Origin of the sequence: Rouxiella aceris, assembly GCF_012933545.1 — a bacterium.
Classification (GTDB): Bacteria; Pseudomonadota; Gammaproteobacteria; order Enterobacterales; family Enterobacteriaceae; genus Rouxiella; species Rouxiella aceris.
Map to the genome: position 1 here is coordinate 1 of NZ_JAADJU010000004.1, position 111,779 is coordinate 111,779.

The 111,779-nt window shown below is 48.8% G+C and carries 133 protein-coding genes and 1 riboswitch (1 of these 134 running past the window's edge); of the genes, 39 read left to right on the top strand and 94 right to left on the bottom strand.

Features of this window, described 5'->3' with window-relative positions; all coding sequences use genetic code 11:
• Nucleotides 1-28 precede the first annotated feature (28 nt).
• The 12 genes from GW590_RS08105 to GW590_RS08160 form a co-directional block, all read right to left on the bottom strand.
• On the bottom strand, nt 29-979 hold the full coding sequence (locus GW590_RS08105) for a DUF6396 domain-containing protein (RefSeq protein WP_169402529.1): 951 nt from the start codon (nt 977-979) through the stop codon (nt 29-31).
• A gap of 9 nt (nt 980-988) precedes the next feature.
• A complete protein-coding gene (locus GW590_RS08110; protein WP_169402530.1) occupies nt 989-2,815 on the bottom strand; it encodes a phospholipase D-like domain-containing protein in 1,827 nt (608 codons plus the stop codon).
• On the bottom strand, nt 2,812-5,520 hold the full coding sequence (locus GW590_RS08115) for a type VI secretion system Vgr family protein (protein WP_169402531.1): 2,709 nt from the start codon (nt 5,518-5,520) through the stop codon (nt 2,812-2,814). The genes GW590_RS08110 and GW590_RS08115 overlap by 4 nt, the downstream gene beginning before the upstream one ends.
• 24 nt (nt 5,521-5,544) lie before the next feature.
• The gene (tssL, locus tag GW590_RS08120) at nt 5,545-6,204 is read right to left on the bottom strand and encodes a type VI secretion system protein TssL, short form (RefSeq protein WP_169402532.1); all 660 of its coding nucleotides are present in this window, start codon (nt 6,202-6,204) and stop codon (nt 5,545-5,547) included.
• Nucleotides 6,205-6,871: 667 nt separating this feature from the next.
• The gene (locus GW590_RS08125) at nt 6,872-7,864 is read right to left on the bottom strand and encodes an SEL1-like repeat protein (RefSeq protein WP_235955894.1); all 993 of its coding nucleotides are present in this window, start codon (nt 7,862-7,864) and stop codon (nt 6,872-6,874) included.
• Entirely contained in the window at nt 7,864-8,859 is a 996-nt protein-coding gene (locus GW590_RS08130) for a DUF6396 domain-containing protein (protein ID WP_235955895.1), read from the bottom strand. Before GW590_RS08130 ends, GW590_RS08125 begins: the two co-directional genes overlap by 1 nt.
• A gap of 22 nt (nt 8,860-8,881) precedes the next feature.
• Nucleotides 8,882-9,070, bottom strand: coding sequence for a hypothetical protein (locus GW590_RS08135; protein ID WP_169402533.1), 189 nt, complete (start codon nt 9,068-9,070; stop codon nt 8,882-8,884).
• A gap of 16 nt (nt 9,071-9,086) precedes the next feature.
• Entirely contained in the window at nt 9,087-9,839 is a 753-nt protein-coding gene (locus tag GW590_RS08140) for a T6SS immunity protein Tli3 family protein (protein ID WP_169402534.1), read from the bottom strand.
• A gap of 582 nt (nt 9,840-10,421) precedes the next feature.
• Nucleotides 10,422-10,796 (bottom strand): hypothetical protein, encoded by a 375-nt coding sequence (locus GW590_RS08145; protein ID WP_169402535.1) that lies wholly within the window; start codon nt 10,794-10,796, stop codon nt 10,422-10,424.
• 24 nt (nt 10,797-10,820) lie between these two features.
• The gene (gene tssL, locus GW590_RS08150; protein ID WP_169402536.1) at nt 10,821-11,480 is read right to left on the bottom strand and encodes a type VI secretion system protein TssL, short form; all 660 of its coding nucleotides are present in this window, start codon (nt 11,478-11,480) and stop codon (nt 10,821-10,823) included.
• A gap of 407 nt (nt 11,481-11,887) precedes the next feature.
• Nucleotides 11,888-12,919, bottom strand: a complete 1,032-nt coding sequence (locus tag GW590_RS08155) for a restriction endonuclease (RefSeq protein WP_169402537.1) — start codon at nt 12,917-12,919, stop codon at nt 11,888-11,890.
• 467 nt (nt 12,920-13,386) lie between these two features.
• Nucleotides 13,387-14,052: a DUF3313 domain-containing protein gene (locus GW590_RS08160; protein ID WP_169402538.1), complete on the bottom strand. Its 666-nt coding sequence runs from the start codon at nt 14,050-14,052 to the stop codon at nt 13,387-13,389.
• 984 nt (nt 14,053-15,036) lie between these two features.
• Between GW590_RS08160 and GW590_RS08165 the strand changes: the two genes are divergently transcribed.
• A complete protein-coding gene (locus tag GW590_RS08165; RefSeq protein WP_169402539.1) occupies nt 15,037-15,339 on the top strand; it encodes a zinc-ribbon domain and TM2 domain-containing protein in 303 nt (100 codons plus the stop codon).
• 1,366 nt (nt 15,340-16,705) lie between these two features.
• Nucleotides 16,706-17,728 carry an acyltransferase family protein gene (locus GW590_RS08170; RefSeq protein WP_169402540.1) on the top strand — a complete coding sequence of 341 codons (1,023 nt, stop codon included), beginning with the start codon at nt 16,706-16,708 and terminating at the stop codon, nt 17,726-17,728.
• Nucleotides 17,729-17,772: 44 nt separating this feature from the next.
• Here GW590_RS08170 and GW590_RS08175 read toward each other — a convergent pair whose 3' ends face one another.
• From GW590_RS08175 to GW590_RS08435, 54 genes are all read right to left on the bottom strand, one after another.
• Entirely contained in the window at nt 17,773-17,964 is a 192-nt protein-coding gene (locus tag GW590_RS08175) for a hypothetical protein (protein ID WP_169402541.1), read from the bottom strand.
• Nucleotides 17,964-19,094 (bottom strand): hypothetical protein, encoded by a 1,131-nt coding sequence (locus tag GW590_RS08180; RefSeq protein WP_169402542.1) that lies wholly within the window; start codon nt 19,092-19,094, stop codon nt 17,964-17,966. Before GW590_RS08180 ends, GW590_RS08175 begins: the two co-directional genes overlap by 1 nt.
• Complete coding sequence (locus tag GW590_RS08185; RefSeq protein ID WP_169402543.1) at nt 19,094-19,759, bottom strand: DUF2612 domain-containing protein; 666 nt, start codon at nt 19,757-19,759, stop codon at nt 19,094-19,096. Before GW590_RS08185 ends, GW590_RS08180 begins: the two co-directional genes overlap by 1 nt.
• Nucleotides 19,756-20,955 (bottom strand): baseplate J/gp47 family protein, encoded by a 1,200-nt coding sequence (locus GW590_RS08190; RefSeq protein ID WP_169402544.1) that lies wholly within the window; start codon nt 20,953-20,955, stop codon nt 19,756-19,758. Before GW590_RS08190 ends, GW590_RS08185 begins: the two co-directional genes overlap by 4 nt.
• Nucleotides 20,956-21,309 carry a hypothetical protein gene (locus GW590_RS08195; protein WP_169402545.1) on the bottom strand — a complete coding sequence of 118 codons (354 nt, stop codon included), beginning with the start codon at nt 21,307-21,309 and terminating at the stop codon, nt 20,956-20,958. It lies immediately after the preceding gene.
• A complete protein-coding gene (locus tag GW590_RS08200) occupies nt 21,306-21,962 on the bottom strand; it encodes a Gp138 family membrane-puncturing spike protein (protein WP_169402925.1) in 657 nt (218 codons plus the stop codon). The genes GW590_RS08195 and GW590_RS08200 overlap by 4 nt, the downstream gene beginning before the upstream one ends.
• Before the next feature lie 53 nt (nt 21,963-22,015).
• The gene (locus GW590_RS08205) at nt 22,016-22,411 is read right to left on the bottom strand and encodes a HEPN domain-containing protein (protein ID WP_169402546.1); all 396 of its coding nucleotides are present in this window, start codon (nt 22,409-22,411) and stop codon (nt 22,016-22,018) included.
• Entirely contained in the window at nt 22,398-23,180 is a 783-nt protein-coding gene (locus tag GW590_RS08210; RefSeq protein ID WP_169402547.1) for a hypothetical protein, read from the bottom strand. Before GW590_RS08210 ends, GW590_RS08205 begins: the two co-directional genes overlap by 14 nt.
• 179 nt (nt 23,181-23,359) lie before the next feature.
• On the bottom strand, nt 23,360-24,100 hold the full coding sequence (locus tag GW590_RS08215; RefSeq protein ID WP_169402548.1) for a hypothetical protein: 741 nt from the start codon (nt 24,098-24,100) through the stop codon (nt 23,360-23,362).
• Nucleotides 24,097-25,170 (bottom strand): hypothetical protein, encoded by a 1,074-nt coding sequence (locus GW590_RS08220; protein WP_169402549.1) that lies wholly within the window; start codon nt 25,168-25,170, stop codon nt 24,097-24,099. The genes GW590_RS08215 and GW590_RS08220 overlap by 4 nt, the downstream gene beginning before the upstream one ends.
• A gap of 8 nt (nt 25,171-25,178) precedes the next feature.
• Nucleotides 25,179-25,484, bottom strand: coding sequence for a phage baseplate plug family protein (locus GW590_RS08225; RefSeq protein WP_169402550.1), 306 nt, complete (start codon nt 25,482-25,484; stop codon nt 25,179-25,181).
• Nucleotides 25,481-26,056 carry a phage baseplate protein gene (locus GW590_RS08230; RefSeq protein WP_169402551.1) on the bottom strand — a complete coding sequence of 192 codons (576 nt, stop codon included), beginning with the start codon at nt 26,054-26,056 and terminating at the stop codon, nt 25,481-25,483. Before GW590_RS08230 ends, GW590_RS08225 begins: the two co-directional genes overlap by 4 nt.
• On the bottom strand, nt 26,056-28,068 hold the full coding sequence (locus tag GW590_RS08235) for a transglycosylase SLT domain-containing protein (protein ID WP_169402552.1): 2,013 nt from the start codon (nt 28,066-28,068) through the stop codon (nt 26,056-26,058). Before GW590_RS08235 ends, GW590_RS08230 begins: the two co-directional genes overlap by 1 nt.
• Nucleotides 28,049-28,210, bottom strand: a complete 162-nt coding sequence (locus GW590_RS08240) for a DUF6889 family protein (RefSeq protein WP_169402553.1) — start codon at nt 28,208-28,210, stop codon at nt 28,049-28,051. Before GW590_RS08240 ends, GW590_RS08235 begins: the two co-directional genes overlap by 20 nt.
• 35 nt (nt 28,211-28,245) lie before the next feature.
• The gene (locus tag GW590_RS08245; RefSeq protein WP_169402554.1) at nt 28,246-28,716 is read right to left on the bottom strand and encodes a phage tail assembly chaperone; all 471 of its coding nucleotides are present in this window, start codon (nt 28,714-28,716) and stop codon (nt 28,246-28,248) included.
• Nucleotides 28,717-28,719: 3 nt separating this feature from the next.
• Nucleotides 28,720-29,160, bottom strand: coding sequence for a phage structural protein (locus tag GW590_RS08250; protein ID WP_169402555.1), 441 nt, complete (start codon nt 29,158-29,160; stop codon nt 28,720-28,722).
• 9 nt (nt 29,161-29,169) lie between these two features.
• A complete protein-coding gene (locus GW590_RS08255) occupies nt 29,170-30,315 on the bottom strand; it encodes a DUF3383 family protein (protein WP_169402556.1) in 1,146 nt (381 codons plus the stop codon).
• Nucleotides 30,316-30,318: 3 nt separating this feature from the next.
• Nucleotides 30,319-30,864, bottom strand: coding sequence for a phage neck terminator protein (locus GW590_RS08260; RefSeq protein ID WP_169402557.1), 546 nt, complete (start codon nt 30,862-30,864; stop codon nt 30,319-30,321).
• A complete protein-coding gene (locus GW590_RS08265) occupies nt 30,857-31,243 on the bottom strand; it encodes a head-tail adaptor (RefSeq protein ID WP_169402558.1) in 387 nt (128 codons plus the stop codon). The genes GW590_RS08260 and GW590_RS08265 overlap by 8 nt, the downstream gene beginning before the upstream one ends.
• A complete protein-coding gene (locus GW590_RS08270; protein WP_169402559.1) occupies nt 31,230-31,859 on the bottom strand; it encodes a hypothetical protein in 630 nt (209 codons plus the stop codon). The genes GW590_RS08265 and GW590_RS08270 overlap by 14 nt, the downstream gene beginning before the upstream one ends.
• Nucleotides 31,859-32,275: a DUF4054 domain-containing protein gene (locus GW590_RS08275; RefSeq protein WP_169402560.1), complete on the bottom strand. Its 417-nt coding sequence runs from the start codon at nt 32,273-32,275 to the stop codon at nt 31,859-31,861. The genes GW590_RS08270 and GW590_RS08275 overlap by 1 nt, the downstream gene beginning before the upstream one ends.
• Nucleotides 32,241-32,558, bottom strand: coding sequence for an STY1053 family phage-associated protein (locus GW590_RS08280; protein ID WP_169402561.1), 318 nt, complete (start codon nt 32,556-32,558; stop codon nt 32,241-32,243). The genes GW590_RS08275 and GW590_RS08280 overlap by 35 nt, the downstream gene beginning before the upstream one ends.
• Before the next feature lie 38 nt (nt 32,559-32,596).
• Nucleotides 32,597-33,535 (bottom strand): DUF2184 domain-containing protein, encoded by a 939-nt coding sequence (locus GW590_RS08285; RefSeq protein WP_408014925.1) that lies wholly within the window; start codon nt 33,533-33,535, stop codon nt 32,597-32,599.
• An 18-nt stretch (nt 33,536-33,553) separates the two neighbouring features.
• On the bottom strand, nt 33,554-34,033 hold the full coding sequence (locus GW590_RS08290; RefSeq protein WP_169402563.1) for a structural cement protein Gp24: 480 nt from the start codon (nt 34,031-34,033) through the stop codon (nt 33,554-33,556).
• A gap of 6 nt (nt 34,034-34,039) precedes the next feature.
• The gene (locus GW590_RS08295; protein WP_169402564.1) at nt 34,040-35,263 is read right to left on the bottom strand and encodes a DUF2213 domain-containing protein; all 1,224 of its coding nucleotides are present in this window, start codon (nt 35,261-35,263) and stop codon (nt 34,040-34,042) included.
• Nucleotides 35,264-35,332: 69 nt separating this feature from the next.
• Nucleotides 35,333-36,067, bottom strand: a complete 735-nt coding sequence (locus GW590_RS08300; RefSeq protein WP_169402565.1) for a phage head morphogenesis protein — start codon at nt 36,065-36,067, stop codon at nt 35,333-35,335.
• A complete protein-coding gene (locus tag GW590_RS08305; protein ID WP_169402566.1) occupies nt 36,027-37,475 on the bottom strand; it encodes a DUF1073 domain-containing protein in 1,449 nt (482 codons plus the stop codon). Before GW590_RS08305 ends, GW590_RS08300 begins: the two co-directional genes overlap by 41 nt.
• Nucleotides 37,475-39,094, bottom strand: a complete 1,620-nt coding sequence (locus tag GW590_RS08310) for a TerL protein (protein ID WP_169402567.1) — start codon at nt 39,092-39,094, stop codon at nt 37,475-37,477. Before GW590_RS08310 ends, GW590_RS08305 begins: the two co-directional genes overlap by 1 nt.
• Nucleotides 39,095-39,311: 217 nt before the next feature.
• Nucleotides 39,312-40,106, bottom strand: coding sequence for a hypothetical protein (locus tag GW590_RS08315; RefSeq protein ID WP_169402568.1), 795 nt, complete (start codon nt 40,104-40,106; stop codon nt 39,312-39,314).
• An 83-nt stretch (nt 40,107-40,189) separates the two neighbouring features.
• Complete coding sequence (locus GW590_RS08320; protein ID WP_169402569.1) at nt 40,190-40,549, bottom strand: hypothetical protein; 360 nt, start codon at nt 40,547-40,549, stop codon at nt 40,190-40,192.
• 114 nt (nt 40,550-40,663) lie between these two features.
• Complete coding sequence (locus GW590_RS08325) at nt 40,664-41,176, bottom strand: Ig-like domain-containing protein (protein ID WP_169402570.1); 513 nt, start codon at nt 41,174-41,176, stop codon at nt 40,664-40,666.
• A gap of 11 nt (nt 41,177-41,187) precedes the next feature.
• Nucleotides 41,188-41,547 (bottom strand): hypothetical protein, encoded by a 360-nt coding sequence (locus GW590_RS08330; RefSeq protein ID WP_169402571.1) that lies wholly within the window; start codon nt 41,545-41,547, stop codon nt 41,188-41,190.
• Between the two features lie 12 nt (nt 41,548-41,559).
• Entirely contained in the window at nt 41,560-42,189 is a 630-nt protein-coding gene (locus GW590_RS08335) for a glycoside hydrolase family 19 protein (RefSeq protein WP_169402572.1), read from the bottom strand.
• Nucleotides 42,186-42,461, bottom strand: a complete 276-nt coding sequence (locus GW590_RS08340; RefSeq protein ID WP_169402573.1) for a phage holin family protein — start codon at nt 42,459-42,461, stop codon at nt 42,186-42,188. The genes GW590_RS08335 and GW590_RS08340 overlap by 4 nt, the downstream gene beginning before the upstream one ends.
• The gene (locus GW590_RS08345) at nt 42,454-42,825 is read right to left on the bottom strand and encodes a putative holin (RefSeq protein ID WP_169402574.1); all 372 of its coding nucleotides are present in this window, start codon (nt 42,823-42,825) and stop codon (nt 42,454-42,456) included. Before GW590_RS08345 ends, GW590_RS08340 begins: the two co-directional genes overlap by 8 nt.
• 189 nt (nt 42,826-43,014) lie before the next feature.
• Entirely contained in the window at nt 43,015-43,554 is a 540-nt protein-coding gene (locus GW590_RS08350; protein WP_169402575.1) for a hypothetical protein, read from the bottom strand.
• A gap of 263 nt (nt 43,555-43,817) precedes the next feature.
• Complete coding sequence (locus GW590_RS24540) at nt 43,818-43,979, bottom strand: transmembrane anchored protein (RefSeq protein ID WP_328803058.1); 162 nt, start codon at nt 43,977-43,979, stop codon at nt 43,818-43,820.
• Nucleotides 43,980-44,156: 177 nt separating this feature from the next.
• Nucleotides 44,157-44,843 (bottom strand): bacteriophage antitermination protein Q, encoded by a 687-nt coding sequence (locus GW590_RS08355; protein WP_169402576.1) that lies wholly within the window; start codon nt 44,841-44,843, stop codon nt 44,157-44,159.
• Nucleotides 44,840-44,983 (bottom strand): YlcG family protein, encoded by a 144-nt coding sequence (locus GW590_RS24615; protein WP_169402577.1) that lies wholly within the window; start codon nt 44,981-44,983, stop codon nt 44,840-44,842. The genes GW590_RS08355 and GW590_RS24615 overlap by 4 nt, the downstream gene beginning before the upstream one ends.
• The gene (locus GW590_RS08365; protein ID WP_169402926.1) at nt 44,980-45,354 is read right to left on the bottom strand and encodes a RusA family crossover junction endodeoxyribonuclease; all 375 of its coding nucleotides are present in this window, start codon (nt 45,352-45,354) and stop codon (nt 44,980-44,982) included. The genes GW590_RS24615 and GW590_RS08365 overlap by 4 nt, the downstream gene beginning before the upstream one ends.
• A complete protein-coding gene (locus GW590_RS08370; RefSeq protein WP_169402578.1) occupies nt 45,354-45,644 on the bottom strand; it encodes a DUF1364 domain-containing protein in 291 nt (96 codons plus the stop codon). The genes GW590_RS08365 and GW590_RS08370 overlap by 1 nt, the downstream gene beginning before the upstream one ends.
• Entirely contained in the window at nt 45,641-46,237 is a 597-nt protein-coding gene (locus tag GW590_RS08375; protein ID WP_169402579.1) for a DUF1367 family protein, read from the bottom strand. Before GW590_RS08375 ends, GW590_RS08370 begins: the two co-directional genes overlap by 4 nt.
• Before the next feature lie 97 nt (nt 46,238-46,334).
• The gene (locus GW590_RS08380) at nt 46,335-46,529 is read right to left on the bottom strand and encodes a hypothetical protein (RefSeq protein WP_169402580.1); all 195 of its coding nucleotides are present in this window, start codon (nt 46,527-46,529) and stop codon (nt 46,335-46,337) included.
• Between the two features lie 206 nt (nt 46,530-46,735).
• On the bottom strand, nt 46,736-47,119 hold the full coding sequence (locus tag GW590_RS08385) for a hypothetical protein (RefSeq protein WP_169402581.1): 384 nt from the start codon (nt 47,117-47,119) through the stop codon (nt 46,736-46,738).
• Nucleotides 47,116-48,045, bottom strand: a complete 930-nt coding sequence (locus GW590_RS08390) for a DNA cytosine methyltransferase (protein WP_235955896.1) — start codon at nt 48,043-48,045, stop codon at nt 47,116-47,118. The genes GW590_RS08385 and GW590_RS08390 overlap by 4 nt, the downstream gene beginning before the upstream one ends.
• A complete protein-coding gene (locus GW590_RS08395) occupies nt 48,045-48,500 on the bottom strand; it encodes a hypothetical protein (protein ID WP_169402582.1) in 456 nt (151 codons plus the stop codon). Before GW590_RS08395 ends, GW590_RS08390 begins: the two co-directional genes overlap by 1 nt.
• 271 nt (nt 48,501-48,771) lie before the next feature.
• Nucleotides 48,772-49,116 carry a hypothetical protein gene (locus tag GW590_RS08400; RefSeq protein ID WP_169402583.1) on the bottom strand — a complete coding sequence of 115 codons (345 nt, stop codon included), beginning with the start codon at nt 49,114-49,116 and terminating at the stop codon, nt 48,772-48,774.
• Nucleotides 49,113-49,502 (bottom strand): hypothetical protein, encoded by a 390-nt coding sequence (locus GW590_RS08405; RefSeq protein WP_169402584.1) that lies wholly within the window; start codon nt 49,500-49,502, stop codon nt 49,113-49,115. Before GW590_RS08405 ends, GW590_RS08400 begins: the two co-directional genes overlap by 4 nt.
• A gap of 14 nt (nt 49,503-49,516) precedes the next feature.
• The gene (locus GW590_RS08410) at nt 49,517-49,942 is read right to left on the bottom strand and encodes a hypothetical protein (protein ID WP_169402585.1); all 426 of its coding nucleotides are present in this window, start codon (nt 49,940-49,942) and stop codon (nt 49,517-49,519) included.
• Nucleotides 49,943-49,956: 14 nt separating this feature from the next.
• A complete protein-coding gene (locus GW590_RS08415; protein WP_235955897.1) occupies nt 49,957-50,484 on the bottom strand; it encodes a replication protein P in 528 nt (175 codons plus the stop codon).
• Nucleotides 50,393-51,343 carry a DnaT-like ssDNA-binding domain-containing protein gene (locus GW590_RS08420; protein WP_169402587.1) on the bottom strand — a complete coding sequence of 317 codons (951 nt, stop codon included), beginning with the start codon at nt 51,341-51,343 and terminating at the stop codon, nt 50,393-50,395. Before GW590_RS08420 ends, GW590_RS08415 begins: the two co-directional genes overlap by 92 nt.
• Nucleotides 51,344-51,509: 166 nt before the next feature.
• Nucleotides 51,510-51,734 (bottom strand): hypothetical protein, encoded by a 225-nt coding sequence (locus tag GW590_RS08425; RefSeq protein ID WP_169402588.1) that lies wholly within the window; start codon nt 51,732-51,734, stop codon nt 51,510-51,512.
• A 16-nt stretch (nt 51,735-51,750) separates the two neighbouring features.
• Entirely contained in the window at nt 51,751-52,215 is a 465-nt protein-coding gene (locus GW590_RS08430) for a toxin YdaT family protein (RefSeq protein WP_169402589.1), read from the bottom strand.
• Nucleotides 52,216-52,225: 10 nt separating this feature from the next.
• Nucleotides 52,226-52,474: a helix-turn-helix domain-containing protein gene (locus GW590_RS08435; RefSeq protein ID WP_169402590.1), complete on the bottom strand. Its 249-nt coding sequence runs from the start codon at nt 52,472-52,474 to the stop codon at nt 52,226-52,228.
• A gap of 103 nt (nt 52,475-52,577) precedes the next feature.
• On the opposite strand from GW590_RS08435, the gene GW590_RS08440 reads away from it, so the two are divergent.
• The 8 genes from GW590_RS08440 (at nt 52,578) to GW590_RS08475 (ending at nt 58,466) form a co-directional block, all read left to right on the top strand.
• Nucleotides 52,578-53,039 (top strand): helix-turn-helix domain-containing protein, encoded by a 462-nt coding sequence (locus tag GW590_RS08440; protein ID WP_169402591.1) that lies wholly within the window; start codon nt 52,578-52,580, stop codon nt 53,037-53,039.
• Nucleotides 53,040-53,213: 174 nt separating this feature from the next.
• Nucleotides 53,214-53,459, top strand: coding sequence for a hypothetical protein (locus GW590_RS08445; RefSeq protein ID WP_169402592.1), 246 nt, complete (start codon nt 53,214-53,216; stop codon nt 53,457-53,459).
• A 287-nt stretch (nt 53,460-53,746) separates the two neighbouring features.
• A complete protein-coding gene (locus GW590_RS08450; protein ID WP_169402593.1) occupies nt 53,747-54,028 on the top strand; it encodes a hypothetical protein in 282 nt (93 codons plus the stop codon).
• Nucleotides 54,029-54,244: 216 nt separating this feature from the next.
• A complete protein-coding gene (locus GW590_RS08455; RefSeq protein ID WP_169402594.1) occupies nt 54,245-54,541 on the top strand; it encodes a hypothetical protein in 297 nt (98 codons plus the stop codon).
• Nucleotides 54,542-54,554: 13 nt separating this feature from the next.
• Nucleotides 54,555-56,561: a transcription termination factor gene (locus tag GW590_RS08460; RefSeq protein ID WP_169402595.1), complete on the top strand. Its 2,007-nt coding sequence runs from the start codon at nt 54,555-54,557 to the stop codon at nt 56,559-56,561.
• Nucleotides 56,558-57,061, top strand: a complete 504-nt coding sequence (locus GW590_RS08465) for a siphovirus Gp157 family protein (protein WP_169402596.1) — start codon at nt 56,558-56,560, stop codon at nt 57,059-57,061. Before GW590_RS08460 ends, GW590_RS08465 begins: the two co-directional genes overlap by 4 nt.
• Before the next feature lie 75 nt (nt 57,062-57,136).
• Entirely contained in the window at nt 57,137-57,409 is a 273-nt protein-coding gene (locus GW590_RS08470) for an excisionase (RefSeq protein WP_169402597.1), read from the top strand.
• Nucleotides 57,384-58,466, top strand: coding sequence for a tyrosine-type recombinase/integrase (locus GW590_RS08475; protein ID WP_169402598.1), 1,083 nt, complete (start codon nt 57,384-57,386; stop codon nt 58,464-58,466). Before GW590_RS08470 ends, GW590_RS08475 begins: the two co-directional genes overlap by 26 nt.
• A 373-nt stretch (nt 58,467-58,839) precedes the next feature.
• Here GW590_RS08475 and GW590_RS08480 read toward each other — a convergent pair whose 3' ends face one another.
• The 4 genes from GW590_RS08480 to ftnA form a co-directional block, all read right to left on the bottom strand.
• On the bottom strand, nt 58,840-59,175 hold the full coding sequence (locus GW590_RS08480) for a YebY family protein (RefSeq protein WP_169402599.1): 336 nt from the start codon (nt 59,173-59,175) through the stop codon (nt 58,840-58,842).
• A gap of 73 nt (nt 59,176-59,248) precedes the next feature.
• Nucleotides 59,249-60,133: a copper homeostasis membrane protein CopD gene (gene copD, locus GW590_RS08485; protein ID WP_169402600.1), complete on the bottom strand. Its 885-nt coding sequence runs from the start codon at nt 60,131-60,133 to the stop codon at nt 59,249-59,251.
• Between the two features lie 4 nt (nt 60,134-60,137).
• Nucleotides 60,138-60,503 carry a copper homeostasis periplasmic binding protein CopC gene (copC, locus tag GW590_RS08490; RefSeq protein ID WP_169402928.1) on the bottom strand — a complete coding sequence of 122 codons (366 nt, stop codon included), beginning with the start codon at nt 60,501-60,503 and terminating at the stop codon, nt 60,138-60,140.
• Between the two features lie 237 nt (nt 60,504-60,740).
• Complete coding sequence (gene ftnA / locus GW590_RS08495; protein ID WP_235955905.1) at nt 60,741-61,232, bottom strand: non-heme ferritin; 492 nt, start codon at nt 61,230-61,232, stop codon at nt 60,741-60,743.
• Nucleotides 61,233-61,666: 434 nt separating this feature from the next.
• Here ftnA and GW590_RS08500 point away from each other — a divergent pair, with 434 nt between their 5' ends.
• Nucleotides 61,667-61,897 (top strand): DNA polymerase III subunit theta, encoded by a 231-nt coding sequence (locus GW590_RS08500; RefSeq protein WP_169402602.1) that lies wholly within the window; start codon nt 61,667-61,669, stop codon nt 61,895-61,897.
• Between the two features lie 39 nt (nt 61,898-61,936).
• Here GW590_RS08500 and pip read toward each other — a convergent pair whose 3' ends face one another.
• A complete protein-coding gene (gene pip, locus GW590_RS08505; protein WP_169402603.1) occupies nt 61,937-62,890 on the bottom strand; it encodes a prolyl aminopeptidase in 954 nt (317 codons plus the stop codon).
• Between the two features lie 500 nt (nt 62,891-63,390).
• Here pip and GW590_RS08510 point away from each other — a divergent pair, with 500 nt between their 5' ends.
• A complete protein-coding gene (locus GW590_RS08510; protein ID WP_169402604.1) occupies nt 63,391-64,155 on the top strand; it encodes a carbon-nitrogen hydrolase family protein in 765 nt (254 codons plus the stop codon).
• A gap of 21 nt (nt 64,156-64,176) precedes the next feature.
• Nucleotides 64,177-64,839 carry an exodeoxyribonuclease X gene (exoX, locus tag GW590_RS08515; RefSeq protein WP_169402605.1) on the top strand — a complete coding sequence of 221 codons (663 nt, stop codon included), beginning with the start codon at nt 64,177-64,179 and terminating at the stop codon, nt 64,837-64,839.
• Between the two features lie 58 nt (nt 64,840-64,897).
• On the opposite strand, the gene GW590_RS08520 is transcribed toward exoX, so the two are convergent.
• From GW590_RS08520 to cspE (GW590_RS08535), 4 genes are all read right to left on the bottom strand, one after another.
• Nucleotides 64,898-66,940 carry a S9 family peptidase gene (locus GW590_RS08520; protein WP_169402606.1) on the bottom strand — a complete coding sequence of 681 codons (2,043 nt, stop codon included), beginning with the start codon at nt 66,938-66,940 and terminating at the stop codon, nt 64,898-64,900.
• A gap of 174 nt (nt 66,941-67,114) precedes the next feature.
• Entirely contained in the window at nt 67,115-67,495 is a 381-nt protein-coding gene (yebF, locus tag GW590_RS08525) for a protein YebF (protein WP_328803059.1), read from the bottom strand.
• Between the two features lie 133 nt (nt 67,496-67,628).
• Nucleotides 67,629-69,011: an ATP-dependent RNA helicase DbpA gene (gene dbpA, locus GW590_RS08530; RefSeq protein WP_169402607.1), complete on the bottom strand. Its 1,383-nt coding sequence runs from the start codon at nt 69,009-69,011 to the stop codon at nt 67,629-67,631.
• Between the two features lie 202 nt (nt 69,012-69,213).
• Nucleotides 69,214-69,423 (bottom strand): transcription antiterminator/RNA stability regulator CspE, encoded by a 210-nt coding sequence (gene cspE / locus GW590_RS08535; RefSeq protein WP_169402608.1) that lies wholly within the window; start codon nt 69,421-69,423, stop codon nt 69,214-69,216.
• 222 nt (nt 69,424-69,645) lie between these two features.
• On the opposite strand from cspE (GW590_RS08535), the gene purT reads away from it, so the two are divergent.
• Nucleotides 69,646-70,824: a formate-dependent phosphoribosylglycinamide formyltransferase gene (purT, locus tag GW590_RS08540; protein ID WP_169402609.1), complete on the top strand. Its 1,179-nt coding sequence runs from the start codon at nt 69,646-69,648 to the stop codon at nt 70,822-70,824.
• Nucleotides 70,825-70,887: 63 nt separating this feature from the next.
• Here the strand turns inward: purT and GW590_RS08545 are convergent, their stop codons facing one another.
• The gene (locus tag GW590_RS08545; protein ID WP_169402610.1) at nt 70,888-71,070 is read right to left on the bottom strand and encodes a YoaH family protein; all 183 of its coding nucleotides are present in this window, start codon (nt 71,068-71,070) and stop codon (nt 70,888-70,890) included.
• Nucleotides 71,071-71,189: 119 nt separating this feature from the next.
• On the opposite strand from GW590_RS08545, the gene pabB reads away from it, so the two are divergent.
• The 4 genes from pabB (at nt 71,190) to GW590_RS08565 (ending at nt 76,965) form a co-directional block, all read left to right on the top strand.
• Nucleotides 71,190-72,575: an aminodeoxychorismate synthase component 1 gene (pabB, locus tag GW590_RS08550; RefSeq protein WP_169402611.1), complete on the top strand. Its 1,386-nt coding sequence runs from the start codon at nt 71,190-71,192 to the stop codon at nt 72,573-72,575.
• Nucleotides 72,572-73,174: a CoA pyrophosphatase gene (locus GW590_RS08555; protein WP_169402612.1), complete on the top strand. Its 603-nt coding sequence runs from the start codon at nt 72,572-72,574 to the stop codon at nt 73,172-73,174. The genes pabB and GW590_RS08555 overlap by 4 nt, the downstream gene beginning before the upstream one ends.
• Before the next feature lie 239 nt (nt 73,175-73,413).
• Nucleotides 73,414-74,778, top strand: coding sequence for an L-serine ammonia-lyase (locus GW590_RS08560; protein WP_169402613.1), 1,365 nt, complete (start codon nt 73,414-73,416; stop codon nt 74,776-74,778).
• Nucleotides 74,779-75,384: 606 nt separating this feature from the next.
• Nucleotides 75,385-76,965 carry an EAL domain-containing protein gene (locus tag GW590_RS08565; RefSeq protein ID WP_169402614.1) on the top strand — a complete coding sequence of 527 codons (1,581 nt, stop codon included), beginning with the start codon at nt 75,385-75,387 and terminating at the stop codon, nt 76,963-76,965.
• Nucleotides 76,966-77,008: 43 nt separating this feature from the next.
• Here the strand turns inward: GW590_RS08565 and GW590_RS08570 are convergent, their stop codons facing one another.
• Nucleotides 77,009-78,571, bottom strand: coding sequence for a TerC family protein (locus GW590_RS08570; protein WP_169402615.1), 1,563 nt, complete (start codon nt 78,569-78,571; stop codon nt 77,009-77,011).
• A gap of 674 nt (nt 78,572-79,245) precedes the next feature.
• Between GW590_RS08570 and manX the strand changes: the two genes are divergently transcribed.
• The 5 genes from manX (at nt 79,246) to mntP (ending at nt 83,484) form a co-directional block, all read left to right on the top strand.
• Nucleotides 79,246-80,205 carry a PTS mannose transporter subunit IIAB gene (manX, locus tag GW590_RS08575; protein ID WP_169402616.1) on the top strand — a complete coding sequence of 320 codons (960 nt, stop codon included), beginning with the start codon at nt 79,246-79,248 and terminating at the stop codon, nt 80,203-80,205.
• Nucleotides 80,206-80,298: 93 nt separating this feature from the next.
• Nucleotides 80,299-81,096, top strand: a complete 798-nt coding sequence (locus GW590_RS08580) for a PTS mannose/fructose/sorbose transporter subunit IIC (RefSeq protein ID WP_169402617.1) — start codon at nt 80,299-80,301, stop codon at nt 81,094-81,096.
• A gap of 11 nt (nt 81,097-81,107) precedes the next feature.
• A complete protein-coding gene (locus tag GW590_RS08585) occupies nt 81,108-81,950 on the top strand; it encodes a PTS mannose transporter subunit IID (RefSeq protein WP_169402618.1) in 843 nt (280 codons plus the stop codon).
• Nucleotides 81,951-82,027: 77 nt separating this feature from the next.
• A complete protein-coding gene (locus GW590_RS08590) occupies nt 82,028-82,486 on the top strand; it encodes a DUF986 family protein (RefSeq protein ID WP_169402619.1) in 459 nt (152 codons plus the stop codon).
• 217 nt (nt 82,487-82,703) lie between these two features.
• Nucleotides 82,704-82,901, top strand: a riboswitch (yybP-ykoY riboswitch).
• 10 nt (nt 82,902-82,911) lie between these two features.
• Complete coding sequence (gene mntP, locus GW590_RS08595; RefSeq protein WP_169402620.1) at nt 82,912-83,484, top strand: manganese efflux pump MntP; 573 nt, start codon at nt 82,912-82,914, stop codon at nt 83,482-83,484.
• A 47-nt stretch (nt 83,485-83,531) separates the two neighbouring features.
• Here mntP and rlmA read toward each other — a convergent pair whose 3' ends face one another.
• The gene (gene rlmA / locus GW590_RS08600) at nt 83,532-84,347 is read right to left on the bottom strand and encodes a 23S rRNA (guanine(745)-N(1))-methyltransferase (protein ID WP_169402621.1); all 816 of its coding nucleotides are present in this window, start codon (nt 84,345-84,347) and stop codon (nt 83,532-83,534) included.
• Between the two features lie 32 nt (nt 84,348-84,379).
• On the opposite strand from rlmA, the gene GW590_RS24455 reads away from it, so the two are divergent.
• Both GW590_RS24455 and GW590_RS08605 read left to right on the top strand, forming a co-directional pair.
• Nucleotides 84,380-84,505, top strand: a complete 126-nt coding sequence (locus tag GW590_RS24455) for a hypothetical protein (protein ID WP_268952802.1) — start codon at nt 84,380-84,382, stop codon at nt 84,503-84,505.
• Nucleotides 84,506-84,552: 47 nt separating this feature from the next.
• On the top strand, nt 84,553-85,275 hold the full coding sequence (locus GW590_RS08605) for a polyphenol oxidase family protein (RefSeq protein ID WP_169402622.1): 723 nt from the start codon (nt 84,553-84,555) through the stop codon (nt 85,273-85,275).
• Nucleotides 85,276-85,342: 67 nt separating this feature from the next.
• Here GW590_RS08605 and cspE (GW590_RS08610) read toward each other — a convergent pair whose 3' ends face one another.
• The 7 genes from cspE (GW590_RS08610) to GW590_RS24620 all read right to left on the bottom strand — a co-directional run bounded on the left by cspE (GW590_RS08610) (nt 85,343) and on the right by GW590_RS24620 (nt 89,448).
• Nucleotides 85,343-85,552, bottom strand: a complete 210-nt coding sequence (cspE, locus tag GW590_RS08610) for a transcription antiterminator/RNA stability regulator CspE (protein WP_002221949.1) — start codon at nt 85,550-85,552, stop codon at nt 85,343-85,345.
• 41 nt (nt 85,553-85,593) lie between these two features.
• Nucleotides 85,594-85,710 carry a DUF2627 domain-containing protein gene (locus GW590_RS08615; protein WP_072156473.1) on the bottom strand — a complete coding sequence of 39 codons (117 nt, stop codon included), beginning with the start codon at nt 85,708-85,710 and terminating at the stop codon, nt 85,594-85,596.
• 1,194 nt (nt 85,711-86,904) lie between these two features.
• On the bottom strand, nt 86,905-87,891 hold the full coding sequence (locus GW590_RS08620; protein ID WP_169402623.1) for an MBL fold metallo-hydrolase: 987 nt from the start codon (nt 87,889-87,891) through the stop codon (nt 86,905-86,907).
• A 267-nt stretch (nt 87,892-88,158) separates the two neighbouring features.
• Entirely contained in the window at nt 88,159-88,395 is a 237-nt protein-coding gene (locus GW590_RS08625) for a DUF4060 family protein (protein ID WP_169402624.1), read from the bottom strand.
• Nucleotides 88,396-88,531: 136 nt separating this feature from the next.
• Nucleotides 88,532-88,834, bottom strand: coding sequence for a phage protein NinX family protein (locus GW590_RS08630; protein WP_169402625.1), 303 nt, complete (start codon nt 88,832-88,834; stop codon nt 88,532-88,534).
• A gap of 109 nt (nt 88,835-88,943) precedes the next feature.
• Nucleotides 88,944-89,216, bottom strand: coding sequence for a YebO family protein (locus GW590_RS08635; RefSeq protein ID WP_169402626.1), 273 nt, complete (start codon nt 89,214-89,216; stop codon nt 88,944-88,946).
• 103 nt (nt 89,217-89,319) lie between these two features.
• A complete protein-coding gene (locus GW590_RS24620; protein ID WP_456239017.1) occupies nt 89,320-89,448 on the bottom strand; it encodes a PhoP/PhoQ regulator MgrB in 129 nt (42 codons plus the stop codon).
• 337 nt (nt 89,449-89,785) lie between these two features.
• On the opposite strand from GW590_RS24620, the gene GW590_RS08645 reads away from it, so the two are divergent.
• Nucleotides 89,786-90,022, top strand: a complete 237-nt coding sequence (locus tag GW590_RS08645; RefSeq protein WP_169402628.1) for a YobH family protein — start codon at nt 89,786-89,788, stop codon at nt 90,020-90,022.
• Nucleotides 90,023-90,069: 47 nt separating this feature from the next.
• Here the strand turns inward: GW590_RS08645 and GW590_RS08650 are convergent, their stop codons facing one another.
• On the bottom strand, nt 90,070-90,315 hold the full coding sequence (locus tag GW590_RS08650) for a DUF2766 family protein (RefSeq protein WP_169402629.1): 246 nt from the start codon (nt 90,313-90,315) through the stop codon (nt 90,070-90,072).
• A gap of 200 nt (nt 90,316-90,515) precedes the next feature.
• On the opposite strand from GW590_RS08650, the gene GW590_RS08655 reads away from it, so the two are divergent.
• The 3 genes from GW590_RS08655 to GW590_RS08665 all read left to right on the top strand — a co-directional run bounded on the left by GW590_RS08655 (nt 90,516) and on the right by GW590_RS08665 (nt 92,828).
• Complete coding sequence (locus GW590_RS08655; protein WP_169402630.1) at nt 90,516-90,707, top strand: YdfD/YebW family protein; 192 nt, start codon at nt 90,516-90,518, stop codon at nt 90,705-90,707.
• Between the two features lie 96 nt (nt 90,708-90,803).
• Nucleotides 90,804-92,447 carry an ABC transporter substrate-binding protein gene (locus GW590_RS08660; protein ID WP_169402631.1) on the top strand — a complete coding sequence of 548 codons (1,644 nt, stop codon included), beginning with the start codon at nt 90,804-90,806 and terminating at the stop codon, nt 92,445-92,447.
• 168 nt (nt 92,448-92,615) lie between these two features.
• Nucleotides 92,616-92,828, top strand: coding sequence for a hypothetical protein (locus GW590_RS08665; RefSeq protein ID WP_169402632.1), 213 nt, complete (start codon nt 92,616-92,618; stop codon nt 92,826-92,828).
• A 63-nt stretch (nt 92,829-92,891) separates the two neighbouring features.
• Here GW590_RS08665 and GW590_RS08670 read toward each other — a convergent pair whose 3' ends face one another.
• On the bottom strand, nt 92,892-93,179 hold the full coding sequence (locus GW590_RS08670; RefSeq protein WP_169402633.1) for a hypothetical protein: 288 nt from the start codon (nt 93,177-93,179) through the stop codon (nt 92,892-92,894).
• Nucleotides 93,180-93,553: 374 nt separating this feature from the next.
• On the opposite strand from GW590_RS08670, the gene GW590_RS08675 reads away from it, so the two are divergent.
• Nucleotides 93,554-93,775: a hypothetical protein gene (locus tag GW590_RS08675; RefSeq protein WP_169402634.1), complete on the top strand. Its 222-nt coding sequence runs from the start codon at nt 93,554-93,556 to the stop codon at nt 93,773-93,775.
• A 51-nt stretch (nt 93,776-93,826) separates the two neighbouring features.
• Here GW590_RS08675 and GW590_RS08680 read toward each other — a convergent pair whose 3' ends face one another.
• A complete protein-coding gene (locus tag GW590_RS08680) occupies nt 93,827-95,392 on the bottom strand; it encodes a sensor domain-containing diguanylate cyclase (protein WP_235955899.1) in 1,566 nt (521 codons plus the stop codon).
• A 243-nt stretch (nt 95,393-95,635) separates the two neighbouring features.
• Here GW590_RS08680 and GW590_RS08685 point away from each other — a divergent pair, with 243 nt between their 5' ends.
• Entirely contained in the window at nt 95,636-95,734 is a 99-nt protein-coding gene (locus GW590_RS08685; RefSeq protein WP_169402635.1) for a YoaK family small membrane protein, read from the top strand.
• 251 nt (nt 95,735-95,985) lie between these two features.
• Here GW590_RS08685 and GW590_RS08690 read toward each other — a convergent pair whose 3' ends face one another.
• From GW590_RS08690 to icd, 3 genes are all read right to left on the bottom strand, one after another.
• Complete coding sequence (locus GW590_RS08690) at nt 95,986-96,999, bottom strand: substrate-binding domain-containing protein (RefSeq protein ID WP_169402636.1); 1,014 nt, start codon at nt 96,997-96,999, stop codon at nt 95,986-95,988.
• Nucleotides 97,000-97,008: 9 nt separating this feature from the next.
• The gene (locus GW590_RS08695) at nt 97,009-98,610 is read right to left on the bottom strand and encodes a methyl-accepting chemotaxis protein (RefSeq protein ID WP_169402637.1); all 1,602 of its coding nucleotides are present in this window, start codon (nt 98,608-98,610) and stop codon (nt 97,009-97,011) included.
• A 428-nt stretch (nt 98,611-99,038) separates the two neighbouring features.
• Nucleotides 99,039-100,292 (bottom strand): NADP-dependent isocitrate dehydrogenase, encoded by a 1,254-nt coding sequence (gene icd / locus GW590_RS08700; protein WP_169402638.1) that lies wholly within the window; start codon nt 100,290-100,292, stop codon nt 99,039-99,041.
• A 132-nt stretch (nt 100,293-100,424) separates the two neighbouring features.
• Between icd and rluE the strand changes: the two genes are divergently transcribed.
• From rluE to mnmA, 3 genes are all read left to right on the top strand, one after another.
• On the top strand, nt 100,425-101,051 hold the full coding sequence (gene rluE / locus GW590_RS08705; protein ID WP_169402931.1) for a 23S rRNA pseudouridine(2457) synthase RluE: 627 nt from the start codon (nt 100,425-100,427) through the stop codon (nt 101,049-101,051).
• On the top strand, nt 101,044-101,490 hold the full coding sequence (locus GW590_RS08710; RefSeq protein ID WP_169402639.1) for an NUDIX hydrolase: 447 nt from the start codon (nt 101,044-101,046) through the stop codon (nt 101,488-101,490). Before rluE ends, GW590_RS08710 begins: the two co-directional genes overlap by 8 nt.
• Before the next feature lie 280 nt (nt 101,491-101,770).
• Nucleotides 101,771-102,895: a tRNA 2-thiouridine(34) synthase MnmA gene (gene mnmA / locus GW590_RS08715; protein ID WP_169402640.1), complete on the top strand. Its 1,125-nt coding sequence runs from the start codon at nt 101,771-101,773 to the stop codon at nt 102,893-102,895.
• On the opposite strand, the gene GW590_RS08720 is transcribed toward mnmA, so the two are convergent.
• Together GW590_RS08720 and GW590_RS08725 are read right to left on the bottom strand one after the other, a co-directional pair.
• Nucleotides 102,892-104,313, bottom strand: a complete 1,422-nt coding sequence (locus GW590_RS08720) for a hypothetical protein (protein ID WP_169402641.1) — start codon at nt 104,311-104,313, stop codon at nt 102,892-102,894. The two genes, mnmA and GW590_RS08720, sit on opposite strands and share 4 nt — an antisense overlap.
• Nucleotides 104,314-104,507: 194 nt before the next feature.
• Nucleotides 104,508-104,939 (bottom strand): lysozyme inhibitor LprI family protein, encoded by a 432-nt coding sequence (locus GW590_RS08725; RefSeq protein WP_169402642.1) that lies wholly within the window; start codon nt 104,937-104,939, stop codon nt 104,508-104,510.
• A gap of 328 nt (nt 104,940-105,267) precedes the next feature.
• Here GW590_RS08725 and hflD point away from each other — a divergent pair, with 328 nt between their 5' ends.
• From hflD to GW590_RS08750, 5 genes are all read left to right on the top strand, one after another.
• Nucleotides 105,268-105,894: a high frequency lysogenization protein HflD gene (hflD, locus tag GW590_RS08730; protein WP_169402643.1), complete on the top strand. Its 627-nt coding sequence runs from the start codon at nt 105,268-105,270 to the stop codon at nt 105,892-105,894.
• 88 nt (nt 105,895-105,982) lie between these two features.
• Entirely contained in the window at nt 105,983-107,353 is a 1,371-nt protein-coding gene (gene purB, locus GW590_RS08735) for an adenylosuccinate lyase (RefSeq protein WP_169402644.1), read from the top strand.
• Nucleotides 107,354-107,570: 217 nt separating this feature from the next.
• On the top strand, nt 107,571-108,251 hold the full coding sequence (gene phoP / locus GW590_RS08740; RefSeq protein ID WP_169402645.1) for a two-component system response regulator PhoP: 681 nt from the start codon (nt 107,571-107,573) through the stop codon (nt 108,249-108,251).
• The gene (gene phoQ, locus GW590_RS08745; RefSeq protein WP_169402646.1) at nt 108,251-109,705 is read left to right on the top strand and encodes a two-component system sensor histidine kinase PhoQ; all 1,455 of its coding nucleotides are present in this window, start codon (nt 108,251-108,253) and stop codon (nt 109,703-109,705) included. Before phoP ends, phoQ begins: the two co-directional genes overlap by 1 nt.
• Nucleotides 109,706-109,837: 132 nt before the next feature.
• The gene (locus tag GW590_RS08750; protein ID WP_169402647.1) at nt 109,838-110,959 is read left to right on the top strand and encodes a ribosomal protein uL16 3-hydroxylase; all 1,122 of its coding nucleotides are present in this window, start codon (nt 109,838-109,840) and stop codon (nt 110,957-110,959) included.
• Nucleotides 110,960-111,336: 377 nt separating this feature from the next.
• Here GW590_RS08750 and pepT read toward each other — a convergent pair whose 3' ends face one another.
• On the bottom strand, nt 111,337-111,779 hold the 3' end of the coding sequence (gene pepT, locus GW590_RS08755) for a peptidase T (RefSeq protein WP_169402648.1). 793 nt of this gene lie beyond the right edge of the window; the window shows 443 of its 1,236 coding nt (coding positions 794-1,236); its start codon lies beyond the right edge, outside the window; the stop codon is at nt 111,337-111,339.

The window sequence follows — 111,779 nt, forward strand, 5'->3', positions numbered from 1 at the left end:
CCTACTTCAGAAAGATCGCCGCCCCCCATTACTTACCTCCTTTTTTATATTCAAAGGAACCATCCCATTTTGGCAAAGGTGCCGGAGGTAAAGGAACTATCTTATCTAGATCGGGGAAACGGGCAGAGGGATTTTTACCGATTTCATTCCTAATTAAAGTATATCGATGAACACGTTCATCATCTCTACTTAGACTTAAATAATTAAGTTCATCTGTAGAGGGAGGAGATTGAAAACCTTCTTGAAGATCCATGGCAGAATAATAATCTCCATTCATTACACCTAACTGATAGTAATAAGTAGCCATTTTGTAATTTTGATCTATTAACTTATAATGACTAGCTAATTCATAGGCAGCAGGTCCATAGCCATTATTAGCCGAACAGATAAGCATAGCTTTGCCAATTTCCGGTCTGTATACCAAGTTTTTTTGATGATTACCTAAATTCTTACTTACAAATATTCTGCCAACAACATATTGTCCTTCAGGATTACCCAGATCTGCCGCCTTTCTGAAATAAGCCAGCGATGCCATTTTATCAGGCTCGACGCCATAGCCATTTTCAAGATAATATCCCATTGCATAGTAGCCCGAAGGAATATTCATTTTTATCATTTTCTCTGCAATTTCAACGGCTTCTTCCGACTGTCTTTTACCCGGCAAGGAGTTTACTAGTCCCTGTAAAAGCAGATTTTGTAGATTTCGCATTGCTTTATAATGATCCTTATCAACAGCCTGGCGATAAAGGGCACCAATTGCGGCATAGTCTTTAGGCCCTTCTGCTTTTTCCAGTACTCTGGCCTGTTTAAACCAGTTATCAGCCTGAGGATCAAGAGCAGGAAGATAAACGTTTTCATTGGTACAGTTAAACTGAAGCTTATCTTCTTTATCCTGTGCAGACATAATTTCTTCCTTATTATCATGACAACCAATTATTAAAGATACCATAACAAATATTATATTTTTTTTGAAATTCATAATGTAACCTTAATCTTTATGACTCAAATACTTGCTATTATCAATAAATTCTATTAAAGGGGCCATTGGTTGCATATTATCTCTTCCTTTTTTAGAATTATTTTTAATCAACCTCTCCCAGTTGTTATAAATATTTGTAATATCACCACTAAAACCCTCCCCATTAGTATGCAAACTCCATAACTGATTTCTCATGGTAGCAATAATAGATGACGAATCAGTATCTTGAAGTGCAATAGCTATTTCACTATCAAATGCCATGCTACGTAAATTAATATTGGCGGAGCCCTGAATCATAAAAATATCATCAACCATCATCATTTTGCTATGCACATACACCGGCATCCACTTTTCAGCTTTTGAATCTGGTGAAACCAGTGTGCAAATAATGCTCTTTAAACCAGGGATCTGCTGTGGTTTAATCTCCTCAGTTACCCCCTTTTCTTTTTTGGCATAGTTAGGCATCAAATCGGCCCTTCCCAGGCAATCGAGCATTTTATAAGTCTGATAGCCGCCAGCTTCGTTTGAGGTCCAGCTTGGATCTTCTGGTTTTTCAGTGCTATTGGTAACAACAAATAAATACAAATAGCCGTGTTTTTCCGGATCGCGGCCAGATAAAATCAATTCCAGCGCCGTTTTTTTAAGCTGCTCGGCAATTTTCTGAAAACGAAAATATTGATTTTCAATATAGATATAGTTACGCGCTCGCTTTACACTTTCAATATAAGCCTTCAATATATCCCAGGCATTATATTGTGGCTGGGTACGGCAGATTTGGCCCATGACTCTGGTCAGCGGCATCGGTAAAAGTAATCTTTGGTTAATATCCTGCAGACGAGGGGGCGTAGGTGAAAAGGCTTCTTTATTAATCGATACTCTTTCCCTCTTCGGCGTACTATCGTTAGTATCTTTTTCCCATGCCTGAGTAAAATTATCACTCATATGTTTCAGGACTTCGCCATAAACACAGCTTGATATATCCTGCCATCCGGTAGGGCCATCACGGCCTCGATCACAACTCTGCATAAGAGATGAATGTTTATCGGTATCCCAGTATTGCGACAACATATTATGGCCCATAATAAAACCCACCGCTTTATCTGGATCAATATAGTCAACCAACACCATCTTTTGGTGATGGGTAGCACCAAATGACAGGGCCATATTTCGAAGTATTGACGAATCATCTTTTATAGAATAAGGAAGAGCAGCAATACGTGATATTACCGGGACGCTGTCTGTTTTCCAACTCAGTTCTCTGTGTCGGATAGAAAGATTTTTTATATCATTGTTTTCAGCCCTGAAATGCCAGTACTTATCAAATTCATACTGTTTACGTGTTTGAAAACTCAATTTTTCACCTGTTGCCAGGAGTACAAGTTTGTTTTCATTAAGACGTTTTTTATCTCTCAGAAAAGCCTCTTCCTTTCTTACAGGTCGGAGTTTAAATGAATTGGAATTATCAGGGAAATATGCTCCCCATCCCGGAAAATTCGCTTCCGGGAGCTGACCTGTGATAGAAAACCATACAAGAATACGGACGGTGACGCCGCGATTTGCCGCCTCTTCCAGTAACTCACCAACCATCTTTCCCTGGCCATTACGTTCAAAATACATCGATGCCTGAAATCCCCAGGTGATGATATCAATACTTTTTTGTGCTTGCTGAATGGCCCTGGCAAGCACAGCAAATGTTTTTTCTCCGTTAATTAATGGCGCATAAGCTGCTTGGCAGGGCGGATATTCTGTATTTTCAGGAAACCACTGTGGAGTCATGATAATACTGTTTGTTTTTCCAGGTACGGCATTACAGATCTGGGGAGTTAAAGTAGTCACGGTTGTTCCTTTTCTTTTTTTGAGTCAGCCCATTGAGGATTGAGTAATTGCTGGAATGTATTGCGCCAGCCAGCTCCCAGCTGTGAAGCGTCCTCCGTCTGGCCAGGATCAATCTCCCGAAACCCCTCAAGCGCGAGTGCATCTTCAGGTTTTTCCTGCCCTTCATTAACCATATTGATGTCGTAACGCTCACCACTGATCATTTCTAACCTATATTTCTGCGTAGGAATCTGATGGTCTATTTCAATATTTCCCTCTGCATCCGTTAACCCCTGTTGCACCAATTTACCGTTGGCAAATAATTTGTAAGGCTCATTGGCGCGCACTTTGGTCGGGCTTTGTGGCGAACCACCAAGCTGAAAACGCAGCGCCTGTTTCGGGACGCTTTGCGGGAATTGCGGATGGGTAATATCCATGCTTTCCGGGCCAATAACCGTCCAGTTGGTGGCTTTTACCGTCTGATTACCTGGACTACCATATTCAATCTGCCCACCTTTGAGGCGTATATAGGCACTTCCGCAGGTCAGCAGCAGTTCATCCTTTGCTGCAACAATGGTTTTTCCTGCATGACTGCTGATGGTCATATCCTTGAGGGAGGAGAGATGCATTTCATCGCTTTGCGCCTGTAATTCCACATTGCCTTTTGCCGCAAAAATCTTGATTCCCGTTTCCCGTGCAAACAGACTTATGGCCTTACCGGCAGCAAGGGTGATCCTCTTTAGCGCCGAGATATCCGCTTGCTGCCGGGCAGTTAACGTCAGGTTTTCTTCGGCATTAAGTTGTAGTGTTTTCGGGGTGGTCATCGCGATACCTGCCGGGGCGCTAACGAGTAATGCCGACTGCTTCATTTCATCAATCGCTTGCGTCAACAGGGATTTTTGTGAGGCGAGGTCTGCCAACTCTGCTTTAGCTATCTCTGCGGCTTCGCGTAGCGAGGAAGTCATAGTAATGGCATCTTTCAGTTGCTGACGGGCCTCCCGTATATCCAGCAAATCGGATACAGCCTGCGCACGTAAATCAGTGCTGATAAATAACCCTTTTCCCGCACGTACTGCGCCCCAGCCATCGGTACGCAACTCAAATCCTTCGCCTCGTTTCTTTCTCACGGAATCAACAATATGACCGAGGCTCAGCTCGCTTTTATTCGAATGAGGTGTACTAAGCTTGATATGCTCTATCCCGCGCTCGTCATCCATACGAAGCGTATTACCTGCCGGAGTGAGCAGTACATTCCGCTTATTATTCTCAATATTGACATGATCAGGGTGGCGGGAATCGTGCAGCACATGGGCTATATAGGGACGATCAAGGTTGCCATCCGCAAACTGAATGGCTACGCCAGTGCCGTCTAGCAACGGCCAGTGAAAGCCATAGCCATCGCCGCCGTAGGGTTTTGCCAGGCGCACCCAGCAGCTTTCAAAACCTTTTTTCCATTCAGCGAGGTCGAGATCAAAACGGATGCGGTAGCGCCCTTGCGGGTCGAGGTGAGCATAGGTATCTTTTTCCACCGTGCTGGATATGCGGGCTGACAGGGTGCCTGGCACCTGTGGCCATGGCTGTTCTGCCGGACGATAGGTGTGATCCTGGTTCCAGGGAATAGCGGTAAACGTTACCCAATAAGCGATATCTCGGCTGGCTCGCTCACACTGGGTGGAGACAATCAGCAGGCCATCGGGTGCATCTGGCCATACTTTGCCTGGGGTGGTGATCACCATCCCCGGCCGCAAGTCCATACAGGTGGATTTCCCTACAAAGGTCACCTGTTCAGTCAGCCAGCGTTCCTGACGACGTTTGGCATACCAGAGACCTTCACCCGGAGCTAGCGCATATTCCTTGCCGCGTTGTGGATAATGCTCGCCCCAGCGATAATCCTCGCCATATAAGGCTGGATAGTCCGGGTTGTTTTCAGCCATGCTGCCCATATCTTGCTGTGCCTGGCGATAGTTTTCATCGTTTAGCAGCATCGATTTGGGAATTACTTTGCGGCTAACGGACATATCCCAGACCGATTCCATCCCGCCATCAAACATCCCTGCCGGATGGCGAAAGGGAATAGCCAGACCTCGCTTCCAGGCGTAGGAGTGATCGGCAAATACAATCACGTCACTGTCGTTCTCTTCATCATACTCAAAGTAGAAGGACACCCCGCCATCGGCGAGACGGCGCGCAATATGCTGCCCGTCCGATTCGCCGTACTGCAGCATAAACTCATGCTGTGGATACGGGTCTTCAAGGGAAAAACGAAAATCCAGCCGGTCGAATTGGTGATGATTCAGTACCTTTTCGGTCAGGCTGATAATGCTGTCATTCTGCCAAACCGCGTTATTACACCCCTGCTCCAGTAGCGCCATCCGATGCTCCAGCACCGCTACATAGCGGGTTTCATCGGCAGTAGTACTGCACTGACGAAATGAGGTGATCAGGCCAGGAACTATGCGCGGTTTAACGGGTTCGTACGGCTTGCCATCCGGGTACATCAGAAACAATGCCGGATAGTTAACGACCCATTGTGCCGGAAGATCTTTCTGCGTACAGGTGAACTCAATTTCATAGCGCGGTATCTGGCTGATAGCTTCCGAGCTACTGAATTTGGCTACCGACAACATCACGCCCGGTTGTTTTGACTCCAGCTCGCGCAGGCGGAGCTGATAGTGGTTGTAAACGGCAATTTTTCCGCCTTCAATGATGTACTTGTCGATAGCCATTTATCGTCTTCCTTCCGTGGTCGGTTAATGCGCGATATCCATAGTGGTGATCAAGGTGTGCAAATGAAGCTGCAAACCCAGCGAGAGTGCCATCAGCAGTAAAAAACTCAGTACCACCTTTAACCAGGGGGAACGCCAGTACGCCAAGCCGGATGCCCCCTCGGTACTGACCACTACCGGGGGTTCCCTCCGGCTCGGGTCGCTGGTTATCAGTGAAGTGAGCTGCTGGAGTAATTGCTGACGGTCGGCATGGCCAGGGGTCTTGCTGTATTTTCCCAAAAAGCCAAGACACAACACGCGATGAAAGGCAGTAATAACTGCTATATCGGGAACAGGCTGTCTTAGCTGTTGGCGGATACGTTCATATAACTCATTGCCGGCATTAAACGACTGAAAAAAATATACCTGCAACGGCGCGTTGTGCCAGCTATCGTTGCCCGTAGACATCATGGTTTCATCCAGCAGCGCGCAGATGGCATAGAGAATATGATCAGCGGTATCGCGATGAATAGCGTGAGCCTGCAAAGCAGATTGCAATGATTCAACAATCATTACCCCCTGGCGATACAGGACCTCGCCAGAAGAAACTTCAGGTGTTTTATCTTTTGCATCCAAAAAGAAAATAACGCTTTCCTGTAAAAGATTATCGATAGTTAACTCATCGACTTCCTTGTTATATTTCATCCTTACATTCACCCAGTAAATAATTTAAACAGCGATCACCTAAATAGCCAACCCCAAAAAATAGAATATCCAATTATGTAACACTGGAATTAGAACCAGTCAAATACAAATTTTCAAAATTGTAATGAAAAGATGATTAAATAGTGCTTTAGCTTAATCATTAAAATTTATTAAAAAATCACCAATAACTAACTATTTTACTAATTTGGTTGCTGTAAAACCTCACTATTTCTCACCTTACAGATAAATTACTACCTTCATTAAGCTTAACCATTAGTTAGCCTTATGGTGGTGCTAGAAAATTTTAAACAAGCAACAGTCCTGATTATAAAATCGCGACTGTTACGTTTTACCGTAGACCTGCGGTCCAGAAGCGGTAACCACCTCCGCTCCATGGTCCGTTTTATCACCGAGGCAAATGAATGCACGCATTAAATTTCCTTTTCTTATTGGCGTTTAAAAAAAGAGGTCCCAAACCGCATATAAAGTAATTCCTACATACACTGCCACCCAGCAAAACAACAACCGCTTAACAATTTTTCCGTATTTCGTTTTACTTAGACAAACCATAATTATAAGCAAACACAAAACAACAACAATAAATGGAGTGATTATAACCGCTTGTATCAACCAGAATATCCTACTTCAGAAAGATCGCCGCCCCCCATTACTTACCTCCTTTTTTATATTCAAAGGAACCATCCCATTTTGGCAAAGGTGCCGGAGGTAAAGGAACTATCTTATCTAGATCGGGGAAACGGGCAGAGGAATTTTTACCGATTTCATGTTTAATTAAAAGGTATCGATGTACACGTTCATCGTCCCTGGTTACATTCAAATAGTGGATCATATCTGTAGGAGGTGGAGATTGAAAAGAATTTTGAAGATTTAAGGCAGAGTAATAATCCCCATTCCTTACACCTAACTGATAATAATAAGTGGCCATTTTGTAATTTTTATCTATTAATTTATAATGATTAGCTAATTCATATGCAGCCGGTCCATAACCATTATTAGCCGAACAGATAAGCATAGCTTTACCAATTTCAGGTCTGTATACCAAATTTTTTTGATCATTACCTAAATTCTTACTTAAAAATATTCTGCCAATAACATATTGCCCTTCAGGATTGCCCAGATCCGCCGCCTTTCTGTAATAAGCCAGCGATGCCATTTTATCAGGCTCGACGCCATAGCCATTTTCAAGGTAATACCCCATTGCATAATAGCCCGACGGAATATTCATTTTTATCATTTTTTCTACAATTTCTAGTGCTTCTTCAGACGGTCTCTTACCCGGCAAGGGTTTTACTAGTCCCTGTGAAAGCAGATTTTGTAAATTTCGCATTGCCTTATAATGCCCCTGATCAACAGCCTGACGATAAAGGGCACCAATTGCAGCATAGTCTTTAGGCCTTTTGGCTTTTTCAAGTACTCTGGCCTGTTTAAACCAGTTATCTGCCTGAGGATCAAGCGCAGGAAGATAAACGTTTTCACCAGTACAGTTAAACTGAAGATTATTTTCTTTATCTTGGGGAAAGACCATACCCCTGCTGGGGATATCACAACCGGTTAGAAAAATAATAGCACTCAGCATTAAATACTTTTCAACAAAAAACATGGCAGGCATATTTTTTCTGAAGAAATATCTCTTCACCATTACTTACCACCCTTTTTATATTCAAAGGAACCATCCCATTTTGGCAAAGGTGCCGGAGGCAGAGGGACAATCTTATCTAAATCGGGGAAACGGGCATATGGGTTTTTATCGATTTCATTCCTAATTAGAAAGTATCGATGAACACGTTCATCATCTCTGCTTAGATTTAAATAATTAATTTCATCCGTAGGGGGAGGCGATTTAAAAGCTTCTTGAAGGTCCATCGCAGAATAATAATGCCCATTCATTACACCCATTTGAAAGTAATAAGTGGCCATTTTGAAGTTTTTCTCTACTAATTGATAATGATTAGCTAATTCATAGGCAGCCGGTCCATAGCCATTAGTCGCCGAACAGATAAGCATAGCTTTGCCAATTTCAGGTCTGTATACCAAATTTTTTTGATCATTACCTAAATTCTTACTTAAAAATATTCTGCCAATAACATATTGTCCTTCAGGATTGCCCAGATCCGCCGCCTTTCTGTAATAAGCCAGCGATGCCATTTTATCAGATTCGACGCCATAACCATTTTCCAGGTAATACCCCATTGCAAAATAGCCCGAAGGAATATTCATTTTTATCATTTTTTCTACAATTTCAACGGCTTCTTCCGACGGTCTCTTACCCGGCAAGGGTTTTACTAGTCCCTGTAAAAGCAGATTTTGTAGATTTCGCATTGCTTTATAATGATCCTTATCAACAGCCTGGCGATAAAGGGCACCAATTGCGGCATAGTCTTTAGGCCCTTTGGCTTTTTCCAGTATTCTGGCCTGTTTAAACCAGCTATCAGCTTCTGGGTCCAAAGGGGGCAGATAGTCTGCTTCGTAAACACAAGTAAAGTTTATCTTTTCATTATCAACATAATTGTTCATAGCACTCACTCTAGTTGCTACTTTAGAATTTACTAATGAAAATAACATAATAATAAACACAATAATTATGGTGACTTTCAGGACGTTATATGAGCCACCTGGGTCTTTTTTATTATTCATACAACATTCCTTAATCTGCCATTTATTGATTGCAGGGGTAACAAGTGAATATCATTAATGATCCCATAGACAAGTCACTGCCAACGACTTTTCTCATAAAATCTGGCTGACTTTTAACACGCTCTGGTGAAAGGCTACTGCGATAGTGTGGTTTGCCATTTTCATTATAAAAAAAAGCAACTTCTCGGGTAGGCTCATTAGATTGTGTCATTTCATCAATCTCCTTGTTAGTTAGCTATAATTTTTACCTTGCGTGGTTTGATTTTATTATCACAGTGAAAGCGGTCATCTTTTGAATTTCGGTTAATTTTTGCCAGTGAGATATCAACCATTTCATATTGATGCGACTTGTTTGAGAGGGTATATTCCCGATAGTTTTTGTCGATAACAGAACCCTGTATATAAATCACGCCATCCGATACAACAGCAGCATACGTACTCTTATAAGCATCAACAGCATTATTATTTGAAGGATTCTCAAGATCTCTATAAGCTATGTAATAATTTTCTGTGCCATATTTATAACCAATATGCCTTACTGGGTATGCAATAACATTATCACTTGCGGCATAAATAAATTTACCTGTAAAAGCCATAATGTCGTTTTTTTCAGCTATAGTTATCTCATTTTGTGGTTTTTCATCAGTTGCCCCTGACGTAATTAGCCTCTTAATATTTTTATTTACATCATGATAATAAACGAAACCTCCGTGTTCACAGTCCTTATATTTTTCCAGGGTAAAAAAACGGTTATCATCAATACGATAAACCACCTGCGGATCTACATCTATTTCCACATCCTTTACCGTGTTTCTTTTACTCATGGCACTTGGAAAACCATAGCCAAAGCTCCCGCCTGTTGTTGGCATCCTGGCCAATAAAAAAATGGCAACAATAAATAGCAACATAACAATAAATACAATAATCATGATGACTTTCAAAACATTACCTGAGCCACTTGAGGCATTTTTATTATTCATACAACATTCCTTAATCTGCCATTTATTGATTGTTGGGATAACAAGTGAATATCTTTAATAATTCTACAGGATATTATGACCAATATTATGGATAGGCACTATTAGCAATAGCATATATTGATATTATATATAGTCATAATCAGAGTACAAAGGGGACAAACCGCTGACCAGGGAACCGCCTTTACTGGCTCTATTGCCTGTGGTACTAACCATCCCACTATTCAACCCCCTATCCTGTCTACAGACAATAAACTGCATGAGCTATAAATATTGCCATTATTAAAAGCTGATAAAGCAACATCAACAATAATTACAGTCCTTATGGTTGACGTGCCGAATAGTCTATCGTATCAACTTGATAAAATGTTTTACCGGGCCGGGCATACCATAGCCAAAACTTCCCCCAATCGTGGGCAGGTTGTAGATAACAATCAAAACCATTATCAGCAAAACACCCAACATCGATGAGATAATTAGCGTTCTATTGCTCATGGGTTAATCCTATTAAGCCAGGTAATTATCATATCTTCTGTTGCCTGAGAGTTTGCCAATTCTGTTTCACCGTTTTCTGTAGTCACTCGCTCAATAATCTGGCCATTTGACAAGGTAATCATATAGCGTGACATAGCGGGTTTCATCGGCAGTAGTACTGCACTGACGAAATGAGGTGATCAGGCCAGGAACTATGCGCGGTTTAACGGGTTCGTACGGCTTGCCATCCGGGTACATCAGAAACAATGCCGGATAGTTAACGACCCATTGTGCCGGAAGATCTTTCTGCGTACAGGTGAACTCAATTTCATAGCGCGGTATCTGGCTGATAGCTTCCGAGCTACTGAATTTGGCTACCGACAACATCACGCCCGGCTGTTTTGACTCCAGCCCGCGCAGGCGGAGCTGATAGTGGTTGTAAACGGCAATTTTTCCGCCTTCAATGATGTACTTGTCGATAGCCATTTATCGTCTTCCTTCCGTGGTCGGTTAATGCGCGATATCCATAGTGGTGATCAAGGTGTGCAAATGAAGCTGTAAACCCAGCGAGAGTGCCATCAGCAGTAAAAAACTCAGTACCACCTTTAACCAGGGTGAACGCCAGTATGCCAAGCCGGATGCCCCCTCGGTTCTGACCACTACCGGGGGTGCCCTCCGTCTCGGGTCGCAGGTTATCAGTGAAGTGAGCTGCTGGAGTAATTGCTGACGGTCGTCATGATCAGGGGTCTTGCTGTATTTTCCCAAAAAGCCAAGACACAACACACGGTGAAAGGCAGTAATAACTGCTATATCGGGAACAGGTTGTCTTAGCTGTTGGCGGATACGTTCATATAACTCATTGCCGGCATTAAACGACTGAAAAAAATATACCTGCAACGGCGCGTTGTGCCAGCTATCGTTGCCCGTAGACATCATGGTTTCATCCAGCAGCGCGCAGATGGCATAGAGAATATGATCAGCGGCATCGCGATGAATAGCGTGAGCCTGCAAAGCAGATTGCAATGATTCAACAATCATTACCCCCTGGCGATACAGGACCTCGCCAGAAGTAACTTCAGGTGTTTTATCTTTTGCATCCAAAAAGAAAATAACGCTTTCCTGTAAAAGATTATCGATAGTTAACTCATCGACTTCCTTGTTATATTTCATCCTTACATTCACCCAGCAAATAATTTAAACGGCGATCACCTAAATAGCCAACCCCAAAAAATAGAATATCCAATTATGTAACACTGGAATTAGAACCAGTCAAATACAAATTTTCAAAATTGTAATGAAAAGATGATTAAATAGTGCTTTAGCTTAATCATTAAAATTTATTAAAAAAATCACCAATAACTAACTATTTTACTAATTTGGTTGCTGTAAAACCTCACTATTTCTCACCTTACAGATAAATTACTACCTTCATTAAGCTTAACCATTAGTTAGCCTTAAGGTGGTGCTATAAAATTTTAAACAAGCAACAGTCCTGATTATAAAATCGGGACTGTTACGTAATAGACTAAAAATAGTTATTATTAAAAAAAACAGACCTACTGAGCCAAGTAGCGTACTTAACGGGATAACTCCAGAAGAAATTGATCTGTCTTCTCAAACAGATAATCAGTGGGGTCGGAACCGGATTGCTTTAACTCGATCATCTTTTTTATCTCGCTATCATCAAGCATAATCAATAGTTTACCCTGATCTCTCATCGCTCCTTTAGCCATTTTTTTGGCTGACTCATTGGCGCCATTACGAGTTAAAATAATGGCAACTTTTCTTAACCCTTTTTCAAGAAGGTACTTCTCGGTGGTAATAATTTGTTGTTGCCCGACTTTTTCGCGATAATTTTTAAACTCAAAAATAATATACTGACTATTTAACCGTTCAACTAATAACTTCCAAAAATCCGTTGTTGCTTTTATACGACAGACGTAATCATAACGATTCAAGCCATCATCCGTTCTCAGCTGACTTTGCCAGCCATAGAGGTCGTTTTCAAACAGATAGTTCAGGATTTTTTCAGCATGAATTTCATAGGAACGCCATGCGCCTTTGCCAAATTTAATCTTATCTAGTTCACTAACTAATGAATCGGCAACATCGGTTTCATTACCAAACGCCTGGGGATTATATAACCTTGCCTTATCATTACAATTTGTCGTCAACACGCAGTCAATATGTCGTCCTTTACGAGAGAACTCTTCCAGGCTTTTCAACTCCAGCAAATTGCAGAGCTGTTCAAACAGCTCCGGGAAGGGAGATGTCCAGCATAACAAATCTGCCAAATCGACAATATTGACAGCAAACTCCTTTTCCAATGCCTCCCGAGACATATCTTCAATGATTGATGATACCACTAATATCTTATTCTCTGCCACGGTTGATACGGAGCTAACAAGTCGTCTTACTGCGTTCTTTATCAGCGACATTTGAGCACGTGTTGTCCGATAATATTTGATACCGATAATATACTGTTGCTGGTCGAAGTTAAGCTTAAGATCGTACCCCTTCTCCTTTGAGATGGAAACCTGATAATCCATAACCTCAAAGGTATTTGCCACAAAATTCTCAAACTGCACGGCAGGAGACAGATTGTTCATAATGATCCCTCACAATGGTAAATCACATCACTTGATTAAAACATTAATGGGTTAAGCTATTAATATCCCGAATATTTCATTTTCTATTGATTAATTGAAAAGATAAACTTTTAACTTTCGCCCTCACAAATAAAAGAGTAAAAACTTCCCGGCCAAACAACACCTATAATTAAATATAGAGTTTAACCGGGAATGCATTGATCATTTAAATATATGCGAATATAAAAATGGGTTCTATTTAAAATGGCTTCGGGGCATAAGTCAATAACTACAGGGGGCTCTTCTTGATGTTTGTCGTATTTTTCAAAAACAAATTTAAAATACATTATTAACGATATTGTTATATTTCACCTCTGCCACCCTAACCATAAACCAGGTGGGATGGCAGAGTTATACAAACATGCTAACATGACTACTTACTCGATAATGCGTGTTAGTTTTTCACTTACCTATTATTTATCTAAAACTCACTGATTTGGAAAACTGGCTACATCGCGGACCATATCATCGATAGCACCTTTGACATCCGCAGCTGTTATAGGGGCATTGCTGTTATCCACTGTTTTCCCATATCCTTTTCTAACAACCTTGACCAAAGGTTTATTAGTGGCGACATCCATAACTTCAAGTTCAAGAAAGAGTTCAGAGTTTTGAGTTCGGTGCCCTGAGGCAGCCATTGCACCTGCAATCACTGCGGCAACAGGTACTACTTCATAAAACTGCACATCTTTATTGCTCGCCGTTACTGCAGTGATCGCTGTCTTGACTATCATCCCCCCCTTTTGCGGTTGATTGACCAGTTGTATTCTCTGCCCAATGGCATTTTTCAGACGTTGCTCTGTATAAAGTCGAACTTGCTCCAAAGTACCTGCACTAACTCGGCTATCTGGCGAAGCGTGTGGGTAATATACGACAGGTGAAAAATAGATATTTTTATACTGCTGTTGGTGATAGTCAGGCGAGACCCAGCGTAACGTTTGATGGCCGCTGGCGGTTTGCACTGGCTTCAAATCTGAGTAGTTACCCAAAAAACCTGAATACTGATTCTTTTCTGCTACCTTGGCGGAGCAACCAGCCAGTACAGCCAGGAATATAACACACCCTATTTTGGTAGAAATTTGCAATGTTTTCATTATCATGTAACCTTGTGGTTGAATTATTAATTCGCATGCAAATCAATAAAGTAAAACCCTTATCAATTTGGTTAAATATCATTTAAGGTCAAGAATATGATTAACTCCAGTTTTATTTATATCTCATACATAGCATGGTTAGGTTTTGCGAGTGAGGCATCAAAATTATCACGTACATTTAAATGTACGAGTTAAGTTACTGTTCCTGAAACAATATTTTACTTCGTCATAAGTAAAGGGCGACAGGTGGAGAAGTGACAAGGCCAGTGGTAATGTAAATATCCCACCAAAATGGACCATTCATTTTTAGATATCCCACATCATACTGATTATGTCCAGGTAAGGAGCTCTTCATGTGTAGAGCCCGATTCACTTAGCATCAGATCATTATCGTTGTTAAATCTTTTAAAGCAGGACGTGCCGCCAAAAATGTTTGTAGCCAGGCAGCCATATCTTAAGGAAAGCAAAATATCGCCCTATGGAAGCCGCTAAATGCTATCCGCGCTATAGTTTTAAGAAATTTTTAGATGGTTCGCATGCAAAGTCATCTATGGATGTATGAGCCGAAAACCGGCACGCTAAAGCTGCGCGGATTAAAACTGCGGCCGAGCAAGCCTTTCCTCAGAAACTAAAATAGTGATGGTCATAGCTTCGCAAAAATCCCCCTCGATACGCCTATTGTCGAATGCACCAGCAATTGATCACCCAATCCCTGAATGAGACTGATGGCGGCAAGATTGCCGGAAATCTCATCCATACAGCAGCGAGCTGTCATCCAATGGCGCGACCCTGGATATTCACCATCTCGGCGTTTTGAAACGCGGCGATGATAATGCGGAGAGCTGCCATGCTCGATATTTACCTTTTTAAACCTGTCTAGCGGTTAATCGTAAGATTGAAGAAAAAATGCATTCAAAAATGTATAACAACCGATGTATTCTTGTGTGCGCGTTATAAAACATAAGAATATTTGGAGAGTCAATCATGAGTAACATGGTTTTTTGCAGCGGATGCGGGAAAGAAATACACAGCACAGCAAAATCTTGCCCTCATTGCGGCGCTGTTCGCTATGGTAGTCAAGGGTCAAAAAGCAGAATAGCCGCTGCGCTGCTGGCCTTCTTCCTGGGTAGCTTTGGTGTACACAAGTTCTACTTGGGTAAGATTGGTCAGGGAATTTTATACCTCATTTTCTGCTGGACACTTATCCCCTCAATTATTGCCTTTGTCGAATTTATCATCTATCTGTGCGAATCTGATGAAACATTCGATCGCAAATACAATAGTTGACTATATAAATGGCCTCATCCACATGAGGCCTTTCCTGCCAAAGGGTGATTATTGAGTAGCTAAGCCAAACTTGCATCGACAAGTATTTGTGTGTAAATGCAAGATTCTTTCTGGTGAAAAATGACCGTGAGTTTGATAGGCCAGAAAATGAGATGGCCTGGTTGGCTGGTGAATCCCCCAAGCCAGCGGCACAACTGTCCCTGATTGCTCAGCGTCGACGTACTCTGGAATAAAAGAATTACAGCGCATTCCTGGTAATTTTGATATTTGGGTAAACCCGCGTTACGCCCACTTCGCGCCGGATCGCCTGGAGGCTGCGTTGATTAACAATCCGCTGTCGATTTTACATAGTAAAACTGCCGCCAAAAGTGGCGACAAAATGGCGACAGAAGATCCTACAGGGTAGAATTGAGTGCAACTGGGTGGGAATAAGTCGTTGATTTTACAGTAAGTCGTTGTTTTAAAAACCCTATAAAAAAAAGACCGAATACGATTCCTTTATCCGCAAAAAACTTAATTTCTCCTTAAAAAACAACAAACTAAAAACCATAAAGCTCAATAATCACTCAAAAACACCGTCTTTATAAGTCCTTTTGAATCATTTAGTTGCCACTGTTTTAGGAAATCGTCGGGAAAATTTCGATAGCGGATCCCCAGGCCGGAGCAACTCCACTCCCTGTAAATAGCACTGAACTCGCAGGTTCATGAAATAATTTGATATAGCTCCCAAACCAGCAAGCTTATAAATATTTTTTATCGCCAAGTGTTATTATTTATTCCCCTTCTCTGCTTAGGAGATTTTATGTGTAAAACTACTGATATCCAAGTTAGATGCCTTCATTGCTCTCAATGGTTTAAGTCTGCAATCTGGCTTGGTGACAGAAAGACTTTTGAGTCTGGTACCCTTTTTGCGAATACTCAACAATGCCCACACTGCAGAAAAATTACCGAATGCAATAAAGAAAATTTCAAAGCTACGTTCGAGGATGGTGGCTTCTTAGGTAATAGAACCTAACCTTCTTTCGCTGAAATTATGTAAATTCTAGAAATATTTAAAATAGATAAAGCTAGAGATTTCAGAGTAATGTAAAACAGGCTGCAACGGTTAAACCTCGAAACAAGGCTAAGATTTCGTTGCAGCTCATCACATAGCATCCCTGAAGTGGATACACAACATCAAAACCGAGCCGCCCCCTAAACAACTGTACATAAAAACAGCATAATCATGAATTTTTCAGGCGAGAAGCAGGGTTTGTTCAGCTTACGTGAGCTTGTGTTCTTTATTAATTGAAAATGCTGTGGTTTCGTGCAAATATTTGTGATTGATTAAAATTATTTAAGATTTTAAATGTTAGGGTCAAATAAAGTGCGAAATAATAATAGAATTCTCTCAATGGATTTCATGAGGATCATTTCAATTTTAATGATAATGTGCTTTCACTTGTATGTTGAGGCATCTAAAAACCCTGGAGTTCACATCACCGATTTATTTAAGCCGCTTGGTATAATAGGCGTTTCTTTTTTTATAATTATTTCTGGCGGAGCATTATCAACAAGTTCAAAAAATGAATTTAGCGTTTTAAAATTCTATAAAAAAAGATTCCTTTCAATATACCCAGCATTCTGGGTCACCTATATTTCAGTCGCACTATGTTTTTTTATATTTGGTCATGTGGTAAAAGTCGGCAGCAACCCAGCCATATTAGCTATGTCATTTTTCGGAATGGATGGCTACCTATATTCCATGTATAAAAACTATTACCTTATTGGGGAATGGTTTCTTGGGTTTATAGTTATAATCTATACTTTGTTTCCGTTAATACGTATAATTTACCTACGAAGTCAGACTTCTGCGTTATTAATTTCCATTATAATATCGTCAATATCTTTTCATTTCAACGACTGGATTTATTCTCACAGCCCATTTTGGAATGCTAATGCAATGTGGAACCCTACAACCAGACTTCCAGAATTTATATTTGGGATGATGTTTTTTGATTTCATCCGTGATAGTAGACGCAATACTTTAATATCACTATACATTTCAATTTTTGTAATTACAATTTCAAATGCATTCGGAGTGGGTTACTTTGAAAACTTATATTCAACCCCATTGTTATGTGCATCTTTTGTTGCGACTGCCTCAATTTACGAACTTTTAAAGAAACCATCATTTTTTATAAAAACCATTGGTTGCTTATCCACTTACTCTTTCATTGCATTTCTTGTACATCACAGATTTATATTTTATATAATGTCAAATGATGAAATTAAAAACATTACCAACCTTCGGTTCTATTTATTACTTTCAGTGGTTATTGTGCTTAGTTTTTTATCAGCTGGCATATTACTACCAGTAAGCAATAAAATTAAAGGGTATCTTTCTTAGGATGGATAATGGGCTGGTTAGATAGTTAATCAGCCCATCCACTACTAATCTGGCACCACCATCCCATACTGCATGCCATACGTGGTCATGAGTGCGTAATAGTCGTGGTAGATCTGGTCAGAGGATTGCACAGAGGTAATACCCGGCCACTCTGCCGGGTCCTGATCTGTTGTGCCAAAATATGTCTGTATTGACTTGCCATCACCATTTAAAACAACATAAATTTTCGTGCTCATCAGAATGTGTATCCTGTTAAGTTAATTGAAAATTGGAATGACGCGCCATTCGTTGAAAACGCACTGTAATAGATTGTCTGTGGAGTGGTAATTGCGTGGTCATTAAAGAAAACGCATGAACCAAGTCCACCGCCAGACGCCCCAGTCGAGTTAAGGGCGAAGCGAGGACCGTTATAGATAATCGGCAATGCTAATAGCCAAATTTCGGCAACTTGTTGGCTTGAGGTGGTTGTCGCAATTGACCCTGATATTGTCTTCGCATTTCTTGGAAATGCTGATGACGAGGAACTTAATACTGACGCGGCGGTTGCTGTTGTTGTCGTACTCAGCATGACGTTTGACGTTATATAAACTTTTCGGTCAATCTGATACCCAACATAAAACGTCCCACTTGATGTAAGCCAAACGCTGATAAGTGCGGACGCCGTGTATCCCGCGGGCAAAGCGCCGTTATATACAGCAGGGAATGCGCCGGTAACATCAGTTGCATTCGCAGTCGCAAGTAAAGCAGATGCGCCAGTTGTCGGGTTATAAATTGCATAAATGCCTAAATATCGAATTCCCGCCGATACAGCAACATCCATTCCTCCCGCACCGACAACCCCCAAATTGATAGTTTTATTAAAAGAGCTGAGGCGATATTGAGTACCGCCCAGTGCTGTTTCTACAATAATTTCGTCAGCCGTAAAAGTAGCGGTAGCTGACGCCGTAGCGATGCTCATAGCTGCGTTACGCACTGCACCGACGATACCAGAAAGGCCGCCGCCTAAACCAAGGTTTGCGAGAGCGGCGGCCACAGCTGTAGCACCTGCATTTTTAATTTCAACGAAGTTATTTGCCGTCTGCAAAAAACTGCCTGCAGTATTCGCCTTAAGACCCAAAAGCAGGTTTGCCAACGGCGTGGCCACGTCGCCGTTATCAAGCACGTCAGCGCCGCTGGTATTGGCAATAAACTGCGCCAGCACGCTGGCCATCACCGAACCTTGACGCAGCGCTTTGTTAACCTGCGCAGAACTTGCAGTACCCGCCTGAAACCCTGCACTGAGCGCAGCAAGTGCCTCATAGGCTGCCTGTGGCGTAACGTTGGCAGAAGCACCAATCCCAAACGGTTTAAAATTATTCACTGCCATTATAAATTCACTCCCCATGCGCCTTGGTCAAACCCGGCGATATATTCATTTTCAATATCAAAGCCGAAAAATTGCGTCCCGGCCGACGGCGTTAATATTTGGCCGGCATACACTCCGGCAGCTTTGACTGTTAAGTAGCCCTGGCGAATAGCGGCCAGCAGTTCGAGCGAAACAGAACTCAGGCCACCAGCAGCAAAAACAAGAATTGAAATGGTCATGTCCTGGTTATCGATGATCTGCATCGACAGCCCGGACCCGGCGAGCGCCGTATCAAGAATGTCCGGTAAGGTTTCGTTGGTGCCATCCCACCGATTTATGGCAATTTTCGCTTTGAGGACAATCCGGTAAACATCGTCACTCAAGTTAGTAAACCCGGCGTCCGGGTCGTATGGTCCTTGCCACACCCCTTGGTCAAACCCGATCCCGGGCGTATCGAATGAGAAATAAATCCCTGAAATTGGCTGGCTAACAATGCGTGTTCTGCCAATCCACTGGCCGAGAATGTCCAACTGAACGCCAACCGCATTATCGATATCAAATGCGGAGATCATGCCGAGCATTGCGTTTGATATATCAGTCAGCGGACGAGTAGATAAATCGATGTGAGAGACAAACTTAGGCTTACCGGCGTGGTAGTTGGTGATTAAGTCAGTGTATTTACTCATGAGGTGGCCACTATCGAAATATTAGCGACGCTACAAGATGCCGCCTGGCTGTAGATGAGATTGACGTTCGCCGCAGCAACCGACCCAGCAGAGGTGCCAATGCTTAATGTCAGGATGTCGTAAAATTTGCTATTCCCGCCACTCACTACGCCAAGATTCGCAGGGGAATAAACGCGGCTAAGCAGCACGGAATCACCGATCGCAAGGCTGTTGATATAGTCGGCAACCGCCTGGGCAATGTTTGCGCCTATCTGCGTTGTGTAGCCGGTAAACGCCTTCAGTGTGATCGCCGCATAAATCGGTACAACAACGGGCCGCGAAAGGTTGATAACGTGCGGATTACCTTTCGAGTCCGTCACCGTTACTGCGGTAGTACCGTTAGTCGAAACGCCCTGGCCCTTTTTAAGCCGGATGGTTGATGCAATATCATTGATATCGCCGCCATCCACAATCGCGGTAATTGAATGTGCTGGCAGCCCATTAGCATCGACCGTGCCGGTGTCGTTTTCATAGAGTTTGTGGCGTACAACACCTGTGATATTGGCTAATGCGCCATCCAGGGCATCAAATGGGGTAACAGAGGCCAGGGCCGTGCTTTGTGACTGCCTGATCCGCAGTTCCGCATCAGTCTCAACAGCGTTACCCACCGTTGCGCTGTTTGGATTTGTTACCGAAATCCAGCCGCGCGTCGGCGTGTTGATACCAGTAACGGTGCCAGCCAGCGCCGCAACAGCGCCAGCGGTGGCACAGGTAGCCGTCACCAGCACAGTTCCATCGGTACCAATCACCACAGAAGCTGGTAGCGTCCAGGTGATATTGTTGGTGTCTTTAACCGAGCCGTTGACTATCTCAAGTCCGATAGTGCCAGTGATCAGCACGTCAACTGTCGAGTTGTTGGCCCCATCCCGCGTTATGCCGTTTATTTTAACATTGCTGGATAGCCCGGCCCCCATCGCCGTGGCCGGAGAGAATGTGTTATAGACGGCTATTGCTGTGTTATTGGCATCGTTAATGGCCAGGGCCACCAGCGCGACCATTTGCCCATCTTTGCTATCAGGGTCAAGGTAAGCGTCACTGCCATAAATTTGCTGGAAGAAGCCGGTAATTGTTGTCAGGACCGTCTGATAATCGGGCGCACTGATCCCCTGGGCGGTTATCGTTGCCGATAGCCCCAGCGTATCGAGGTTCAAAGCCATTTATGCCTCGCTTGTGACTGTCGTTGTTCCGTAGATTGTGTCGATTGTTGCGGTGAAGGAAACTCGGCGAGTAGTGCTATTTACTGAGGTATTGAAGACGGTGATCGAGTTAACACCAGTGGTCTCCAGAATACGCTGGCGAATTGCCATGTTATAAATTTCTGGTTTCTGTTTTCCCAGCACTGACTGAATCCACGGTGTCCCGGCTGTGGTATCAAGAAACCATTGGCCGTACCAGAGTTCAAACCGGGTTTTAACCGCCTGCGCCACGGCATCAGGCGAGTTAATCAGAAAGGTATTGTCACCCTGGCCGAATGTATAATCACCGTCTGCATCTTCGCGTCGGTATCTCATTGAGGCACCCCCGTAGTGCTACCACCAGACTGAACCCCACCATGTTTATGCCCGGTCTGGCTAATGCCGGCGGCAACCTGATCGCCGCTTGAGGTAATTTTCCCATTTACCTGCACATTTCCGTTTATCGTCACCAGGGAGGAATTGATATTTATCGCACCGCCCTGGGTCAACTCGATAAAGCTACCCCCGTCATCTGTGCGGATTTGCACAGAGTTGGTGCTGATCCCGCTGATTTTATTCGCTTGCGACTGGGGACCAACTATCGCAAAGGCATCTGATAAATCGTGCTGACGCGGATCTACAGGTTCCTGTATGCCACCGCTCTGCCACCAGAAATCTATGCAACGGTCCGCGAAAACAACCAGGCACTCATCCCCCACTTTAATCGGGAAGGTCATGGTTACCCCACCGCCGCGCTGGAAGGATACGGGAACATCAGTCAGCAGGGGATAATCGGCAGACACTACATTGCCGGATGCATCCGTAATCGCGCCTTTTAACGCAGGCTGAACGACACATGTGACGGTATCCGGGTCAAAGGACTGGATGATCCCAGGCATGCACACACGCAGGCCAGCGGAATGACTTTTTAATAAAGTCTCGCTTAGCTCTGAGGTGTCACCGGTTTGCGCACTGTTTGATACAGGCATGGAAAAACTCCATAAAAAAACCCGCCGGAGCGGGTTTAATAAATTTTTATGCATTAAGATGCTTTAGGTGTCTTGAGCAATGTCCATCGCTCAAAGAACTCTTCCGCTGCCTCAATTACATCTTGTGCCATTTCTTCGGAAATAGTTACTGTTTGTAATTCATAGTCAGCTTCATTCCTTGCATCTCTCTGTGTTTTCAGAACGTAGGCTAAAGATTTTAGCGACATTGCTGGATATGGCTCATTCTTGCATTCAGCTGAGTTAGACATGTAGCCAACAGTATTTTTATGGTGCTCACGGGTAAAGTGAGGTAAACATGTTAGCGAAGAGATAGCCTCATGAAGCATGCTATAATACGCGCGCGAGATAGCACTTCTATAGCCACTCTCGTCTTTTTTGTTCAAGCATAACCGAGCTGTATCTAAAATATCACTGCTAGTTACCGACATAACTCACTCCGGTATGAAGTTGACGAGGAGATGAGAAACGGGCAAGAAGCCTACATTTGTCTAATTTATCTTCTTCACAAACTTTATCAGCTAGAGCAAAGTTCATTTTGGCAATTTCTTTAGGCGATTTACCTTTAATGTCAACTATATAGCATCCATTGCCCCTATCACTTAATTGAACATAACCAGTGATAGCCTTAAATTCTTTCACTACTGACCAAATGATGCTTGCCAATAGATCAAATTGTTCATGAGTACTTTGAGATGCATCAAAGGCCCCGTCGAGTTCTGACAACAGTTCGTCTTTATGTTTCATAGCCTTCTGCCTTCCTTCAGCGTCTGACAGCAGCTTGATATGTTCATCAAAGAAACGACTTAAATGGCTTCTTTCGCCAAATCGATATGCATTGCTATAAGCAATCTGACTAAACATTTTACTGGGATATTTTTCTGCTAAAATATAAGCAACTTTACTCAGTTCGAGAAAGTTGAATGTTAACTTTAGAAATTCATAAAAGTGCTGTGCAAGAAAAAAATCATTAACTTGAGGATCTAGAGACAGTCTAAAAATCTCCAGAGCCTCTTGCTCATTCCCAAACAAGACTTCCAAATATCCCGAAGCAACTAAAGAAGCGCTTGTATTGGTAGCATTAAGCTCGGTGCTAACACGTTTATAAGTAAAATGATCTACAGACTCACCATTAACCAGTTTAGCCGAAAATTGTGCAATGTACTCTTCGGCTTTTTCTTGTGGGATTCCAGCAGCCATTTTTTTCCTCGGCCCAACTAAACGGGGTAGAGATTCTAAGCCTAGATTGGCTAAATTTCAATCTCAAAAAGATATCGACGCTAATGTAAAATATTTAGGATCACCCGACTTTCACACAGTCATAGGTTCCGAAAACCTTCGGGGCATCCATGTTTGCCTGGACGACTTGTACGTTGAGTTTACAAAAAACCCATCTCTCGAGCTGCATAAATGTTCAACACGTCCGATTGTCCATTGCAAGGTACGGCAACTGTTACCATTTCCACATATCCTTGATTACCCCTTTGCTGACATAACTTAAAGTGCATTTTTGCCAGCCTAGCGGCATACCCGAAGTCGATGTTATTCGCATATGAAGCCTCACCCAAAGCCGCTAATTTAGTTTTATCTGGAATATCATCATTTTTCAGCATTTCTGAGAAGGCTGATATGTCGCGAGTAAGACTTGCTAGGCATTCATTTTTGTAATCATGGCCAGTATAAGCAGAGGCTCTTCTACATTCTTCACCATATGCAGATAGGGCTAGCTGAACTCTCAGCATAGTTAGCATTGAGCCCCCCACTTTAACGTAAACCTGATTGGGATCTTGGGAGCCTGGATACCTAGTAACGAAACCGAAATTATTTAATGCATTTCGAAACGCATTATCTACCGAAGATTTCGAATCCAAGGGCATTTTTGGAATCGGCATTTCAGGGTGAGTCAGGTAGAAATTCCTTTGCTCTGTCTCAATTTTTCGGTCTCTCTCAGTCTGCCTATCTTTTGCCAATTTATCTTCGTTGGCCTGTTCAAGATTTTTTTTTGCTATCCATTCGTTCACATCGTTTTTATTTCTTCCAGAAAGAGCATTTAACCCGCTGCATGCTGTCGAAGAAAGCACAAGAAAACTAACCGCAATCAATAAGAATTTATTTTTCATCCTGAAATCACCGACCTATTTAGCGCTGAGCTGACTTGAAGTTCCGCAGATCCACGCGCCATACACATCATATCCATGTACCACGCTTTGCCTCTTGTATCACCAGTATAACTGATGGATTGCACGATATACACACCATCCGTCGCAATACTTGCCGGAGGGGTGCTGGCAATACCGTTAACAACCAGGTTCCCGTTATCCTTCGTCTCGCTAATGCTGCCTCCAGACATCTGGATGTCATGTGAGGATAGCGCGGCCCGGTAGACGGAGGTCTGGTCCAGTTTAATCAAGCCGTTTACCCGGATGTTCGGGTTAATCAGACATCGGACGTTAACCCCGGCACCCATAGTCTGCTGTGGCATGCCCACCAGCCCGGTTAGGCTATTTAAAACGATAGCCTCCTGGGTATATTGATTTTCCGGTACCATGTTTACTAAGCCGTCAACAATCTGCCAGTTTGCGCCACACTGTTCCGAGATATTGTCCATCACCTTGTGTGCCGACTGAAAAATAACGCGCCCACGTGGGAATACCGTGGCTGGCATATCCCCGGTGATCCCTTTCTTTACCCCGAATGGGTCAAAACTTTGCATCGTTGCAGCATGCAGATCGGCCACAGTATAGCCAGCGGCCAGCGTGGTATTGACTACCGCGCCAAGCAGCGCCTGATGCCCATCAATAGCCTGGATCAGAACATAGGTATCGGTGGGATTATCACGACCTGTGATCGTAAAGCGGATATCTCCGCTGTAAATCTGCCCGAAATTCTGGCCATTCTTTTGGCCTACGTCTCCGGCACTAACAGGGGTCACCTTGCCTACCTGGTTGTCTCCCACGGCGGTGGCTATTCCATCATAACCGGCAATCAGCCTGATTTTAGTGAACTCTTTTCCAAGGATCCGGTTATTGGTATGCGGGGACAGGTTATAGATTTTTATCACGGCAACGCGCGAAAACTTGATGTTAAACCACTCAATATCGAACGTAACTTTGAAGTCTGAAAAACTCAGGCCTTTGCCGTTATCATCCGTCAGCAATAGTTCAAAATGACGCATCCAGTTCTGACTCATAACACCCCTTAGCTTTGAACGACATATAAGTGACTTCCGGTACCGAGATCGGTTTTGCTCGGGTATTCCTGCGCGGCGTCGTCACAAAACACCATCAACCCGAAACCGAAACCCATATACGCATACTGGGCCAACAGATTTACGTTGGTCACCAGGGGTATTCCTGTTATCAAATTCACACCGGCGCTATCTTGCAAATCCAGCACCCAGCCTGGCGTATCCCTCCAGATGATCCTCATGCGGTAAGAAGTGCTGTTGAGCGTAATACTGAATTGCTGGTTATCCGGCGTTAGCGGTATTTCAGCGACATTCATAATCTCCACCACCAGGCTAGTTTCTCTAGAAATGATGCGTCGTCGTCAGGGACGGGGTTTTTAACGCCGCTATCTTGCACAGCGGAAGTGCTCGCGCCGCTGGCCATGTTAGATTTATCGGTCACAGAGACACTTTGGGTTTGAGATATCAGCACCTGCCTCAGTGTGAGAACGCACATCAGCACGTTCTCGCTGGTCTTGTCGGTCGTGACATCAATCGCCCGGATAAGCATGCTGGTGTACTGCTTCTTGCCGGTTGTGACATTGAAGGGAACGCGCGTGGCCTGCAGATCCAATATCTTCTGATAGGTTTCCTTCGGGCTGGTGCCGAGGGAAAGTCCGACTGAAGAGGTATCAAGCAAATCCAGCAAGGAGCCGCCACCAGCAAAACCGACCTCCATCGTGACTTCTGATGGCCGCTTGTAAGCATGGTCGGCTACCGGAGCGCCAATCTCGACAGGGTGCTCTGTAATTTCCAGCGCATCCTGGTGCTTTTCAGAGATCACAACGCTGGGAATGATCAGGCCAATGCTTCGCGTGGATTGTTGAAATAACGTCGATAAAATATCCATTATCTCGCTCCCGCCGCTACTTGCTGAGTAAGCCGTGAATTAACACCCGTCTGACGATCTACCACCTCTTTACCGGCGCGCATTGGGTCACTCACACCGTTAATATTGATGGTCGTTTCTTGCTGAATAGAGGCCCCCTTGCCCCCGCCCGGCATATTACTGAGAACACGCGGAACATAATTGCGCGTTTCCTGTGGCATAAGCCCCATGCCGTACTTCTGGACGTTACCGACACCCCAGTTATACGACGCGATAGTTTTTTGCAGATCGCCGCCATTCGCTTTTAAGAGCTGAGCGAGATACTTAGCCGCGGCGTTCGCAGACTTGACGGGGTCAAAAGCTTCCCCATTCTTGAGGCCTAAATCTTTTGACGTCCCTGGCATCAGTTGGAAAGGTCCTTCCGCACCGGCATTCGATCTGGCGTTCTGGTCGCCGCCTGATTCAGCGATGGCTACGCTTTTCAGCAGACCATCAGGGAGGTGATAAAGGTTTTCCAGCTTATTGAGCGTGGGAGACAACCAGGCAAGCATTGCTGCGCCGTTGGCAGTAGGGTGAGGTCGAGCCACTTCTGGTAGCGTCTGGACGCCGGGGAACGGCACTCCCGGGTTGTTAAGCGCCCAATTTCGCCGGGCCAGGCTATCTCGTTCCCCCATTTCTTGTGACTGGGTCGCAATGCCGCCAGGGTTTGTACCATCACGCAATGCAATCATGCGTTCGTAAGCCTCGTTGATAGAGGCGATGATTGCATAAATACCCGATAGAGTTAGCGCTTTCGTGAATAACGCAGGAAAAGACATTAACGCGGAGGTGATCGTTTTTATTGGCCCCATCATTGCCATAAGCCATTTGGCACCAACGAAAATCGCCAATCCTTCAAGAACATTTTGCCAGCCGCCAACCGCATCTTTTAATTCAAGCAGCCACTTTTTAATGTCACCGAATGCCTTTTTTGCCCGCTCAATCTCAGGACCCCATTTAGACCAGTCGATAAGGCTTTTCCCGCCTTCTTTCCACGTCTGATAGTCGTCATAGAGCAGGCCAAGGCCGATTATCAACCCGGTGATCAGGCCGATGGGTGACATCAGGAATGCGCTGTTAAGCATCCTCCATGCAACAATGATCAGCCCAAAGGTCCCGATAAGCTTTTTACTTTCATTATCAAGACTGTTCCACCACTTAATAATGTCCCCCACCGCCTGCACGGCCCGGTAAGCTACCTTGCCAAAAATATCAGCGAGCCATAGAAGGCCTTTAACACCACGCGTTATGGTTTCCTCAATTTTCGGGAAATTATCGAGGATTTGTTTGCGAAGATTATCGATTGAGCCAGCCAGGCCGTTTGCCAGGTTAGACCCGATTTTATCCCGCGCCATGCCCGCCATTGCACTGAAACCACGAAGCGATGTCATGAATTTGTTGGAGCCGACCGCTGCCTGGTCAGCGTTGTAGCCGATAGCCTTGCTCATGGCCGAATAATCAGCGTTAAATCCAGCCAGACCCCGGCGCATGGCCATTAGCGTGTTTTCGTCAATGCCGAGCATCTGCGCGTACTGATTGGCACGGTAATAAGGCATTTTACTGAGCTGCTGCCCGATACCCGTGAACACAGAGGACATATCGCGCATATTGCCGCTGGCGTCACGCGTCTGCACTCCCAGTCGATTCAGAAAGCTCTCGGCTCCTGGATTATTGCGCATAAACCGCGAAAGGTTTTCAAGAGAACCCTTCGCGGCCTCCGCACTTGATCCCGTCTGCGACGCCGCATACCCCAGCGCCTTTATCCCCGCGACGCTGGCCCCCGTACGCTGAGACGCCCAATACAAATTATCCAGCCCGGCGGCAACCTGGGTGGTAAACAGCATAACAGCACCGGCTGCCCCCTCCACTGTGGCCGCCATTTTGAACACGTTAGCTGTAACGCCCGCGATCACGGCATCGAATTTTTTCGCACCGGCATCATCAACGGCAAAACCGAGGGATACCAGGAATTCTTTAATCGTCTCCGCGTTCATTTTCCGCTCTCCAACGCTCTATCTTTGCTTCGTTCTCGGCTTCCATGTCGAGGTAATCATTCATCAAAGCAATGTCGTAAAGGTCTATCGCGCCAGACTTCAGGTCTTTCATGTCGAGATGGAAAGCCTTGGCCGGGCGCATGATGTAATCAAGGTCACCCGGAAGCGTCTCAAACTCTATGCCGCTGGATCCGTGGAAATGGCTTTCCCGGGGAGTCCTTTGAAAAAATTTCCAAGGGAGTCGCCCACCACGCGACCAACAATCTGCAGCATTCCCAGCATGTCCAGTTCATCGGATGCCATAACCCCATTACTAAACACTGAAATCCAGGAGCCACCAGCTTTACGTTTGGCGACGGCCAGGCAGGTATGGATCACCGCGTTGGCGTCCTCATCACTCAGGGCCGCCAGCGCATCGGTGATTTTTGGCAGAATTTTTTCGATAACGGGGATCCAGTCTTCGAGAGTATTCGCTGTCGGCTCTCCCCCTTCTGCAGTTTCTTTTCTCTGCGGGAAAGAGGCCCGAATCGCCTGGAAGTCAGAAATCATGCCGGAGAGAACCGGCAACAGCTTGCGGGAAACCTTGAACTGGTCAAAGGCACTGAGCTTGTCAATGCGGTAGGTGATGCCGTTAATTTCAAATTCCATCGATTAAAACTCCCCAAGAATCTGGTCAATTTTACCGCCGTCAAATACCCAGGCGACCATACCGGCGACTTTGGCGTTAGCGTGGTCTGGTTGTTTTTGGAAAGCCGCTGAACGGATGGTAGTGGTGTCGCCTGAAACATGGTTACGGATAACAAATACATTGTTGCCCCAAAGCGCAGAGGATTGACTTTGTGCGTTGTAGGCAAGCGACAATTTTTTGTTTACCGGTGAGGTTTTAAGCAAGTTAACCGTGAGAGAACCCGCTTTCCCCGCATGCATGCTATGCATAACTTCACCATCGGCACCCACGGTCATTGTGTTTTTTGCTTCGAGCATTCCCGTAGTAATGCCTTCATCGGCATTAGCTGAACCGTACCCTAAATCGATGGATCCAGTTGGCCCATCCATCGTAACGGAGACATCCTGGAAGGAATAAGTAGCCATATTTTTTCCTTAGCGAACAACGTTGATTTGAACGTCTGCAAAATGGATTGCGCCCGCCAACTTACAGGCGACCTGAATTGTCGGGGATTTGCGGGCTTCACGATCAGACTGTGCCTGAGAGGAAACTGCCGGGGCGTAAGCGTAATAGCCCTTGGTCAGCGTATCTCCTGACGATAATTGACCGATATCAGCACCATTCCAGACGCCCGGAGCAATAAGACCATTTTTTTCCGCCTGATCCATCGACTTCTCTACATTGGTCAATAGCCTGGTTACGCCAGGATCGGTCTGAGGTATTTTGGTTGTGCTTGTGTAGAGCAGGTTATACAGATTGGTCTGAACATAGTTCTGTAGCCAGTCAAGGCCGTGGCGCTCATCGAAGAAATCGCCGTTCGACATCACACCCTGCTGCAAAATTGCCGTGTCATTCGCGTAGTAGGCAAATACGTTGCAATTTTTAGCATCAATAGCCGCCGCCTGAGAGGTGGTGATAGTTTCGTACGTCACCGTTGGCTCTTGTTTAAATTTCATAGTGAGCGTGGTATTGCTGCCCGTGAAATCGACAGTGAAGGCCCGGCCAAAAGCTGATACAGCTGCATAGCTATTGGTTGATGAATACTGAATAAAAGTGCGCCCATAGCTTGCGGCTTTCAGTTTTGACGCTAAATCAGTCGTTGAGGTCGTGGTCAGGATTGCGGCATCGGCACTGGTGATGGCCATAATACGGCTTACCCCGGCAGATTCGATCGCCGCCGCCGCGCTTAGGATATCAACAGCCGCCAGTGGCGCACTGTCAGCAATAGTAAGCCCATACCAGCTGTTATAATCCAGTACAGCATTAACAGCTTGAAGCATAGTTTCAACCGATCCCGCTTCGGCCGTAGCCAGTGTTTTAGCCCAACGACCGACATAAACCTGCGTAGGGGCGGGAGACTGAGCAAAGAAGGTTGTTGCAGCCTTATACTCTTCACTTTCCACACCGAAATCAGTCCCGATGTCAGCCGCGGCGCTATAGAGGCGAAGGCGCTCAGAAACAGGAATAACGGTTGAGGTGCCAAGGATAAGCAGCGAGCCAAAATTACGCCCGGTTGCTGCCGTCGGCGACATAATGACGTCAACACTGACGACATTCGATACAGGTAATCCCTGTGCCATAGTTTATTCTCCGAAGAATTGTACCGGTGCATCCACCAGCGTTTTGATGCCATAGGTGCGGACGTTTTTACGCGAAAGGGTGACGGTGATGTCATAGCGCCGAACCCACTGGTTATTGATGAGTTCTGGTAGGTTGTAGATTGTCCCGACATCAACCAGCGACAACCCGGAACGGTTTAACTCTGCATTGTTCTGTTCGACGTAAAGCCCGGCACGGAAAAGTGTGGCCACGCTGGCACCCTGTGGACCGTAAAAGCAGCAAATGACACTCACCTGCTCCCATGTCCATTGCTCCGATTGCTCATCTGAAATCTGAACGTTTGCCGGGGGCGCAGTGCCTGGCAGCGTGGTTATGCCGAATTCGCACCAGGTGGTGCCGTTTTTCGGTATCTGCGGCTGCGGGTCAGTCCAGCGGGGATAAACCAGGCTGGTATCAATTCCCGTCACACCACGGATCCAGCGGCTTACCTCCCGTTCCAGGTCGTTGTCATAAGAAGGCACATCACCGATAGGCGTCAGGTAACCAGCTGTGGTGCTGTCATTACTCAACGGGTGTTCCTCCATCAAAGTCCAACAGCTCGCAATGCGCCTGGACAAATCCAGAGCCATACGCGGTGTAGGGGTCAACAAACGTCACGCGATATTCACGTCCGTGATAAGTAACCACGTCAGCGTCAAGCCCTGGCTGTCCCTGCGTGAGTCTAAACTGCGTCACGATGAGGATTGCCCCGTTAATGTTCTGGCCGGCGGCCATGCGCTTGGCTTCAAGCGAGCGGTCAACGGTCACAACGCCAGAAAACGGAATATCGCTGGGTGTGTTAACAGCAAAATTATCGGCATCCATCGTTTGGGTATTGCGGTGACAGACCAGCGTGGTATCAACAAAATCGGGATCGGAAAATATCTCCGATACATCAAGAAGTGGCATTTTTATCCCTCACGATATAAGTAATGGCCCGAAGCAAGCCGCCAGTGTCATACAGCGGCTTTTCTCCGATACGCCCGCGAGAACGACGACTGCGCTTTGTGGATTCGGCCAGCGGCGTGAGCTTGTCACCAGCCTGGATAACCCCCTTGGCACCATTCATGGCTATCAGACCGGCCCGGTTGAGATATTTCTCAGACCAAGCGGCATCGCCGGATAGCGCCGCAACAGCCGCAAGTTTAAGTTCGGCCACTATCTCCTTGTTTTTATATGCAATTCCTAATTCAAGAAATGGCCGTGGTGGTAGTGTTACCGAGTAAGCCTTGACCGTATGAATGGTTGAAAAGTTGCTTTTGCCAGCCCTGACAAACTGACCATTTTGGGCAAACGAGCCATCAGCGTTTATTTTCCGATTGACCGTTACGTCATGCTCGGGAATTTGAATAGTGCCGCCGTTAGAATGCAGATACCCAAGCTCGGCATTGTTTATGCCTTGCCCCTCACTGCGCTGAGCGCGATCAGATGGAATACCCACCAGCACATCTCGTTTGCCGATGGCCTTCAACGCATCGAAAATTGACTGCGCTGAATCCTTGGTAACGGTCAGGCCACTTTTCATCACGGCACCCCAAGCTGGATGCCGCCAGCGCCAAAGAGCATGAGATACTCCCAAAACTCCGAACCATAGCGGCTGTTATTCCAAAAGCCAGCATCGGGATCCATCGTCATGCTGGCGTCGTAACTCATGGAAACCTTATCCACCGATTTTGACGTTAAGATCCCGCTGTTTGCGCCACCAGCGCCACCGACTGCAACCGAACGGTTATCAGCCACATCGAGCGCCATATAATGAGCAACGAAAAGGCCACAGAAATAGGGAAACAAGTCTGTTCCAGTGACGTTCTCATTAAGTAATCGGTCTGCTACTGCGAGTCGGGCGGCAATGCGTATATTGGGGAATTTGGTTGTGTCGGCAAACTGGGGGAAAAGCTCTCGAAAATCACTTGGTGTCGGAAGGCTTTGATTTACCGCCATTATTGTCACCACCTGATAATGAAACGATCTGCGCTGTTAAGTCAGCCAACTGGCCTTCCAGCTCGGTGATTTTCGCATCCCTGTCAGCCAACTGGCCTTCCAGCTCAGAAATACGCGGATCAGTATCAGTTGCCGGGGCTTTTCCATCTGGCGAAAGATGAGCTTTCACAAACCAATGTTCCGCGACTTCATCCTCGACATCATGGAAACCTGGCGAAAAATCAACGAGTTTCCCGGAACCGTCATTGAAGCCGAATGCTTTTAAAACATAAATTGTCTTCATCACTGCCTCACAAAAAAGCCCCTTTACGGGGCGGTCAGTTAAATGCCGTCCATGTAAGCCAGGGTTTCGGTATAAACAGGCTCTACCGCACCCAGTTTCCCGTAATACGTCACCAACTGATAAAGCCCGCGGTACTGAACGGGGACGCTCATCAGTGGGACCATTGGGAAGCGCACGAATTTTTTATCATTCGTGTAGGCAATCATGCGGTCGGTACCGCTGGTGCCGATGCCTTTCGCCCATTTAACCGGGCGGATATTCAACGGACGTCCATTTTGATGATAAGCAATGGTGTTAGTTGAAAGGTAAGTCAGCAGTGACTGGTTACCCGCGGTTGAAACGATAGTGCTTGCCAGCAATCCATACTGTTCTGGTGGGATCAACAGGTCGGTAGGCACCATCGAATAGGCCGAGTTGGCCCACGCTGCGCTCAGTACCGTGTTGATCGCCAGGCGCATATCATCCGGGCTTGAGGTGGCAAAAGTTTTGGCGGCATTCATCGGCGTGACCTGGCTCAAATTGAGCAGCCCCTTGATACCTAGCCCTGTATCGCCGGTGTAAACTTGCTCGTCCGTGTCCATGTTCCATTTAAGCTGCATGGCTTCGAATTTTTGTGAGTCAATCGGACGCCCCACCTGCGCCGCCGCCTGCAGTTCTGGCAGCGTCCAACCAAGCTCCATCCCCCAAAGCGTCAGCGGGAAGCCCTGCTTGGAGATATCCACGTTAACGCCAGCGATAGCCGTGGCTGTTTTACTCAGCCAGTTTTTACCATTAGAGGCTGGTGAGCCAGAAGCAGAGAACCCGGACTGAGTGAAGGAGCTGATTTCATCAGCAATAGAGACGTCTTCACGAAGCTGAATATCGCGGCCCCAAGTGAAAGCAACAAGCGGCATATTTAGCGTTTGATCAAGACGCTCCAGCTCATGAATCAGAAAAGTACCGGTGCCGTCTACCGTCGCCTGATCAAAGGTTTGCATTACCATTTTCAATCTTCCTTAAATTTTATAAGCGATTTCGATATTGCCGCTGGTATCGCCAGGGCCGGTGAAATAGGCGGTGGTGATCGCCACGGTATTGACGCCATCTGCAGCGGCAACAAAACTGCCCACGTTTGGCGCGGCAATACGCATGTACACTGCGCCACCCAGCGTAACGCTGCTTGCGTCGCCGCCGATGTTCACATTGAGATAGCCGCGCTTGAGACTGTCACCGGTAAAATTCTTCCCGGTACCAATTTGCTGGACAACATCGGGTTGTGCCGCCGTCGGGAACGGACGGACTAAAATACCCGCCAGCAAAGCGGCAGTATCACCAGCAGCGATAGGAACAAACTTCCCATTGAGATATTTGCCACCCAGTCCATAGGCGGCAAAGAGGTTGGTAGAATCCAGAATAACTGGTTCTACCGTGAGATCTTGCGGGCGTGAGATAGCCCCGGCAATGCCCGCAGGCATCCGCTTTAAATATGCAGTCATGGGGGTTTAGCCTCGTTTAGACCAGAAGTCCTGGTTAGCTTGGTTCAACCCGGCAATGGTGTTGCGTGTTGCGTCACCCATTGCACGGGCGCTGTCATTGGTTTTGGTATTGCGGCTCTTTGAAAGCTCGGAAACGGCATTGAAAGCCATATCTACCGTGCGTTTTTTCAGCTTGGAAATATCCGCATCCCCTACAATTGAGCGGACGATTTTCTGATCTGCGCCTGCCAACACGGTGCGCTTAAACGCCGTCAGTTTTGATTTCTCTGGCAGTTGGATACCCGGTTGGATAAGGTCGGCACGATAGGCGGCATCACCAGTGATAGCGCCAGCCTCTTCTTTTTTCTCTTCCTTATCGTCTTCGTCTTCATCACCGGTTGGCTCGGTTTTATTCTCGCCAGTCAGCTTTGAAACGGCCTCAATAAGCGCCTTGCCCCATGCCGGGATATCTTCATCAGCATCACCCGTACCCGACAATGCCGGACCGGGTAGAGGCTGTTGTGGCGCCAGGTGAATATTCACCACGCCACCTGGTGTGGTGGTGTTCGTGACACCTGCATCATCGCCCGTCATATCGGTAGGCGGATTATCAATAAGGCTTGCCAATTCATTGGCATCATTGGTCTTACGCGCGCGCGTGAGGCGCGCCAACCAACTTTTTGCGGTGTTTGAGGTAGTAGGCATGCTGTCTCCAAATGCACAACGTGAACCAGCGCGGCCACTAGGGACCACAGCCAGATGATTCCCAGTGATTGCGTACTGTGACGCTACCCCCGGCGAAATTTGTTTATATTCGGCGTCATAACCGCAACTGACTTCGTCGTCACCGTCATTGATCGCCTGAATGCCGTCCTGTGTTTTCACAATGACGTCGGCCAGCATCAGATCAGACTTGTCACCTGTGCCGCGCCTGACGTTTTGAATATGGCCGTTCGCCAGTTGCCGCCAGTTATCCGGCGTAATGAAAATGATATTGCCGCTTAAATCCTTGGGGTGACCAAGCGTTACCGCCATCCCTTCAAAGGACGCGATCGTTTCATCGCTAAAAACTTCCTCGGGATTTCGTTGAACGGTTATCAACCCATCAACGCCCGGCTCAAGGTCTGGTAGCTCTTCAGCGCCATAGACCTGGGTACCGGTCCGGGCAATTGGCACGTCTTTAAACAGCACCGAACCATCGGCCAGCTGATAACGAGTGTTACCAAGGCGGGTCTTAAAGAAATATTTCATTGGGTACCTGCTGGATCGCGGGCATAAAAAAGGCCGCCTAAGCGACCGGTAATTGAAATGGGAATATATCTACGCAGCTACTCTGACGGCTTTACCCTTAGCGGTTACAATCCGCACCCCATCAATCATGCGCTGGCTCTGCATAGCAAAGATATTTGAGTGTGGGATCACCACTTCTGGATAACAACGACAGTTGGGTAAGCAGCCCGCATGCCCAGTCATGCCATCCAATGTTGGCGGCGAGTCCCAGCGGACGAACTTCCCATTCATCAGATCATGAGAATGTCGCACATCACCATCATCTGCCGTGCGCCAGATGTATCCATCGGAACCCACAGATAACGCCCGAGCCTGCGTTAAAGCTACGGATGCACGGCCAACCTCTGTCCGTGCAATAAGCTTGGCGCGAGATTCAGCCACCTCCCCGCTACGCATGATTTCTTCTGCAAGCTCAGTAGAGCGGCCGCCATTGGCCACCAGCTCAATGGCCTGGTTCTGAATGTCATAAACGCGATCAGCAGCTTCAATCGGTAAGCTTTTGATGTACTTAACCTGCTCAGCAACGATGGACCGCATAATATGCCCCACGGGGGTATTATCGATTACGTTATGCAATTCTTTGCTGATCGCCTGGCTGCGCGCTTTCCATGTGTTTTCATCATGTTTATTGACCGAGGAAACCATGTTGGTGGCCACGGTGTCGGCCCAATCGTCAATGATGTCGCTGTACTGGCCCAGGCGGTCCATGATTTCGCTTACTGAATCATTTGAACCATCGTAGCCATCGCGAATTATCTTTCCCACTTCGCGCGCTATCGCCTGTAGGCTTTTCTGATACCGGCTCTCTATCGCCCTCGGATGGGCCTTTAGCTCCGATATCTTTCGCTCCTGGCGGCGGGCTGTCTTCGGCATCATCGATATCCTCATCAGTAATGGATGAACCAATGCCAGTTACATCAGCAAGCTCCCTAATGTCGGTCATGGCTGCCTTCTTCGACAGCAAATCCCGGTCATAAAGGGTTGATATAGCGGTGGCGGTATTAGTGGCTACCGTTGAACGGTCTACCTCGCTCATTTGCCACAGCGGATTAAATTCATAGGTAAAGTCGTCAGGTAGTCCCTCGCCGAAATTCGAGCGGTGAATGATGTCAAAAAGCATGCGCACTGGCCGGCGCAAACGGCGCTCCTGCTGTGTACCTACCGCATCGTAATAGTTGGCCAGGTCTGAATCGCCTGTCGAAAATCCCTTGGGTGATTGCCCGAATAGCCGTACAAGGGGTATCCCGGTAGCCCCGGAGATCTCCTCTTTGAATTCGGCGATTAAATCCGGCAAGCCAGCGAAAGAGTAAGAGTGCGTTTCAAACTGGTCCTGCCCATCAACGAGTGTTAATCCTTCATTGGTCTGGAATTGTCTGACCATCTCCATATTTTTCATCAGTGCATCTAATGGCTTGCCGCCCATCGCGATAATTTCCCGCAGCTTCGCGATTTTCATCGTTCGCAAGTGGGCCTTATAGGCAAGCTGTGCGGCCCCTACGCTTGTACTATCGTAAGAAGTAAGGCGGTCAAAAATACGCTCAACAACCGACATCCCCCAGCCGTTCTCTGTTCGGGATTGCTGGTAGGGTAGCGTTACGCCATCAAAGCGAATCAGACGTGTGTGGTGAACTGTCCAGGCGGGCAGACCTTGTGCAGTGGTCACGATGTCGTAGAACTCGGGTTTTCCAAGGTCTGGACCAAGGGTTTTAATCAGGCGTCCAAAATTCGGGTTAACCATCCAGCGATCCAGAACGATAAGCCCTTTAAAGCTATCTTTGCCTATTTTGTTCACGTCGAGTGGGGTTAGTGGGGCCTGGCCTTCAATCAGTATCAGCGCCATTGCCCCGCCGTAGAGACGTGACCATTTGATCGTATCGTTGAGACAGTCCCATATATTCAGTGCCTCAAACTCAGACTCCAATACACCGCTTCGTTTGGGGTCGATTTCTGACGTGATACGCACACCTTTCTTGGTCATGTCGTCGGCTATTGAGTCAACCGCGGCACCAATGATCCAAGACGACCGGTAAGCATATTCAATCAGCAGGCGATTGCGGCTGGTGAAGTTTGCCCGATACGTTGATGCTGCATGCTGGTTCTGCTGCTGCATACCAACTTTGGCAACAAAGTTATCGTAGGAGTCAGCGGTGGCAATAGGTCTTGAGCGCGACATTACTGGCCTCCTAACTTGTTCCAGATATCCATAGTGGTATCCATTGGGGCATAGTTGATCATGACGGAATCCGAAAGGTTGGGTGATTTGGTCCCATCAGGCTGTTTATCGACGATGATTTTCCCAACACCGTTGATTGAATATGTTGGCTGGGAAAGCTCGATAATCAGTTTGTCGAGGTTCTTGATATTTGCGCTGATAGAAATGATTTCGTCCGGGTCATATTCCATACCTTCGACGACAGCGCGATAGACGTTGCGGAAAAGCTTACGCAGGTGCCACCAGCTCTGTGCCTTGGCGTTTGCAAAGAAATCTTTATTAATTCGGGCTGGCTGGCCATTGTCGCCGGGCACGGCTTCATCATCCGGATCGAAAACAGAAGCACTGCCGCGAAATGGTGTGGCCAGGATGTAGCGCACACCTTCTGTTTTTCTCGTCTCGTTTATTGCTCGAGCATCACCGCGGACGCCGGCACCAAGTCCATCCTCGTCGAAACGAAACTCTTCCAGGCCATGCAGATCACAAAGCCCAAAGGCTTTCTCCGAGGTTTTATAGATGTCACTGCCAACACCTGACCACTCGTCAACATCGTTGAGAAGAAAGCCGTGGCGAGTAGAGAATGCGTTTTTATCTCGCCCCTCGTCTGCAACGTCCAATGCCCCACGGCGAATGCCAGTAGGCTGAATGCCGAGTTTAATATGTGCGTCGATAGCGGCTCTGATCCACTCATTCGGGATCAGAACACCTTCAGCAGAGGCCGAGTAGTTCAAATCCAGCTCTTGAGCGACCACCACAGGGTTATCGATTTTGGCGCACTCTTTCGCGTACCAGGCTTCATCCTTGCGTGGGTCGCTGCGCCAGTGAAACGTAAAGACGGGGATTTTGCCGCCATGCCGCTTTTGTGCGAATGGGTTTGCCATCCCATTGACCGACGAGAGATCTATACGGCAACGTGTGGTCTGTGACAGAGCGGCATCAATGAGCAAAGGCCGCTGTAAAAATGCAGCCTCATCGACCAGGTAAAGCGTGGTTCGGTCACCACGTCCTATATTGTCCCCCGCCTCGCCTTTGATAACAGCGCCGGTATCAGGAAACTCGACACGCATGTAAGGCGCGTGTTTTTTGTCGCTCCAGCTACCGCGGAACTCAACCGGCAGCGTCTCAACAAATTTACGAGCTTTCCAGAACAGCGCCTTAGGGTCGCCGGTGCTGTCCACATACTCCTCTTTGCGCGAACCAAAACCGATCACCATTTCTCGGTTAAACAGACAGAGAGAACAGGCCATGCCAATGGCGGTCCAACTTAATCCCATCTCGCGGCTTTTTTCGGTGATGCCGTTTTCCAAGTTTTCCCGGCGATCCATTATCCAGTGGATCCACTCCTCCTGTTTCGGGAAAAGTAAAAACGGGATAGTCACTGGTAGCCCATAGTCGATATTGCGAGGGTCAGTCGTCATACCCCAGTCGATAATGAACTGGGCTGGATTATCGCGGTAGAAAGCCTTGAGCGCCGGTAGCATTTCAGGATGCTGGCGGATACGCTGCAACCGCTCCATTCGCCATTCAAATACTTGCCGATAGTCCGGTTTTTTGAAGTCGAACGGGAAAGGGATCGGCATAGCGGATTACTCGAATTTTGCATGAAAAAAGGGGGTTTTTAACATAATGGTGCTTACCCGCACCCCGCCGAGACCACTCAAGGCCGCCACGCGGTGAACCTGTTATTTTTAGCAAACTCCTCCCGAAAACAGCGCAAAAAACACTGCATAAATCGCGCATAAAACAGGGGTGAATTTGCATAACGTTTTTACAGCGTGAACGCGGTATTTCTCGCGGTTATCCCATCAATTGGCGGTATACGTCTGCGGCTTCGTCAGGGGTCAGGCTCGTTGTGTCGACATTATCCAGTTCCCCTACAGGTTTGCCGAGCTGCAGTTTCAACTTGCCAACCTCGAGTTCAACCTTTTCCGTTGTGGCCTCACGATAGCTGGTATCCGCAAGGGCCTTGTTCATGACCACGGTGGTGCGTTCGATGGACTCAATGCGTACCGTGTTACGCATCATGGCCTTTTCAGCGGCACCGATGCTATCCAGCAGAGCTTTCCTTGCGTCTGTGTCTTTGTCATCAACGTCTTCAAGCTGCGTAGTCCAGCGCCCGATGTTTTCGGCTGCCACCAGGTTGCTGGCACGCAGGCGAAATAGCTCATCCTCAAGCGTCAGCGCCCGAGCATCTTCTGTGACAGCATCTGTCCAGAGCATTCTCCGGGCGTAGCCGCCATGTTTCAGGGCTGCCTGGTTGCCGCCCTGGAATGGGGGATGGTTGGTTACGACCTTTCGTTTAGGTTCGGGTTTCGTATCTGACGGGGGTTGAGTTTTCTCTGTTGCGTACTTTTCTTTTTTCTCACGCTCGACGCGGGATTGCTCGGTACGCACCTTATCTTTTTGCGTACCATTTTTGCGTACTTGCGTACCAGATTGCGTACTCGTTTTTTTCTTGCGTACCCAGCCGAGTTTAGCTGCACGTTTCCGTATAGCCCCTTCGGTTATTCCGTACCGCGCCGCAATGTCACGGAGGCTTTCGTTACCGGCACAGTAGGCTTTTTGTATCGCCTCCCAGTCCGGCGTTGCCATACTCTGTTCCTTTCTTTAGAGCCATTACGATGAGATTGCCCATTGTGATAGCAATAAAAAACCGCCCGGAGGCGGTCTAGCTATTAGAATTTCAAGTTACCAAATATTTGATTTGCTTTAATTTTCTGCGCTTCAATTTTACGGTCATTATCTTCTTTTTGTTGCTTTTCTCTGTCTTTTCGTGCTTGCCACTCTTCAGTGGCTCGCTCACATTGCGTATTTAGTTCGATAATTTGGTTCTGTATCTCATCGAGTACGCAACTTACGACAATACAATCACCCCTTACTTGCGCTCGCCTTTTTGACATTGAAAAAAAATTTGCGTGCGCACGTTCGAAATGTTCTATCCATTCTGGATCAGGCTGCCCATCTAACTTTAAATATCTGTCCGCGACACCTGGCTCATAACTTGTATTATCACGATCAAGATCTATGATTCTCATTTTCATCGCCTTACTGTGGGAAGTCTCTGCAATTATGGCGCGAGGTTGTGTGGAGTTAAAGAACGATTGAAAACATTATCGATGGCTCTCAATGAAAGCCACCTGTAATGCCATTTACTGAAACTTTTGCAGCAACCCTGCGAACAGCTTTTTGCCCAGGGCTTCCAGTTCTTCAACCGGCAGCAAACCTACCGCACTCACTGTATCAATGACTTTTTCAAGGTCTTCAATACCGGCGCGCAGGCTACCCACCAAATCCTTAACGCCAGAGGTAAGCACGTTGGTAGCCGCTTGAGTGGGTACCTGTGCGGTTGGCTCAATATTCGCAGCGTCAGGTACAGCCAGGAATGCAACCGCACCTGTAACGGTGGTCCCGTCGGCCAGGGTCGCGGTAACAGGGTAAGTACCAGGCTGGGTAGATGTGAATGTCGCTGTAGCTGCACCAGATTCATCAGTAGTCAGGTGCGTTTCACTGAATGACAATGCTGCATCAGCAGACAGAGTGACAAGCAGGCCAGACTCAGGGTTACCAGTGACATCACCAGTAACGTTCACCTGCAGCCGGTTAGTTGTGACGCCGTCAGCAAGAACGGCGTAAGAGGCCAATTGGAGGGCAATAATAGACATTCGGTCTTTCCTTATTTAGCCAGGGTTTTAGCAGCAGCGACCAGACTTTCCCACTCGGCCCCAATTTCGTGGCCAGCGGCGTGCAGGAGTGGCAGCAGAGCAGCCAGAACGTTTTCGACTGCCGGCACTGCCGCTTCTACTGCGGTGATGGTGTTTGACACGGTTTCCGCTGCGGCGGCGACAGGCGCGGCAACAGGGATAACGGTTGATAGAGCAGCTGCGGTTTGTGCAACTTCGGTAGCAATATTTTGCACTGATTGAACCGCTGCGCCTGCGGCAGTGAGCACGGCGCTGGTAGCTGGTTGGGTAGTCATCTCGGTAACCTTCTGTGATGGGGTAAATAAAGAGAAAAGTTTTTGGAGCAGGTTCATTTCTGGACTCCTTCAGGCGGTCAGGGCTTTGAGCGCAACTTGATAGCGCGCCGTTCTGTCTTGCAGACCGTTATTACCGCCGTTAATCATCCGGCTAACCACCGCGATATTGCCCGAATAACGCAGGCAGCCGCGAGACGTGTAGAACCATGCTGCGGATAGCGCGGCATTAGATGGCTGCTCGAGCAATTCCGGCGTGGCCACCAGCTCGACACCAATGGCCTTGCCAGTGGTCATGTAATTATCAAGAAAAGTGGTCTGAATCAGGCCGCGCCCTCTAAATTTCCAGCCGTCTCCCGGCAATTTGTTGCCGAATCGGCCGTGATAGACCAGGTTAGCAATAGCTGTTTGGCGAATGGCTGGCACAACCTTTTCGGTATTAGACCGACCCAAGGTTTTAGCCTGGTCCATGGTCAATCGCTGCGGCACGAAGGTTTGAATCAGGCCAGCAATCGAGTAATTGAAGGACTCAGTGGTTACTGAGAACCCATCTGATTCATGAGCGCACTGGGCGATAAACATGGCCTGGTCTTTTACTGCCGTAATGCCATATTTCTGCATTGCAGCGCTGATATGCGGAAACCAAAGCGCAGCAAGACCGGCGCTTATACCAGCCGCCTGTTGAAATTGGGTTTGATTCATATTCGTCTCGACAAGAGTTTTGCTGCGTTGCCGCGCGCCCGGATAACGAGAGCGGCAACGAGTAAATTGATAATGGGTGTGATTGGATGGGTGTCAGCATAGCGACCGAAAAGCCACTCAATCACAGTGCCGCCGTAGCCTAAAACAAGCAGGTAGGCCAGCCATGAAGCCCACCAGCAGTGCCGAGCGCCGATCTTGCGAAAGAACATCAGGCGCAGGCTAATCAGCGCACAAAGGAATGCATTGGCGATTACAAAGGGGTCTTTAGCCATTGCCACCCCCTTTGAATCTTCCGATCCAGTCTGTAGGCGACTGTTCGTTAAGCCAGGTAAGCCATTTAATAGCCAGCGCAGAGACGATCACCGCAGCAAGCGAGGTCATTTGCTGCTTGTTGCCACCCGTCCATTGTGCGAGGCGCTCACCAGCAATACCGGCACCGAGAACGCCTACGATAAAGCTCGTCACGAAATAACAGGCCCGTCTTGCCAGCCGAACGTCGGATGCCGTGGCCATGTAATAAACAGCGCCAGCAAACGCGCCAAAAACCACCCCGTAATCAGTCTGCGTTACCGCGCCAAATAATGTCGCCCCGCCCAATGCTATTGCTACGGCTGTACCCGTGGCCGGATCAGACATAAGCCCTCCTGTTTTTGTTGTGTCCTCCATTGAGGGCGGTTTTATCTCTTTAGTCGGTGCACCATCGAGTGGCATGGGATTAGGGCATGAACCTGTCCATACCTGACGCACCGACTAAAGAAATAAAAAAGGCCACGCAGATGCGCAGCCTGAAGTGTGGTGCGGGCGCGGCCCCGCTTTGTTGGCGTTTTATTCTTTGCTGAAAATAGCTTTTGGAGTCGCCTTCTCAATTGCCCCATTTATCAGCGCCTTAATGGCTGCACTAACTTCAAAGAAGCCACCTGCTTGCGGGGATACCTGAAAATATGCAGTGTCATCACCGGATCCAACAGATGCACATAGGAAAACAGTTTCATACCAAATAGAAACACTAACTCCCTGCCGATAACCACCAGTAGTGGGGTTATCGTCTAGCGTAGTAGCTATAACGAAGTTTAATTTATAATCTTTATCCAGCCCAATCCTAGGTAGGGGCGTAACCTCAAATTTTGAAGGCTCCTTCCATATGCCTAATTCAACATAGGGATATTTATGCCCCTGTGAACTAGACCAGGTCTCTGCGGGCAGACATAAGGATTCGGCATACTCCTGAAAAAGCTTTCTAGCCATATCCTGTAAGTGGTCTTTCAACTTCCATTGGGCTTCAACTAATTTGAGATGTTTTGCCTTGAGGTCGCTAAATGTTGTCTCCATGCTTTTCTCCAAACAGGTTTGTACGGGGATCTGCATAATAACTCACCTCTTCGGGAAATAATTTGATTCGACGGTGACGTTTCTATGTGGTTTGGAGATTAGACATCCAGAAACGCAAAAACCCCGGCGGATGCCGAGGTCTTAATGATTTTTCTTTAGCGCTCATCTACAGAAACGCCCATGATTTAGTGAAATCGTGCCAAATTCGGACAAAATGCAAGAGTTGAGGCTGAAATGGCATAAATAGAACAAATCTTAGTTTAAGAAAACGTTATTCATATCTATGTTTGGGCAGATTATCAGTGGACACCTTTGCCACCCGGGCGAGAGTCCTCTGATCTCCCACCGCATCGTGAACCATCTGATGCAGTATCGTTGTCATGCTGACAGCTACCGGCAAAAGCCTGAACAGAAGTACCGAGAGAAAGCGTTACCAGAAGCATTGCGAATAATTTTTTCATGGAATACCTGTGTGTAGTTATGACTAAAGTGTGTCCACTAAAAGTATTCCATTAAGTTGAACTTTACCAATGAATAATCAGCTTAAAGGTGTGGTAACGACAGAAACGCAAAAACCCGCACTTGGCGGGTTCTTATAATTTTGATAACATATCAAATTAGACTTAAATTTAGCCCATTTAGTAAAGTTTTGCAAGCATCTTCTGCGAATTATCTTTCTTTTGCGTCGATCGTGTTTTCGCCAATTCGTGTAATGCATCCCTATCTAACACCGAAAATATTCCCATGAAAGAATCCCAGTGATCTCGATAAGTGAAGTTGAATGATTGTTTTGTTATGCCCATCATCGCCGCTAAATCTGCATACTGATAATTATCACGACCCATGATAATTTCCCTGTAATCCTGGGCGGCCAGCCACACAAGCGAACCTAGTTTTTCTATCGTCTTTTTGGATAGCGATTTAGCTCGGCTTAATTCGAATACCGCCCAAGCGTGTTTAACTATTGAAACCTGGTAATCAAATTTAAGGTTGTAGCCATAGCACCATGACAGCCAAGCCAGCTGCTGCTCTGGCAAAACAGACAGCGCGCGGCGCCATGAAGCGGTACTAAACTCGAGTTCCATCACGAGCGGTATCGATGTGCCTTTTGCATGGCTTTGTTTGCCGGGTACAGGGGAATTCGTCAGCGTAATCTTTTTGCCGGTCACCTCGTCTATAACCACTTGCCGTTTACGCGGATACCGGTCATTCGTGTATTGCAGTTGTTCCACCAGCGCTACCAACTGCCCTTTTGTTCGCCCAGAGAAATCAGCGGTTGCCAGCGTCAACGCGTCACGAATATATTGTAGATACTGATCATTCATAAGCCGAACTCCCCTGACGCCCGCAAAGCCTTAACGTGATTTTTCATAATCCGGTAATCCACCAGCACTGTGCCGGCGGCGCGAAATAAGCGGAGACGCAGCCAAAACCGGCGGCACTCGACTAACGCTTGCTGTGTCATGGCTTGATATCCCCGATTACTATTTCACCAATTAATATTTTTCCGGTAGCACCCCAAATCTTGCTGACCCGGTGATCGAATACGTGTGAGTCCTCTTCGAATACAGCGTCGAGCAACGCCTTATGCAAATTATCAAGATCGGGCTTTTGCTGGTGGCCCTTGCCCGCCATCTCTGCGCGTTTCTGTTTGCTCCAACTGCTCGGCATCGGGATCACGAAAATGATGTGCGCTGCGCTTTCTGGCACTACGACTTTTTTTAGCCGGCATTCATCCTTAAATGCTCGATAGCGGAGAACCGCCGGGCGCTTCGCCCATTTATCTCTCTGCGTTTGCCGCGGCTTACCCATTGGGACGATTTCATAGGATTTCATCACCATTTTACAAAGCCCTCTCTGATCCAGATGTCGAGCGTTCTTGCCATGCCTTCGAGTGCACACTCATGGGCGTAACTTGCGTCTACTGTGCGCGTTCGGCGATCTAATTCGTCGTGGCATGCCGAGCAACACAGCGTGGCCACAAGGTCCGGCGGCTTAATTCCGGTACCGCACAAACCCGGCAATCTGATATGAGCCAGGACCGTTGTTTCTGAGTTCTGATTGCAAACGCCCGGGATCCTGACCTGGCATTCCCGCCCTTTTGCGGCCTTGCGGAGATTGGTCATGATGCGTAACTCAAGAGTTGGTTGGCCGCGTTCTCTGCTGCTTCAGGGGATTTAAAGGTTTTATTGAGAATGAAATTCCAGAGGACGTTGAGTGTTGATTTGTAGAGTTCGGAAAACTCGGTGTCATCCATGCTTGCGAATGAAATTGACACAGGCTCTTTAATGATCGCGCCATTCGGCATAATCAGTTCTGTGTAATAGCCCGCCTCAATCGTTGACCAGCGCCGGAAAGCATCGAAGGATTTTAAAAGCGTGACGCGGTCTGCCCGCCGGGCGCGAACTTTACGCAGGTAACCAATCGCCAGCGAATTTAGCGTTTCACCGTGGCCAGCAAACTCGGCCAGGTGTTCGACATATCCGCGGATAAGTGATTTTTCTTCAGGCGAGATCGTGCCACCAGTGGGCGTCCAGTATTCAAAACCCAGATTAAGGAGAGCGAAATATAAACGGTGGAATTTTGGGTTACGCGCCTGTTTAAAATCAATAACCAGCACAGAGCCTAGTTTGATTTTATTGCGCAAGAAATCACTGGCATCCGGCGTAGCGGGTGTCAGCGTATCAGGACCGGTCTTTATCATTGATAGTTGTGCCATCACGCTCTCCAATACATAGAGTGGGTGACACAACAGCTTACGGGGCGTCAGGTGTTCAAGCTGACTCGACAAATATAACTCGAATTACTGTGTTTTGTTAATCAATTTCGGGGGCAATGATTTTATAGCCTGCCCGCTCCGCAATCTCGAGTAACGCTGCCAGCGTTACAATATGCATATCATCACGCAGAATCTCTGCTGATGAGACTTCGCCATCCGTTATCGATAATAGAATTCGGCCGTTTTTAGGCAAAATAAAAGGCATATCATTAATTATTAATGGATTTTCCATCTTGAATTCTCTTGTAATGACAAGCCCTGTTTTTGATGCGTCCTTGCTTCGTGACCGATCACCACCAGCAATAAAACATGAAAATGACAACAAGCCCCGCCATGACTGTATGAACATACAGTAGTTTTTAACGAGGCCTATTTCAAGAAATTTCACGTTTTTTGATGATCTAAACCATTAATAAAAATTAATAGTCTCGACTATCTTTATGTTTTTCTTGTCATTTCATTGTTTTCTACCGTGCAACCAGCGACCTTACCGTCTCGCATATCCTTCTGAACTCTTTCAATCGACTCAGTGAACCCTTGGCTGTTACCCGCATCGTGAAAATTCCAACCTTGCTTCATTCCATCGACAAAGTGGCGGTCGCATGAGGTGCATTCATCAGCCCGCTGGCGCTGGGCTGCCAGAGCCGCCTCTGCCTCATCCAGTTGCGTCAACAACTCGGCAAGCCGCTGCGCCTGGCGTTCTACCATGGCGACAGGGCATAAGCCTGTCAGTTGCTTGTATCCATCGGGATTGCCGACCATCTCATGTGCGTTGCGTTCCACCATCTTGAATGCTTCTATCTGGGCTTTACGATCAATCATATGGCCATCCTTAATGAAGTGATGATTTCTGCCATGGCACGTGGAGGAACTGCATTTCCTGCCATGTGAACAGCGAGTTTTGATGTCGATGGCCGGTGATAATTTTTTGGAAATGTCATAGCCGCCATAACTTCATCGACACTGATCATTCTCATGCGGTCGCCGTCAATGATTGCCCAGCGATCCCGTGTCGTGATTGTCCCGATTGGCCGCTCAAGCGAGCGCCCATTCTTCGTACTGCCGTAATAGCTAATCAAAAAGCGATCACCGAACTGCTTACGACCGCTTGCAATGCGATCCAGCGTTGCGACAGCGCGGCCTGGTTTATTTACCAGTGACCAGGCTCCGGCACTCATATCGATAAACGAGCTAGCTGCCACGTGATCATGCTTTGGTAAGTTGAGAAACAATGGTGCTTTGCTTTTGGTGCAGATAATAAACATTCTGACGCGGTTCTGAGGTACACCCAAATCAGCGCAGTCAACAATATGCGGCGCAAGCTGATAGCCGAGGGCATTCATTGCTGCTGACCATGCTGGATACAATGACCATTCGAGGAACTCAGGGACGTTTTCTACGATAGCCTGTGCTGGCCGGTGAAACTCAAGGGCAGACACAACAGCCCAAGCGGTTGAGCGGCTTGCATCATGCTGTGGGTTACCCGATTTCTTTCCGCGGGCTTTACTGTGACCCTGGCAGCAGGGTGAAGCCATCAGCAAATCGTGAGCAGGTACTGCTGACCAGTCCGCTTGATGCAGGTCCTGGCAAACGTGTTGCGCATTGGGGTGATTCAATGCATGGACTCCCACAGCCTCCAGCCAATGGTTACCAGCCCAGACAACATCTACCCCGGCCAACTGTGCTCCAGTCGAGGATCCGCCGAACCCTGAGAAAAGGTCAATTGCCTTCATTTTTTCCTTAGTCATCAGTATTCGCCCCATTTAAATGAAGCTGCTACAGGGCCAAGCTCTTCGGACGCTACAAACGTCGTGCGCAGTGGTGGAGTGACGGTCGCAGGAATCGCCCCATCTGATACATGCCCCGCTTTGCGCAGGCCATCTAGGCACATATTTGCAGTTTCCATCGTCAGGCTCATCCGCTTTAACTGATACATTTTCCGGTACACAAATGCGCGTAAAGCTTCCTCTTTGGTTAAGTGGTAGCTTGAGCGTGCTGCGCCCTTCAGGCAGCGCTTGACGCCATTTTTAGGCCGTGACTCGAACTGTTTTAGTTGCTCCAGCGTCATATGGTGATAGTCATAGCAGTGCCAAAACGTTTTTTCTGTTTCGCGAATAATAACCCGCACCCATAGCATGACTATCGGCCTGCCTTGGGTATCGTTCCCTTCAACATAGCGATAGCAATATTTTTTATCGTTCATAATTTGTACCTTCATCGAGGTAAATTAATCTGGTTGTCAGCGCAGAAATCCAGCACATACAGGCACTCTGCAGGGCTTTCCGTTTCGTTCACAACGTCGCAACCGCCAGCATGAAAGCAATTGCAGTGCCGGCACTCGAGCCGATTTTCGAAACAGTTTTTAGCCATAAAGTATCCGTTGCATCTGCCGCCGCTAAACCGGTGTGGAAAATTGTAAGAGGGGCATTTGCAGGTCACCTGCCTGCCGTCCCAATACGCCTCCACGCCGCTCATTACTTGATGCCCGCACGCAGATTGGCGGCGAACTCTTCAGCCATTATTGATGCGTAGCTAGCGTATTCATCACCAGATAGCCACTTTTCAACCTTGGCGTCTTCGGAAGCCGAAAACTCATCCACGCCCTGCGCCATCCATTCGTTACGCATCTCAGCGATAGCGGCATCGGTGGCTGGGGTTTCGAGGGAGGCATTTAACACATCGACGTACCATTCCGAGTACCGGTAATCGAGCATCCCGTCAGCCTGCTCTTGCCACATGTCCGGCGCAGTTGCGAACTGAATTGCATTGCGCATTCTTGCGTTCTCAATAAGCAGTTTTTCGATAATTGACTGGCTCATGCTTGATGTCCCTCGCGCGTGTAACGCTGGCGAACAGGCATCAGCAGTTGATTAAATCGGGTGGCCAACTCGCAACACTCCAATTCTTTCGGATCAAAACCCACTCGTTTAAGCCCAGATCCATTTTTCGGCATCCGGCTTCGAGTTGCTGAAATTCGCAAGAATTTCTCGTCTACACGCTTCAACTCGTAACTCACTTTTCGACCGTTAAAGCGTTCAATATCAACGTGCGGCGAAAGTATCATCGAACGAACAGACGTTTGGATTGATGCAATGTTGATCTCGCAGTCAGGGAATTGCGCTGCTGCTTCTTCGACGATTTGCATGTAATTCATTCTTTTTCCAAGCATTACTTTCACAAGCTGTGCAGAAGTTAATTTGGTCATTGGTCATACCTCGATCAGGCTTTTGATTCGGCAGCCAGGCTGCGCATAATTTCCGATTCCGTGGGCAATGGCTGTGCTGCGCACTGCATGTAAATGTCCTTACAGCGCGCAGTTTTCCGGGCCAGCAAGTGATGAACTTTTTCTTCCGACATTTTCAGTGCAGCGGCGATCGCAGCATTTGATTTGCCCGATAGGTGTAGGCGGTAGATGCCCATAATCACTTTCTTCCCGTAAGCGGGCCGATTACCGATTTTTACTACAGCGCCACAAGCCTTGGCTGCCTCAGTAACCGGAATTGGTCTTACTGGGGGAGTGGCCGGTGCTCGGCTACGCGCCCGCGCAGCACAGTTCCAACCGTCGATGATTTTTGCCGTGTGATCACAACCATCGTCACAGACATTGCGTACTTCATGAATCAAGCTATTGATTTCTATTGCCATTGGTCATACCTCGCTTATTTTACGTAACGTTGTCCTGCAAGCATCTGCTGCGCTGGCGTCAAGCCTTCATGCCGGGCAGGAGCTGCGATTTTTTTTCTGATGGGCGGTACTGATTGCCCCATCGATACATGTTTAATCCACTTGTCCAGCATGCGTTTGGCCAGCGCCTCAAGCTCCTTGTGTGGCAAATTTCTCCGGGCGCCATCTCTGCGCAGCTCCGGGCAAATCTGATACAAAACCGGGTGGCGCCAGGGGAATTTTTCCGCGCAATCGTATTTCCAACAATCCTTTGCATAACGCCAGTACTCGTCCATCACATCGGAAACTTGCAGGCCTAATGGGTTTGCAGAGTATTCCCCGGCGATGGCGGTAAATTCGGCGAGGTCCGGCGGCCAGTGATTACCCTCAGCGCAGCGGTCCATACAGCGCTTTGCAATAAACGCCAGGTGTTCATCCGAGCACTTCGAAATCAGCGCTATCCAGGCCGTCGAGGGCGCTACGCCGTTCTTGCTCACCCAGCGGTTCGTAAAGATCTGCGCCATCGTCTCCCAGAGGAGCCAAGCCTTGCTTTGCTCTGTCGGCGTTTCGGGCATCCCTGACCTGCTGCCAGGCGCTGGAAGGAGCTGAAGCTGTGACTTGTTTTGCATTTGAACCTCCCGTTGGTTTTTTATTGGCCGCCGCGCGCTGTTCATGCACTACGCTGTCAGCAAACTTTTGCTCCCACTGCGTCGAGTGGAACGCTTTGCCTTCGGCATGCCAAAAGGCGATGAAACTGGCCAGTTCCGTTTCGCTGTATCCCGGCTCTGGACCGTCCAGCATCCGTCCCCACAACGCGGCCTGGCGTTTGAAGTCAGGGGATGGTCTCCATCCATCAAACATCTCAAATTTTCCGATCGGTTTTTCCTCAGCGGCAAGTGAATCGCCATGCTCGCCAGAGAGAGAGGGTTTATCTTTTACTTCTTCTTCTAACTCTTCCTCTGGTAACGGTTTTTGATACGCACCTGTAACGCTACCAGCGTTACTTTCTGCGTTACCATTGCGTTTCGATTCCCGCATTTTTGTAACGCGGCTATTTGTAAGTGCCCGTTTTTTCGATGTTTCTCCGTTATGTCGTTGATGATTTGGGAAATACAGCCGACCGTCTTCCTCTGCTAACCAACCAACCTGAATTAACGCATTCGCAAAACCTGAAGCACAGGTGACGCGATCAAGCACACTTTTTGTAACGCCAGCAGCGTTACACTTTGCGTTACCGTCTATCGTTTGTTGGTCAGCCCACGCCCATACACGAATCATCTTTCCCAGTACTGCGTCGGGGTCGATGTTGAGAATCTCAGCCAGCTGGAAAATCTCCGGTTTGTCCGGTGTAATAACTTCGATTTTTATCCAGCTACTCGCCATGATTACCAGCCCTGCTGTTCAGCAATAATTTTGAAAGCGCGACGTTGTCGAACAAGTTGAACCTCTTCTTGGTGCTTCGAGATCTGCCGAACAAGCACACGCGCAAATGGCTTGGTAACCGGTATCTCTCCGTAAAAAAATTGCCGGTTGATGCACCTTAGCTTTTTCATCGTCTCGACCCCGCGCGGGGCTTAGATGGTTTACCGGGCATGCGTTTAATGGTTTTAAGCGCCTTCTTTGCCTGATCAATACACTCGGCGATACTCTGGCCGGGTGCGTAGTTTCTTGCGCCCTGCAGCGCAGCAGAACGAGCAACATCACGGGGAGTGCCGTTCCGAACCAGTGCATCAGTGATCTGCTTTTCGATCTGTTCTTGTGTGAAATTGGCCATTGGTCATACCTCGTTTTTAATGCAGTAATCCGCGAACTCTCTGCTGCAAAGATGCGTAAACCCTCTCCCATTCAGCGCAATCCGAATCAAAATCCGAGAGTGGCGCACGAAGTAAGATTGAGCTGATCATCTTCTGATTGGCCTTCATCGCCTGAGTGGCCAGGTACTCAACAGAATTGCCCGCTGCCAGGCTAGCGCGAAGCTCAGCAGGCAAAGCTGCAAGGATCGCCGGGAGTAGATGCTGGATGTTTTGTAATGCACGCCGGCTATCACCGTCTAACCAGCGGAATATCTGCTGCTTGTTGTTGTGCAGCGCAGCGTAGTCAACGGTTCCGTCTTCATATTCAACGCATTGAAGAACTGGGTGCTGCAGGCCGAGCTGCATGTAAGCCTCGGTTATTTTGATGGCAACCTGTCTCTGGGAAACCTCATTTGCCCAGTTACGCAGTGCATCACGGATGTGGTTATGTTTGATTTCCATAAATCAGACCTCAGGCCGCTGTTACATTAGATTGATGCTGTGGAGGGATCCCATCGGTTGGATTTGGATAATCCTCGGCATTCAAATCGTGGGGGGTTACTTTAAAGTCTGTTGCCGCGGCAATTTTTACGGCCATGCTTCCACGGGGAGAGTGCCGCCCAACGACAACATGGCTTACATAACCTTGGGTGAGTTCGAGTTTCTTCCCGAACTCCTGTTGACTAATGCCGTTTGAAGAAAGGTATTCACCGAGTTTCATTTGCGTCTCCGTCTGTTGATTTAGCAAAATACTAACATCGCTATTAATTATGTCAATAACGACGTTATTTTTTTAATAATAGTTTTAATATTAAAATTGACGAATGAAGAGAAAACTCACCGAAGAAGACCTGGCTGCTGCAAAAAGGCTGAAGAGCATATGGACCAGCAAGCGCGTGGCTCTGGGGCTTACACAGGAGAAAGCTGCCGACCTTTTGGGGTTCAATACCCAAGGGGCGGTTAGTCATTATCTGAATGGGGTCACACCACTAAATACCGATACGGTTATAAAATTTTCTATGCTTCTAAATGTCAAACCGGAGGATATTAAGCCGGAGTTGGCAGAAATTTTGAGCTATGTGCGAAAAAGTCCTTCACCAGAACCTGGTGAGGAAATCTCAAGCTTAAATGTCCTGACTTCCCAACATAGAGAGTTGATCAGGTTGTTTGATAAAATGCCAGAAAGCGAGAAAATACATCTACTTAAGCAGTTGGATGTCAAGGCAAAAGATTACGATAAACTCTTAGAAGAATTGCTAGAACTGCGTAAAAAGTCCAAAAACTGACACGATCCCAAGCTTTTAAAGACCAGCTTTTGCTGGTTTTTTTTCGTCCCAATAAAAAATAAATAACTACGCTATTGACCATTTTTAATAACAACGCTATTGTTTACCTCATCGACGGCACAGCAGCCTCGGGGAAACAGTTCTGACGGCGGGAAAGAACGCGAGGTATGACCAATGGCAGTTTCACTTAATGGGGATGTGAAAATGAAGCGCACAATGACAGCAGCAGACATCAAAAAAGCAGTGATGAAAACTTGCGGCACAATCTGCAACGAAAATCCCTACTACCGCAACGCGTCAATAGCAAAAGACCAGGCGCAAACCGCGCTTGCATATCTCGATGACAGCCATTTTGAAGTAGCCCCACGTGCTGCCTCCGCGATACGTAATTGGGCAGCTGAAAGAACCAATGCTTTCTAAGTGATTTTTCCACTGCCCTGCGAACCAGGGCACAACATGCAAGAGCATTTTTCTGTGGCGAAGGAAACTCAAGAAGACCTCCCTGAACCGATTAATGCTCTTTCAGTTGTGGTGGTGGATGGTTGAATGGCATTTCCCTTGCGAAAAGAACGGTCGTAAAAACGACGCCGGAGCGTAACCGGCAAAATCCACCACAGCATTATTTATTTATCGGGTTTTAGAATGGCGCAAATTGCAGCGTGAAAAAGCTATACGCAATCATCGAAACTAAATAACGAGGTATGACCATGACCATTGAAACGGAAATTAAAAGTAATGTTTTGCACGAAGGTATTCATCAACTGAAAGAACACGGCGTTGTAATTGGCTATTTAAAAGAATCCACTGCCGTTGATAAATCCGCAATCGTCACCCCGGATGGAAAAAATCTCGGCGACTTCTGCTGTGATCATCACGCCGTTGAGGCTGCCTGGCTCCATCACCACAATATCCACCAGCGTACCGAGCGTCGTGAGCGCATTCCGCGTTCTCTTCTGGTTATGGCCTTAATGGCAATGATGTCTCGGTAAGTTTTGCGGCGGGCGAAAGCCTGACGAGGTATGAGCGTTGACCCGCTGGCCCGGCGTAACGGGCAACTCAAGACGTAAAAAAGCCCGCGCTTGGCGGGCAGTTCTACCGGCTTAACGCCCCGGTGGCGGCAGGTCGGCGACCAAACCGACCTTACGAGGTATGAGCAATGACCTTTCGGCCAGACTCGCGCTAAGTATATTTTTAACGAGGCGGCAATGCAAACTAAACTACCCGGCTCCGTAACAAAAAAATTCTTCATATTCGCGACTAAATATGAATGGATTGACGAATACATAATATCCGTATTTGAATCAGACATATCCAGCATCAAACCAGATTATATTTTAATCGGCACTCAGGAAGTTACTTTCGAAATCAAAGAAACTGATTTTTTAAAATCGGAAATAGCAGGTCTGGAAAAAGCAAAAATCCAATTATTTGCGGAGACATCAGAGCGCGAAAAATATATTTCCGGGAAAATACAGTCTTTATTAGCAAGCAAAACTAAATAATGAGGTGTGACCAATGACGCAATTTATTTGTGCTTTATATCCGACCGCTGCTGCGGCGGCAAAAGGAGAGATCCCGACTTCGATTACTATCGAAGCAAAGTCTGAAAAACTCGCGGTTATGAAGCTGGACATGATGATCGAGGAAGATTTCCCCGATATGGCCGGCCGTTATCTTAAACCAAAGATCGCAGAGTCAATCCCTGGCGGCGTCGGCCGCCCGCCTGTTGATGCCTTCAGTGAAGATTGGATAAAACACTATGAGTGGGACAAAGAAACGAAAAATTTCATCGCTATTAAGCATGCGGAGACACCTGACGATCTTGACCCGCTGGCCAGCATGAAAGTTATCTTTGATTTGCCCATATCTGAACGTATCAGCTATATCGCGATGTATGGCTCTAAGCCAGATGAAATCGACCAGGAGCACTTATCAAATGCCTGCGATATCGCTATTGACGATGACGCAGATCCTGAGATCCGAGCCATTATTGATGGCTTTCAGCGAGTACCTGCCGTAAAGGCAATGTTGCCAGCATCAGTTGAAATGATGATCGACGCGCTCCGTGCTCAAACACCGCCATGCGACAGTGCAGACGACGCCGAAAAGTTTGCCATCAAGTGGGTGAATAAACCTTCTGAGCGCGAATCTAGCGGCCCGACGCGCACATATGAATCGTTCGAAGTGGAAGTGGCACTGGCAATCATGGGCGTTAATCCAGACCTGGCAAAAGCTGCTGACGTTAAGAATGCAAAGATGATCAGAGATAACCGGGATACAGCGTGGCGCGCCTGGGTAAATTCTCTGCGCATGATACCGGACATTCTCAACATCCCGCGGGGCGAGCTTTTCACGCTTCTGGAAAAGGGATATCGAGATTTGAAGTTAATCAACGACACCGACGCGCGCAGGGCATATCTCAGCAGCGTTCTGTCTGGTCACCCATCCCTACCCCATTATCAGCAAGAAGAGGTGCAGGTGGAAAACCTTGGGGGCGGGAAATTCTCTATATCTGGTTTGGAAAAAAATGCCTCAAATGAGGGAGAAAAAGCAGAAGTTGGCATCAACAAACCCACAGCGGATGATAAAAAACCCGAAGCAAGCCAGACCGTTGCTGTATCGCATGGCGAGGCTGTAGAAATAGTACCAGCGCAGGATGACTTTAAGCAGCGTGCTGTAGCCCTTGAGAAATCCCTTTCTGAAAAAACAGAAGAGGAACTGGAAAATCTGCACATATGGAAGAAAGTCCAAAGCACTGACCCGCGTTATACCAAGCCTCTAGAAGGGGTTGGCTTTGCCGGTACCAGCATCAACGCTGAATACATGTTCATGCGTGCAACGGAGATTTTCGGGCCAGTCGGTACCGGTTGGGGCTACGAGATTGTCGAAGATCGCATGCTAAATGGTGCACCTCTTTCCGAATCTATTTATGAGAATAATAAATTCATACGGAGCGTTTTGCTTCGTGATGCAGACGGTACCCTGCTGTACGAAAAGAACCACGTTCTGCGCATCAAGTTCTGGTACGTGGCAGATGGCGATGTGCGTGGTGAACTTGAAGCCTACGGCTCAACGCCCTACCTATACAAGTCAAAACGAGGGATTACTACCGACGGCGAAACCCATAAAAAAAGCCTGACAGATGCCATTAAAAAAGCACTGTCTATGCTCGGCTTCTCTGCCGACGTCTGGCTCGGCTGGCATGACATGCCTGAGTATCTCGCCGATAACGCGATTGAACACAGCATTAAAAACGCCAGTGATAAGGCTGAGGATACGGTACGCCTGCGCAAAGAACTGGATGAAAAATTTGCACAAAACACGGAAACAATGCGCACCGCTGTTACTTCAAATGAAGTGACCAAAATCGCTTCATCCCTGAACCGCACTATTGGGGTTCACCTCAAAAATGCCAAAGCCGTCAACGACACCGAGCACGCACGTTATCTCGAAACACGACTGCGTCGCCTGGATGAAATCAAAAATGAATGTCTGGCAAAATTTGAAGGGGAAAAAGCATGAGCACTCGCACCATTGATTTAGCTATCGAGATGCAAAAACTTCAGGCGCTCGCAGAAAACGGCGAACTGACCCCAGAAATGATCGCCGATACCCTTGAAGGGCTGGAAGGCATGCTGGGGGACAAGCTTGACGCGACAATGGCCGTGGTTCGTGACTTTCTGGGCAATGTTGAAAAATGCGACGCGGAAGCCAAGCGCCTCGCAGAACGCAAGAAGATGTGGAACAACCAGGCTGAGTTGCTCAAGAAATATATCCTCGACTGCATGATCACTGCCGGTAGCGATAGCGTTAAAACGGCCACAAACACATTCAGTGCTCGCAAGGGATCACAGCGCCTGATTGTTGACGATGAGGAGTTGCTACCTGACGACTTTGTAGAGTCGTTTACCCAAATCGTAAACAAAGTGAAAAGCGATGAGCTGAAGAAAGCTTTGTTGGCCGGTACCGAGATAAAAGGCGCTCATCTTGAAACTGGTCCTCGTTCATTAGCTGTTCGTTAACTGATTTTGTTGAATCAAAAATTGGCCGGTTAGTGAGCTATTATGCTGACCGGTCATGCTTATGAGGTATGACCAATGAAATTACTGACTTTAGAAGAATGGTGTGATCTGAAATACAAAGCGCATAAACCTACTCTTCAAACTCTTCAGCGCTGGGCGAGAGCTGGGAAAATTTATCCGGCAGCTGAAAAACACGGACGACAGTATCGTGTGAGGCCAGATGCGATTTATCTAAACCCAACCGATATTCACGTCGGTAAGAAAATAAAAGAGTCGCAGAGCGCAGAGCCAGCAAAAAATGCATTCATGCAGAAGGTGATAAATGACACGGCGTCCCGTCAGGTATGATGCAAATTTACCCAAAAATCTCACCTATCGTAAATCAAGAAAAACTTATTACTGGCGTAATCCTCTGACAGGAAAGGAGTTTACGTTAGGTTTAATTTCCCGCAGGGATGCAATTTCGCAGGCAATCGAGGCAAACCACTATATCGAGCAGAATTACTCACCGATTCAATTGCTTGATAAGCTCAAAGGCACGAATGAGTACACCCTATCCTCTTGGCTTGACCGCTATGATGTGATCTTTAAGCGACGTGAATTGGCAGAAAACACATATAAAGTTCGTAAAGGCCAGATCGCCACCATTGAGGAAAAAATGGGCCACTTAACACTAAGCAAAATAACGACTCGTCATATTGCTGATTTTCTTGAAACATGGGTCGTCCAGGATAAAAAGACAATGGCGGCGACAATGAGATCTGTTCTATCGGATGTTTTCAGGGAAGCTATTGTTGAGGGGCATCTCGCAGCAAATCCTGTAACCCCAACGCGAGCAGCAAAACCGGTGGTTAAGCGCGAGAGGTTGGAATTAGAACAGTATATTGCAATTCGCAAGGCCGCCGCCGCGCAACCTGCGTGGTTTGGACTGGCCATGGATCTTGCCCTAGTTACCGGGCAACGGCGAGAGGATATAGCTGATCTACGATTTGAGCATGTTCAAGATGGAAGGCTGCTAATCAACCAGGGGAAAACTGATTATATGCTTTCAATCCCCCTGGATCTTGAGCTTAAAGCCATTGGGCTAACTTTAGGGGCCGTGATTGAATGCTGCCGTGTTGCCAGTAATACTGATTTTCTGGTCAGTTCAGGCATCCGGAAAAACAGCTCAGATGGATCACTACATCCTGATAGCCTAACCAAAAAATTTGTTGCTGCAAGAAAGTATACGGGCATTAATTTTGAGGAAAGCCCACCAACATTTCACGAGATCCGAAGTTTAGCTGGCCGCCTGTATGAGAAGGAAAAAGGAAAGGAGTTTGCGAGGAAATTACTTGGGCATAAATCTGAGAAGATGACGAACAAATACCTTGATACAAGGGGAAAAGAATACGTGATGCTGTAAAAGACCGAATATCATATTTCGGACAAATTTCGGACATTTTCGGAAAAACAGAAAATAACCCTTATAAAACAATAATTAAAAAAAAGACCGAATACGATTCCTATATTCGGTCCAGGGAAAGGGCTCTTGGGAGAGAGCCGTGCGCTAAAAGTTGGCATTGATGCAGGCGGTTAAGCCTTACCTTTCAAGAATAGTCGAGCTTTGTCTGTTTTCCAGCCAATTGACAGCCTGGTGATAATAACTTGAGGGAATTAGTTGCTTTTTGTGACAACATTCTCAAAACATTTATTTAACAAAATAAATCAAGTGCAAAACGGGGATTTAAGGGTGGGGTTTTCAGAGGCTAACGGCAGTCAGCCTCTGTGCCGTTCGGTTAGCAAAGCTTACTGGCACGTTCAATAAAGGGTGCCAGGCTCATTTTATGTCCGGCGTTCTGCGGGTCGTCGAGCTGTATAATGCTGAGCGGTTGTGCGCTTGCCTTACCCTCTTTAACCTGTTCAATAGCAACGTCATTAAGTGGATACTGGGCCAGCGTGCTGTCATTGATAACAAACAGTGCATTGCCCGGTCGGCACTGCAGCATCACCTCTTCGCGGGTAAATGCCCAGGCTTTTCCGTATTCCAGGCGGCTAACGGTGATAATCTGTGGGGCGGCAAAGCAGCTGCCGGACAGTGTCAGTAGCAGGCACCCAAGTAGTGTTTTTTTCATAACCCTTCCTCGTTCAACTTTTTAAAAATTCAAGCTTATGGCCGATCCATTGCTGTTACTGCGCCCTGCCGGGTCAATTAGGCGGCAAGGTGGCAAACAGGCTTACCAGCGCAATCACCAGTAATGCCAGGGCAAATTCCAGCCAGCAGACGTAAATCATATTGCGCTGTGCCTGCTCTGGCTGTTTAGCCAGTTGCGGTACCAGGCGATAACGATTAAATAGCGCAACGCCAATCATCAGCGCAACCAATAACACTTTTGCCAGCAGCAGTAGCCAGTAAGGCGAACGCCAATCGCTGGGCCAATGTTGCAATATCATCAGGCCATTGATCACGCCGGTAACCACCACCAGGGCCACGGCAATATGCCCGAGGGTGGAAAATCGCAGTAATGTTGTTATCGCCGCGGCACGGTGGGCGGGCTGATGAGTAAAGGACATGCAACTTAGCAGCGGGAGCAAACTGCCCAACCAGTAGGCGGCGCTGAGCAAATGGAGCCCATGGTTACTGCGTTGCACTATGCCCATGGTCCCTTGATGGATAGCAGCGTGGCCGATCAGTGCCAGGCTAAGCAACATGCCGGTGCTCAGCAACAGTACTATCAGATAGCGCCCAGGCAAGCCATCGAGCAGTAAAACCAGCAGCGCCACTACTGCCAACAACATATGCCAGCGCCACACCTCACCGAAGGTGGTCATCAGGATCAACAGCCAGACGGTGGGGTTAGTGGTATCGGCCCAGCCATTGCCCATCACTCCGGCCTGAACTGCCAGCATCAAGAAGGCGGTCAGGGCCGAGAGCACCGCCGAGGCAAGGATCAAGGTTTGATTCTTGCCCGTCAGCACCTGGGAAAAACCTGCCGGTGCCAGTAAGCGGCTAAACACGCAGGCACCAAACAGCTGCATCACCGAAGCAAAATGCACAAAGCGACAAACAACAAACAGCGAAGCCAGGCTCATACGGTTATTTCACCGTAAAGCTGTAGGTACCCTGAGTTTTATGACCATCAACCGAGACAACATGCCAGGAAACCAGGTATTTGCCGCTGGTCAAAGGCGCAGGCAGTGCCACCAGCACCTGAGTATTGTTATTACTGGCCAGTTTAATGGCTCCGGTCTTGATCGGCGTATTACCCGGACCACTGAGTTCAACCTTGCTGAAGTTGGGTTCGATACCTTCGCTAAAACCGAGACTCAGTTCGCCAGGCGCGGTGGTCACTTGACTGTCGGCGGCCGGGGTTTCGGTTTTAAGATGAGCGTGGGCAAAAGCCTGTTGTGAAATCATGCCTGCGGCTAAGACACAGGCGGAACTGAGAAGACGCAGTCGCATTAGTTTTTTAGTAGACACAATATTTCCTTGGCTGGCTGAAGATAAAATTTCAGGCGCAACTTTAGCGTAAACCGCCGCCGGGATCTGTCAAAATTAGGGGGTTGTGGCCACTGGAGAGAGAGGTTGGCTGCATTTCGCACAAAAAGTTCAGGGGACTGCGGGGAATAATGCCATGAACAGCAAGGAAAAAAACGCAGCACGTCGTTCACGGCGCTGCGTTTTTGCTACTGGCGAAAATCAGGCAGCAGGAGTTTGGCCGGTCATATTCTTCAGATCTTTATCAACGAAGAACAAGCCGTTACCGGTATTGCTAACCAGTGCCAGTTTATCGAGCACGGATTTAAACAGAGTTTCTTCTTCGTGCTGTTCAGAGACATACCACTGCAGGAAGTTAAAGGTTGAGTAGTCTTTGGTGCTCATTGCCAGATCGGCCAGCTCATTAATCTGTTTGGTGATTAATTGCTCATGTTCATAGGCCAGGGTAAATACGTCAGCCAGGGAAGCAAAATCAGCGCGCGGCGCTTCGATGGTGCCGAGGACAGGCAGCGCACCGGTATCGCTAACGTATTTGAACAGACGGTGCATATGGCCCATCTCTTCACGGGAGTGTTCAGTCAGAAAAGCAGCCGCACCTTCAAAACCCTTGTTGCTGCACCAGGCGCTCATTTGCAAATATAAGTTGGCGGAATAGAATTCAAGGTTCAGTTGTTCGTTAAGTTGCTTGACCATCGCTTCTTTAAGCACAATAAGACTCCGTAATTTAATATGATTAAATTGCATCAATAGGGTATGAGATTATTTATCAGTATTATGCCCAACTCTACGCTAAATACATAGGGTTGTTTCAATTAATCTAATCCAAATCAAAGAAATATTACAACCAACTGATATTTATATATTTTATTTTCACTAAACATAGAGGAATATTGTGAGTGAGAATTATTCCCGCTAATTTTCATCGTAAATGCCTTTATTGCCCTTACCGTCTGACGCGTTTTATTTTAGGGGAGATCTCAATTAATAAACATTCCCCAAAATGAATATAAATGAGTAGTAATCTCATTAAGATCTACTCGCTATCGGCCAAGGGGGGATCACAGGCATTCACCTCTGCCATCGGCTCTTGTACAATAGGCCGAGAATCGATTAGCAGGAAGAGAGATATGTACCCAAATTTGGCTGAGATCAGCAGAGAAGAGATGGACAAAATTAACGTGGATTTAGCCGCTTCTGCCGTCGCCTTTAAAGAGCGCTACAATATGCCGGTGGTATCGGAGATTGCCGAACGCGAGCAACCTGCACATTTGCGCGATTATTTCCGTGAGCGCGTGGCCTTTTACCGGGCTGAATCTCATAAGTATTCTCGCCTGCCGTTTGAACCCAAACAAAAATAAGCCGGTTCAGCGGGCAAGCGAGCAGAGAAACCCCGTTAATCAGCTGCGGGCGAACCTTTGGTTGGCGCGGATCAACTGGTCGAGAATGCCAGGTTCACTAAAGGAGTGCCCTGCGCCCTCAATAATATGCAGCTCCGCTTCCGGCCAGGCCTGCGCCAGATCCCAGGCGTTTTGTACCTGGCAGGCCATATCGTAACGACCGTGAACAATCACCGCCGGAATATGGCGAATACGATCAACGTTGCGCAGCAGCTGGTCGTCGCTTTCCATAAAGCCGAGATGGGTAAAGTAGTGATTTTCAATACGCGCAAAGGCCAGAGCAAAATCATCCTCGCCAAACGACGCCGAGTCTTCGGTAGGCAATAAGGTTACGGTCTCCCCTTCCCACAGACTCCAGATTTTTGCGGCTTCAAGCTGAACGGCGCGATCGTCGCTGGTCAGTCGTGCACGATAGGCGGCAATCACATCTTTACGCTCTTCGGTGGATAAAATAGACAGCACGCGCTGCCATTTTTCCGGGAAGAAGCGCGAAGCGCCGTCCTGGTAATACCACAACAGTTCCTGCTTTCTGATGGTAAAGATGCCGCGCATTACCATTTCGCTGACGCGGTCCGGGTGGGTCTGCGCATAAGCCAGCGCCAGGGTCGATCCCCAGGAGCCACCGAACACCAGCCATTTATTTACCCCGGCCATAACACGCAGGCGCTCAATATCTTCTACCAGATGCCAGGTGGTATTGTTGTCGAGGCTGGCATGGGGCAGTGAACGGCCACAGCCTCGTTGATCAAACAGCATAACGTCATAATCATTAGGATCGAAAAGCTGACGATGCACCGAGGAGCATCCGCCGCCGGGACCACCATGAATAAATACCGCCGGTTTCCCCTTTGGATTACCGCTGCGTTCCCAATAAATCTGATGACCATCACCGGTATCCAGCAATCCACTGGCATAGGCTTCCCGAGGCAAATACAACCCTTTCAATTTAGCCATGACATTTCCTGTTTTTTTTCTGTCCAGTGCATTGATTTTCTTGCTCAGCACTAATAACAGCCTATCCAGACTATGGGGTCAATCGACTTACCCGACTTAATGGCAAAAAAGCCTGGTTTTCTCGATCTACCGCGCAGTTATTAATCAGCGTTGCGCAGATAATAAACAGCTATAGGTCATATTCGGTTACAGGATAATAATTTGTGACTTTACATGGTGTTGTCGAAAATTTATTCCGGGTCTATTGCAACTTGCCGCAAATTAGCAGTAAATAGCACAGCAACCCAATCCACCCGCTTAAGAGAGGCCGATATGAGTAAAGGAATGGATAGCAAAAAGAATGCGAAGAAAAAGCCACTGAAAACTCCAGCTGAGAAAAAGGCTGAGAAAAAGGCTAAAAAGGTATCTGCGTAATCGATAAAGACTTCGTATCAATACAAACCCGCCTATCGCGGGTTTTTTGTTAATTTGTCCTGAGATACAACCCGAGATCGCCCCTCATGAGTGACTTGATTATTGCTGCAGCGCAAACAGGCTGCCTGGCCGGTAATATCGAATTAAATCTCAGCCGTCATGCTCAGGTGGTAGAACTTGCCGCAGCAGAAGGCGTTGCCCTGCTGATTTTCCCCGAGCTTTCACTGACCGGCTATGAGCCGCAGCTGGCGCGTAATCTGGGGATCACCTTGCAAGACCCGCGTCTGGAAAAACTGCGTGTACTGGCAAAAACCCACAATATGACCATTGTTTGCGGCGCGCCCTTATGCTGTAACGATGGCGATGCACTCTATATCGGTGCCATTGTGTTCTCGCCCGATGGTACCCTTTATTCTTATACCAAGCAGCATTTACACGGTGGCGAAGATCTGGTTTTTACCCCGGGACAGGGTGGCCCGCAGCTCAGCCTGCGCGGGAAAAATCTCGGTCTGGCAATCTGTGCCGATATCAGCGAGCCAGGGCATCCGCAGCATGCCGCCGAACAGGGTGCCGATATTTACGCGGCAGGCGTATTAATCTCCCAGGCCAGTTACGCCAAAGAGAGCGCCATGATGCAAGGCTATGCAGAAAAACATCAGATGACCATTATCATGGCTAACCACTGTGCACCGACCGGCGGTTGGCTGCCAGCGGGGAAAAGCGCCATCTGGTCCGCGACGGGCGAGGAGATTGTCACTGCACCAGCCAGCCAGGATGCGCTGGCTATTGCCCGGCAGACCGCCGAGGGCTGGCATGGCTACGTCAAGTTGGTTACCTATCAGCAAGCCTGAATTATCAAGGAGGAATAAGCGATGACATACAGGGTAATAGATACCGAAACCTGTGGTCTGGAGGGGGGTGTAGTGGAGATCGCCTCCGTGGATGTGATTGATGGGGTTATTACGCAACCGATGAGCGATCTGGTCAGTCCCGATCGGCCAATCAGTATCGATGCCATGGCGATCCACCATATCACCGAAGAGATGGTGGAAGGTAAACCGCGGATTGCCGTCGCCGTCAGACGCTATCAGGGAAGTCGCTACTATGTGGCGCACAATGCCGCCTTTGATCGCGCCATGCTGCCAGAAATGAACGGCGAATGGATTTGTACTTTCAAGCTGGCTCGCGAGCTGTACCCCGACCTGCGTTATAGCAATCAGTACCTGCGCTATGCGTTAAATCTCGACGTTAGTGTACCCGAGGGCTTATATCCCCATCGGGCGTTGTATGACTGTTACGTCACTGCCGCCCTGCTGCAACGCATCATCAAGGACTCCGGATGGAGTGCCGAACAGATGGTGGCCATCACCGCACGCCCTACTCTGCTGCGCACCCTGAAGTTCGGTAAATACCGGGGAAAACTCATTGCCGATATAGCCGAGCAAGACCCGGCTTACCTGCGCTGGATGCTGAAATCCATTGATGATTTAAGCGACGATATGAAATACAGCCTGCAACACTTTTTAAATGGCTAGTTGCCGATAAAAGCCTGCGGGCAATGTCCCCCCAGGCTGTATCACCGCCTGTTGTTCGCTATTTTTTCTGCTGGCTTAATGCAATTACAAACGCATATTCCATGGCAATATCCTCATAAGCTTTAAAGCGCCCCGACTTGCCGCCGTGTCCGGAATCCATATCGGTATACATCAGCAGTTGATGGTTATCGGTTTTCACATCGCGCAGTTTGGCAACCCATTTCGCCGGTTCCCAGTATTGCACCTGAGAATCATGCAGCCCGGTGGTTACCAGCATATGCGGATAGTCCTGCGCCTTGACCTGGTCATAGGGACTATATTGCAGCATATAGTCGTAGTAGGCTTTTTCGTTAGGATTGCCCCACTCGTCATATTCGCCGGTGGTCAACGGGATAGACTCGTCGAGCATGGTGGTGACCACATCGACAAACGGCACCTGTGCCACAATGCCATGATAGAGTTCTGGCGCCTGATTGATCACCGCCCCCATCAATAGCCCGCCCGCGCTGCCGCCCATGGCATACACTCGTTCGCGGTCGCCATATTGCTGGTTGACCAGCGCCTCGGTGACATCGATAAAATCGTGGAATGTGTTCATTTTATTAAACAGCTTGCCGTCGTCATACCACTGCTGGCCGAGATCGGCCCCGCCGCGAATATGCGCCAGAGCGAAAACAAATCCGCGATCCAGCAAACTCAAACGGCTGCCGCTAAAGCCCGGATCCATGCTGCTGCCATAAGAGCCGTAGGCATAGATCATCAACGGATTTTCCCCGGCCTGGAACAGGTCGTGGCGATAAACCAGGGAAACCGGCACCTTTACGCCATCGCGGGCGGTAACCCACAGACGTTCACTGCGATAGTTGGCGGAATCGAAGTTTTTCACTTCCTGCTGTTTCAGAAGTTTACGCTCTCCGCTATCGAGATCCAGCTCATACAGCGAGCTGGCGGTGGTCATTGAGGAGTAGCCGTAACGCAGCAAGGAAGTATCGGGATCGGGATTATAGGACAGCCAGGTCATATAGGTAGGATCGTCGAATTTAAGCGATTTTTCTTCGCCGCTTTGCCAGTGGATCTGCCGTAAGTGGGTAAGCCCCTCCTGGCGCTCTTCCACCACCAGCCAGTCGCGGAACAGACTAAACCCTTCCAGCATAATGTCATCACGAGGAGCAATCAGCGTCTGCCAGCTGGCTTCGTCCGCCGTGGCACTTTTGTAGAAGCCAAAGTTTTTGCCGTCTTTATTGGAGCGAATATAAAAATCGCCCTGATAGTGATCGAGACCATATTCATGATCTTTTCTGCGCGCTAAAAACAGCTGCGGCTCAGCCTGCGGGTCATCGGCATCGAGCAACAGGATCTCCGAGGTGGTGGTGCTGTCGAGATGGATCAGGATATAACGTTCAGAGGTGGTTTTATCCAGCCCGACGTAGAAGGTGTCATCTTTCTCTTCATAGATCAGCACATCATGGCGCGGATCACTGCCCACCTGATGGCGATAGACCTGATAAGGCAGCAGCGTCGTTTTATGTTTGCGCACATAGTAAATGGTGGTGGAGTCATTGGCCCACTCCGCGCTGCCCGAGGTGTTTTTCAACACTTCCGGCGACCAGCTGTCATCGTGCAGTTGCTTGACACGGATATCGTACTGACGACGTGACAGAAAATCTTCCGCCACCAGCAAGCGGCTATTATCCGGGCTGACGTCCAGGCCGCCCAGGGTATAAAACTCGCGATTGGCCGCGCGCTCATTGCCATCAATCAGCGTTTGCCAGTTATCGCTTTCGCTCGCAGGCTGGCGCAGATAAATCGCATATTCATTGCCCGGCTCATAGCGGGTCTGATAACGGTAGCCATGTTTAACATAAGGAACCGAATGGTCCTGCTGGGGAATGCGGTCGACCATCTCCTGATACAGCGCTTCACGCAGCGCCTGATGTGGCTGCATAACCTGTTCCGTCCAGGCGTTCTCCGCCGTCAGATAATCCAGCACCGCCTTATCGCCGCGCTCATCGTCGCGCAGCCAGTAGTAGTCATCAACACGGGTATCACCGTGGGTAATTATCGGGTATGGGCGTTTTTCAGCCTTTGGAGGTGTCATCATTTTAGGTCTCTCTCCTCACAATAGTGCTATCAGAGTGACAGGTTTATCGAGGGAAACCAAGACAGGGTGCAGCAAATGGAGGATAAGTCAGCAGATTGCCAAAAAAACATCCGCCTGGCTAAGCCCGTTAATTTATTGGGTAATAACAGGTGTCAGCAAGACGGATATCGGGGATTACTGCGGTTGACCGTAGTTGATTTCGCCAGCCTGACAGTTCAGTCGGACGTTATAGGTTTTTTGCGTTTTATTACCGCTGACTTTTAACGGCACCTGCCAGTCGCCAGCGCTGCCGGTAATGCTGCTGGCCACGACCCAAACCACCGGGGCTTGAGTGCCAAACAAGGTTTTATCACTTTGCCAACGGGTAATACGATTTTGCAGGTAGTCGCGCTTGACCAACGCGGCGATCTCATCCTGGCTGGCATTGGCACAGGGAGCGATCTTGCCACTACGGTCCTGGCTATCCGCCGCCCGGGCAGGGAGAGAAACCACCCCTAACCCAAGCGCCGCGACTAAACCACTGACCATCAAATATCTTGTGTTAATCGTTATCACAGCTTGTCTCCTGTAGAAATGATCTTTCCTTGCATACCCTTAACAAGGCTAAGGGTATCTCTACAACGCATTGAGTGTAGTACCTAACAAGGTGATAACTCAAGCTTAACAAGCTGTAAATGTTAACTCAGACTTAACGCAGTAAAATGGCCTTGCAGTTCTTGCCTTTGATTTTGCCTTCCTGCAAACGCTGCAACGCTTTTTTGGCGCTATTTTTGCGGATGGCGACATAGGCATGTACCGGGAACATATCAATCTTGCCCACTTCGGCGGCGGTTAATCCCGCGTCACCGGTTAGCGCACCAAGAATATCGCCGGGACGGATTTTGGCTTTACGGCCACCGTCAATACAAAGGGTCAACATCTCGGGTTCGAGCGTGATCGCAGGCGCGGCCAGGGTTTGTGCCGCGGGCTGCCACTGGAAAGTCTGCTGCAAATAATCTTCCAGTGCATGTACGCGTACCATCTCTTGTGGCGCAACCAGGCTGACCGCCAAACCCTGGGTGCCCGCGCGACCGGTACGGCCTACGCGATGGACGTGGACTTCCGGGTCAAAAGAGAGTTCATAGTTAATCACCAGACCCAGATCTTTAATATCCAGCCCGCGCGCCGCGACGTCGGTGGCGACCAGAACGCGACAGCTACCGTTGGAAAAACGCACCAGTACCCGGTCACGATCGCGCTGTTCCAGATCGCCGTTCAATGCCAGCACGTTAATGCCTTTACTGGCCAGCAGTTCGGCGACTTCCTGGCAGTCGCGTTTAGTATTACAGAACACCACGCAGGACGTCGGCTGATGCTGATACAGGACCGCCGTCAGCAGCGATAAACGGCTGTGGCGATCGGCTTCGATAAATACCTGCTGAATATCCGCCACATCGTCATCGCCTTCAATTTCGACGTTTAACGGCTGACGCTGGAACTTGCCGCTAATGCGCTCAATGCCCTGCGGATAGGTAGCGGAGAACAACAGGGTTTGACGTGAAGGCGGAGTGTAGCTGACCACGTCTTCGATATCTTCACTAAAGCCCATATCCAGCATGCGATCGGCTTCATCAAGGACCAGCACTTTCAGTTGATCCAGCTTAAGGGTGCCTTTACGCAGATGTTCCTGAATACGGCCCGGGGTGCCCACCACAATGTGCGGAGGATGCACCAGCGAATCAAGCTGTGGCGCAATCGGCTGGCCGCCGCACAGGGTAAGAATTTTGATATTCTGGGTAAAACGCGCCAGACGACGTAGCTCTTTACTGACCTGATCCGCCAGCTCACGCGTTGGGCACAACACCAGCGACTGGCAGACAAACTCGCCAACGGTAATTTTATCTAACAGACCAATACCGAAGGCAGCCGTTTTACCGCTGCCGGTTTTTGCTTTGGCGCGAACATCCTGCCCTTGCAAAATGGCGGGTAATGCAGCTTCCTGGATTGGCGTCATCTGGGCATAGCCCAGCTCTTCCAGGTTAGCAAGTTGTTCAGCGGGCAAAGCGAGTGTGGAAAAAGAATGCGTGCTCAAGGCGATAACTCTTATATAAGGCGAATAAAACGGATCGGCGCAGGACAGTCGGCACCATGTATTAATAGAGATAATAACAGAGAAGGGATTATTGCGCCTTAGCGCGATACTACGGGGTCAAAAAAACCCGCAACATCGGCGGGTTTTAAACAACAGTTATCTCACTGCAGCTGCCGTCTGACTTTAGTCGTCGGAGGTTTGCTTACAGGGGAATAACGTTGGCAGCAGACGGGCCGCGTGGGCTGTCCTGAATGGTGAATTCAACCTGCTGACCTTCAGCAAGCGTTTTAAAACCCTCGCTGTTGATTGCAGAGAAATGAACGAAAACATCTTTTGAACCGTCGGCTGGCGAAATAAAACCAAAACCTTTGCTTTCGTTAAACCATTTGACCTGACCAGTTAACTTACTCATTTTACTATCCTTTGCTTATTTAAACACATCCGCCTCGATCGCGAATGCCGCACTATTAACGCATATTCACCGCAGGGACGCAAATCACGCCCTCGCCACGCAATCGTTTTCGTAGCGGATAATTTTGCTATATAATGCGCCGAAACTGCTGCGGAAAGCGCCGTAGCAAGCATGTTTCACCACCCTATTTTTTATCACCGACAACGAGTTAGGTATCCCGCTATGTTAACCATTGGAACTGCACTGCGCGCCGACGCAACCCGCGTTATGTTATTGGGCTCTGGCGAATTGGGCAAAGAAGTGGCCATTGAATGCCAGCGTCTCGGCCTGGAAGTGATCGCCGTCGATCGCTATGCCGATGCCCCTGCCATGCAGGTTGCCCACCGCAGCCATGTGATCAACATGCTCGATGGCGAAGCGCTCAAGCAACTGATTGAAAGCGAACGCCCAGACTTTATCGTGCCGGAAATCGAAGCCATCGCCACCAGCATGCTGGTTGAGCTGGAAAAACAGGGCCATAACGTGGTGCCCTGTGCCGAAGCCACACGTCTGACCATGAACCGCGAAGGTATCCGTCGTCTGGCGGCCGAAACGCTGAATTTACCCACCTCGAGCTACCGTTTTGCCGATGATGAAGCGAGTTTTAAACAGGCGGTGCAGGATATTGGTTACCCTTGCATTATCAAACCGGTGATGAGCTCTTCCGGTAAAGGACAGAGTCTGATCCGTAGCGCAGAAACGCTGCAAAAAGCCTGGGATTACGCCCAGCTTGGCGGCCGCGCGGGCGGTGGACGGGTGATTGTTGAAGGTCTGGTGAAATTTGATTTTGAAATCACGCTGTTGACCATTAATGCCATCGACGGCATTCATTTCTGTGCGCCTATCGGCCACCGTCAGGAAGACGGCGATTACCGTGAGTCCTGGCAGCCACAGCAAATGAGCGATCTGGCATTGCAGCGCGCTAAAGATATTGCGCAAAAAGTGGTCACCGCCTTGGGCGGCAAAGGTCTGTTTGGCGTTGAGCTGTTTGTTTGTGGCGATGAGGTAATATTTAGCGAAGTCTCCCCGCGCCCCCATGACACCGGCATGGTCACGCTGATTTCGCAGGATCTCTCCGAGTTTGCCCTGCACGTTCGCGCCTTCCTCGGCCTGCCGATCGGCACTATTCGTCAGTTTGGCCCTGCTGCTTCGGCGGTTATCCTGCCAGAGCTGACCAGCAATAATGTCAGTTTCAGCGGTCTGGAACAGGCGTTGGTGGGTTCTAATCAGGTGCGGTTGTTTGGTAAACCGGAAATCAGCGGTAAGCGTCGTTTAGGCGTGGCGCTGTCCATTGGCGATACCATTGAACAGGCAGTTGAGACCGCTATCAAAGCTGCGGCAGCCGTTAGCGTTAAAGGTTAAAGCCAATGCGCTCAGCGAACCTTGCCGGGTCGTTGAGCGCATCGTTTCTATCGGCGAATCAACTTATTCGTCGTCTTCGTCGTCAAATATCACCGTCACGCGGTCGCCTTTGTGGGTTTCGCGGATCTCTTGCGCAACCAGGGCAATGGCTTCGCCGCTGCTCATACCCTGTTCCATTAACTGATGGATACGTTCTGCAGCCTGTTGCTGTTCTGAATGTGAAAGTGAAGGCATACCGGTCAGCATAAGAGTGTTCCTGTAAATTAAGCGAGCCAGGCGCGCATTATACGCCTTAAAAGGCCAATGACCTACCGTCGGCAATCTATGCTAGGCTATGGCTCTGTGCCAGGAACCTTGTCGAAATCATGTCAGCCGCTCAATCAATCAAAATTCATGCTTTACCCTATCAACCCGATGTTTTGCTTACTCGGTTTGCGCCCCTGTCTTCACGGCCCTGGGCGATGCTGCTGCATTCCGGCAGCGCGCAGCATGCGCACAACCGGTTTGATATTCTGGTTGCCGAACCGCTGGTCACCCTGACCACGCGCGGATTAAACACGCAAATCGATTACCCCCTTGAAGATCACCGTTGTGAAAACAGCGCGGCCGACCCGTTTTGGCTGATCGAGCAACAGCTGGCAAGCAGTGGGATGCAGGCCACCTTTACCCCTGACTTGCCGTTTCAGGGAGGGGCGCTGGGATTATTGGGTTACGACCTCGGTCGGCGCATTGAATCCCTGCCTGAACAGGCGGATCAGGATATTGCGCTGCCGGATATGGCGATAGGTATCTATAACTGGGCATTAATTGCCGACCATCAATTACAACGCCTGACCCTGGTCTGCCACGGTGATATCCAGGCGCGTCTTGACTGGCTTAGCCAGTATCCGGCCACCGCTCCCCGGCAGCCTTTTCAGCTTACGTCGGGCTGGCAGGCCAATATGAGCCGCGAAGCCTATGGTGAGAAATTCCGTCAGGTACAAGCTTATTTGCAAAGTGGCGACTGTTACCAAATTAATCTGGCACAGCGTTTTACAGCCAGCTATCAGGGTGACGAATGGCAGGCCTTCTTGCGCCTGAACCAGACCAATCGTGCGCCTTTTTCGGCATTTCTGCGCTTGCCGGATAATGCAGTACTGAGTCTGTCACCCGAACGTTTTATCTGGCTGGAAGAGGACCGTATTCAGACCCGCCCGATTAAGGGTACGCTGCCGCGCAGCGCCTGCCCGCAAACCGACCGTCTGCAGGCCGAGCGGCTGGCTGCTTCGGAAAAGGATCGTGCGGAGAATCTGATGATTGTCGATCTGCTGCGCAATGATATCGGTCGCGTGGCTGTGCCGGGCAGCGTCAAGGTGCCCGAACTGTTTGTGGTCGAAGCCTTTCCTGCCGTTCACCATCTGGTCAGCACCATTACCGCCCAACTACCAACAAGTTGTCATCCGGCCAGCCTGCTGCGCGCCTGTTTTCCCGGCGGGTCGATCACCGGTGCCCCCAAAATCAGGGCGATGCAGATTATCGAACAGCTGGAGCCGCAGCGGCGTAATGGCTATTGCGGCAGCATTGTCTATCTCAGTTGCTGCGGCACTATGGACAGCAATATCACCATTCGCACCTTATTGGCAGAAAACGGAAAAATGTTCTGCTGGGCCGGTGGTGGCATTGTGGCGGATAGTCAGGAACAGGCGGAATATCAGGAAACCTTCGATAAAGTGGCGCGCATTCTGCCGCTGCTCGGCGAGGAGCTGGCATGATAAGTACGTTGCCGGCCCTCCCCGTTGAATCGCAGCCGATCGCTATCCAGGAGTTTATCCGCCGCTTTCAACTCTGTCTGCCACCGCAGCCGAGTCGCCAGGCGCGCGGACGCCGTCAGGCTGCGGTGCTGATCCCAATCATCTGCCGCGAGCAACCTACGCTGTTGCTGACCCGGCGCTCCGATCGGCTGCGAAAACATGCTGGTCAGGTGGCTTTTCCCGGCGGCGCTGCCGATGCCGGTGACGCCTCGCTGATTTATACTGCTCTGCGCGAGGCGCAAGAAGAAGTGGCCATCCCGCCGTCATCAGTGCAGGTATTGGGCCAGTTAACCGCCGTCGACAGCAGCAGTGGCTTTCAGGTAACGCCGATTGTCGGCCTGTTGCCGGTGGATGTTCCGCTGCATCCTTGTGAAGACGAAGTTGCCGAATTGTTTGAGATCCCCTTACAAGAAGCCTTTAACCTTTCCCGTTACCATTCGCTGGATATTGAGCGCGCCGGTCATCACCATCGGGTTTATCTTTCCTGGTATCAACAGCAATTTGTCTGGGGAATGACCGCTGGTATTATTCGCCAGCTGGCCAAACAGGTCGCTGGCTGACGCATTAGTTCATTTGTCGTAACTCGGGTTTATTAATTACTTTTTTTCATGCGAAAAGCGCTGCGCAACGCCCTCCGCCCTTTTACACTATACAATTGGCAACTCAACAAAAAATAAACAAAGCTTGGGCCAATCCGGTAACCCATTGTTAACCAACAGGGCAACAGCCAGCAGACAGGTGCCTAATCCCGCTGCCTTTTCGTTGCCCCACCCGACTTGACCTATCAGGAGTTTTCAACGTGATCAGTGCTTTCGACATGTTCAAGGTGGGTATTGGCCCGTCCAGTTCCCATACCCTCGGCCCCATGAAGGCGGGCAAACAATTTGCCGACGATCTGCTGCAACAGGATCTGCTGCCGCAGGTAACGCGTATTGCCGTTGACGTTTATGGTTCGTTGTCGCTGACCGGCAAAGGTCACCATACCGATGTCGCCATTATTCTTGGCCTGGCGGGCAACAAGCCCGACACGGTGGATATTGATGCTATCCCGCATTTCATTAAAGACGTCGAGCAACGTCAGCTCTTGCCAATTGGCGGGACACTGCATGAAGTGGATTTCCCGCGCGATAGCGGCATGATTTTTCGTGGCGAAAATTTACCCCGTCATGAAAACGCTATGCAGATCCATGCCTTTGTCGGCGAAAGACTGGTTTACAGCAAGACCTATTACTCGATCGGCGGTGGCTTTATCGTTGACGACGAACATTTTGGTCAGCCGGTACTGGATGAAGTCGACGTGCCTTATGCCTTTAATTCGGCCTCCGAAATGCTGGCTAAATGCCATGAAACCGGGCTGTCCCTTTCCGGGCTAATGATGAAAAATGAGCTGGCACAGCATAGCAAGAGCGAAATTGATCACTATTTCGCGGTCATCTGGCGCACCATGCAGGCCTGTATCGATCGCGGCTTAAATACCGAAGGGGTGTTACCGGGACCGCTGCGCGTTCCGCGTCGCGCCTCGGCGCTGCGACGAATGCTGGTGTCCAACGATAAACTGTCAAATGATCCTATGGTGGTGATCGACTGGGTCAATATGTTTGCGCTGGCAGTTAACGAAGAAAACGCCGCTGGCGGGCGGGTGGTCACCGCCCCCACCAACGGTGCCTGCGGTATCGTGCCTGCGGTTCTCGCCTACTACGACCGCTTTATTCAGCCGGTCAGCCCGGATATCGCCCTGCGCTATTTTCTTGCCTGCGGTGCTATCGGCATCCTTTATAAAATGAATGCCTCTATTTCCGGCGCCGAAGTGGGTTGTCAGGGAGAGGTGGGCGTGGCCTGTTCCATGGCTGCCGCCGGTTTGACCGAGCTACTCGGCGGCAGCCCGGAACAGGTCTGTGTCGCTGCCGAAATCGGCATGGAGCATAACCTCGGTCTGACCTGCGATCCGGTTGCCGGACAGGTGCAAGTACCGTGCATCGAGCGCAATGCCATTGCGGCAGTAAAAGCGATTAACTCATCACGGATGGCGCTGCGCCGTACCAGTGCGCCACGGGTATCCCTCGATAAAGTAATAGAGACCATGTATGAGACCGGGAAGGATATGAATGCCAAATACCGCGAAACATCCCGTGGTGGTCTGGCAATCAAAGTGCAATGTGACTGATTGGCCCGCTTTATAACCAGTCTCGGTAAAGGTGACTACACAGACGGTCATTTAACTGCCATATCCTGCTGTTTGGCCCCGGTTCTTTATGCCGAAACCGCAGGATATCTGTTCCACAACAAAACCGAGCGTCAAATCAGCTCTAGTAACAAAAACCTGCTGTATTCACTGGAAATATTGGTTCTAGTGCTTGCAATCAACCTATCGCCTGCGGCATGCTGACCCCTCTCTGATGACCAGGGTGCATGCGTTTTTACTCTTTTGACTTTCATGTAAGGAAAGTGGAAAGTTTGTATAAAAAATAGCAATAACCTGTTGAATACATTATGGTCAGCACAGAGAGATACCCAACATATTTCGCGCCGCATTCTGGCGGCAACTGCACGGTTCCCCCTGGTACAGCTAATATGTGGCCAGAGGCAGCCAACAAAGATGCAGCTTGCTGTATTACGGGTAGAAAACCTTATCAATGGACGAGCGGCAGAATATTTTAGGGCTACTATCAATCAATATGATGAACTTCGTTGATGATTTATTTTAAATTCTGACGCAGACCAATAGCCTGTTATGTAGCCTGATTTTAAACGGAAGAAAAGGATTAGTACGATGCCAATCTCCCCCATTGGTCTTGCAAAATATCGCTATTATCGACTGGCACTGGCTATTGCGATGGGGTTAGTGACACTGCTTTTCACCCTGGGGATCCGCATCTATGAGCAAAAGCAGGCGATTGGCGATGACCAGCAACGGGTGGCGAGCCATACGGTTGAAAAGCTCGATAAGATTTTCTTCCCGGTGCAAAATATCACTTCGCTTCCCGCTATCGAACCTGACCAGCAATGCCCCGCCCTCCAGCCCTCCTTGCAGCAAAGTGTGGCCAAACTGCAAACCCTGCGCGCCATTGCTGTCGTAAAAGATGCCCGCATAGTCTGTTCGAGCCTGCTGGGTGCGCTAGATATCGACTTTAGCAAGGCGCTGCCGCATATGCTGGAAGGCGTGACCAATCTGGAACTGCGCCCGGCAATGATGACCAGCGATCCGGTTCCCACCCTGATCTACTGGCAACCGAAGAGCACGGATAACCGCAATGGCTTGCTGTTTATTTATAATATCGACATTCTCTCCAGCTTCTTACTTGAACCCCAGCCGCCTTTTGCCAACAGAATCGTGCTGAACGTGATGCAGCAAAGTCTGGAGTACGATAAAAAAAGCATTACGCCACGCGCCAGCATTCCGGACGTGCCGCTACTTGACGTACATTCGGAAAAATACAATTTCTCAGTTTCTATCTATGGCCGTCCGCCCCTCGCCCTGGCCTGGAGCAAACTGCCAAACCATTTGCCGCTGTCTATTTTGATCAGCCTGCTGGCTTCGTTTGCTATCTATCTGTTTTCCGGCAGCCGCATCAGCCTGGCTTATCCCATTAGCCACGCTATCTCGCACCGTGAGTTTCAGGTCTATTGCCAGCCGATTATCAATAGTGAAGACGGAAAGTGTATTGGGGTAGAAACCTTGATGCGCTGGAAGAACCGCCGCCAGGAGTGGGTCTCTCCCGATGTATTTATCCCGCTGGCAGAACAACATGGACTGATTATCGCCCTGACACGTTATCTCATTAAACAGGTCAGCGATAATCTGGCTTACTTTCCGAGCAACGCGAATTTTTATATCAGCATTAACGTTGCCGCTCAGCATTTCAATAATATGGAGATTCTGAAGGATATTCACGACTTCTGGCTGCCGGCCAATCCTCAGGTATCGTTGATGCTGGAATTGACCGAAAGAACTCGCCTGCAGGAACTGACCGCCGAACAAATCGAGCAATTAAAGGCAATCGGCGTCCAGTTAGCGATTGATGATTTTGGTACCGGTCACAGTTCACTGAGTTACCTCAAGACGCTGAACCCGGATGTATTGAAAATCGATCGCGCCTTTACTGCCGCCATTGGCACCGATGCTATTAACGCCACCGTCACCGACTCGATCATTACCCTCGCCCAGCGACTGAAGCTGAAACTGATTGCCGAAGGGGTGGAAACCCGTGAACAGGCAGATTATTTACGTGACAGAAAAGTCGAAGCGTTGCAGGGCTACTATTTTGCCCGCCCAATGCCGATTGATGTTTTCCCTATCTGGCTTGAGCGCTACCAGCAAGATAATATCCGCGCCGAAGCCATCGCTGATTAAACCGCTGCGGCCACAGACACGGCCGCAGCGAAGACCTTGCCGATTACTCCTCTTCTGGACGGCGATCGTTGGGCGCAATCTTGCTAATACGTACGCTTTCAATGCGGTATTCAGACACCTTGATAATCTCAAAGCGCAACGGCGGCATGGTTATCACTTCGCCCTCCACCGGCATTTGCCCGGATTCGGATAACAGCAACCCGGCAAGGGAAGCGTAATCGGCGTTTGGACTGACCAGCTCAAAAGTATTCAGCCGCTGTTCCAGCGCATGTAGATCGGTACCGCCTTTCGCCAGCCAGCCGTCGCCGTCAACCACCACATCCGGCGTTTCATCTTCATCGGGGAATTCCCCGGCAATGGCCTCCAGCACGTCCAGCGGTGTCACCAGCCCCTGGATCACACCAAACTCATTGCTGACCACCACCAGACGTCCTCTGGCCCGGCGCAGCACCGCCAGCAATTTGATCACGTCCATGGTTTCAGGTACCACAATAGGCGGCGTTTGTTCGGCAAAGGCAACAATATCTTCACCGTTTTCCAGCGCCACCAGCAGATCTTTGGCACGCACCACACCAATCACATCATCAAGAGATTGGCGGCAGATAGGAAACAGGCTGTGCGGCGTATCCAGCAACTGCATACGGATATCATCGGTGGAGCGTTCACAGTCGACCCAGGAAATCTCGGTGCGCGGGGTCATAATGCTGCGCAGCGAGCGGGAAGCCAGGGTCAGTACGCCACTGATCATAAAACGCTCTTCTTCCGCAAAGGTTTCATCTGCAGATTTGGTTTCATCCTGCGGCTCTTCGCCACGGTGATCGTTATCGCGTTTTCCGCCCATCAAACGATAAATCGCCTCGGCGGTCCGCTCACGCAGCGGCATCCGTGACTGATGACGGATAAAGTTGCGACGGGCAATCTGATTGAACAGTTCGATCAGCACCGAGAAACCGATGGCGGCATACAGATAGCCTTTAGGAATATGGAAACCAAATCCCTCGGCAATCAGGCTCAGACCAATCATCAGCAAGAAACTCAGACACAGCACCACCACGGTGGGATGAGCGTTAACAAAGCGGGTTAACGCTTTCGACGCCAGCAGCATCATGCCCATGGCGATCACTACCGCGGTCATCATCACCGCAAGGTTATTAACCATCCCCACGGCGGTGATCACCGCATCGAGCGAGAAGACGGCATCCAATATGACGATCTGGATAACAACCGACCAGAACCCCGAGTAGCCACGGTTGCTGTTGCCGGTTTCAGCCTCCCCTTCCAGGCGCTCATGCAGCTCACTGGTGGCTTTAAACAACAGAAACAGCCCCCCAAGCAGCAGAATAAGATCGCGTCCCGAAAAGGTGAACTGCGCAATGCTAAACAGCGGAGTGGTCAGTTTTACCATCCATGAAATCAGTGCCAGCAGGCCCAGACGCATAACTAACGCCAGCGATAAACCGATAAGACGGGCTTTATCGCGCTGTTTTGGCGGTAGCTTGTCCGCCAGAATGGCAATAAACACCAGGTTGTCGATCCCCAGCACGATCTCCAGCACGATCAACGTCAGCAAACCGACCCAAATAGAAGGATCCATTAAAAATTCCATATCAGACTCCGCAGTGAGTAATCAGAAAGAAGGCCGGGACGTGAGGGTTGGCACACCGGATAACCTGGGTTCGATCAACGGCGGATAACACACCGTCTTTGGCACTGAGCCAATGGAAACGCATGAGCATAGCGGCAGAAAGGCTGAGGTAATGGCGCGAGGGCCAAGCCTGTCGTGTGTTGCATGGGGGGAAGCGAAACGTACTTGTGGTAGTGATTGTAGTAAAGCGTCGTCGGTGACAGTCCATAGGGTGGGCTGAGGCCCGGTACTCCTGTGTAATAATTGGAAATATACTGTAACAGCTCTATTCATCAACGCAAAGTGTCATTTACAAGCGCATTCCGCGAACAGCGCCTATGCTTTTGTTGTTTCGTGCGACAAATCATCTAAATCGCAAAAACAGTCTGCACATTGCCGAGCGGGTCTGCGAATAACTGACAGTCGTCACAAAATTTATTTTTTCACACACTAAAATAAATCCATTCGGAATTTCCGATGTTCTATTTCAATGAATGTTCGTTGATTTTTCAGAAATAAAGGGAGAATTAAGTTTTTTTTACACGAAAACAATGTAGGGAACACAGCATTCGTCAACTGAATATACTGACGAACAAAAATATGCTTTATCACTTAAGTGCACAACCCGCCAGCCGGGTTAAAAGAGGAGGTAGCGAGTGAGTATTGCTATTATCATCGGCACTCATGGCTCAGCGGCCGAACAGCTGCTGAAAACAACGGAAATGTTAATAGGCGATCAGCAAAACGTCGCTTATATCGATTTCGTGCCTGGGGAAAACGCCGATACATTGATTGAGAAATACAACGCGAAGCTCGAAGGTCTAGACACGAGTAGTGGTGTTCTATTTTTAGTCGACACCTGGGGGGGAAGTCCTTTCAACGCCGCCAGTCGTATTGTCGTCGATAAAGAGGGTTATGAGGTGGTCACCGGGGTAAATATTCCGATGCTGGTTGAAACCTTTATGGCTCGTGATGACAACCCTTCCCTTGTCGAACTGACTGCTGTCGCCATTGAAACCGGTCGCCTGGGCGTCAGAGCCCTGAAACTACCGGAAGCTACAGTGACTACCACCGCAGCCCCGGTTGCCAAGCCTGCAGCTCCGGCGAAACCTCTGGGTCCTAACGATCATATGAAAATCGGTCTGGCACGTATCGACGACCGTTTGATCCATGGTCAGGTTGCCACCCGCTGGACCAAAGAAACCAACGTTAACCGTATTATTGTCATCAGTGATGAAGTAGCCGCCGATACCGTGCGTAAAACGCTGCTCACTCAGGTTGCTCCTCCAGGGGTCACCGCGCATGTTGTCGATGTCGCAAAAGCGATCCGCGTTTACGATAATCCGAAATATGCCGGCGATCGCGTTATGTTGTTGTTTACCAATCCAACTGATGTACTGCGCGTGGTTGAAGCAGGTGTCAATATCACCTCGGTGAATATTGGCGGCATGGCATTTAAACAGGGTAAAACCCAGGTGAATAATGCGGTCTCTGTTGATGCCAAAGATATTGAAGCATTTAAGAAATTAAATGAAAAAGGTATTGAGCTGGAAGTGCGCAAAGTCTCTTCAGACAGTCGTCTGAAAATGATGGATATGATTAACAAAATGAATTAATAGGCCGACCAACCGCTCCTGACGACATCAAGGTCACAGGCCGGTTATGCTGGCATTATTTTACTCGGAATCCGTAGGTATAGGAGAAGGTCAATGGAGATCACCACACTACAAATTGTGCTGATATTTATTGTCGCATGTATTGCCGGGATGGAATCCATTCTGGATGAGTTTCAGTTTCACCGTCCGTTAGTAGCCTGTACGTTAATTGGTCTGGTTCTCGGCGATATGAAAACCGGTATCATTATCGGCGGGACATTGGAAATGATCGCCCTGGGCTGGATGAACATCGGTGCCGCCGTGGCTCCCGATGCCGCCCTCGCCTCGATTATTTCCACCATCCTGGTTATCGCCGGTGGACAATCAATTGGTGCCGGTATCGCGCTGGCCATACCTTTGGCTGCAGCCGGTCAGGTATTAACCATTATCGTGCGTACCATTACCGTGGCATTCCAGCACGCAGCCGACAAGGCCGCTGAAAAGGGCAACCTGAGTGCCATATCCTGGATCCACGTTTCTGCGCTGATCCTGCAAGCCATGCGTATTGCTATCCCTGCCGTTATCGTCGGTGTTTCCGTCGGTACCAGCGTAGTACAAAGCATGCTGAGTTCGATCCCAGTCGTTGTCACCAGTGGTCTGAACATTGCCGGTGGGATGATCGTCGTTGTTGGTTACGCCATGGTTATTAACATGATGCGTGCCGGCTATCTGATGCCATTCTTCTACCTGGGCTTTGTGACCGCCGCATTCACCAACTTCAACCTGGTTGCACTGGGTGTAATCGGGATGGTGATGGCAGTGCTCTATATCCAGTTGAGTCCAAAATACAATAAGTCTGCACAGGCTTCTGGACCTCAGGCTGTTAACGATCTCGACAACGAATTAGACTAAGGGTGAGAGAAATGGTCGATCAAACTCAAGAGAAAAAACTCACGCCTGCCGATATTCGCGGTGTGTTTCTACGCTCAAACCTGTTCCAGGGATCATGGAACTTTGAACGTATGCAGGCGCTTGGCTTCTGCTTCTGTATGGTGCCGGTGATTCGTCGTCTTTATCCTGAAAACAACGACGATCGTAAACAGGCGATTAAACGTCACCTGGAGTTCTTTAATACCCATCCTTACGTCGCAGCCCCGGTGCTGGGTGTAACGCTGGCGCTTGAAGAACAACGTGCCAATGGCGCACCAATCGACGATGCGGCCATCAACGGCCTGAAAGTCGGTCTGATGGGACCTCTGGCCGGTGTCGGTGACCCGATTTTCTGGGGTACCGTACGTCCGGTATTTGCGGCCCTGGGTGCCGGTATTGCCATGAGTGGTAGCCTGCTCGGGCCTCTGCTGTTCTTTATTCTGTTTAACCTGGTACGTCTGTTAAACCGTTATTACGGTGTGGCTTACGGCTATCGCAAAGGTGTCGATATCGTTAACGATATGGGCGGCGGCTTCCTGCAGAAATTGACCGAGGGGGCGTCAATTCTCGGCCTCTTTGTCATGGGGGCGCTGGTCAACAAGTGGACGCATGTCAACATTCCGTTGGTCGTCTCGAAGATCACCGATAACGCCGGTCATACGACGGTGACCACGGTACAAAGCATCCTCGACCAGTTAATGCCGGGCCTGGTTCCTCTGCTGCTGACCTTTGGTTGTATGTGGCTGCTGCGCAGGAAGGTCAATGCGCTGTGGATTATCATCGGCTTCTTCGTCATCGGTATTTTCGGTTTTTGGATCGGCCTGCTCGGTCTGTAATGACCAGGCAGCAACCGGGGGCGTGATAACCCCCGGTTTTTTATTGTTAAAATCCACTGCGTAGCGGGAGACTCAGGATGTCAGTAACAGATATTGCCTTGATTATTTTCATTTTATTGCTATTGGCTTATGCCATTTATGATGAATTTATCATGGATAAAAGACAGGGAAAAACGCAGTTAAGAGTTAACCTCCAACGCAGAAACAAGATTGATGCGGTTATTTTTATTGGCCTGTTGATCATTTTGCTTTACAACAATATCACTGCCCACGGCAGTCTGCTGACTACCTATTTGTTAATCAGTCTCGGGCTGATTGCCTTCTATATTTCGTTTATTCGCTGGCCAAAGATGCTGTTTAAACCCACAGGTTTTTTCTATGCCAATAGCTTCATTACCTATGAGCGCATCCAGGCAATGAACCTGTCAGAAGACGGCATACTGGTTATTCAGCTGGAACAGAAAAAACTATTAATTCGCGTTAACCATCTGGACGATCTGGAAAACATATACAAATTAATGGTTAATTATCAATGATATGAATAAATATTAACTAAAATGACAAAGTGGCGAGTGACGTAATTCCGCTTATTCATTAGCCAGCTAAATTATATTTTCGACCGCAGCCTTATTAGTTCGTCTATTATTTCCGCGCAGTTGTTAATGACATTTTACGGATGCTAATGGTTATCATTATTAATTGCCCTATTGACAATATTTAGGGTTGTCTGGCAACAAAATAATATGTTAAGGTTGCGCCGTCATTGGGGAGTAGCCGGTTTATACATTTAATTCTTTACATTAAAGATAAATTTATAAACGCTCGTATCAACATACTCGTTTGTTGTTTAAACGTGGTGCGAGCATCCTGGGAAGGTTGGCGAGACCATAGGCACGTAGCTCCGTCGTAAGGTTGGGGGTGGGTTACGTGTATATGGAGCCACCCGGCCGAGGTCTTTTCAATGAATTTATCTGCCACCATTATTCTCGCCTTTGGCATGTCCATGGACGCATTTGCTGCTTCTATTGGCAAAGGTGCCACCCTGCATAAACCCCGCTTTCGTGAAGCCTTCCGTACCGGTCTGATTTTTGGCGTTATTGAAGCTATTACCCCGCTTATTGGCTGGGGCATCGGGCTGTTTGCCACTCAATACATTATGGCCTGGGATCACTGGGTAGCCTTTACCCTGCTGTTTATTCTTGGTGCCAGAATGATCTATGAAGGCTGCAAAAATAAAACCGACGAAGAAGCTCCGTTGCAGAGCAGCCATAGCTTTTGGATCCTCGCCACTACCGCAGTGGCCACCAGCCTTGATGCTATGGCCATTGGCGTGGGTCTGGCATTTCTTGAAGTCAATATCTTGCATACCGCGTTGGCTATTGGTCTGGCAACCATGACCATGGCAACCATTGGCATTATGCTGGGCCGTTTTATTGGTCCGTTGCTGGGCAAATGGGCGGAGATTCTCGGCGGCGTGGTGCTGATTGGTATCGGCTGCAATATCCTGCTCGAACATCTCGGCTATATCGCGTAATCCCCCTGCCCCCGATCTCTTTGACTATCGGGGGCGAGCCTCTGGCACTACTGACGGCGAAACAGACGGATCATGAAATCCGTTTCGCAGCTAAATTCTGGCCGCTGGGAGAGATCCTGCATCAACGCTTGCGTTGCTCGCCAGGCGAAGGGCGTCATCTGCAGTAAATCAAAAGCCTGCTGGCCGTTTAGCGTCATCATATAGCTCAGTGACTCGCTGCTGATGCAATCAAACCCCGCCAGTTCCTCTGCTACATCGCTATGCAACTGCACATCAGAATAAATGCAGGCCTTGATCTGATAGAGATGTCGTGGCCCTGGTGCAACGGTCAGTACCCATCCTGCAGGTTTTAGTACCCGATGCAGCTCTTCGGCCTTGCAGGGCGCATAAATGCGTACAATGGCATCCAGCGAGGCGTCAGCAAACGGCAGGCGATGGCTGGACGCCACACAAAACCGTACGTCAGGGTAGCGTTTGGCGGCGTAACGTATCGCCACCTTGGCCACATCCAGCCCGTAAACCTGCAGACTGCCCGATACATTCAGCTCCTGGGCCAGCGCCGAGGTGTAGTAGCCCTCGCCACAGCCAATATCGAGGATCGCCCCTTCGCTATCACTCAGTTTGTCTGCCAACAGGCTAACCAGCCGATCGCGTAGCGGCTGGTAATGACCACCTTCAAGAAAGGTGCGTCTTGAGAGCATCATTTCGGCGCTGTCACCGGGTTCCTTGGATCTTTTATGCTGCACCGGCAGCAAATTGACATATCCCTCTTTGGCATTATCAAATTGATGATTATTTTCACAACGCCACTGTTTATCAACGGCGTGTAAAGGAAGGTGGCAAAGAGGACATTGATAGGTCATGCGGGTATCCAGAAAGATGAAGCAGCGAGAGGTTGGCACTCGGCGTCTTGCGGGTGATTGCCGCTCAGTCTAAAGAAGCCCGCAGCCAGTTGCAACTGCTGCCCGGCAGCCCTGCTGCTGCGCTGGCAAGTGAAAAGACATGGTCAGTCACCTGCTAACCCGGCTACACTGCTTTTACTCGTTTTCTATTAACCATAGTGATGTTATGAGTGATATTTCAGCCCTGCTTAACCAAATCCCCACCATCAAACATGGTTTTGGCAGCAAAGATGCGTTATTACCCCAAACGCTGCAAGCCTTCAGCCATACCTTGCCTGAAAAGAAGCAGGTTCATGGCATCACCATTATTGATGTGACTCATCCGCAGCAGCAATGCGGTGAAGCCGATGGCTTCTACACCGAACAGCCTGGTATTCTGCTCACGGTGTTTACCGCCGACTGTCTGCCGGTGGTGTTCAGCCACAAGCAAGGCAAGGCGGTGGCAGTGGTCCATGCCGGCTGGCGCGGCTTGCATCAGGGCATTCTGGAGCAGATGGCGCAGAGGATAAATCAGAGCGGGTCAACCGAGGATTGGGTCGCCTCAATAGGTCCGGCAGCAGGTCCCTGTTGTTATCAGGTGAGCGAGGAACTGGTCGATGAGTTCCAGCAAGGCCTCGATTTGCCCCCGGCGCTCATTTCTCCCCGCCATCGTCATCTTGATCTGCCCGCTATCGCCTTCGCCAAATTGACCCGGGCCGGATTTGCGGCAGTGGACCTGGCAGGAAGTTGCACCATCTGCACGCCAGCGTCACAAGCGGCCAAGGGATACAAATATACCAGCTTTCGTCGTAACAGCCTGCAGCGTGCTCTGGACCCCACACATCCGGGGATTAGCGGCCGTAACCAGCAGTCGGGGATTATTATTCTGCCCGCCGCGTCAGCAGGCTAAATCGTCAGCTTGTCAACGCCATAAAAAAACCCGCACCATGGCGGGTTTTTTTTACAGCTAACGCTGCTTAGATTGCAGTTACGTTAACTGCAGATGGGCCTTTCTGGCCATCTTGGATTTCGAACTCAACGTTCTGGCCTTCAGCCAGGGTTTTGAAGCCGTTACCCTGGATTGCAGAGAAGTGTACGAACACATCTTTGCTGCCGTCAGCTGGAGTGATGAAACCGAAACCTTTAGACTCGTTGAACCACTTAACTTGACCTTTGATCTTTGCCATTTTGAGTATTTCCTTTGGATTGTTTAAACCGCCCTACGGCGTTACACAGACAAACTTGAGTCGTTACTGCTTGAGGCACTAAGATAAAAATCGGCAGAGAAGCGGTATTCAACGATAACGTCTTTACTCAAAACTTCTTTACTGAAAATGCCACACATATACAGAACTGTACCTCGTTTTACCCAGATGCGTTATCACATACTCTGAATTCGATGGCAAGCCATTTTTAATCAGTGATGGACTTGTCGCACATATTTGAGTCGGTTACAGGCACTTCCTGTCCAGACACGCCAAAATAGGTTGATAGGTTTGCTTTTTTCTGCTCAGAAGCAAGCCGCACCCAACAATCAAAACAATAACGACCTGTCGACGATTATTGATCAATAAATGCCAGACGATAAGAGACACGCTCAGCTTTAATTGAATTATTATTGTATTTGATATAACACAAAAGGCTTGTACGCAAGTTTTAAAGTGCACCAACCTGCAGATCAAAAAATCCTGTGCTTGATGCCGGTTGCAGTCATAGCAGGCTTCTCTGCTGTCGGAGCTGTGCCCAGGAGGCCAGAAGTCAGTACCCGACGAGGGTAGGAATTGCTTAAAATAAAAGCAATAAAAACAGTTAACGTGATTGGCTATACACTAATCAAAACAGGCACTCTCGTACTACCCTGGTGCAAAATAACTCCGCCCCCCTATTCCCCTGCACCTTAAACGTGCGACGAAACGGTGCCAGATATAATCGGCAAAGATTCAGTTTTCCACGCAACGCCACGCTTTTAAAAAAATGTCGCTCCGCAACATCCATCACAATGCAACCCTACAGGACATATTTTACCCTTGGATGAATTTTATATTAAACCCGCTGGTTGAAAATACATCGCATATTCAAATTACGGCAAAGCATATGCAATAATTAAATTTATAATAACCGTGAGCCAGTTGGCATTTTTATTATCAGACTATTATTTTTTCCATTTTTGCTTTTCGCTTACCTGGATGACTAATAGGTTTGTCAGCGAGGCACCTCGCGTGAACCCAGAGCTGACGGCCCTTGCAAAGCAGTGACTTGCTCGCGAGACCACCCGCCTGGTGATAACCACTGGCTAACGGCCGAAAAGTCAATTTATCTGCGGTGTCATCTCGAATAATGAGATTGAACCACAGTTTGTTCTGGATAGTGGAACTCAGGTTTTTTTTAATGACAAAAGGTCGCACAAAAACCAGCGGCGGAGGAGTAAAAAGAGATGTTAAGTGAAATAATTTAACTTAACGCGCCATTGCTAAATCCTGCGCTCAACAAGAATTGAAGCGCTCATTTTTCGCCAATTGAAAATGAGCGCCGTCATTTTTTACAGTGAAATGTGTTGCCCTATTTTTAGGGGAGCAAACTTTTCTTTGCTCAATCCATCCTCGGCAATGGCGCGAGCTAATTCTTTTGGTGGCTCGTCCAGGGACTCGTCAGCTAATTCAAATACTCCCCAATGAATGGGAACCGCACGCCGACATTGCGCCTCCTTAAACACCTGTACCGCCTGTTGCGGGTCCATATGGTGTAAATGCATGAACCATCTTGGTGCATAGGCGCCGATGGGGATCGCTGCAATATCAAAGGGTCCTAGGCGTTCGCCAATGTGACTAAACTGATCGCTGTAACCACTGTCTCCAGAGAAAAAGAAACTGAATGCCTGATGCTTGACCACCCAACCGCACCACAGAGAACGGTTGCGATCCCATGGAGTACGCATACTCCAGTGACGGGCAGGCACGGCATGGAAACTGATCCCCGCCATCTCCCGCTGATCCCACCAATCGAGCTCTTCAATTTTTTGTGCGCCCTGACGCTTTAGCCAGGGTCTCATGCCCAAAGGCACCATAAACACGATATCGGGAAAACGCCGCAACAGACTCACAATGGTCGGTTTATCGAGATGGTCGTAGTGATTGTGGGAAATCACCACATAATCAATCGGCGGCAGGTTTGCCACCGTAACCGTTGGCGGCGTTTTGCGCCGGGGTCCGTAAAAAGTCAGTGGCGAAGCCCGCTCTGAGAACACGGGATCGGTCAGCACATAGCGCCCGGCGATACGCAGCAGCAGGCAGGCGTGCCCCAAAAACCACAAACGATCCTCTGTGCCGCTAAAATCTGCGGCCTGCCACCAGTGCTCGATAAAATGCTGATAGCCATTTGCCGGGGGATGCGGGAAACCTTGCTGTTTACGCTCTTTACGCCAGCGTTTCAGGTCGCCATTGGCACGCGGCTCTTTTTCCGGATTGATAAAACCTTGCGGAGTATGGTGCGATTTAGATGGATCATAGTAGGGATTTTTTACAGACATGATTTCCCTTAGCGATAAATATTTATCAGCAATATCATAGAGGACAATAGACTGCTTCTTTACTAACACAAAGGCTTGTCGGTGCTCTCAGAAAAAGTGCAAGCTGATGTTGCCCCTGCCTGCATCTCGCTGACAATGGGTAGCGCAACATGGGGCTATCGGCAAAGCAGGCAATAAAAAACCCTGCCGACATTGACCCAATGTCGGCAGGGTGACTCAGAGGTTACAATCACTGTCGGGCTAAAGAATTATACTGTCAGCCCGCATTCAGGCTGCCATCCCACAAAGCTTGGTAAGGTTTCGGGCTCCAATCATTAATGTCGCAACGTAAGACTGTCGGCGCGTCACTACTTCAACGGCAACACGCTTGTCTTGGTATTTGATCAGGTAAGTTGAGGGCCAGCCCTGACGTCGTTTGCCAAAGGCCTTTTCATGACTGTCGATGGCTGCATGAGCCACAACCAGATGAGAGAGAGTTTTATCACCTTTAATGATGCGCTTCATAATGGACTCCAACTTAGACACTGCTGTCAAAATGAGGAAACATTAATCACTTGATACGCATCGCCTTGCGCGATGCTTATTCGAATCACTGCCTTGCTTATTGCTTGTAACAGAATGAGTATCTCTGCGCTTTTCCCTACGCGCAAGTTTTACTTAACAGGAAGCAGATCATCGCCGCCCGTAGTGGCCTGACGCTGTCAGCCTGCCACTGGCCCTGTGGGCTGGTAATCTGCGCTGACCAGGCTTTATCACTTTTCATTTCATTGAAATTCAAGCTGATTTTATTAGCGCATATGATTGGCCAGGCGTCGGAGGGGTTATTACAGTAATCTTTTCCTTTCACACCGCCGTAGGGATACCATTTATCGGGCTCTTCCCCGGTCAGCAATGCGACGTTGTGATTGAGTTCGCTATCTTGTTCTTCAGACCATTTAATCATCGGTATATCATCCTGCTAAGTTGTCCCAACCCAAACTACAGCAGAAATAAGACAGTTTTATGAACAAAAAAAACCGCCATCGCGGCGGTTTCTTTTTATGCTGAAGCTATTATCTTTCGGGGATAAAACCCCGCAGGCTTAACGCTGAGTCATCATCGCTATTTTCTGGCGACTCCTTGCCCTGCGCCCTGGATACCAGCACTTCCAACAACTCGGTTTGACGGCGTTGCTGGACCACGAGTTCAGTCAGTAACTGCGTCTGCTGATTCGCTTTGACACTGGCACGGTTGACAACAAACCACACCAGCAAAAATAACAGCGCCGACAAAATACACAGCACTATTGAGGCCAAACTGGATGGGCCTAACACTTGCTCAAACATTGACAACCCTACAACTTGATTAACCAAGTGACTATCTTAACATTGTCTGTGATGCAGTGAAAATTTTCACAAAAAATAGCGCGTTCTGTTTTGCCCTTTGCCGTTACCAGGGGATAAATGAGGTGACAGAGCAAATGCCGAGATCGAAGTTGCCGCCCTGATCGCAATAGCTATTCAAAGCCAGCAGGTACAGCCCTACGCATAACGTCAGAAAAACAATAAAGACAATGATTTTCTTGATCGTGAATACGGGTTTCTTCAATTTGATAGCGGATCTCTTTAGAGTTATCACGCGCTTTTCGATGCCCAAAATCTGCGTCCGACACGTATGGAAGTAGGATCCCATCCTAACCCGTTTTAGTTAAACAAAATTAAAACAGATCAAGTCCAGTTGACTCTACTCGCGACTAGCGCACCAATTGCGCCTTTTTTTGCCTGCGATGTTTTTCAGACTAAAGGATCATTAGCCACCAGGGCTTTGTCGCTATACTCTTCCCCCACTGGAACTGTCCAGGTTGGTTTACTGGCCCTGTATTGCCACCATGGCAGGGTTAAAGGGAGAGAATGCAATGAGTGTTATAAGAACCATTATCGTGCTGGCCGTGATTTATGCCATTTTTCTGTTTTCTGGTTACGGAGTTACCGTTGGCAGCAGCGAAAATGCCGCTGGCCTCGGGCTGAAATGCCAGTATCTGACCGCACGTGGTATCGTGGACTCACAGTATATCCACAGTGACAGCGGCATTGTTGGCGTATCGAAGTGCCCTATTTTCAAGCAAATAGGCGAAGTGGTCGATAAATCTTAAATCATAGCCGCAGGCAATGCCTGCGGCTATCCGGCAACCGGGTGGTTTTAGCTGTCATGCCGGGTAAATTTCAGGTCAATCAACGAAATGGCTTTTTCTATGGCACGACGGGTCACCGGATCGGCCCCCGCCGGATGAGTGCTAAAATCGATACTTTTTAACTGATGTGACATTTTATCGCGCACTTCAGGCGACGCAATAATATCAATGACGTCTAGAATTTGTTTGATCACCAACTGGCATGCAACCAAATCCGACTCAATTTCCTGATCCTGGGTTAAGCTCTGTGACATCCCCGTAACTCCTCGCTACTGGCAACATTCATAAAAAATTCGGCGCAAAGGATAACATGCTGGCATCGCTTTTACCCGGTTAGCCTTTTGCTGCTCACTGAGGCGGCTCTCGCTGCAAAAATCCGCAAACTGTAATCCCGGGCTGTTGAATTACAGCAAAGCTTCTATGCTTGATTAAACGGGATAAAAGGGAGGCCGCTATGTTCGCGCTGGTTTTAACCGTATGTTATTTAGGCGGCGGCTGTGAAGATCTGGTGGTGGATGCCTTTAACAGCGTTCAAGAGTGCCGCGTCGCCATGCGGCAACAGGGGCTACGGCAGGCCGGGTGTTATCCCATTGAGGATTTTATCGATGGCTATTGGATCCCCGCATATCAGCAGCACGATTTCTGAACGCTAATTAACATTATAATGGTTGCTTAATCATTATTATAGCGCTATCAATTGTCTGTTACTCATTGATATATCAAATATTAATTGCAATGGAAAATGGCGATGCAAAAAAGCAACACAACTTTCAAGGCACTTCCTCGCGCACTGCTGGTTACTGGTTTATGTTTGTCCCCGCTGGCAGCCCATGCCGCCACCGTGCCGCAAGGGGTAACACTGGACGCAAAACAGGAAGTCGTGCGTAATAATAGTGATGAACCAGCCACGCTGGATCCGCATAAGTCCGAGAGCGATGTTGAATTTAATATTCTCAACGACCTTTTTGTCGGCCTGGTCAGTATTGACGATAACGGCAATGCCCTTCCTGAACTGGCCAGCAGTTGGCAGTCTCAGGACAACAAAATATGGACCTTTCATCTGCGACCCGGCATACGCTGGTCTGATGGCTCCGCCATCACCGCCGAGGATGTGGTTTATAGCTGGCGACGTCTGATCGATCCGAAAACGGCGTCTCCCTACGAAAGCTATCTCAGCACACTCGGTGTGCTTAACGCCGATGCCATTATTGCCGGCAAAATGCCCGCCGATCAGTTGGGTATTAAAGCGCTGGACGCCCAAACCGTGCAGGTTGAGCTTTCTCATCCTATCTCCTACTTCCTGGAGATGGTCGCTCATCCTTCCTTGTTCCCGGTTGATCGGGCCGCCATCGAGAAATTCGGCAGCAAATGGACCCAGCCTGAGAATATAGTCAGCAGTGGCCCCTTCAAGCTCAACAGTTGGACCGTTAACGAACGTATCACCTCAGTACGCAACGATAATTACTGGGATAATGCCCATACGGTACTGACGAAAATCACCTACTTGCCGGTGACCTCAAGCACCGCCGACGTTAATCGCTATAAAGCGGGCGAAATTGATATCACCCGCACTATTCCCGAAATTCAGTTTGCCTCACTGAAAAAAGAGCTCGGCGATCAGGTCCACGTTGGCCCGAACCTTGGCGTTTATTACTACGCATTTAACAATCAGAAAGCGCCGTTTAATGATGTGCGCGTCCGCCAGGCGCTCAGTCTCGGCTTAGACAGAGCTATTATCGCCGACAAGGTGCTGGGTCAGGGGCAAACCGCGGCTTACACCATTACGCCAAAAAATACCGGCGGTTATACTTTTGCTGCAGCGAAAACCGCCAGTTGGACCCAAGAACAGCGTAATGCCGAGGCAATGAAACTGCTGGCAGCAGCCGGCTTTGGTCCACAGCATCCGTTAACGTTCAACCTGCTGTATAACACCAATGAATCCCATCAGCGCATTGCCATTGCCGCCTCTTCAATGTGGAAGAAAAATCTTGGCGTCACGGCGGTATTGCAAAATCAGGAATGGAAAACCATGCTCGATACCATGCATCAGGGTAACTATGACGTGGTGCGCTATGCCTGGATGGCGGACTATAATGAACCTTCCACCTTCCTCAATACCTTTCGTAGCGACAACAGTGAGAACACGCCCAAGTTCCGCAATGCCGATTATGATAAAGCGCTGGATCATGCGCTGACGGCCAGTAGCAAGGATGAGGTAAAAAAAGACTATCAGCAGGCGGAAGATATTTTGAGTGCGCAGGCACCGGTAGTGCCACTCTATCATTATGTCAGTGCCAAACTGGTCAAACCCTATATCGGTGGTTTTGACGATCACAATCCACAGGGTGTGGTTTACGCCAAAGATCTGTATGTGATTAAACACTGATAACGGATTGGCTGCAGAGGTTATTCGCCCCGTCCGGCCACTGATTGGCGGGGCAACTTTTGCTAATGGCGTTCTGGCTTTTTGCTACCACCGCTTGCACACGGAATAGGCTTGCCACATGTTTCGCAGATGATAGATTGAAGATAACTCGTACAGACGGGAGAGAATATGAAATTCTCGGCAGGCGAGATCCAGCCCCTATGGGACGAAGTAGCTCGTATCATTGGTGAAAGTGTTATCCAGTTACGCCACCGTGGCGAGCCCTTGACGGCAGATTCGTTAATCGAGTATCTGGAAAACCAGCTAAGCGCCGCAGGCGTACAGCGGCGGATACTGATAGGCGCAGCCATTAATCTGCTCAAAACCGACCGTCGCCTGTAAACAACACCATAACCGGCAGCGAGGCGGTGCCCCCTGCTTTGTCAACTGCAACAGGCTGCCTTATTATCTTGACTGTGCGGCACGGCCCTGAGCAAACAGAAAAATCCGTTGCGTAATATCGTCGGCACCGAGGATATTGCCTTTTTGTTCAAAATTGGCTTTGGCATAGGCAATATCATGGGCCTGATCGACCATAGTGATCACTTTATCCCGGGTATTCTTGTCGAGATTACCCAACAGAGTGGTCAATATTGCCTGATAAGCATGGGAGGCGTAGGTAAGTTGCTTTTCGCGTTGTTCCAGCGCATCAATACGCGCGATAAGTGCCTGAAACTGCTCTTGATTGGACATGGCGGCATCCTTCAGTGTTTATCAGCGATAACATTCGTTGCAGCAGTGGCTTATGATCAGTCTAGCAGAGGCAGTCACGACGATGTTAAACCGGGGGTAAAACACCTGATTGGTTATAATTAATACAGCTCATTTCACTTTAAAACAATCTTGCAAGTAAACCAAGCCTAAACTGAAGTAAAACAGGTCGTGGGGTTACGGCAATTTGTAAATGCCTCTACTCGCCGCCGCCGGGCGTGGATCCCCCCCTGGCAGCTTATTGACGAAATAATTGGTAACAAAGGCATTACTTGCTTACAGATAGCGCGATGACAACCTGATAACAGTTATGACATGTTTTCGCCATGTTTATTGTTTGTTTTGGGAAGGGTGTAATGAATAAAATTTCCAGCGGTGTTATCGCCTTGGCCATGTTGATGTCACTGAGCGTCGGCGCGCATGCCGAAGGCTGTCTGAAAGGCGCTGCTGTTGGCGGAGTGGCCGGACATCTGGCACATCATGCGGTTGCCGGTGCCATTGCAGGTTGTGCCGTAGGCCATCATATGGCGGCTAAAGCCAAAAAAGAGAAAGCGGCCGCGGCGGCTACGCAAAAGTAACCCTTAGCGCCGAGCTTGAACCCGCCCGCACGCAAAATGCCGGCGGGTATTTCAGGCAGCGACTATCACGCAATTTCTTCCCTGCTGTTTGGCCTGATATAACGATGCATCGGCCAATTTCAGCACAGGCTCTATCTCCCCCTTATGCGCAGCCCAATAGGCAACCCCTAACGAGATGGTAATATTTCCGGCATCGGGAATGTTCATCTGTTCAATACTGAGACGTATACGCTCGGCAACGTCAGTGGCGATTTGCAGTGAACTTCCCGGCAGCAGGATCAAAAACTCTTCCCCGCCGTTGCGGAAAAGAATATCGCTGGTTCGCGAACAGGCACGAATTTGCTGCGCCACCAGCCGGATCACTTCGTCGCCAATCGCATGACCATAGGTATCATTCACCTTTTTGAAATGATCAATATCCAGAGCAATCACCGCACTACTTTGTTTCAGTTGTTGCAGGGACTCCAGCGTGGCCGCCAGACCGCGTCGATTGTATAAACCGGTCAGCGGATCGGTAAGCACTTCAAATTTTAGCTTGCCGATCTTTTTATGAAGCAGGCTGATACCAATCAGCAGCGCACGCTTTAGCTGGGTGGCTTCAAAATACCAGGAGGGTATCGATTTGATGCTGGTGGCCACATCCGGCTTATCCATCTCATTGGCACTGCGCGCCAGCAACCATAAAGGTTGAGAAATCAACCGTGAGCAGAACCACAGCACGAGTAAAGTCAGCAGTGCCACCGGCGTTAAATGGCGCAGAACTTTGAACATCAGCCCATCCAACGGTCTGAGCGTAGCTTCCGTCGGCCGCATGGTAATAATTTCCCATCCCGCTGAAGGCACGACCGCATAGCCCGCCAGCATTGATATGCCTTGCGCGCTATACATAGTTTGACTGCCGTTATCACTACTCTTTATCGCCTCGGTGATCGGCTTTCTATCGACGATCTGACCAATACGCGTTCTGTCCTGATGGTAAAGAATGCGCCGGTCCTGATCGAGCACCACAATATAAGAACCATCGCGATAGTAATGTTCCCCCAATAGCTCATTAAGGATACTTTTTTGGCGAAGATAAATGGTCCCGCCGACATAGCCGCGATAGTGATTTTCCGCATCGACAATCGGCGATGAAATATTAATTACCAGGTTATCGGCAACAGAAATATAGGGTTTACTAATCAGCGGTCGCCGTTTCTCCAGCGCCTCCAGCGCCCCCGGCGTCGCAAGCTGTTTGCCCAGCAATTGCAGACTGTCCGGCGACGTGGCGCGGATCTTGCCATGCACATCGGTGATCACCACCGAATTAAAACTGTCGGTCTGATATTTAAGGCGATCGGTTTCCGCAGTCAGCCTGACACCGTCATCAAAATTATTCGCAACCTGCCGAGCACTGTAAGCCAACTGCTTTTGGGTACTTTGCAGAAAAAGCTCGGTACTGGCAGCCAGTTTGGTGGCATAAACCCGGTTTTCTTCGAGGGTATTGTCGATCAACAGCTGGCGCTGAACGCGATAACTGGCATAAAAACTATTGGCCAGAGTAATAAATGCGCTCATCAACGCCAGGATCAAAATCAGGCGACGTAAATCGAGACGAAAAAAATGTTTAGAGGACATAAGGAATACTGTAGTGCCTTACAGGGCCAAAAGTACCTCATCTTTACACCTCCGCAAAGCAGGCACAACAACCTAAGGATTTTTTAACCCGTCTTTACGGCCTAACGCCTTCTTTGTTAAAAACATATTTCTCTTACGGTATATTTGTATGCCAAATCGCAGTAAATTGAGACAATCATGCTACAGTTGTTGCGCCCTGGGCATCCAAAGGGCAAAACGGCCCTTTTCCCGAGAAGAGATAATATGAATATAAAATTTATTCCCCCCGTTATCATCCTGGCCGGTGCGGTCGCCTTTATGGTGTGGTTTTTTGCCAGCGGTGCGGCAATGCCGGGCGGTTGAGACGGGGACAGCATGGGCAGTTACGCTGGCTTTTAATATAGGCTATGCATATCAGCGGAGTAGTATTTCATACTGCTGACAATATCGATTTTTAGGCGGCAGTAACGCCTTGGCGGTCAAAGCAGACTTGCCAACCGCACTGCCCTTTGTGCAACATTAAGACCATGTCACCATTAAATTGAAACACCGCATAAAGCGGCATTTCAATTTACGACCCGCGCTCACCATTCGTTAGCTAAACAGCTTGCCGGTTATTTGGCACCAAAACAGGCATTCAACCCGGCTTGTGTATCTTTGCTTTCCAGGCCCGCCATGGGCTTATCCGCAATCAGCGTGACGCCAGTATCAACATATCCAGAAACTTTCTTGCCGTGTCGGGCATAAGCAACGGCGGCATCAACCCCCATTGCGGTCATGGTTAAGGGATATTGCTGTGCTGTGGCGGCAATTTTGCCTTCACGCACGTTTTTGACCCCGGCACAGCCGCCATCAACAGATAAAATCATGGCATTTTTTTCTTTGCCGGCTTCCTGCAGAGCCAGATAAGCCCCCGCTGCTGCCGGTTCGTTAATGGTATAGACAAGATTAATATCAGGGTGGGTTTTCAGACAGTCAGCCATAACATCATGCCCCTGTTTTTCCGCCCCTTGTGAATAGCCTGAACACAAGATCTCAGGAGTGTTGGACAGCTCGGTAGTGTCAGCCCCCGCAGCTTGTAATCCCAACCCTTTCATAAAGCCGTTATGTCGTCTTGCTCCCACTAAATGCCCGGGCGATAAATCCAGCATCGCGATCTTTAACGGTTGCCCAGGGAAGGTCAACGGCATGGCAGCCTTGGCATATTGGCCAATCAGTTCGCCCGCCTTGTAGTTATCGGTAGCAAACAGCGCATCGACAGCGCTGATAGGGTCAGTGGGTGAATCCAGGGCAATAACCTGTACGCCTTTAGCGCGCACTTCATCAAGCGCCGGGACAATGGCTTTGGCATCGCTGGGGGTAATCAACAAGGTAGTGGCGCCGGCCGCCACCATCGAATGAATCGCTTCAATTTGCGAAGCATAATCCTGGTCTTCTTTACCTGCGGCCGTTAACAACTTGACGCCATGTACCGTAGCGCCAAGCATGGCCCCTTCTTTCATTTTTAAAAAGAATGGGTTGGTGTCGGTTTTAGTAATTAAACCAATAGTGATGTTCTCATTGCTGCTGGCGAACACCGATAAACTCAACATTGCGACTGCCGCGGCAAATGCATAGGAAATTTTCATTTGGCTACCTTAGCGAATCGCAGGGACGTTACGGTTTCCCGCACGTGAGATATCAAAGGCAGAAATCCCCTCTAATAAAATATGCGCCTGTTGTCTTAAGCTTTCGGCAGCCGCTGCACTTTCCTCAACCAAGGCGGCATTTTGCTGTGTCGCTTCGTCCATTTGTACAACGGCTTTGTTTACCTGGTCGATCCCGGTGTGTTGTTCGCTGGAAGCGAGGGTAATTTCCGCCATCAAACTATTAACGCCCTTAACGGCGTTAACCACTTCCCGCATGGTACTGCCGGCTTCATCAACCAGTTTCGACCCGATATTAATTCGGTCGACAGACTCACCAATCAGGTCTTTTATTTCCTTGGCAGCAATTGCACTACGTTGTGCCAAAGTTCGTACCTCACCGGCAACAACGGCAAAACCCCGGCCTTGCTCGCCAGCGCGCGCGGCTTCAACGGCAGCGTTAAGTGCCAGAATATTTGTCTGGAAAGCGATACCTTCGATTACGGTAATGATTTGCGTCACTTTGCCCGAGCTGCTGGCAATTTCATGCATTGTGCTAACAACACGCTCAACAACGTCACCGCCTTGCTGTGCAACTTGCGAAGCACTGGTGGCCATTAGATTACCTTGATGCGCGTTGTCAGCATTGTGTTTCACCGTGGAGGTCAACTGCTCCATACTGGCGGAAGTCTGTTCCAGTGAGGAGGCCTGGGCTTCAGTACGGCGGCTTAAGTCCTCATTACCCATGGTAATTTCAGTGGACGCCGTGACGATACTTTCAGCAGAACTGGCCACCTGGCTGACTAACTGATGCAGTTTCTCCTGCATCTGGCCAATGGCGGCCAGTACGCTGCCGGCGGGTGCAGTGGTTGCCCCGTTAACCTGGCTGAGATCGCCATTGGCAATACGCTGCACCACCTGGCCCAACACCGCAGGTTCTTCTCCCAGCGCACGGAACAGGGAACGGATAATAATCCCCCCGAGGATCGCCGCCAGAATAAGAGCAACCAGACTGATAATAATGAAAATTAACCGGGTTTGCTGATAGGCACCCTGGGCAGTATTCAGACTCTCTTTCGCCTGTTCTTTACTGTACTTAAGGTATTGGTCGGCACTATTAAGCAAGAGAGTTAACTGAGGGCGCAGTTCACGATTCATGCGGTCAATTGCTTCGGCTTTTTTCTCGGCAAGCGCCAATTCGACAATGTGCTGGGCAATAGGTCGATAAGCCAGTTCTGCATTGAGGATCGCCGCCACAAAATTGCGATCTTTATCTGTTATGTCAGAGTGTTGTTCGACGGCGGATTGCAGTTGGCCTATCGCGGCAATGGTTTTTTCCTGAGCGGTGGCAACTTGTTTCTTGCCCGCTTCAATATCCGCAGCCTCACTGACCAGCACCAATCCATAGATATTCAGAGAACTGTCTTTAACACCACTCAGGATTGAATTGACCGAAGATTCACGGGCAGAGACCTGCTGTACGTGAGTCTTGAAACTATCGTTGGCTTTGCTTAACGAGCTAACCGAGAGGATAACGACAACCAGGACAATGGCCACTAAAACGCCAAACCCGAGAGTAAGCTGAGTTCGCACTGACATATTGTTAAAATGCATAAATTCATTCCCTGAGATTGCGATTTAAAAACAGACCCCCACCATAAAATGCTATAAAAACAATTTATTAGACTTATTCTAACTAACCCCTCCATAAACTTGGCGAGCAGGAAATTAGCTAAATAGCCACTCAGGCAGGTTGTCTAAATGATAAAGTTTTGTAACTAAGTTAACGGCAGAAACGAGAGGAAACTTGATAGCCAGGCCACAATGTTAGTAACATCACCTTAGAAATGTGACCATGTTCAAATAATTGTATTGAATACGAGGGGTAAACGCGGACGGTCAGAGCGACAGCAGGACTGCTGATGTGCACGCTATATTGTAAGTGACGACAACAGGCTTCTGTTTAGCAGTAGCGTTGTTGATTGAATAAAAAAAACGGGAACCCGCAGGCTCCCGTGTTATGTATTCCCGGTTGCCCGAGATTACATATTAGCGATCATCGCATCACCAAACTCTGAACATTTCAGCAGCTTAGCGCCGTCCATCTGACGTTCGAAGTCATAGGTAACGGTTTTCTTGGCAATCGCGCCCTGCATCCCTTTAACGATCAGGTCTGCCGCTTCGAACCATTCCATATGACGCAGCATCATTTCCGCAGAAAGGATGATTGAGCCTGGGTTGACTTTATCCTGACCGGCATATTTTGGTGCAGTGCCGTGGGTCGCTTCAAACAGTGCGCATTCCGCACCGATGTTGGCACCCGGGGCAATACCAATACCGCCAACCTGTGCCGCCAGGGCATCAGAAATGTAGTCACCGTTCAGGTTCATACAGGCGATAACATCATATTCGGCAGGACGCAGCAGGATCTGTTGCAGGAAGGCATCAGCAATCACATCTTTAATAATGATCTCTTTGCCATTGTTCGGGTTTTTGATTTTAACCCAAGGACCGCCATCGATCAGTTCACCGCCAAACTCTTCACGAGCCAGCTGGTAACCCCAATCTTTAAAGGCACCTTCGGTAAACTTCATAATGTTGCCTTTATGAACCAGCGTCAGTGAATCACGATCGTTGGCGATGGTATATTCAATGGCCGCACGAACCAGGCGCTTGGTGCCTTCTTGCGAGCAAGGCTTGATGCCGATACCGCATTCCTGTGGAAAACGGATTTTGGTAACACCCATCTCTTCTTGCAGGAATTTAATCACTTTGTCAGCTTCGGCTGAACCCGCTTTCCATTCGATACCTGCATAGATATCTTCGGAGTTTTCACGGAAGATAACCATATCGGTATCTTCCGGGCGTTTAACCGGGCTTGGTGTGCCGGTGTAGTAACGCACAGGACGCAGGCAAATGTAGAGATCGAGTTGTTGACGCAGGGCAACGTTCAAAGAACGAATACCACCGCCAACCGGGGTAGTCAGTGGGCCTTTGATCGCTACGCGGTATTCGCGGATCAGGTCCAGGGTTTCTTCAGGTAGCCAGACGTCTTTACCGTACAGCTCTACAGATTTCTCACCGGTATAGATTTCCATCCAGGAAATTTTACGTTCACCGTTATAAGCCTTCTGAACCGCCGCATCGACGACTTTGATCATTGCCGGGGTAACATCAACACCGATACCATCACCCTCAATAAAAGGGATGATAGGATTATTAGGAATAACCAGTTTACCCTTAGCATCAACTGTAATCTTCTTACCTTCAGCCGGAACAACTACTTTGCTTTCCATTAACCTCTCCTTCAGCGCATTATTTGTTAATGATTTGTAAGATGCCGGACAATACTACTTGAATATTCAGCCGACGCCAATCTGAAACGGTTTTCAAGTATAATGCGCTAATTCTCCGCGACTTCAATGATTATGACTAAATTCTTTGTTAAAAATCACAATGTTAAACGTTTCAGCCGCCCGGCACGTCAGGGAAGCATCCTCGCGGATCACGCGCGTAAAGTGCTGGTTTTCAACAAGCCTTTTGATGTGTTACCACAATTCACCGACGAATCGGGACGCGCTACGTTAAAAGATTACATTCCGGTCACCGACGTCTATGCTGCGGGCAGACTCGATCGGGACAGCGAAGGTCTGTTGGTTCTAACCAATGACGGCCAACTGCAGGCACGGCTGACCCAACCCGGCAAGCGTACCGCCAAAATTTATTATGCCCAGGTTGAGGGTGAGCCCGATGAAGCGGCATTGCAGGCATTCAGAAGCGGGCTGCCGCTAAAAGATGGCCAGACGCTGGCCGCCGGCATTGAGCGGGTCGCCGAGCCAGAGTGGCTGTGGCCGCGTGTCCCGCCCATTCGTGAACGCAAAAATATTGCGACCTGTTGGCTAAAAATAACGCTCTACGAGGGAAGAAACCGGCAGGTTCGTCGCATGACGGCACATATCGGCTATCCTACATTACGGCTTATCCGTTACAGCATGGGTGAGTTGACGCTTGGCGATTTAGCCCCCGGACAGTGGAAGGAAATATCCTATGTTTAAACCGCACGTCACCCTTGCCTGCGTAGTTCAGGCGGAAGGCAAATTTTTGCTGGTAGAAGAGATGATCAACGGCAAACTGACCCTCAACCAGCCGGCGGGTCACCTTGAAGCCAATGAGACGCTGCTGGCCGCGGCGCGGCGCGAGCTGTTGGAAGAAACCGGGATCGACGCGCAACCGCAGTTTTTTCTCGGTTTACATCAGTGGCAAGCCCCGGACAGTACCCCCTTCCTGCGTTTTGCCTTTGTGCTGGATTTGCCGGCCATCGTCGACACTGCCCCGCAGGACTCGGATATTTCCGGCTGTTGCTGGCTCAGTGCCGAGGAAATTTTTGCCTCAGACCAACTAAGGTCGCCGCTGGTGGCCGAAAGTATTCGCCTCTATCAGCAAGCGGCGCGATATCCCCTGAGTTTGCTGGGCAATTTCAATTTACCGCAGTAAAGGCCCGCTGCGCGCCAGGCCGCACTAATCACCGGTGCAGCCAGGCGGTCAACGTGATAAAATTCCGCGCTTATATTTTGGCAGCCGCCAGGCTGTCAGCGATAAACCGCACGCCAACTTGGGTGCACGGGGCATAATCTTATGCCGCTATCTCCCTTGATCGCAGAATGCTTCTGCCATATCAACGGGATAATGCTCGTCTAAAACGCTGTTGACACGCGGCCTTCATCCTCGTGCGGATGGTGTTTAACGAGTGGTGATCCTCTGTTTTGGAACTGCTATGTCAGACAACAGTCAGAAAAAAGTAATCGTCGGCATGTCCGGCGGCGTCGACTCCTCGGTATCTGCCTATCTCCTGCAACAACAGGGATATCAGGTCGAGGGACTCTTTATGAAGAATTGGGAAGAGGACGACGACGAAGAGTATTGTTCAGCAGCCACCGATCTTGCCGATGCGCAGGCGGTATGCGACAAGCTGGGCATAAAACTGCACACGGTAAATTTTGCCGCAGAATACTGGGACAATGTGTTTGAACACTTTCTGCAAGAATATAAGGCAGGACGCACCCCTAACCCGGATATTTTGTGCAATAAAGAGATCAAGTTTAAAGCCTTTCTGGAGTTCGCCGCTGAGGATTTGGGGGCTGATTATATTGCCACCGGTCACTATGTGCGCCGCCAGGACAGCAATGGCCGCAGCCAACTGCTGCGTGGCATCGACGGCAATAAAGACCAGAGCTATTTTCTCTATACGCTCGGCAGCGAGCAAATTGCTCAGAGCCTGTTCCCGGTCGGTGAGCTGGAAAAACCGGAAGTTCGCCGCATTGCCGAACAGCTGGATTTGATCACCGCCAAGAAGAAAGACTCCACTGGTATCTGCTTTATTGGCGAACGTAAATTCAGCGAGTTTCTTGGCCGCTATCTGCCGGCACAACCGGGCGTGATCAAAAGCGTCGACGGCCAGGAAATGGGTCAGCATCAGGGGCTGATGTACCACACGCTCGGACAGCGCAAAGGACTGGGGATCGGCGGCCAAAAGGATGGCGGTGAGGATCCCTGGTATGTGGTCGATAAAGACGTTGCCAACAACATTCTCTATGTGGCGCAAGGTCATGAGCATCCACGTCTGATGTCTGTTGGGCTGATTGCCCAGCAACTGGACTGGGTCGATCGTCAGCCGTTAACCGAGCCGCTGCACTGCGTGGTAAAAACCCGTTATCGCCAGCAAGATATTCCCTGCCTGGTGACGCCGTTAGACGATCAACGCATTGAAGTACGTTTCGAATCTCCGGTAGCGGCGGTGACACCGGGACAATCAGCCGTCTTCTATCAAGGTGAACTCTGCCTTGGTGGCGGCGTGATTGAACAGCGCATTCCGCTGGTATCCCAAGAAAACGGCATTTAAACACGCCGTAAATCAGCTGGCCCGTCAGAGGAGGGAAGAATTTGTCTATCCCGATCCGGGGCCATCTGTTGAAATATCGGGGTGATATTTTCTTTGCGGATAATATAGCCGTTTATTTGTTGGATAGTATCGGCAATAATATCATCAAATTGCTGGACAACATTTAAGTTATGCAAATTCATTTGATGATGAGTATTAAGCCAGTAAATATTTTCATCACTGTGCTCTTCCGATATTAACACATTAGGGTGATTATCATTCCAGGTACGGGTGATTTCAAATTCGGTTTCAATGCGATTTATTAATGTCTGCACTTCATCCTGATTGCTTCTTAATAATATTCTGAGTTGTCCCAACTCCTCAGGTATCTGCAATAATGCATTATAATCCTGTGCCCTTATTGCGGTCAGTGCCCGCGATCTGATAGCGGTAAAACGTTGCTGAACAGGCGTGTAGTGCTGCTCGGATTCTATATTTAGCTGCTCAATCTCGGTTTGCATTTGCGTCGTATATTCTTGCCACTCAGGAGGATCTTGGTCAAAATTACTCGCTGCTCCAAGACCAGAGGTCCCCTCACCGTAGGGATCCTCTTTTGCCCCGCCCTTTAACGCCAGTTTTCGCCACTCGCCGTTTTGTTCAACTCCGACACCATAAAATTTCAGGTTGGTACCCAGCTTATCGTGGGCAAGATAAAGATCGTAATGGTTACTGTTAACCGCCTGACGGGCATAGATCGTGCTGCCCGGTGGCCCGCTCAGCGTGGTAAGTCGATAATCCTCGCCAGGTACGGCAGGCGTGCGCGCATTATTGGCCGCTGGCGAGTCACTGCCCTGCGCGATGAGGTGTGTATTGGCCGTATGGGCATGACCCACCGTGCCTGGCGTTGACTGCTGCTGGCGCGGATGACTTGCCCGCGGCGCGGCAAGTAGCGGTTTGCCAGAAGAGGTTGAACTGACGGATGCCAGACTTTCTGCGCGCGATAATGTTTTGCTGCGATAGCCAAACGGAATATTATCAATTAATTTACTGCCCGTTCTGTCAACAGAATAACTGGCCATTTCCAGCTCATGGTAATTGATGATTTTCTGTAGGGTTTCACTAGTGAGAACTTGGCGGATATTATCCCAAAACGTGCGCCAATATTTTTTTAGCTCGCCAACAATCCAGGCGATATCCGGCGGGTCCTCTGCCTGATAGATAGCGGATCCATACGAGGGGTCATAAAATTGTTTTTTATTCTGCGCATTTTTTTGTTGCCGGTACTGATATTCTATTTCCTCGCTGGTAGAGAGTATTTGCCGATCGCCAGTTTTATTTCGCTGTCGAGATGCAAAGGCAATATCCGTGGCGGGTGGTTTTTCTTGAGGACTCACGACAGGGGGTAATAAAGAACGGCGGTCAGTGGACATTAACTTCATATTATATCCTTATTGATATCAACGGGAGAACAAGCCATCGGGAATACAGGTATTGGTGCAAAGAGACCCAGTAAATATTAAGTAGCATTAAAAGATGGCGAGTTCCCGGAAAATTATCTCCGCCAGTTAGCCGGAGGTGCTAGTCGACCGGCTAACTGAAAGTTGATGATCTTCGGCGGCAGCCTGGGGGCTTTTTAGCCTTGTTCACCGCTCATGTCGGTGCTGACCTTCAAGGTATGCAGTTCAATGGCTTTTTGACGAATAAAATCGAGCTTGGCCTGCACATCAACCATTCCCCATATTGTTCCCTGCTGCTGGCGATAAAAATTATCCAGCGCGGAAAAATATGATTTTTGATAGGTCAGCCAGTCACGCTGCGATTGCACAATGGCTTTTTTTACCTCGGCGGGCTGATCTTTCAGCAACGCCTGATACTGGACATTGAGCTCTTTATCCCATTCGGCGTACCCTTGCTGCAGGCAGGTTTCCGAATCTACCGTCGAGACGGCTTTCTGGGAACATGCCTGCAACTTTTGATCAATCGCCTTGCCCGGTGTCTCGGCATGGGCAGCGAGTGCGGTAAAAAAGAGTCCGCTGCTGAGCACTAATAAAGTTAACTTATTCATTTAAATATCCTTTCTATAAATCTACAGTCATTGGCCTGGCGGCCAGGCGATCAGCACGCGGCGGCAACGACATCGGGAGGTAACAGTTAACCAGCAAGATGAACACCGCTTACCCAGGCTTACCGATGCCCATGGCAAACCCACAATCGCTGGCTTGGCTATCGCAAGTTTAGGCTACCGGCGCTATTTTATCGGCTAAGCTGACATATTCACTGCTTTTCGGCGCTGTGTTTAGCCGCAGTTTTATGGCATGATCTGTCGCCATTAGTTGGACCCCCGCAAACAAGTCGCAGGACGTTGCTGTCGAATACCGCTTACAGGAGTAACCGTGGCCAAAAATTACTATGACATTACGCTGGCACTGGCGGGCATTTGCCAGTCCGCGCGTTTGGTTCAACAGTTGGCTCACGAAGGCAATTGCGCAAAAGAAGAAATGACCGTATCGCTGCGCAGCTTGCTTGAAATGAATCCAGCGTCAACGCTTGCCGTTTACGGTAACAATGAAGGCAATCTGAAAATGGGCCTGGAGACCTTGATGGGCGTACTCAATGCCAATCGTCAGGGACTCGGTGCCGAGCTGACCCGTTATGTGTTGAGCCTGATGGTCCTGGAGCGCAAGCTGCATGCCAAAAAAGCCTCGATGGAGCAACTTGGCCAGCGTATCGAACAGCTTGATCGTCAGTTGGCGCATTTCGACCTGGAGTCAGAGCAAATGCTCAGTTCGCTGGCAGCAATTTACGTGGATATCGTTAGCCCGGTCGGCCCGCGCATCCAGGTAGTGGGTTCACCGGCAATTTTGCAGAACACCCAGATTCAGGCTAAAGTCCGGGCCGTACTTCTCGCGGGGATCCGCGCGACTGTATTGTGGCAGCAAGTAGGCGGTGGTCGTCTGCAGCTAATGTTTTCTCGTAACCGATTGTTCGAACAGGCAAAAAGCATTCTCGCCCGTTGCTGAAAATCTGATTTGCTATACCTGCTGCGTGGTTTTAACCCGCTGGCAGGTATAAAACTTTACTGTTAATAAAATCCTGGAGTTGCTACCGATGGAATTATCCTCCCTGACAGCCGTTTCCCCCGTTGATGGACGCTACGGTGATAAAGTCAGCGCGCTGCGCACCATTTTCAGCGAATTTGGACTGCTGAAATTTCGCGTGCAGGTTGAAGTACGTTGGCTGCAAAAACTGGCCTCCTGCGCACAGATTAAAGAAGTTCCGGCTTTTGATGCCGACGCAAACGCTTTCCTTGATCAGTTAGTGGCCAATTTCGATGAAAAAGACGCTCAGCGTATTAAAGATATCGAAAAAACCACCAACCATGACGTCAAGGCGGTGGAATATTTCCTGAAAGAGAAAGTCGCCACCATTCCGGCCCTGCACGCCGTTTCGGAATTTATTCACTTCGCCTGTACTTCGGAAGATATCAACAACCTGTCTCATGCCTTGATGCTGCAAACCGCGCGTCAGGATGTGGTGCTGCCTTATTGGTTGAAAATCGTTGCTTCGCTGAAAACCCTGGCTCATCAGTATCGTGATATCCCACTGCTTTCCCGTACTCATGGTCAACCGGCAACGCCGTCAACCATTGGTAAAGAGCTGGCCAACGTTGCCTACCGTATGGACCGTCAGGTAAAACAACTGCAACAAGTGGAGATCCTCGGCAAAATCAACGGTGCTGTCGGCAACTATAATGCCCACATCGTGGCTTACCCGGAAGTGGACTGGCATCAGTTTAGTGAAGAGTTTGTTACCTCACTGGGCATCAACTGGAACCCGTACACCACGCAAATCGAACCCCACGACTATATTGCCGAGCTGTTTGACTGCGTAGCACGCTTTAACACCATCCTGATTGATTTCGACCGTGATATCTGGGGTTACATTGCCCTAAATCACTTTAAGCAGCGCACCATTGCCGGTGAAATTGGTTCATCCACCATGCCGCACAAAGTCAATCCGATTGACTTTGAAAACTCGGAAGGCAACCTGGGGCTGGCCAATGCCGTGCTTAATCACCTGGCAAGTAAACTGCCGGTTTCCCGCTGGCAGCGTGATCTGACCGACTCTACCGTACTGCGTAACCTCGGTGTCGGCCTGGGCTATGCATTGATCGCCTATCAAGCCACCATGAAAGGCATCAGTAAACTGGAAGTAAACGAAGCCAACCTGGCCCTTGAACTGGACCGCAACTGGGAAGTGCTGGCCGAACCGATTCAGACGGTGATGCGTCGTTACGGTATTGAAAAACCATACGAAAAATTAAAAGAGCTGACCCGTGGCAAACGCGTCGATGCTGCCGGCATGCAAGTCTTTATCGACAGCCTGGCGCTGCCAGAAGAAGAGAAAGTGCGTCTGAAAGCCATGACGCCGGCAAATTATATTGGTCGCGCCACCACCATGGTTGATGAACTCAAGTAATCGCCCCTGATTTAAGACCGCCATACATAGCCAGCAGAAAACAGCCGTTTTCTGCTGGCTATACTGTTTAATTTCCCCCCCCAGCCCGCCATGCCAAAAATTTCTCAGTTTGGCTTTTTTTCTTATTTATATTTCGTTTATATTTTCTATCTTATGGTTGATATCGGGTTTATCTTCTAGCGAAGATAATGTGCCGAAACCAAAACCGGAGAATATTATGCGAATTTTAGTCGTTGAAGATAATGCCTTACTACGTCACCATCTTTCCGTACAGCTCCGCGAAATGGGCAACCAGGTTGACTCGGCCGAAGATGCAAAAGAAGCCGATTACTTTCTGCAGGAACATGCACCAGATATTGCCATTGTCGATCTCGGTCTTCCCGGAGAAGATGGTTTAAGCATGATCCAGCGCTGGCGTACTCATCAGGTCAAACTGCCTATTCTGGTGCTGACCGCCCGTGAAAGCTGGCAGGATAAGGTGGCGGTACTTGAAGCTGGTGCCGACGACTATGTCACTAAACCTTTTCATCTCGAAGAAGTCATTGCCCGTATGCAGGCATTAATGCGACGCAACAGCGGCCTGGCATCGCAGGTTATCGCCCTGCCCCCTTTTGTTATCGATCTCTCACGACGCGAACTCACCGTCAATGATCAACCGGTAAAGCTGACTGCCTTTGAATACACCATAATTGAAACCCTGATCCGCAACGCCGGTAAAGTGGTCAGTAAAGATAGTCTGATGCTACAGCTTTATCCTGATGCCGAACTGCGAGAAAGCCATACCGTAGATGTGCTGATGGGTCGTCTGCGTAAAAAGCTGCAAGTCGAGCACCCAATTGACGTCATTACTACCGTTCGAGGTCAGGGTTACCGCTTTGACATTCGGGCATCAAACTGATGCCGTTAAAAACCAAGAACCCTTTTTCACTTCGCTCACGTTATATGATGGCCACCGCAGCGGTGGTGCTGGCGCTTTCCCTTGCCTACGGTCTGGTGGCCGTTGTCGGCTATATGGTCAGTTTTGATAAAACCGCCTATCGTCTGCTACGCGGTGAAAGCAATCTGTTTTTTAGTCTGGCGCAGTGGCATGACGACAAACTGACCATCAATGTCCCCCCCGATCTGGATCTCAATTTTCCAACGCTGGTATTTATTTATAGCAGTGACGGCAAACTGCTGTGGGCACAGCGTCGCGTTCCGGAACTGGAAGCGCGTATCAGTAAATCCTGGCTCAACAAGGCGGGCTTTTATGAACTGGACACCGACACCCAGGTTTCCAGCGAGGTGGTGGGTAACAACCCCCGGGCGCAAAATCAACTTAAAAATTACGATGTCACCGATGCCAGCGCCATGACCCACTCGGTGGCGGTTAATGCCTATGCCGCGACGCCTCGCCTGCCCGCCCTCAATATTGTGGTGATCGACAGCGTCCCGCAGGAGTTACAGCACTCTGATCTGGTATGGGAATGGTTTAGCTATGTGCTATTGGCCAATCTGTTGCTGGTGGTGCCTCTGTTGTGGCTGGTGGCCTACTGGAGTTTACGGCCAATCAAGGCATTGAGTAGCCAGATTGCCGAGCTGGAAACCAAAGAACGCGAGTTGCTTGATGAACATACGCCGCGAGAACTGCGCGGTCTGGTGCGCAACCTCAATGTATTATTGAGCAGTGAACGTGGCCGTTATGACCGCTACCGCACCACCCTCGCCGATTTGACCCACAGTCTGAAAACCCCGCTGGCAGTATTGCAAACCACTCTGCGTTCGCTACGCAACGGTCAGCAAATGAGCATTGAACAGGCCGAGCCGATCATGCTGGAGCAGATCAGCCGGATCTCCCAGCAAATTGGCTATTATCTGCATCGCGCCACCCTGCGTTCCGAGCATCTGATCCTGGTGCGGGAAATTCACTCGGTCCCGGCACTGCTCGACAGTCTTTGCTCGGCGCTCAATAAAGTTTACCAGCGTAAAGGCGTGGTACTGACTCTGGATATTTCGCCGGAAATTACCTTTATTGGCGAGAAAAATGATTTTATGGAAGTGATGGGCAATGTAATCGACAACGCCTGCAAATATTGTCTGGAGTTCGTAGAAATCAGTGCCGTCCATACTGAAAATGAGTTGGTGATCCTGGTGGAGGACGATGGTCCCGGAATTGCCGAGCATCAACGGGAACTGATCTTCAAGCGCGGCCAGCGGGCGGATACCCTGCGCCCGGGCCAGGGTCTGGGCCTGGCGCTGGCCAGCGAACTGATTGAACAGTATGACGGCAAGATCCTGATTGGTGACAGCCCACTGGGCGGTGCCAGCATGCGCATCTGTTTTGGGCAACAGCATGACAGCGACCAGCCCTGACACTTTTGCCATACGTGCGTTATAAGCATACTTGCGCTATCGGCGCTAAAATTTGCTGATGATGAGCGCAACTCGCAACAGAATGTTCCGTTATAATCCTTGTCAGACTCTATCAATCCGTGGAAGAAAAAAATGGATTATCAACTTGATCTAGACTGGAACGATTTTCTGGCGCGTTATTGGCAAAAACGTCCGGTACTGCTTAAACGCGGTTTTAAAAACTTTATTGATCCCCTCTCCCCGGATGAGCTGGCGGGTTTGGCGCTGGAAAGCGAAGTGGACAGCCGCCTGGTGAGTCATCAGGACGGACGCTGGCAAGTCAGCCATGGTCCCTTTGAAAGCTACGACCACCTGGGTGAAACCAACTGGTCGCTGTTAGTGCAAGCGGTTGACCACTGGCATGAGCCTTCATCGCGACTGATGCGCCCTTTCCGTCATATTCCCGACTGGCGCATGGACGATCTGATGGTTTCCTTCTCGGTGCCCGGCGGCGGCGTTGGCCCGCATCTCGATCAGTATGATGTCTTTATTATTCAGGGCACTGGCCGTCGTCGCTGGCGGGTAGGCGAAAAAATCGCCCTCAAACAGCACAGTCCTCATCCCGACCTGCTGCAGGTGGCACCTTTTGACGCCATTATCGATGAAGAGATGGAACCAGGCGATATCCTTTATATTCCACCGGGATTCCCTCATGAGGGCTATTCGCTGGAAAACGCCCTTAACTACTCGGTAGGCTTTCGCGCCCCCAATGCCCGCGAATTGGTCAGTGGTTTTGCCGATTATGCGCTATCCCATGAGTTGGGTAGCCAGCGTTATAGCGACGCGGACCTGGTTACCCGTGAACACCCTGCCGAAGTACAACAGTCGGAGCTGGATAAGCTGCGCGGCATGATGCTGGAACTGGTAGGCGATCCTCAACATTTCAATAGCTGGTTTGGCGAGTTTATTTCCCAGTCGCGGCACGAACTTGACGCTGCTCCGCCTGAACCGCCTTACCAACCCGGCGAAATTTACGAGCTGATCACCGCCGGTGAGACGCTGCAACGCCTTGGTGGGTTGCGCGTATTGCGCGTCGGCGATAGCTGCTATGTTAATGGTGAAGCAATGGTCACCGAGCAGATGCAAGCCGCCGATGCCTTAACCCGTCATACCACCATTACTCAGGAAATGCTTGGCGAAGCGCTGGAAGATCCTTCCTTCCTCGCCCTGCTCTGTGCGCTGATTAACAACGGCTACTGGTACTTTAACGATTAGTCTTGCAGTGCTGGCAATAAAAAAGGTGCGTCATTAGCGACACACCTGAGTTTGATGACAAAGTCGTCTTGAAGATCGAGATACCCGGGCATAGCACACCCAGGCGCGCTCCGGCGGGCAAGCCCGCTACGACCCCAACGGTGCACTTCCCTAATAACGGACTTTGTCAGCCGTCTGAGGTGCGTCATTAGGGACGCACCTGAGTTTGATGACCAAGTCGTCTTGATGATCGAGATACCCGGGCATAGCACACCCAGGGGCGCTCCGGCGGGCAAGCCCGCTACGACCCCAACGGTGCACTCACCCTAATCACGGACTTTGTCAGCCGTCTGAGGTGCGTCCATTCGCGACGCACCTTTTCGTTTTCCGCCAAAAACTCAGGCTTTTTTCGCCGCATTGGCAGTCAATTCAACAATACGCATAATCACCGCTACCGCACTTTCCATCCCTTCAAGCGTAATAAATTCATGCTTCCCATGGAAATTATAACCGCCGGTAAAAATATTCGGGCATGGCAAGCCACGGAATGAGAGTTGCGCGCCATCGGTGCCGCCGCGGATCGGTTTGAGAATCGGCTCAATATCGCAGTCTTTCATCGCCTGCTGGGCTATCTCAATAATATGCGGATGCTTCATCACTTGTTCGCGCATATTGTAGTAGTGATCATCGAGGGTGACTTCGATATAACAGTCACGATGCAGACCTTTGCCGACGGCCTGGGCGACATCAATGATTTTCTGCTTGCGTGCCTCAAACTGGGTTTTATCAAAATCACGCAGGATATAGTGCATTTCTGCGCGTTCGACATTGCCCTTGATCG

Bases quoted from the DNA above. Each gene is read 5' to 3' on its own strand.
- GW590_RS08270 (WP_169402559.1), bottom strand. From the start codon at position 31,859: ATGAAAAGTGGCCTGACCGTTACCAAGGATTCAGCGCAGTCAATTTTC.
- pip (WP_169402603.1), bottom strand. From the start codon at position 62,890: ATGGCTAAATTGAAAGGGTTGTATTTGCCTCGGGAAGCCTATGCCAGT.
- icd (WP_169402638.1), bottom strand. From the start codon at position 100,292: ATGGAAAGCAAAGTAGTTGTTCCGGCTGAAGGTAAGAAGATTACAGTT.
- GW590_RS08315 (WP_169402568.1), bottom strand. From the start codon at position 40,106: ATGGCAACGCCGGACTGGGAGGCGATACAAAAAGCCTACTGTGCCGGT.
- GW590_RS08555 (WP_169402612.1), top strand. From the start codon at position 72,572: ATGATAAGTACGTTGCCGGCCCTCCCCGTTGAATCGCAGCCGATCGCT.
- GW590_RS08590 (WP_169402619.1), top strand. From the start codon at position 82,028: ATGTCAGTAACAGATATTGCCTTGATTATTTTCATTTTATTGCTATTG.
- GW590_RS08185 (WP_169402543.1), bottom strand. From the start codon at position 19,759: ATGAGTAAATACACTGACTTAATCACCAACTACCACGCCGGTAAGCCT.
- GW590_RS08210 (WP_169402547.1), bottom strand. From the start codon at position 23,180: ATGGCTGCTGGAATCCCACAAGAAAAAGCCGAAGAGTACATTGCACAA.
- GW590_RS08205 (WP_169402546.1), bottom strand. From the start codon at position 22,411: ATGTCGGTAACTAGCAGTGATATTTTAGATACAGCTCGGTTATGCTTG.
- GW590_RS08645 (WP_169402628.1), top strand. From the start codon at position 89,786: ATGAGTGTTATAAGAACCATTATCGTGCTGGCCGTGATTTATGCCATT.
- GW590_RS08405 (WP_169402584.1), bottom strand. From the start codon at position 49,502: ATGACCAAATTAACTTCTGCACAGCTTGTGAAAGTAATGCTTGGAAAA.
- GW590_RS08580 (WP_169402617.1), top strand. From the start codon at position 80,299: ATGGAGATCACCACACTACAAATTGTGCTGATATTTATTGTCGCATGT.
- GW590_RS08295 (WP_169402564.1), bottom strand. From the start codon at position 35,263: ATGAAATATTTCTTTAAGACCCGCCTTGGTAACACTCGTTATCAGCTG.
- GW590_RS08475 (WP_169402598.1), top strand. From the start codon at position 57,384: ATGACACGGCGTCCCGTCAGGTATGATGCAAATTTACCCAAAAATCTC.
- GW590_RS24540 (WP_328803058.1), bottom strand. From the start codon at position 43,979: ATGAAAAAATTATTCGCAATGCTTCTGGTAACGCTTTCTCTCGGTACT.
- GW590_RS08690 (WP_169402636.1), bottom strand. From the start codon at position 96,999: ATGAAAATTTCCTATGCATTTGCCGCGGCAGTCGCAATGTTGAGTTTA.
- GW590_RS08665 (WP_169402632.1), top strand. From the start codon at position 92,616: ATGAAATTCTCGGCAGGCGAGATCCAGCCCCTATGGGACGAAGTAGCT.
- GW590_RS08165 (WP_169402539.1), top strand. From the start codon at position 15,037: ATGAGTAACATGGTTTTTTGCAGCGGATGCGGGAAAGAAATACACAGC.
- GW590_RS24615 (WP_169402577.1), bottom strand. From the start codon at position 44,983: ATGACACAGCAAGCGTTAGTCGAGTGCCGCCGGTTTTGGCTGCGTCTC.
- GW590_RS08455 (WP_169402594.1), top strand. From the start codon at position 54,245: ATGCAAACTAAACTACCCGGCTCCGTAACAAAAAAATTCTTCATATTC.
- GW590_RS08400 (WP_169402583.1), bottom strand. From the start codon at position 49,116: ATGAGCCAGTCAATTATCGAAAAACTGCTTATTGAGAACGCAAGAATG.
- GW590_RS08395 (WP_169402582.1), bottom strand. From the start codon at position 48,500: ATGAACGATAAAAAATATTGCTATCGCTATGTTGAAGGGAACGATACC.
- GW590_RS08445 (WP_169402592.1), top strand. From the start codon at position 53,214: ATGGCAGTTTCACTTAATGGGGATGTGAAAATGAAGCGCACAATGACA.
- GW590_RS08470 (WP_169402597.1), top strand. From the start codon at position 57,137: ATGAAATTACTGACTTTAGAAGAATGGTGTGATCTGAAATACAAAGCG.
- GW590_RS08235 (WP_169402552.1), bottom strand. From the start codon at position 28,068: ATGAACGCGGAGACGATTAAAGAATTCCTGGTATCCCTCGGTTTTGCC.
- GW590_RS08105 (WP_169402529.1), bottom strand. From the start codon at position 979: ATGAATTTCAAAAAAAATATAATATTTGTTATGGTATCTTTAATAATT.
- GW590_RS08335 (WP_169402572.1), bottom strand. From the start codon at position 42,189: ATGAATCAAACCCAATTTCAACAGGCGGCTGGTATAAGCGCCGGTCTT.
- GW590_RS08135 (WP_169402533.1), bottom strand. From the start codon at position 9,070: ATGACACAATCTAATGAGCCTACCCGAGAAGTTGCTTTTTTTTATAAT.
- GW590_RS08460 (WP_169402595.1), top strand. From the start codon at position 54,555: ATGACGCAATTTATTTGTGCTTTATATCCGACCGCTGCTGCGGCGGCA.
- GW590_RS08115 (WP_169402531.1), bottom strand. From the start codon at position 5,520: ATGGCTATCGACAAGTACATCATTGAAGGCGGAAAAATTGCCGTTTAC.
- GW590_RS08480 (WP_169402599.1), bottom strand. From the start codon at position 59,175: ATGAAAAAAACACTACTTGGGTGCCTGCTACTGACACTGTCCGGCAGC.
- GW590_RS08370 (WP_169402578.1), bottom strand. From the start codon at position 45,644: ATGACCAATCTCCGCAAGGCCGCAAAAGGGCGGGAATGCCAGGTCAGG.
- GW590_RS08465 (WP_169402596.1), top strand. From the start codon at position 56,558: ATGAGCACTCGCACCATTGATTTAGCTATCGAGATGCAAAAACTTCAG.
- GW590_RS08620 (WP_169402623.1), bottom strand. From the start codon at position 87,891: ATGTCTGTAAAAAATCCCTACTATGATCCATCTAAATCGCACCATACT.
- GW590_RS08710 (WP_169402639.1), top strand. From the start codon at position 101,044: ATGTTTAAACCGCACGTCACCCTTGCCTGCGTAGTTCAGGCGGAAGGC.
- GW590_RS08345 (WP_169402574.1), bottom strand. From the start codon at position 42,825: ATGTCTGATCCGGCCACGGGTACAGCCGTAGCAATAGCATTGGGCGGG.
- tssL (WP_169402536.1), bottom strand. From the start codon at position 11,480: ATGAAATATAACAAGGAAGTCGATGAGTTAACTATCGATAATCTTTTA.
- rlmA (WP_169402621.1), bottom strand. From the start codon at position 84,347: ATGACCTATCAATGTCCTCTTTGCCACCTTCCTTTACACGCCGTTGAT.
- GW590_RS08390 (WP_235955896.1), bottom strand. From the start codon at position 48,045: ATGACTAAGGAAAAAATGAAGGCAATTGACCTTTTCTCAGGGTTCGGC.
- GW590_RS08145 (WP_169402535.1), bottom strand. From the start codon at position 10,796: ATGGCTATCGACAAGTACATCATTGAAGGCGGAAAAATTGCCGTTTAC.
- GW590_RS08180 (WP_169402542.1), bottom strand. From the start codon at position 19,094: ATGGCAGTGAATAATTTTAAACCGTTTGGGATTGGTGCTTCTGCCAAC.
- GW590_RS08175 (WP_169402541.1), bottom strand. From the start codon at position 17,964: ATGAGCACGAAAATTTATGTTGTTTTAAATGGTGATGGCAAGTCAATA.
- GW590_RS08615 (WP_072156473.1), bottom strand. From the start codon at position 85,710: ATGTGTGGCATTTTCAGTAAAGAAGTTTTGAGTAAAGACGTTATCGTT.
- GW590_RS08425 (WP_169402588.1), bottom strand. From the start codon at position 51,734: ATGGCCAATTTCACACAAGAACAGATCGAAAAGCAGATCACTGATGCA.
- GW590_RS08320 (WP_169402569.1), bottom strand. From the start codon at position 40,549: ATGAGAATCATAGATCTTGATCGTGATAATACAAGTTATGAGCCAGGT.
- GW590_RS08130 (WP_235955895.1), bottom strand. From the start codon at position 8,859: ATGAATAATAAAAAAGACCCAGGTGGCTCATATAACGTCCTGAAAGTC.
- mnmA (WP_169402640.1), top strand. From the start codon at position 101,771: ATGTCAGACAACAGTCAGAAAAAAGTAATCGTCGGCATGTCCGGCGGC.
- GW590_RS08215 (WP_169402548.1), bottom strand. From the start codon at position 24,100: ATGAAAAATAAATTCTTATTGATTGCGGTTAGTTTTCTTGTGCTTTCT.
- GW590_RS08140 (WP_169402534.1), bottom strand. From the start codon at position 9,839: ATGAATAATAAAAATGCCTCAAGTGGCTCAGGTAATGTTTTGAAAGTC.
- GW590_RS08160 (WP_169402538.1), bottom strand. From the start codon at position 14,052: ATGAAAACATTGCAAATTTCTACCAAAATAGGGTGTGTTATATTCCTG.
- GW590_RS08365 (WP_169402926.1), bottom strand. From the start codon at position 45,354: ATGAAATCCTATGAAATCGTCCCAATGGGTAAGCCGCGGCAAACGCAG.
- GW590_RS08280 (WP_169402561.1), bottom strand. From the start codon at position 32,558: ATGAAGACAATTTATGTTTTAAAAGCATTCGGCTTCAATGACGGTTCC.
- GW590_RS08310 (WP_169402567.1), bottom strand. From the start codon at position 39,094: ATGCCGATCCCTTTCCCGTTCGACTTCAAAAAACCGGACTATCGGCAA.
- GW590_RS08340 (WP_169402573.1), bottom strand. From the start codon at position 42,461: ATGGCTAAAGACCCCTTTGTAATCGCCAATGCATTCCTTTGTGCGCTG.
- GW590_RS08155 (WP_169402537.1), bottom strand. From the start codon at position 12,919: ATGAACAATCTGTCTCCTGCCGTGCAGTTTGAGAATTTTGTGGCAAAT.
- ftnA (WP_235955905.1), bottom strand. From the start codon at position 61,232: ATGGTCAAGCAACTTAACGAACAACTGAACCTTGAATTCTATTCCGCC.
- GW590_RS08200 (WP_169402925.1), bottom strand. From the start codon at position 21,962: ATGCCTGTATCAAACAGTGCGCAAACCGGTGACACCTCAGAGCTAAGC.
- GW590_RS08350 (WP_169402575.1), bottom strand. From the start codon at position 43,554: ATGCAGATCCCCGTACAAACCTGTTTGGAGAAAAGCATGGAGACAACA.
- purB (WP_169402644.1), top strand. From the start codon at position 105,983: ATGGAATTATCCTCCCTGACAGCCGTTTCCCCCGTTGATGGACGCTAC.
- GW590_RS08420 (WP_169402587.1), bottom strand. From the start codon at position 51,343: ATGGCGAGTAGCTGGATAAAAATCGAAGTTATTACACCGGACAAACCG.
- mntP (WP_169402620.1), top strand. From the start codon at position 82,912: ATGAATTTATCTGCCACCATTATTCTCGCCTTTGGCATGTCCATGGAC.
- GW590_RS08435 (WP_169402590.1), bottom strand. From the start codon at position 52,474: ATGAAACTCGGTGAATACCTTTCTTCAAACGGCATTAGTCAACAGGAG.
- GW590_RS08685 (WP_169402635.1), top strand. From the start codon at position 95,636: ATGAATATAAAATTTATTCCCCCCGTTATCATCCTGGCCGGTGCGGTC.
- GW590_RS08680 (WP_235955899.1), bottom strand. From the start codon at position 95,392: ATGTCCTCTAAACATTTTTTTCGTCTCGATTTACGTCGCCTGATTTTG.
- GW590_RS08305 (WP_169402566.1), bottom strand. From the start codon at position 37,475: ATGTCGCGCTCAAGACCTATTGCCACCGCTGACTCCTACGATAACTTT.
- GW590_RS08385 (WP_169402581.1), bottom strand. From the start codon at position 47,119: ATGATTGATCGTAAAGCCCAGATAGAAGCATTCAAGATGGTGGAACGC.
- GW590_RS08230 (WP_169402551.1), bottom strand. From the start codon at position 26,056: ATGGATATTTTATCGACGTTATTTCAACAATCCACGCGAAGCATTGGC.
- GW590_RS08635 (WP_169402626.1), bottom strand. From the start codon at position 89,216: ATGTTTGAGCAAGTGTTAGGCCCATCCAGTTTGGCCTCAATAGTGCTG.
- GW590_RS08660 (WP_169402631.1), top strand. From the start codon at position 90,804: ATGGCGATGCAAAAAAGCAACACAACTTTCAAGGCACTTCCTCGCGCA.
- GW590_RS08655 (WP_169402630.1), top strand. From the start codon at position 90,516: ATGTTCGCGCTGGTTTTAACCGTATGTTATTTAGGCGGCGGCTGTGAA.
- GW590_RS08650 (WP_169402629.1), bottom strand. From the start codon at position 90,315: ATGTCACAGAGCTTAACCCAGGATCAGGAAATTGAGTCGGATTTGGTT.
- GW590_RS08285 (WP_408014925.1), bottom strand. From the start codon at position 33,535: ATGCAAACCTTTGATCAGGCGACGGTAGACGGCACCGGTACTTTTCTG.
- GW590_RS08240 (WP_169402553.1), bottom strand. From the start codon at position 28,210: ATGCGCCCGGCCAAGGCTTTCCATCTCGACATGAAAGACCTGAAGTCT.
- GW590_RS08380 (WP_169402580.1), bottom strand. From the start codon at position 46,529: ATGGAAAATCCATTAATAATTAATGATATGCCTTTTATTTTGCCTAAA.
- cspE (WP_169402608.1), bottom strand. From the start codon at position 69,423: ATGAGTAAGTTAACTGGTCAGGTCAAATGGTTTAACGAAAGCAAAGGT.
- GW590_RS08330 (WP_169402571.1), bottom strand. From the start codon at position 41,547: ATGAACCTGCTCCAAAAACTTTTCTCTTTATTTACCCCATCACAGAAG.
- GW590_RS08255 (WP_169402556.1), bottom strand. From the start codon at position 30,315: ATGGCACAGGGATTACCTGTATCGAATGTCGTCAGTGTTGACGTCATT.
- GW590_RS08670 (WP_169402633.1), bottom strand. From the start codon at position 93,179: ATGTCCAATCAAGAGCAGTTTCAGGCACTTATCGCGCGTATTGATGCG.
- rluE (WP_169402931.1), top strand. From the start codon at position 100,425: ATGACTAAATTCTTTGTTAAAAATCACAATGTTAAACGTTTCAGCCGC.
- GW590_RS08195 (WP_169402545.1), bottom strand. From the start codon at position 21,309: ATGAGATACCGACGCGAAGATGCAGACGGTGATTATACATTCGGCCAG.
- GW590_RS08565 (WP_169402614.1), top strand. From the start codon at position 75,385: ATGCCAATCTCCCCCATTGGTCTTGCAAAATATCGCTATTATCGACTG.
- GW590_RS08585 (WP_169402618.1), top strand. From the start codon at position 81,108: ATGGTCGATCAAACTCAAGAGAAAAAACTCACGCCTGCCGATATTCGC.
- tssL (WP_169402532.1), bottom strand. From the start codon at position 6,204: ATGAAATATAACAAGGAAGTCGATGAGTTAACTATCGATAATCTTTTA.
- GW590_RS08290 (WP_169402563.1), bottom strand. From the start codon at position 34,033: ATGACTGCATATTTAAAGCGGATGCCTGCGGGCATTGCCGGGGCTATC.
- GW590_RS08450 (WP_169402593.1), top strand. From the start codon at position 53,747: ATGACCATTGAAACGGAAATTAAAAGTAATGTTTTGCACGAAGGTATT.
- GW590_RS08430 (WP_169402589.1), bottom strand. From the start codon at position 52,215: ATGGAAATCAAACATAACCACATCCGTGATGCACTGCGTAACTGGGCA.
- exoX (WP_169402605.1), top strand. From the start codon at position 64,177: ATGACATACAGGGTAATAGATACCGAAACCTGTGGTCTGGAGGGGGGT.
- GW590_RS08720 (WP_169402641.1), bottom strand. From the start codon at position 104,313: ATGAAGTTAATGTCCACTGACCGCCGTTCTTTATTACCCCCTGTCGTG.
- GW590_RS08440 (WP_169402591.1), top strand. From the start codon at position 52,578: ATGAAGAGAAAACTCACCGAAGAAGACCTGGCTGCTGCAAAAAGGCTG.
- GW590_RS08325 (WP_169402570.1), bottom strand. From the start codon at position 41,176: ATGTCTATTATTGCCCTCCAATTGGCCTCTTACGCCGTTCTTGCTGAC.
- GW590_RS08245 (WP_169402554.1), bottom strand. From the start codon at position 28,716: ATGGAATTTGAAATTAACGGCATCACCTACCGCATTGACAAGCTCAGT.
- GW590_RS08220 (WP_169402549.1), bottom strand. From the start codon at position 25,170: ATGAGTCAGAACTGGATGCGTCATTTTGAACTATTGCTGACGGATGAT.
- GW590_RS08675 (WP_169402634.1), top strand. From the start codon at position 93,554: ATGAATAAAATTTCCAGCGGTGTTATCGCCTTGGCCATGTTGATGTCA.
- GW590_RS08125 (WP_235955894.1), bottom strand. From the start codon at position 7,864: ATGGTGAAGAGATATTTCTTCAGAAAAAATATGCCTGCCATGTTTTTT.
- GW590_RS08725 (WP_169402642.1), bottom strand. From the start codon at position 104,939: ATGAATAAGTTAACTTTATTAGTGCTCAGCAGCGGACTCTTTTTTACC.
- GW590_RS08545 (WP_169402610.1), bottom strand. From the start codon at position 71,070: ATGCTGACCGGTATGCCTTCACTTTCACATTCAGAACAGCAACAGGCT.
- GW590_RS08510 (WP_169402604.1), top strand. From the start codon at position 63,391: ATGAGTGACTTGATTATTGCTGCAGCGCAAACAGGCTGCCTGGCCGGT.
- GW590_RS08605 (WP_169402622.1), top strand. From the start codon at position 84,553: ATGAGTGATATTTCAGCCCTGCTTAACCAAATCCCCACCATCAAACAT.
- phoP (WP_169402645.1), top strand. From the start codon at position 107,571: ATGCGAATTTTAGTCGTTGAAGATAATGCCTTACTACGTCACCATCTT.
- phoQ (WP_169402646.1), top strand. From the start codon at position 108,251: ATGCCGTTAAAAACCAAGAACCCTTTTTCACTTCGCTCACGTTATATG.
- GW590_RS08625 (WP_169402624.1), bottom strand. From the start codon at position 88,395: ATGAAGCGCATCATTAAAGGTGATAAAACTCTCTCTCATCTGGTTGTG.
- GW590_RS08630 (WP_169402625.1), bottom strand. From the start codon at position 88,834: ATGATTAAATGGTCTGAAGAACAAGATAGCGAACTCAATCACAACGTC.
- GW590_RS08355 (WP_169402576.1), bottom strand. From the start codon at position 44,843: ATGAATGATCAGTATCTACAATATATTCGTGACGCGTTGACGCTGGCA.
- copC (WP_169402928.1), bottom strand. From the start codon at position 60,503: ATGCGACTGCGTCTTCTCAGTTCCGCCTGTGTCTTAGCCGCAGGCATG.
- purT (WP_169402609.1), top strand. From the start codon at position 69,646: ATGTTAACCATTGGAACTGCACTGCGCGCCGACGCAACCCGCGTTATG.
- GW590_RS08750 (WP_169402647.1), top strand. From the start codon at position 109,838: ATGGATTATCAACTTGATCTAGACTGGAACGATTTTCTGGCGCGTTAT.
- GW590_RS08520 (WP_169402606.1), bottom strand. From the start codon at position 66,940: ATGATGACACCTCCAAAGGCTGAAAAACGCCCATACCCGATAATTACC.
- copD (WP_169402600.1), bottom strand. From the start codon at position 60,133: ATGAGCCTGGCTTCGCTGTTTGTTGTTTGTCGCTTTGTGCATTTTGCT.
- GW590_RS08570 (WP_169402615.1), bottom strand. From the start codon at position 78,571: ATGGAATTTTTAATGGATCCTTCTATTTGGGTCGGTTTGCTGACGTTG.
- GW590_RS08695 (WP_169402637.1), bottom strand. From the start codon at position 98,610: ATGCATTTTAACAATATGTCAGTGCGAACTCAGCTTACTCTCGGGTTT.
- GW590_RS08250 (WP_169402555.1), bottom strand. From the start codon at position 29,160: ATGGCTACTTATTCCTTCCAGGATGTCTCCGTTACGATGGATGGGCCA.
- GW590_RS08265 (WP_169402558.1), bottom strand. From the start codon at position 31,243: ATGCCACTTCTTGATGTATCGGAGATATTTTCCGATCCCGATTTTGTT.
- GW590_RS08500 (WP_169402602.1), top strand. From the start codon at position 61,667: ATGTACCCAAATTTGGCTGAGATCAGCAGAGAAGAGATGGACAAAATT.
- GW590_RS08190 (WP_169402544.1), bottom strand. From the start codon at position 20,955: ATGGCTTTGAACCTCGATACGCTGGGGCTATCGGCAACGATAACCGCC.
- GW590_RS08415 (WP_235955897.1), bottom strand. From the start codon at position 50,484: ATGGCGCAGATCTTTACGAACCGCTGGGTGAGCAAGAACGGCGTAGCG.
- GW590_RS08275 (WP_169402560.1), bottom strand. From the start codon at position 32,275: ATGGCGGTAAATCAAAGCCTTCCGACACCAAGTGATTTTCGAGAGCTT.
- GW590_RS08225 (WP_169402550.1), bottom strand. From the start codon at position 25,484: ATGAATGTCGCTGAAATACCGCTAACGCCGGATAACCAGCAATTCAGT.
- pabB (WP_169402611.1), top strand. From the start codon at position 71,190: ATGTCAGCCGCTCAATCAATCAAAATTCATGCTTTACCCTATCAACCC.
- cspE (WP_002221949.1), bottom strand. From the start codon at position 85,552: ATGGCAAAGATCAAAGGTCAAGTTAAGTGGTTCAACGAGTCTAAAGGT.
- GW590_RS08410 (WP_169402585.1), bottom strand. From the start codon at position 49,942: ATGGCAATAGAAATCAATAGCTTGATTCATGAAGTACGCAATGTCTGT.
- GW590_RS08375 (WP_169402579.1), bottom strand. From the start codon at position 46,237: ATGGCACAACTATCAATGATAAAGACCGGTCCTGATACGCTGACACCC.